Source organism: Halobacillus salinus (assembly GCF_004684905.1).
Taxonomy (GTDB): Bacteria; Bacillota; Bacilli; order Bacillales; family Halobacillaceae; genus Halobacillus; species Halobacillus salinus.
The window spans coordinates 56358-147500 of the sequence record NZ_SRJC01000006.1 but is presented as its reverse complement, the minus strand read 5'-3'; the positions used below and the strand labels follow the sequence as shown (position 1 = coordinate 147500).

Annotated in this window: 84 protein-coding genes (2 of these 84 running past the window's edge); 56 read left to right on the top strand and 28 right to left on the bottom strand. The window is 46.2% G+C overall.

What is annotated here, in order from left to right; genetic code table 11:
• The 5 genes in view from thiL to tsaD are tightly spaced (at most 4 nt apart) and all read left to right on the top strand, a layout consistent with a single transcriptional unit that may run on beyond the window.
• On the top strand, positions 1 to 517 hold the 3' portion of the coding sequence (thiL, locus tag E4663_RS17015; RefSeq protein WP_135328521.1) for a thiamine-phosphate kinase. Its footprint begins 461 nt before the window's first position; the window shows 517 of its 978 coding nt (coding positions 462-978); its start codon lies beyond the left edge, outside the window; it ends in the stop codon at positions 515 to 517.
• A gap of 4 nt (positions 518 to 521) precedes the next feature.
• The gene (gene tsaE / locus E4663_RS17010) at positions 522 to 977 is read left to right on the top strand and encodes a tRNA (adenosine(37)-N6)-threonylcarbamoyltransferase complex ATPase subunit type 1 TsaE (protein ID WP_135328520.1); all 456 of its coding nucleotides are present in this window, start codon (positions 522 to 524) and stop codon (positions 975 to 977) included.
• Complete coding sequence (gene tsaB, locus E4663_RS17005) at positions 974 to 1660, top strand: tRNA (adenosine(37)-N6)-threonylcarbamoyltransferase complex dimerization subunit type 1 TsaB (protein WP_135328519.1); 687 nt, start codon at positions 974 to 976, stop codon at positions 1658 to 1660. Before tsaE ends, tsaB begins: the two co-directional genes overlap by 4 nt.
• A gap of 1 nt (position 1661) precedes the next feature.
• Positions 1662 to 2105: a ribosomal protein S18-alanine N-acetyltransferase gene (rimI, locus tag E4663_RS17000; protein ID WP_135328518.1), complete on the top strand. Its 444-nt coding sequence runs from the start codon at positions 1662 to 1664 to the stop codon at positions 2103 to 2105.
• The gene (gene tsaD, locus E4663_RS16995) at positions 2102 to 3145 is read left to right on the top strand and encodes a tRNA (adenosine(37)-N6)-threonylcarbamoyltransferase complex transferase subunit TsaD (protein ID WP_135328517.1); all 1044 of its coding nucleotides are present in this window, start codon (positions 2102 to 2104) and stop codon (positions 3143 to 3145) included. Before rimI ends, tsaD begins: the two co-directional genes overlap by 4 nt.
• Before the next feature lie 712 nt (positions 3146 to 3857).
• On the opposite strand, the gene E4663_RS16990 is transcribed toward tsaD, so the two are convergent.
• Entirely contained in the window at positions 3858 to 5792 is a 1935-nt protein-coding gene (locus tag E4663_RS16990) for an ABC-F family ATP-binding cassette domain-containing protein (RefSeq protein WP_135328516.1), read from the bottom strand.
• A 144-nt stretch (positions 5793 to 5936) separates the two neighbouring features.
• Between E4663_RS16990 and moaC the strand changes: the two genes are divergently transcribed.
• Together moaC and E4663_RS16980 are read left to right on the top strand one after the other, a co-directional pair.
• A complete protein-coding gene (moaC, locus tag E4663_RS16985) occupies positions 5937 to 6413 on the top strand; it encodes a cyclic pyranopterin monophosphate synthase MoaC (RefSeq protein WP_079478500.1) in 477 nt (158 codons plus the stop codon).
• Positions 6414 to 6426: 13 nt separating this feature from the next.
• Entirely contained in the window at positions 6427 to 7077 is a 651-nt protein-coding gene (locus tag E4663_RS16980) for a redox-sensing transcriptional repressor Rex (RefSeq protein ID WP_135328515.1), read from the top strand.
• Positions 7078 to 7718: 641 nt separating this feature from the next.
• On the opposite strand, the gene E4663_RS16975 is transcribed toward E4663_RS16980, so the two are convergent.
• On the bottom strand, positions 7719 to 8537 hold the full coding sequence (locus tag E4663_RS16975; RefSeq protein ID WP_135328514.1) for an SDR family oxidoreductase: 819 nt from the start codon (positions 8535 to 8537) through the stop codon (positions 7719 to 7721).
• 217 nt (positions 8538 to 8754) lie between these two features.
• Here E4663_RS16975 and E4663_RS16970 point away from each other — a divergent pair, with 217 nt between their 5' ends.
• Positions 8755 to 10155, top strand: coding sequence for an MDR family MFS transporter (locus E4663_RS16970; protein WP_241657233.1), 1401 nt, complete (start codon positions 8755 to 8757; stop codon positions 10153 to 10155).
• Between the two features lie 253 nt (positions 10156 to 10408).
• Here E4663_RS16970 and E4663_RS16965 read toward each other — a convergent pair whose 3' ends face one another.
• Positions 10409 to 10618, bottom strand: coding sequence for a YdiK family protein (locus tag E4663_RS16965; RefSeq protein WP_079478504.1), 210 nt, complete (start codon positions 10616 to 10618; stop codon positions 10409 to 10411).
• 1 nt (position 10619) lies between these two features.
• Complete coding sequence (locus E4663_RS16960) at positions 10620 to 11330, bottom strand: CPBP family intramembrane glutamic endopeptidase (RefSeq protein WP_135328512.1); 711 nt, start codon at positions 11328 to 11330, stop codon at positions 10620 to 10622.
• Positions 11331 to 11591: 261 nt separating this feature from the next.
• On the opposite strand from E4663_RS16960, the gene groES reads away from it, so the two are divergent.
• From groES to E4663_RS16870, 18 genes are all read left to right on the top strand, one after another.
• Positions 11592 to 11876, top strand: a complete 285-nt coding sequence (gene groES, locus E4663_RS16955; protein ID WP_079478506.1) for a co-chaperone GroES — start codon at positions 11592 to 11594, stop codon at positions 11874 to 11876.
• Positions 11877 to 11927: 51 nt separating this feature from the next.
• A complete protein-coding gene (gene groL / locus E4663_RS16950) occupies positions 11928 to 13562 on the top strand; it encodes a chaperonin GroEL (RefSeq protein WP_079478507.1) in 1635 nt (544 codons plus the stop codon).
• Between the two features lie 283 nt (positions 13563 to 13845).
• Positions 13846 to 14355, top strand: a complete 510-nt coding sequence (locus tag E4663_RS16945; RefSeq protein ID WP_135328511.1) for a DUF1643 domain-containing protein — start codon at positions 13846 to 13848, stop codon at positions 14353 to 14355.
• Between the two features lie 131 nt (positions 14356 to 14486).
• Positions 14487 to 15113 carry a dTMP kinase gene (gene tmk / locus E4663_RS16940; RefSeq protein WP_135328510.1) on the top strand — a complete coding sequence of 209 codons (627 nt, stop codon included), beginning with the start codon at positions 14487 to 14489 and terminating at the stop codon, positions 15111 to 15113.
• 27 nt (positions 15114 to 15140) lie between these two features.
• Complete coding sequence (locus E4663_RS16935; protein ID WP_135328509.1) at positions 15141 to 15407, top strand: acyl carrier protein; 267 nt, start codon at positions 15141 to 15143, stop codon at positions 15405 to 15407.
• Positions 15404 to 15727, top strand: a complete 324-nt coding sequence (locus E4663_RS16930; RefSeq protein ID WP_135328508.1) for a helix-turn-helix domain-containing protein — start codon at positions 15404 to 15406, stop codon at positions 15725 to 15727. Before E4663_RS16935 ends, E4663_RS16930 begins: the two co-directional genes overlap by 4 nt.
• On the top strand, positions 15728 to 16699 hold the full coding sequence (locus E4663_RS16925; RefSeq protein WP_135328507.1) for an ImmA/IrrE family metallo-endopeptidase: 972 nt from the start codon (positions 15728 to 15730) through the stop codon (positions 16697 to 16699).
• Positions 16700 to 16710: 11 nt separating this feature from the next.
• Positions 16711 to 17388 carry a C1 family peptidase gene (locus E4663_RS16920; RefSeq protein ID WP_135328506.1) on the top strand — a complete coding sequence of 226 codons (678 nt, stop codon included), beginning with the start codon at positions 16711 to 16713 and terminating at the stop codon, positions 17386 to 17388.
• A 2-nt stretch (positions 17389 to 17390) separates the two neighbouring features.
• Positions 17391 to 18152: a thymidylate synthase family protein gene (locus E4663_RS16915; RefSeq protein WP_135328505.1), complete on the top strand. Its 762-nt coding sequence runs from the start codon at positions 17391 to 17393 to the stop codon at positions 18150 to 18152.
• Between the two features lie 49 nt (positions 18153 to 18201).
• Positions 18202 to 18828, top strand: coding sequence for a 4'-phosphopantetheinyl transferase family protein (locus E4663_RS16910; RefSeq protein WP_158290531.1), 627 nt, complete (start codon positions 18202 to 18204; stop codon positions 18826 to 18828).
• Between the two features lie 21 nt (positions 18829 to 18849).
• On the top strand, positions 18850 to 19791 hold the full coding sequence (locus E4663_RS16905) for a thymidylate synthase (protein WP_135328503.1): 942 nt from the start codon (positions 18850 to 18852) through the stop codon (positions 19789 to 19791).
• 367 nt (positions 19792 to 20158) lie between these two features.
• Positions 20159 to 22210, top strand: a complete 2052-nt coding sequence (locus tag E4663_RS16900; protein ID WP_135328502.1) for a BglG family transcription antiterminator — start codon at positions 20159 to 20161, stop codon at positions 22208 to 22210.
• Between the two features lie 33 nt (positions 22211 to 22243).
• Positions 22244 to 22732 carry a PTS sugar transporter subunit IIA gene (locus tag E4663_RS16895; RefSeq protein WP_421803897.1) on the top strand — a complete coding sequence of 163 codons (489 nt, stop codon included), beginning with the start codon at positions 22244 to 22246 and terminating at the stop codon, positions 22730 to 22732.
• Between the two features lie 2 nt (positions 22733 to 22734).
• On the top strand, positions 22735 to 23019 hold the full coding sequence (locus E4663_RS16890; RefSeq protein WP_079478515.1) for a PTS sugar transporter subunit IIB: 285 nt from the start codon (positions 22735 to 22737) through the stop codon (positions 23017 to 23019).
• A gap of 25 nt (positions 23020 to 23044) precedes the next feature.
• Positions 23045 to 23329 carry a PTS sugar transporter subunit IIB gene (locus tag E4663_RS16885; protein ID WP_079478516.1) on the top strand — a complete coding sequence of 95 codons (285 nt, stop codon included), beginning with the start codon at positions 23045 to 23047 and terminating at the stop codon, positions 23327 to 23329.
• A 43-nt stretch (positions 23330 to 23372) separates the two neighbouring features.
• Positions 23373 to 24632 carry a galactitol-specific PTS transporter subunit IIC gene (locus tag E4663_RS16880; RefSeq protein WP_135328501.1) on the top strand — a complete coding sequence of 420 codons (1260 nt, stop codon included), beginning with the start codon at positions 23373 to 23375 and terminating at the stop codon, positions 24630 to 24632.
• A 14-nt stretch (positions 24633 to 24646) separates the two neighbouring features.
• A complete protein-coding gene (locus tag E4663_RS16875; RefSeq protein ID WP_135328500.1) occupies positions 24647 to 25681 on the top strand; it encodes a zinc-binding dehydrogenase in 1035 nt (344 codons plus the stop codon).
• Between the two features lie 214 nt (positions 25682 to 25895).
• Positions 25896 to 26951, top strand: coding sequence for a galactitol-1-phosphate 5-dehydrogenase (locus E4663_RS16870; protein WP_135328499.1), 1056 nt, complete (start codon positions 25896 to 25898; stop codon positions 26949 to 26951).
• 42 nt (positions 26952 to 26993) lie between these two features.
• Here E4663_RS16870 and E4663_RS16865 read toward each other — a convergent pair whose 3' ends face one another.
• From E4663_RS16865 to E4663_RS16855, 3 genes are all read right to left on the bottom strand, one after another.
• Positions 26994 to 28094, bottom strand: coding sequence for an ABC transporter permease (locus tag E4663_RS16865; RefSeq protein ID WP_135328498.1), 1101 nt, complete (start codon positions 28092 to 28094; stop codon positions 26994 to 26996).
• Positions 28091 to 29011 carry an ABC transporter ATP-binding protein gene (locus tag E4663_RS16860; RefSeq protein ID WP_135328497.1) on the bottom strand — a complete coding sequence of 307 codons (921 nt, stop codon included), beginning with the start codon at positions 29009 to 29011 and terminating at the stop codon, positions 28091 to 28093. Before E4663_RS16860 ends, E4663_RS16865 begins: the two co-directional genes overlap by 4 nt.
• Positions 29012 to 29149: 138 nt before the next feature.
• Positions 29150 to 30667, bottom strand: coding sequence for a multicopper oxidase family protein (locus E4663_RS16855; RefSeq protein ID WP_135328496.1), 1518 nt, complete (start codon positions 30665 to 30667; stop codon positions 29150 to 29152).
• Between the two features lie 239 nt (positions 30668 to 30906).
• Here E4663_RS16855 and E4663_RS16850 point away from each other — a divergent pair, with 239 nt between their 5' ends.
• The 5 genes from E4663_RS16850 to E4663_RS16830 all read left to right on the top strand — a co-directional run bounded on the left by E4663_RS16850 (position 30907) and on the right by E4663_RS16830 (position 37351).
• Positions 30907 to 32055 carry an MFS transporter gene (locus E4663_RS16850; RefSeq protein WP_135328495.1) on the top strand — a complete coding sequence of 383 codons (1149 nt, stop codon included), beginning with the start codon at positions 30907 to 30909 and terminating at the stop codon, positions 32053 to 32055.
• A 198-nt stretch (positions 32056 to 32253) separates the two neighbouring features.
• The gene (locus tag E4663_RS16845) at positions 32254 to 33468 is read left to right on the top strand and encodes a Bcr/CflA family efflux MFS transporter (protein WP_135328494.1); all 1215 of its coding nucleotides are present in this window, start codon (positions 32254 to 32256) and stop codon (positions 33466 to 33468) included.
• 134 nt (positions 33469 to 33602) lie between these two features.
• A complete protein-coding gene (locus tag E4663_RS16840) occupies positions 33603 to 34313 on the top strand; it encodes an HAD family hydrolase (protein ID WP_135328493.1) in 711 nt (236 codons plus the stop codon).
• Positions 34314 to 34470: 157 nt separating this feature from the next.
• The gene (locus tag E4663_RS16835; RefSeq protein WP_135328492.1) at positions 34471 to 34845 is read left to right on the top strand and encodes an ArsR/SmtB family transcription factor; all 375 of its coding nucleotides are present in this window, start codon (positions 34471 to 34473) and stop codon (positions 34843 to 34845) included.
• A gap of 13 nt (positions 34846 to 34858) precedes the next feature.
• Positions 34859 to 37351 (top strand): heavy metal translocating P-type ATPase, encoded by a 2493-nt coding sequence (locus E4663_RS16830; protein WP_193554863.1) that lies wholly within the window; start codon positions 34859 to 34861, stop codon positions 37349 to 37351.
• 88 nt (positions 37352 to 37439) lie between these two features.
• Here the strand turns inward: E4663_RS16830 and E4663_RS16825 are convergent, their stop codons facing one another.
• The 3 genes from E4663_RS16825 to cudC all read right to left on the bottom strand — a co-directional run bounded on the left by E4663_RS16825 (position 37440) and on the right by cudC (position 39446).
• Positions 37440 to 37607 carry an aspartyl-phosphate phosphatase Spo0E family protein gene (locus tag E4663_RS16825; protein WP_135328491.1) on the bottom strand — a complete coding sequence of 56 codons (168 nt, stop codon included), beginning with the start codon at positions 37605 to 37607 and terminating at the stop codon, positions 37440 to 37442.
• Between the two features lie 160 nt (positions 37608 to 37767).
• Positions 37768 to 38667: a glycine betaine ABC transporter substrate-binding protein gene (locus tag E4663_RS16820; RefSeq protein ID WP_135328490.1), complete on the bottom strand. Its 900-nt coding sequence runs from the start codon at positions 38665 to 38667 to the stop codon at positions 37768 to 37770.
• A gap of 227 nt (positions 38668 to 38894) precedes the next feature.
• The gene (gene cudC, locus E4663_RS16815; protein ID WP_135328489.1) at positions 38895 to 39446 is read right to left on the bottom strand and encodes a choline uptake/conversion transcriptional regulator CudC; all 552 of its coding nucleotides are present in this window, start codon (positions 39444 to 39446) and stop codon (positions 38895 to 38897) included.
• Positions 39447 to 39734: 288 nt separating this feature from the next.
• On the opposite strand from cudC, the gene betB reads away from it, so the two are divergent.
• From betB to E4663_RS16800, 3 genes are all read left to right on the top strand, one after another.
• Positions 39735 to 41213, top strand: coding sequence for a betaine-aldehyde dehydrogenase (gene betB / locus E4663_RS16810; RefSeq protein ID WP_241657232.1), 1479 nt, complete (start codon positions 39735 to 39737; stop codon positions 41211 to 41213).
• Between the two features lie 79 nt (positions 41214 to 41292).
• Positions 41293 to 42981: a choline dehydrogenase gene (gene betA / locus E4663_RS16805; protein ID WP_135328531.1), complete on the top strand. Its 1689-nt coding sequence runs from the start codon at positions 41293 to 41295 to the stop codon at positions 42979 to 42981.
• A gap of 724 nt (positions 42982 to 43705) precedes the next feature.
• On the top strand, positions 43706 to 44095 hold the full coding sequence (locus tag E4663_RS16800; protein ID WP_135328487.1) for a DUF805 domain-containing protein: 390 nt from the start codon (positions 43706 to 43708) through the stop codon (positions 44093 to 44095).
• Positions 44096 to 44174: 79 nt separating this feature from the next.
• On the opposite strand, the gene E4663_RS16795 is transcribed toward E4663_RS16800, so the two are convergent.
• The 11 genes from E4663_RS16795 to E4663_RS16755 form a co-directional block, all read right to left on the bottom strand.
• Complete coding sequence (locus tag E4663_RS16795) at positions 44175 to 45263, bottom strand: FAD-dependent oxidoreductase (RefSeq protein WP_135328486.1); 1089 nt, start codon at positions 45261 to 45263, stop codon at positions 44175 to 44177.
• A gap of 737 nt (positions 45264 to 46000) precedes the next feature.
• Positions 46001 to 46567 carry a hypothetical protein gene (locus E4663_RS16790; RefSeq protein WP_135328485.1) on the bottom strand — a complete coding sequence of 189 codons (567 nt, stop codon included), beginning with the start codon at positions 46565 to 46567 and terminating at the stop codon, positions 46001 to 46003.
• Between the two features lie 99 nt (positions 46568 to 46666).
• A complete protein-coding gene (locus E4663_RS20020; RefSeq protein WP_168927361.1) occupies positions 46667 to 46813 on the bottom strand; it encodes a hypothetical protein in 147 nt (48 codons plus the stop codon).
• A gap of 64 nt (positions 46814 to 46877) precedes the next feature.
• The gene (locus E4663_RS16785; RefSeq protein ID WP_079478533.1) at positions 46878 to 47696 is read right to left on the bottom strand and encodes a carbohydrate ABC transporter permease; all 819 of its coding nucleotides are present in this window, start codon (positions 47694 to 47696) and stop codon (positions 46878 to 46880) included.
• 2 nt (positions 47697 to 47698) lie between these two features.
• Entirely contained in the window at positions 47699 to 48607 is a 909-nt protein-coding gene (locus tag E4663_RS16780) for a carbohydrate ABC transporter permease (RefSeq protein ID WP_241657231.1), read from the bottom strand.
• Positions 48608 to 48682: 75 nt separating this feature from the next.
• Positions 48683 to 49966: an ABC transporter substrate-binding protein gene (locus tag E4663_RS16775; protein ID WP_135328483.1), complete on the bottom strand. Its 1284-nt coding sequence runs from the start codon at positions 49964 to 49966 to the stop codon at positions 48683 to 48685.
• 105 nt (positions 49967 to 50071) lie between these two features.
• On the bottom strand, positions 50072 to 51580 hold the full coding sequence (locus E4663_RS16770; RefSeq protein WP_135328482.1) for a response regulator: 1509 nt from the start codon (positions 51578 to 51580) through the stop codon (positions 50072 to 50074).
• A complete protein-coding gene (locus E4663_RS16765; RefSeq protein ID WP_135328481.1) occupies positions 51577 to 53013 on the bottom strand; it encodes a sensor histidine kinase in 1437 nt (478 codons plus the stop codon). The genes E4663_RS16770 and E4663_RS16765 overlap by 4 nt, the downstream gene beginning before the upstream one ends.
• A complete protein-coding gene (locus E4663_RS16760) occupies positions 53010 to 54017 on the bottom strand; it encodes a sugar-binding protein (protein ID WP_241657230.1) in 1008 nt (335 codons plus the stop codon). The genes E4663_RS16765 and E4663_RS16760 overlap by 4 nt, the downstream gene beginning before the upstream one ends.
• Positions 54018 to 54148: 131 nt before the next feature.
• A complete protein-coding gene (locus tag E4663_RS19855) occupies positions 54149 to 54325 on the bottom strand; it encodes a hypothetical protein (protein WP_158290530.1) in 177 nt (58 codons plus the stop codon).
• Positions 54326 to 54533: 208 nt separating this feature from the next.
• The gene (locus E4663_RS16755) at positions 54534 to 56570 is read right to left on the bottom strand and encodes a catalase (protein ID WP_135328479.1); all 2037 of its coding nucleotides are present in this window, start codon (positions 56568 to 56570) and stop codon (positions 54534 to 54536) included.
• Between the two features lie 322 nt (positions 56571 to 56892).
• Here E4663_RS16755 and E4663_RS16750 point away from each other — a divergent pair, with 322 nt between their 5' ends.
• Positions 56893 to 57852, top strand: a complete 960-nt coding sequence (locus tag E4663_RS16750) for an ATP-dependent 6-phosphofructokinase (RefSeq protein WP_079480819.1) — start codon at positions 56893 to 56895, stop codon at positions 57850 to 57852.
• 49 nt (positions 57853 to 57901) lie between these two features.
• On the opposite strand, the gene E4663_RS16745 is transcribed toward E4663_RS16750, so the two are convergent.
• Complete coding sequence (locus E4663_RS16745) at positions 57902 to 58777, bottom strand: alpha/beta hydrolase family protein (RefSeq protein WP_135328478.1); 876 nt, start codon at positions 58775 to 58777, stop codon at positions 57902 to 57904.
• A gap of 185 nt (positions 58778 to 58962) precedes the next feature.
• Here E4663_RS16745 and E4663_RS16740 point away from each other — a divergent pair, with 185 nt between their 5' ends.
• Entirely contained in the window at positions 58963 to 60531 is a 1569-nt protein-coding gene (locus tag E4663_RS16740; RefSeq protein WP_079478541.1) for a BCCT family transporter, read from the top strand.
• Between the two features lie 34 nt (positions 60532 to 60565).
• On the opposite strand, the gene E4663_RS16735 is transcribed toward E4663_RS16740, so the two are convergent.
• Positions 60566 to 61117, bottom strand: coding sequence for a GbsR/MarR family transcriptional regulator (locus tag E4663_RS16735; protein ID WP_079478542.1), 552 nt, complete (start codon positions 61115 to 61117; stop codon positions 60566 to 60568).
• 345 nt (positions 61118 to 61462) lie between these two features.
• On the opposite strand from E4663_RS16735, the gene E4663_RS16730 reads away from it, so the two are divergent.
• Positions 61463 to 62404: a glycine betaine ABC transporter substrate-binding protein gene (locus tag E4663_RS16730; protein ID WP_135328477.1), complete on the top strand. Its 942-nt coding sequence runs from the start codon at positions 61463 to 61465 to the stop codon at positions 62402 to 62404.
• Positions 62405 to 62518: 114 nt separating this feature from the next.
• Here E4663_RS16730 and aceA read toward each other — a convergent pair whose 3' ends face one another.
• Positions 62519 to 63814: an isocitrate lyase gene (aceA, locus tag E4663_RS16725; RefSeq protein ID WP_135328530.1), complete on the bottom strand. Its 1296-nt coding sequence runs from the start codon at positions 63812 to 63814 to the stop codon at positions 62519 to 62521.
• A 13-nt stretch (positions 63815 to 63827) separates the two neighbouring features.
• Positions 63828 to 65420, bottom strand: a complete 1593-nt coding sequence (gene aceB / locus E4663_RS16720; RefSeq protein ID WP_135328476.1) for a malate synthase A — start codon at positions 65418 to 65420, stop codon at positions 63828 to 63830.
• A 468-nt stretch (positions 65421 to 65888) separates the two neighbouring features.
• Between aceB and E4663_RS16715 the strand changes: the two genes are divergently transcribed.
• The 19 genes from E4663_RS16715 to E4663_RS16625 all read left to right on the top strand — a co-directional run bounded on the left by E4663_RS16715 (position 65889) and on the right by E4663_RS16625 (position 88681).
• Positions 65889 to 67103 carry a NupC/NupG family nucleoside CNT transporter gene (locus tag E4663_RS16715; RefSeq protein ID WP_135328475.1) on the top strand — a complete coding sequence of 405 codons (1215 nt, stop codon included), beginning with the start codon at positions 65889 to 65891 and terminating at the stop codon, positions 67101 to 67103.
• A gap of 227 nt (positions 67104 to 67330) precedes the next feature.
• Positions 67331 to 67729 (top strand): hypothetical protein, encoded by a 399-nt coding sequence (locus E4663_RS16710; RefSeq protein WP_135328474.1) that lies wholly within the window; start codon positions 67331 to 67333, stop codon positions 67727 to 67729.
• 192 nt (positions 67730 to 67921) lie between these two features.
• Positions 67922 to 69313, top strand: a complete 1392-nt coding sequence (locus E4663_RS16705) for a sodium:solute symporter family protein (RefSeq protein ID WP_135328473.1) — start codon at positions 67922 to 67924, stop codon at positions 69311 to 69313.
• Positions 69297 to 71003, top strand: a complete 1707-nt coding sequence (locus tag E4663_RS16700; RefSeq protein WP_158290529.1) for a sensor histidine kinase — start codon at positions 69297 to 69299, stop codon at positions 71001 to 71003. Before E4663_RS16705 ends, E4663_RS16700 begins: the two co-directional genes overlap by 17 nt.
• On the top strand, positions 70978 to 72342 hold the full coding sequence (locus E4663_RS16695) for a sigma-54-dependent transcriptional regulator (RefSeq protein WP_158290528.1): 1365 nt from the start codon (positions 70978 to 70980) through the stop codon (positions 72340 to 72342). The genes E4663_RS16700 and E4663_RS16695 overlap by 26 nt, the downstream gene beginning before the upstream one ends.
• 128 nt (positions 72343 to 72470) lie before the next feature.
• A complete protein-coding gene (locus E4663_RS16690; protein WP_135328470.1) occupies positions 72471 to 73709 on the top strand; it encodes an NRAMP family divalent metal transporter in 1239 nt (412 codons plus the stop codon).
• Positions 73710 to 73720: 11 nt separating this feature from the next.
• On the top strand, positions 73721 to 74452 hold the full coding sequence (gene pxpB / locus E4663_RS16685) for a 5-oxoprolinase subunit PxpB (RefSeq protein ID WP_135328469.1): 732 nt from the start codon (positions 73721 to 73723) through the stop codon (positions 74450 to 74452).
• Positions 74449 to 75222, top strand: a complete 774-nt coding sequence (locus E4663_RS16680) for a LamB/YcsF family protein (protein ID WP_135328468.1) — start codon at positions 74449 to 74451, stop codon at positions 75220 to 75222. The genes pxpB and E4663_RS16680 overlap by 4 nt, the downstream gene beginning before the upstream one ends.
• The gene (locus tag E4663_RS16675; protein ID WP_135328467.1) at positions 75215 to 76165 is read left to right on the top strand and encodes a 5-oxoprolinase subunit C family protein; all 951 of its coding nucleotides are present in this window, start codon (positions 75215 to 75217) and stop codon (positions 76163 to 76165) included. Before E4663_RS16680 ends, E4663_RS16675 begins: the two co-directional genes overlap by 8 nt.
• 171 nt (positions 76166 to 76336) lie before the next feature.
• Positions 76337 to 77800 carry a 23S rRNA (uracil(1939)-C(5))-methyltransferase RlmD gene (gene rlmD / locus E4663_RS16670; RefSeq protein WP_135328466.1) on the top strand — a complete coding sequence of 488 codons (1464 nt, stop codon included), beginning with the start codon at positions 76337 to 76339 and terminating at the stop codon, positions 77798 to 77800.
• 335 nt (positions 77801 to 78135) lie between these two features.
• Positions 78136 to 79320, top strand: a complete 1185-nt coding sequence (locus tag E4663_RS16665; protein ID WP_135328465.1) for an MFS transporter — start codon at positions 78136 to 78138, stop codon at positions 79318 to 79320.
• Positions 79321 to 79543: 223 nt separating this feature from the next.
• Entirely contained in the window at positions 79544 to 80182 is a 639-nt protein-coding gene (locus tag E4663_RS16660; RefSeq protein WP_135328529.1) for a 2OG-Fe(II) oxygenase, read from the top strand.
• 130 nt (positions 80183 to 80312) lie between these two features.
• Positions 80313 to 81035 carry an ABC transporter ATP-binding protein gene (locus E4663_RS16655; protein WP_135328464.1) on the top strand — a complete coding sequence of 241 codons (723 nt, stop codon included), beginning with the start codon at positions 80313 to 80315 and terminating at the stop codon, positions 81033 to 81035.
• Positions 81032 to 82045 (top strand): ABC transporter permease, encoded by a 1014-nt coding sequence (locus E4663_RS16650; protein ID WP_135328463.1) that lies wholly within the window; start codon positions 81032 to 81034, stop codon positions 82043 to 82045. Before E4663_RS16655 ends, E4663_RS16650 begins: the two co-directional genes overlap by 4 nt.
• Positions 82046 to 82078: 33 nt before the next feature.
• Positions 82079 to 82753 (top strand): TetR/AcrR family transcriptional regulator, encoded by a 675-nt coding sequence (locus tag E4663_RS16645; protein ID WP_135328462.1) that lies wholly within the window; start codon positions 82079 to 82081, stop codon positions 82751 to 82753.
• Between the two features lie 86 nt (positions 82754 to 82839).
• Positions 82840 to 83340: a YehS family protein gene (locus E4663_RS16640; RefSeq protein WP_135328461.1), complete on the top strand. Its 501-nt coding sequence runs from the start codon at positions 82840 to 82842 to the stop codon at positions 83338 to 83340.
• 119 nt (positions 83341 to 83459) lie between these two features.
• The gene (locus E4663_RS16635; protein ID WP_079478558.1) at positions 83460 to 85589 is read left to right on the top strand and encodes a type IA DNA topoisomerase; all 2130 of its coding nucleotides are present in this window, start codon (positions 83460 to 83462) and stop codon (positions 85587 to 85589) included.
• A gap of 206 nt (positions 85590 to 85795) precedes the next feature.
• The gene (locus tag E4663_RS16630) at positions 85796 to 86995 is read left to right on the top strand and encodes an iron-containing alcohol dehydrogenase (RefSeq protein ID WP_135328460.1); all 1200 of its coding nucleotides are present in this window, start codon (positions 85796 to 85798) and stop codon (positions 86993 to 86995) included.
• A 153-nt stretch (positions 86996 to 87148) separates the two neighbouring features.
• Positions 87149 to 88681 (top strand): glycosyltransferase family 2 protein, encoded by a 1533-nt coding sequence (locus tag E4663_RS16625; RefSeq protein ID WP_338323659.1) that lies wholly within the window; start codon positions 87149 to 87151, stop codon positions 88679 to 88681.
• Between the two features lie 41 nt (positions 88682 to 88722).
• On the opposite strand, the gene E4663_RS16620 is transcribed toward E4663_RS16625, so the two are convergent.
• The 3 genes from E4663_RS16620 to E4663_RS16610 all read right to left on the bottom strand — a co-directional run.
• Positions 88723 to 90417: an FAD-dependent oxidoreductase gene (locus tag E4663_RS16620; protein ID WP_135328459.1), complete on the bottom strand. Its 1695-nt coding sequence runs from the start codon at positions 90415 to 90417 to the stop codon at positions 88723 to 88725.
• A 178-nt stretch (positions 90418 to 90595) separates the two neighbouring features.
• Positions 90596 to 90976: a DUF4870 domain-containing protein gene (locus tag E4663_RS16615; RefSeq protein ID WP_241657228.1), complete on the bottom strand. Its 381-nt coding sequence runs from the start codon at positions 90974 to 90976 to the stop codon at positions 90596 to 90598.
• 136 nt (positions 90977 to 91112) lie between these two features.
• On the bottom strand, positions 91113 to 91143 hold the 3' portion of the coding sequence (locus tag E4663_RS16610; RefSeq protein WP_241657227.1) for a choice-of-anchor J domain-containing protein. Its footprint extends 2075 nt past the window's final position; the window shows 31 of its 2106 coding nt (coding positions 2076-2106); its start codon lies off the right edge, out of view; it ends in the stop codon at positions 91113 to 91115.

The window sequence follows — 91143 nt, the reverse complement described above, 5'->3', positions numbered from 1 at the left end:
TTTTGTGACGGGATCGCTCGGGGATTCGAGAGCGGGGTTGCAATGTATATTTGATGAACGCGAGGAGACGGAAGATGTCCGTTACTTAGTAAACCGTCATCGTAGGCCTTCTCCACGTGTCACTTTTGCTGAGATGCTTCGTTCTTGTGAGAGAATCGCTTTGAATGATGTGAGTGACGGCATTGCGAATGAAGCGAATGAGATTGCAGAAGCTTCGGGCGTGGATGTAATCATTCGACAGGAGCGTATTCCTTGTTCAGGGGCAATCCAAGCTCTGTATCCTGATCAGTACCTTGAGTGGGGACTATCAGGAGGAGAAGACTTTGAGCTGCTTGGGACGGTTTCTAAAGAGGAATGGAGCTGTGTTGAAAAAGCTGCGAACGAGAGTGGGCTGAAGGTGACGGTGATCGGTAAGGTAGAGGAACGGAAAAAAGATCATCCGTATGTATATATACAGAAAGAAGACAAGCGTAATATCCTTGAGAAGACAGGCTATACGCATATGAAAAGAGGGTGAGTGGATGGCTGCTTATACATGGACAACGACTTCACCTGATGAAACGATGCAGTTTGCTGAGCGATTGGGTGAACAGCTTGAATCAGGCGATGTCTGTACGTTGGAAGGGGACCTTGGCGCGGGGAAGACGACGTTTACCAAGGGGCTCGGAAAAGGACTTGGAGTGAAACGTACAATCAACAGTCCGACGTTTACAATCATTAAGGAATACCAGGGAAGGGTTCCGTTCTATCACATGGACGTGTATCGTCTTGAGGATAGTGAAGAAGATTTGGGCTTTGATGAGTATTTTGAAGGCGAGGGTGTCTGTGTGGTCGAATGGGCGCACTTCATTGAATCATTCTTGCCGGAGGAGCGTTTGGCCATCCATATCGCTTATGAGAGTGATGTGGAGCGAACGATTACGCTTGAGACGAACTCAGAACATTTTGATGCAATTTGTAAGGAGCTTACGTCATGAATATTTTAGCAATTGATACATCTAACTACGTCATGGGTGTTGCGGTGGTGAAAGACGGTGTAGTGGCAGGTGAGTACGTTACTCATTTGAAGAAGAATCACTCTATCCGTCTGATGCCTGCGATCCACTCATTGATGGAGGAGACGGGGATATCCCCGGAAGAATTGGACCGCATTGCCGTAGCCCACGGACCGGGTTCTTATACAGGTGTCCGAATCGGGCTTACGACGGCAAAAACGATGGCCTGGTCGCTTGATATTCCAGTAGTCGGAGTATCGAGCCTTGAAGCCGTGGCAAGACAGGGAGCATTCTTTGACGGTTATGTTTGTCCGTTCTTTGATGCCCGGAGAGGACTTGTTTACACAGGTCTCTACAAAGAGAATATGGAACTTGAGAAACCTGAGAAAAATGTGTTGATGGAAGACTGGCTTAACGAGCTGAAGGACCTTGATCAGAAGGTGCTTTTCTTGAGTCAGGATATATCGGTACATGAAGAAATGATTCGTGAGGTTCTAGGGGATCGTGCTGTACTTCCAGCCTTTCCGTACCACTATGCAAGACCATCTCTGATTGCGTTTGCTGGGGCGGAGATGGAGGCGGGTTCTGTTCATGAACTCGTACCCAATTACTTACGCCTGCCAGAAGCCGAAGCCAAGTGGTTAGCGCAGCAGAAGGAGAACTAACATGGTCACTTTGCGCCGCATGAACATGGACGATATTCCACAGGTAATGGAGGTTGAACGTGCTTCTTATGCCACTCCATGGGAGGAAGGCATATTTAGGAAAGAAGTAGACGACAATCCATATGCGAACTATTTTGTTATTGAAAAGAATAAACAGTTGTTTGGATACTGCGGAGTATGGGTCATTGTTGATGAAGCGCAAGTCACCAATGTCGCAATCCATCCTGAACACCGCGGAAAGGGGCACGGAGAGCGCTTATTTCGTTATGCGTGTCAGGAAGCGATTGAAAAAGGGGCGATACAACTTTCGCTCGAAGTGAGAGTGTCAAATACAGCCGCCCAGCATTTGTACCGGAAATTCGGGCTTGTGCCGGGTGGCATACGTAAACGATACTACTGTGATAATGGAGAAGATGCATTAGTCATGTGGGTGGGATTAAAATGAGTAAAGACCAATATATATTAGCGATCGAAACGAGCTGTGATGAAACAGCTGTTGCCATTGTCAAAAATGAGCGCGAACTCGTCACGAACGTAGTCGCGTCCCAAATAGAAAGTCATAAGCGGTTTGGCGGTGTCGTACCGGAGATAGCATCGCGTCACCATATTGAGCAGATGACGATTACGCTTCAGGAAGCGCTGGATGAATCAGGTTTGAGCTTAGATGATATGGATGCCATTGCCGTAACGGAAGGTCCTGGTCTCGTCGGGGCACTGCTGGTCGGAGTCAACGCTGCGAAGTCCGTTGCATTTGCGAAACAGAAGCCGCTAGTCGGTGTGCATCACATTGCAGGACATATTTACGCAAACCGTTTGGAAAAAGAATTCGAATTTCCACTGCTAGCCCTCGTCGTATCAGGTGGGCATACGGAACTCGTGTTGATGCGGGAGCATGGCTCCTTCGAGATTATCGGAGAAACTCGTGATGACGCAGCAGGAGAAGCGTACGACAAGGTGGCTCGGACACTGAAGCTTCCATACCCAGGTGGACCGCACATTGACCGTTTAGCAGCGGAAGGGGAAGAGACAATCGATTTCCCTCGTGCCTGGTTGGAAGACGGTTCGTACGATTTCAGTTTCAGTGGGTTGAAATCATCGGTTATCAACACTTTACACAACGCGAAGCAAAAAGGTATTGAACATAAAGCTGAAGACGTTGCTGCAAGCTTCCAAGCGAGTGTTGTCGACGTGTTATCCACAAAGGCCGTCCGCGCTGCGGAAGAATACGGTGTGAAGCAAATGATCGTGGCAGGCGGAGTAGCAGCCAACCGTGGTTTACGTGCTGCTTTACAAGAAAAATTCGAAGCTGTGGATACAGAATTGCTGATTCCACCTATCCACTTGTGTACAGATAATGCTGCAATGATTGCCGTTGCAGGTGCTGTTGCCTACAACCAAGGTCACCGCGCGGGTTGGGACCTCAATGCCAACCCAGGGCTGGACTTGGAGCTTTACAGTAATCGAACAAAGTTATCAACAGAATAGTGGATAAAGACAAGCTCGGAGTTTGAAAACTCTGAGCTTTTTCACTTTTCAGAGCCGTGCTCATAGGGTTTTAGAAGGAAAAATTTTATAATTATCTATCCACAATGTATATTCATACAGTGGATAACCTGTGTAAAGGGTTTGTAAATAAGTGAAGTAAACGTTCTCATTTTTGTGGATAAGTCTGTTAGTAAATGTGGATAATGTGAATAAACCTGTTGAAAACCTTTGATTAGGGATTTCTAGTGTGGAAAAAGGTGTGGGTACTGAATCATGGTTCATACATCCTTATACATCGACTATTCACTTTTGGATGGATAATGGTTCTGTTACGAGGAAAGTGGACAGTGTGGTGGAAAACAGCTCGCGTTCCGCGGCGGACGCTGAGCTACCTCCGGCTGCGCCTCCGGGGATCTCACCGTTGTCCGTGCACCCCCGCAGGAGTCTCGCCGTTTTCCACCACACTGCATGATTGTTTGTGGGGACAGAACCGCGAGGAAAGAGGTTCTGTCTACTTATCGTAAAGGGGTTGGAGAAAAGGCGAGACTCCTACGGGAGAGTAGTACAGTGTGAGACCCCACAACGACCGTAAGGGAGAGAGGAGGCTCAGCGGACGCCCGTGGAAAGGGAGCCGTTTCACCAACACCGCTTCACCACACTTTAATGAACCGACTGTACTAATATAAAAAAAGACACCTCTAGTGAGGTGTCTTTATTCGTGGAGGCTTTCCCATTCTTCCATGAGCGCCTCTAACTCTTTATTCAGCTGTTCATTACTCTCGGTCAGTTCAAGCGAGCGTTCGTGGTCCTGGTAGATTTCAGGATCGCAAAGTAATTCGTCGTTCTCTTCGATCTGGGATTCGAGTTCTTCGATCCTTGCTTCAATCTCAGCAATACGACGGTTTCGCTTACGCTCTTCCCGCTTCGCTTCTTTATCCTGCTCGAAGCTGTTCTTCGTTGTCGGCTCTGATGATGCTGGTTCATTGGCAAGGCGTTCTGCTTCTTCGATCTGCTGTAGTTCGTATTCTTCTTGCTTTTTGCTCGCATAATAGTCGTAGTCACCGAGGAATTTGCGCGTTTCTCCCGGCAGCATCTCGACGATTTGCGTGGCGATTTTGTTGATAAAGTAACGGTCATGCGAGACGAAGAGCAGGGTACCTGGATAATTTACTAGTGCTGCTTCCAAGACTTCCTTACTGTCTAAGTCCAAGTGGTTGGTCGGCTCATCGAGGATGAGGAAGTTCGCCTGCTGCATCATCAATTTGGCAAGGGACAGGCGGGCTTTTTCGCCACCACTGAGTGCGGACACAGGCTTGAGCACGTCTTCGCCTGAGAACAGGAAGTTGCCGAGTACGGTGCGGATGTCTTTTTCATTTTTCATCGGATAGTCATCCCACAGCTCGTTCAATACGGTCTTCTTCGAGTTCAAGTTCGTCTGTTCTTGGTCGTAGTAGCCGATCTGCACGTTCGTACCGATCATTTTCGTCCCTTTCGATGCTTCCAAGTCATCAGTGATCGTCTTCAGAAGCGTCGTTTTCCCGACACCGTTCGGACCGACTAAGGCGATGGAGTCCGCGCGGTTGATGTCGAGTCGCAAGTTATCGAAAAGGTAGTCAGATGCGTTCGGGTAGCGGAACCCATAATCCTGAAGGCGCAACACGTCGTTGCCGCTCTTTTTTGCCACCTGAAAACTGAAGCTTGCCGATTTGTCGTCGTCTTTCGGCTTATCGAGTTTGTCCATTTTCTCGAGCTGTTTGCGGCGGCTCTGAGCGCGCTTACTCGTCGTTGCACGGACGATGTTCTTCGCAATGAAGTCTTCCATCTTCTCGATCTCTTTTTGCTGCTTCTCGTAGTGCTTCATTTCAACCTCGAAGTCGGCTTCCTTGCGCTTCAAGTAGTCGGTGTAGTTTCCGGTGTAGCGCTTGGACGATTGGAAGGCGATTTCGTAGACGGTATCAACGATCTTATCAAGGAAATAGCGGTCGTGCGAGACGATGACGACCGCGCCGTCGTAACCAGACAGATAGTTCTCTAGCCAAGACAATGTGTCGATGTCCAAGTGGTTGGTCGGCTCGTCTAATATCAGAACGTCCGGCTTAGTGAGGAGCAGTTTCCCGAGTGCCAGACGAGTCTTTTGACCACCACTGAGCGAGTTGATTGGGGTGCTCCAGTCGAAGTCGTGGAAATTCAGGCCGTTCAATACCGCTTTGATGTCGGCTTCATATTGATAGCCTCCCGCTGTTTTGAACGATTCCTGCTTGCGATCGTACTCGTTCAACAGCTGCTGATAGCGTGTAGGATCCTCCAGTAAATCAGGATCCGCCATTTTCGTTTCCATGGAGCGGATTTCTTTTTCCAACCCCTTGAGATGGTCGAACACCTTCTCCATCTCGTTCCAGATCGACTCGTCCGATTGAAGACCGGTATTCTGCGCCAAGTATCCGATCGACGTATCCTTCGGTTTGAAAATTTCACCCGAATCATAGCTCATCTCCCCAGCCATGATTTTCAACAACGTCGACTTTCCGGCACCGTTCCGTCCGACGATGGCGATCCGATCGTTTGTTTGTACTTCTAATTTAATATTCGATAAAATTAATTCAGCTCCGAATCGTTTTTCAAGCTGATTCAATTGCATGAGAATCATGTCGTTTCACCTCGATGTGACAAGTGTATCTCATATTTGAATGAGTGGGCAAGACTATGGGCTTACTATGTGAAACATTTAACGACTTCTTCCTAATTTTTTGATAGAATAGGGGTAATGCACCATTGGAAAGGAGTCGTGGTCATGTCAGATTTGACTCATATCAATGAGCAAGGACGGGCGCGGATGGTCGATATTTCAGGGAAGAATGAAACCGTGCGCACCGCGATTGCCAAGACAAGTGTGGAAGTGAACGAAGAGATCTATCATAAAGTGACCAACCAGGAGATGGCGAAGGGCGACGTATTGTCCGTCGCACAAGTCGCAGGCATCATGGCGGCGAAGAAAACATCCGACTGGATCCCGATGTGTCACCCGTTATCACTCTCAGGCGTCGACATCTCATTTGAATGGGAAGTCAGCGAAACATACATGCTTCATATTGAAGTCTTCGTCAAAACGAAGGGAAGCACTGGCGTAGAAATGGAAGCGCTCACGGCCGCATCAGCCACGGCACTGACCGTTTACGACATGTGCAAAGCCTTAGACAAAGGCATGGTCATCGGACCGACCCACTTAGTCGAGAAGACAGGTGGAAAAAGCGGAGATTACCGCAGATAAGGAGGGACAAGGCATGGATATAGAACAAACTAAGATACCGCAAGCGACAGCCAAACGATTGCCACTCTACTACCGGTTCATCAACAATCTCCACAGCCAAGGGAAGCTGCGCGTCTCATCGAAAGAGCTGAGTGAAGCGGTCAAAGTCGACTCAGCAACCATCCGCCGGGACTTTTCCTACTTCGGAGCCCTAGGGAAAAAAGGATACGGATACAACGTCGAGCACCTGCTCTCCTTTTTCCGTAAAACGCTCGACCAAGATGAGGTCACCGAAGTCGCGCTGATCGGAGTCGGAAACCTGGGAACAGCCTTTCTGAACTACAATTTCATGAAAAACAACAATACCCGCATCAAAATCGCCTTCGATGCTGACCAAAAACGCGTCGGCACCGAAGTCGGTGGCGTGGACGTCGAACATATCGACGACTTAGAGAAGAAGCTCGGCAACGTGTCCGTAGCGATTCTCACCGTACCATCATCCGCCGCTCAAGGCATGGCGGACCGGCTCGTTGAAGCAGGCATCTCCGCGATCCTCAACTTCACGCCTGCCCGAATCACCGTACCGTCGAGTGTACGCGTGCACCATATCGATCTGGCCGTTGAGTTACAAGCGCTCGTTTATTTCCTTAAGCATTATCCGCTGGAGGAAGCGGAAGAAGAGTGAGATGAGAGACAGCATACATGTTTGTATGCTGTTTTTTTGTGTTTGAGGGGTGTGTTGTATTTGCCTTTTTGGGGCTGTGGGGAGTTGGAATGGGGAGATAGAGTGTGTGTAGGTGACGTTTTGGGATGGTATTTCTTTTGAAAAGGCAGATAGAGTGCTTCTAGTTGCCATATTGAGCTATTAGGATTGGTGAAATGGCAGAGAGGAGGTGGCTCTCTGCCATTTTGAAGAGTGTTCGATGTGAAAAGGGCAGATAGAGCTTCTCTAGCTGCCGTTTCAAGCTTTGCCGAGTGAAGGAATGGCCGAGAGGAGGCGTCTTTCTTCCCTTTTGACTGATTGGAGAGGTTGAAAGGAAAGGTAGGATGTTCTGGCGAGGGCTAGTGGGGCTGTCTGCCATTTTGAAGAGTTTTCGGTGCGAAAAGGCCAGATAGAACTTCTCTAGCTGCCCTTCCGACTCAATTCATCTCTCGAAAAGTAAGAGAGACCGCCCCCAGCTGACGTTCTAAGCCTTGCCTATTAAAGAAAAGGCAGATAAAAGCCGTCTCTCTGCCCTTTCGACTCATTTAAAATATTGAAAGGGAAGAGATAACACTCCACACCCCAACTAAAAAAACAGCATGCCAGAAGCATGCTGTTTCCGATCATTCAATATTCTCTTTCCAACTCTTATCAATCAACATCTTCCCAGGCCACGTATAAGCCTGCAGCCCACCATCAGCCAGAATATCTTCACCCGTCACGAACGAGCTTTCATCCGACGCAAGGAATAGTGCAACAGACGCCATTTCTTCCGGAGATCCAAGTCGACCGAGTGGTGTCACCCATTTCTGAGCTTCACGGAAGTCTTGTCCTTCGTCTTCCTCCTTCGATCCGGCAAGTTTATCGATAAGCGGAGTTTCAATCGTACCCGGCGCAATTGAATTGGCGCGAATGCCGTAGCGACCGTAGTCGATGGCGAGTGCTTTCGTGAAGTTGATGACGCCGCCTTTTGCCGCGTTGTAACCGGAGCGGTCCAAGTCCGCCGCGCGTCCGGACATGGACGTCGTATTGATGATCGATCCGCCTTTGTCCATCATCAATGGAAGGAGAAATTTGCTGACAAGGAACGTCCCTCTAAGGTCGACCGCCAAGATTTTATCGAATAGCTCGATTGGATATTCGTGCACCTTGCCGCCTTCCTGGTCTACACCAGCATTGTTGAATAGTACATCCACTGTTTCGTATTGCTCTTTTAAGTAATTGGCAAACTCCTGAACTTGGTCGGCATCCGACACATCTAGTTCATATGCTTCCGCTTCTCCACCGAAGTCCTTCACTTCATCGACTGTCTTCTGCACTTCTTCCACGTTCACATCCGCACAAATGACTTTCGCGCCTTCTTTTGCAAAATGGTGAACTGTCGCAGCGCCGATTCCTGTGGCAGAACCTGTGATGACGGCAACTTTATTTTCTAATCTCATTTCTAACGCCTCCTTATGCCTAGCTAATACCCACGCGTTATCCGCCTATAAACCTGTGGAAAAAGGGGCAGCGTTTACATCGGAGGAGGGAAACCGTTACCAAGTCGCTTCAACGCAGTAATTAAGAAAAAACACACCGAAATCGGCTCTCTTCCGGTTAAACCACAGCCACGGTGGTATAGTAAAAGGTAGTCAAAACATGAGAGGAGGCGTCGAATTGTTTCAGAAAATCCCGAAAAAATGGCTCGTCGTAGTCTCGGTCTTATTCGGAACGTTCACTGTTATCTTAAACAATAGTATGCTAAACCCAATTCTCCCTCGCTTCATCCAAATCTTCGACGCCAACGCCGTCGCTGTCGGTTGGATCATCACCATCTTCATGATCGCTATGGGGATGACCATGCCCCTCACCGGTTATTTCGGCGACCGCTTCGGCAAGAAGAAAGTGTACATCACAGGACTAAGTATCTTCATCATCGGCTCTATATGCGGCTTCTTTTCGCAAAATTTGTCGATGGTTATCATATCGCGCGCCATCCAAGGGATCGCGGGCGGCCTGATGCTGCCAATCGCCATGGCGCTCATCTTCAACTCGTTCCCGCGCCATGAACGAGGGCTTGCCACAGGCGTCTACGGCATCGCGGCAATGGTTGCACCAGCCATCGGTCCGACTGTCGGAGGCGTGCTAATCCAATACGTAGACTGGCCATGGCTCTTTGCTCTGAACATCCCATTCGGCGTCACCGGTCTGATCCTATCCAGTCGCTTCTTGGAAAGAACAGAGACGGATCCAGAGAAAAGGTTCGATTACGGCGGCTTCGTCATCGTCACGCTCGGAATCGGAGCGGTCTTGTACGCACTCGGTCGGGGACGTACACCAGAGAAGCTGTTCGACACCTTGAATATCTCACTCGTTCTAGCTGGCCTGCTCATGCTCGTCGTGTTTGTCTTTTTTGAAAATCGACAAAAGGACCCGCTCCTGAACCTGAGCGTGTTCAAGGTACCGACGTACGCTGTCTCAATCGTATGTACATCCGCCGCATCAATCGGGTTGTTCTCCGGGATCTTTCTGCTGCCACTATTGATCCAGGAAGTGTACGGCATGAACGAAGTCTTAACCGGACTGCTCTTCCTGCCAGCCGCCGCAGCGAGTGGTATCTTCATGTCCATCGGAGGTAACATCCTGGATAAGAAAGGACCGAAATACGTCGTCCCGCCTGGTCTCTTGATCATGGCGTCATCCACGATTGGTCTCGGCTTCATCAAGCTGTCCACTCCGTACTGGCTGATCTTAATTCTGAACACGATCCGCGGCATGGGCATGGGGATGAGTAACATCCCAGCAACGACATCAGGCATGAACGCCATCGACGACAAGCTAGTCGCTCAAGGATCTGCGATGAACAACATCATCCGCCAAATCTCCTCTTCACTCGGAATCGTCTTTTTCTCTATCTATTATGAAACGAGACGTGCTCAGCTTGAGATGGGCGCAGGACTTGAAGTGGATGCGGCCAAGCTGCAGACGATCAACGAAGCGTTTCTAGTATCTGCAGCCGTACTGCTGATTGCGTTTCCGATTTCGTTTATTTTGAAAGGTGTACAGGATGATAAATAAAGCACAGGAATGAAGGTTCCTGTGCTTTTTCGACGTTTCGGGGAGGATGGGGCGTCCTAACGTCGTATATGATGTTCCTTTTCGACGCTTCTATCTGAAAAAGAGGACGCAACGTCGATCAATCCCTCCAAATAAGACGTTTCCAAGCCTACAGAGACAGGCACCGTCGAATTACCGCCCGCAATTCGACGTTATAGCCAACCGTCTCCCTTCAAACATACAAAAAGCACGGAGGCTATCAACCTCCGTGCTTCTATTTCTTCTTATCATTCTTCTGCTGACTTAGTTTCATATGGAGTCTGGTCAAACGGATCGATACCGCGATATTGAACGTCGCCAACACCGCAAGCACGATCGTTGTTGCGTTCCAGATCGTTTCCACCGCGGCCTGGGATGCGATGTAGGTGAACGCAATCCCCATGCCGAAGTAAAGGAACGCCATGAACAAAGGTGATGTTCTCATATTATAAAAATCCTCCAATAAAGATGGTCTCCAGTTGTTCCTGCATGCGTCTGATCTGTTCTTCATCCACGAAGTACTGTGTCACGACAACGAACGAGTTCATTGCCATATGCGCCACGATTGGTGTAATAATCGAACGAGTTTTGACGTATAGGAAGGCGAAGACGACGCCCATGGAGAAGTACACTAGCATATGGGTGAAATCGAAGTGGAACGCACCGAATACGAGAGCGGACACGATGACTGCTACCCAGAAGTTCGTCTTCTTATAAATACTGCCGAAGATGATCTTACGGAAAATGATCTCTTCCGTGATCGGCGCGAAGACAACGGGTAATAGGATGAACAGCGGTGATTCACGCGCGATGCGCATCAAGTCCATCGTGTTCTCCGACCCCATCGGTACGCCGAGTAGGTTCGTTTCGATGGCAGCGGCGATTCCTTGGGCGAACAAGGCTAGGAATACACCGGCGATCGACCAGAGTATAATCGCACCGACACTGGAACGCTCATCCCGGTACTCGAGCTGTTTCATTTCATTTTTCAAAAAGTAGAGAATGAGGATCGTCGCAATGGTGAAGCTGATCACGGACCAAACCGCAATCGCATCGTTCTGACCAAGTCCTCCAAGCATTAACATCGGGTAGCCGATGATGCCGGAGAGTTGGGCAACGATGTAGGTGATGATAATGTACCAATAACGTCTGGGCATGCTACATAACTCCTTTTATTTAAAGAACGGGATATCGTTATTTATTCATACTTCCTGTATTTTATCACAGTTTCCGACCCACCATCACGGAATAGGGTTGGGGCGGTTTTTTTGTCGAAAAAAAGTGTGAGAAATTGTGTAGTTATGACTTGAAAATGGACAGCGAATTCATTATGATAAGAATTGTGTTAGCACTCTCATACAACGAGTGCTAATAACCGACAAAAATTTGAATGAACCTTATCAAGGAGGGTGCTCGAATTGTTAAAGCCACTTGGTGATCGTATTGTTATTGAACTAATCGAAGAAGAGCAAACAACTGCAAGCGGAATCGTACTTCCAGACTCTGCGAAGGAAAAGCCGCAAGAAGGTAAAGTTGTAGCTGTAGGTACAGGCCGCATTACAGATAACGGTGAAAAAGTTGCGCTAGAAGTCGCTCAAGGCGACCGCGTGATTTACTCTAAATTCGCAGGTACAGAAGTGAAGTATGAAGGAACTGAATACTTGATTATCCGCGAATCCGACGTACTTGCCGTTGTTCAGTAATCCTGGACAACCTTTACTTAGATACGATATTTAATGAGGAGGGCATTATAAATGGCTAAAGAAATTAAATTTAGTGAAGACGCACGCCGCTCCATGCTGCGTGGTGTAGATACATTAGCTGATGCTGTAAAAGTAACACTAGGACCAAAAGGACGTAACGTCGTTCTAGATAAGAAATTCGGTTCTCCACTGATTACAAATGACGGTGTCACAATCGCGAAAGAAATCGAACTGCAAGACCACTTCGAAAACATGGGTGCACAACTTGTTTCAGAAGTTGCGTCTAAGACAAACGACGTTGCCGGTGACGGTACAACAACTGCAACGGTTCTAGCGCAAGCGATGATCCGCGAAGGTCTTAAGAACGTAACATCTGGTGCGAACCCAGTTGGTATCCGTCGTGGTATCGAGCAAGCAACAGCGGTTGCAACAGAAGAACTACGCAAAATCTCTAAGCCTATCGAAGGCCGCGACTCGATCGCACAAGTTGCAAGCATCTCTGCTGCGGACAACGAAGTCGGCCAGCTGATCGCGGAGGCAATGGAGCGCGTTGGTAACGACGGCGTTATCACAATCGAAGAGTCTAAAGGATTCAACACAGAACTAGAAGTCGTGGAAGGTATGCAATTCGACCGCGGTTATGCTTCACCTTACATGGTTACTGACCAAGATAAGATGGAAGCGGTTCTTGAAGATCCGTACATCCTGATCACAGACAAGAAGATCAACAACATCCAAGAAGTTCTTCCTGTCCTTGAGCAAGTCGTACAACAGTCTAAGCCACTTCTATTGATCTCTGAAGACGTAGAAGGCGAAGCACTAGCGACACTTGTTGTGAACAAACTACGCGGTACATTCAACGCTGTATCCGTAAAAGCACCAGGCTTCGGTGACCGCCGTAAAGCAATGCTAGAAGACATTGCGACGCTTACAGGTGGTACAGTTATCACAGAAGACCTAGGTCTTGATCTGAAGAATACAACAATCGACCAGCTTGGACGCGCGTCTAAAGCAGTCATTACGAAAGACAATACAACAGTCGTCGAAGGTAACGGTAACCCAGAGCAAATCGCTTCCCGCGTCGCTCAAATCCGTGCCCAAGCAGAAGAATCCACTTCTGAATTCGACAAAGAAAAACTACAAGAACGCCTTGCAAAACTTTCTGGCGGTGTCGCTGTCATCAAAGTCGGCGCAGCAACAGAAACAGAATTGAAAGAACGTAAACTACGCATCGAAGACGCCCTGAACTCTACTAGAGCAGCAGTAGAAGAAGGAATCGTAGCCGGTGGTGGTACAGCGCTAGTAAACATCATCAACTCTGTACAAAGCCTTGATCTATCAGACGACGAAGCAACTGGTGCCGCAATCGTGCTCCGCGCACTAGAAGAGCCAGTACGCCAAATCGTCCACAACGCAGGCCTAGAAGGATCCATCATCGTCGAGCGCCTTAAAGGCGAAGAAGTCGGCGTCGGATTCAACGCCGCAACAGGCGAATGGGTTAACATGGTCGAACAAGGTATCGTAGACCCAACCAAAGTAACACGTTCCGCACTACAAAACGCAGCATCTGTAGCAGCTATGTTCTTGACTACGGAAGCGGTTGTAGCGGATCACCCTGAAGAAGATAATTCTGGCGGCGGTATGCCAGATATGGGTGGCATGGGCGGAATGGGCGGCATGATGTAATTCATTCCCCAGATCTATAAAGAGGTGGCGAGCAATTGCTCGTCATCTTTTTTGTTTTCACAAAAAATTATTTGACTGTCTTCAGCTATCATTTTAACTTCTTAGATGAAACACTCGATTTGGGATACTTAGAGCCTTGTTTATCCAATAATATTTTAAGTGGATTAATGGAGTTATTTAGTATTGAAAATTCCAGCTAGGTGTACGGTGGATTGGAACCTTATTAGTAATAAAATGTGCAAAGAATTTCATAAAAGTTTATAATATGCAGAGGGTGATGTATATGCAATTGGATATTTATAATGTTCTTTTTAAGAATTACAGAGGAGCAATTATAGATGAGGGAGAACAATACCGATATTCTTTATGGCGCGTGTGGGATGAAAATTTACCTAGAGTTTTATTTGTAATGCTTAATCCCAGTACTGCGGATGGCCAAGAGGACGATCCAACACTACGCAGGTGCATGAACTTTGCCTGTAAGTGGGGGTATGGTTCCTTGGAGGTAGTTAATCTGTTCGCCTACAGAACGCCAAATCCTAAAATGCTGAAGGGTATAACAAATCCTATCGGAGATAAAAATGATGAATATATTAAAGAAGCGTTAGAACGGTCGGAGAGAGTAATTTTGGCATGGGGAACTAAAGGAAGTTTGTTTAATCGAGACAAAGAGGTATTGAAACTACTTAAGAACCAATCGAATAAACCATTATATACTTTGGAACTTACCAAAAGTGGTTTTCCTCGTCATCCACTTTATGTTAAATCTAATATTACGCCTATTCGGTTTTAAAAGACTAAATTATTCTATCTGAATAATTTAGTCTTTTTTCTTAGTGTAATTTAAATTTCTGACACGTGGATATTCTTACCTATCATATTCATGTATAATAGAATTATATTCCAAATATGGAGGTTGTGTTAATGGGAGGGAAATGGATTACAATTGAGGGAATTGGAGGAGCAGGTAAAACGACACAGGTGCAAATGTTAGAAGAGTATTTATCAAGTAGTAAAGGACTTAAAGTAAGCCTTACAAAAGAACCTGGAGGAACAAAATTGGGGGCAGAGTTAAGGGGAATTCTTGTGAAAGATTTAGAAGTAAAACCTGAATATTTATCTGAGCTTTTATTGTTTGAAGCTGATAGGCATGAAACTATAAAAAAAGTAGTAGAGCCGAATATTGCCCAAGGAAATCTTGTCATAAGTGATAGGGGAATAGATGGTTCGATAGCCTATCAAGGGTTTGGGAGAGGCTTGCCTCTACCTTTGATTAATATTCTAACTGTTTTAGCTACAGAAAATAGACAGCCAGATTTAACTATACTTATAGATATAGATCCCATAATTGCTAAAGAAAGGATTACTAAGAGGTGGGCGGATGATATTGACAAATTTGACCTTGAAGAGCATAAATTTCAGGAGAGTGCTCGTCAAGGGTTTTTATATTCTGCAAGCTTAAGCACTAATAGAGTTAAAATAGTTGATGGATCAAATTCAACTGATGAAATCCATCAAGATATATTAAAAATTATAGAAGATATTATTTAAATCACCTTGGGAAGAGGATGAAATTAAATGAAGGAAGGTTTAATGCAGAAAATAGCAAATTACCTAGAAGATTGGTGTGGTGATAGTGCTGAAAGAATAATGACTGAAGTTAATGCATTTGGGGATACTGAAGTGGACTCAATCTTTTTCTTAGAGATTATTGGACCTCTTGAAGATGAATTGGGGGTAACAGTAAAGGTTAAAGATATTCATAGTAATGTGAAATCTTCTTTTAAAGAGTTCTGTGAACTAATGGATAAACTATTGAAGGAGAAGGGAGATGATTTGAATTGAGTATAGGTGAAAGGTTGAGAGACGCTAGGGAATATTTAGGGATCAGCATTGAAACAGTTTCTGATAATTTAAATATACCTATAAAGTCACTAAGTGGCTTTGAATGTGATAAGCAAGTACCAGATGAAGAAAAATTGGGTATGTTGGCGCAGTTATATAAACATCCAAGAGCCTTTTTTTTACAAGGGGATGAGGTCTTTAATACTAATTTCGAAGTGGGGATATTAGCCAGAACAACTGCAGAACTAACTCAACAAGACAAAAAACAATTAATTAGGTTTTCCGGTGTTCTTTCAATAATGAAAGAAGGAGAGAAGTAAATGGGTATTTCAAAGAGTGAAGCAGTAAAGATTGCAACGATAGAAGCAAGTAGAATCTTATCTAAGCACAAGCTAACTTTTGAAGAGCCAATTGATATATTCAGTATAATAGAAAACAAAAAAATATTATTGAATTTTCAGAAACTAGACAGCTTAGCTGGAGCTTTTCTTCCTGAAACCCCTGATAGGAAACCTGGTGTTTTAATAAATAAAGAATTACCACTAACTAGGCAGAGGTACACTGCTGCTCATGAGCTTTGCCATTTTATAAGGAATGATCCCCCAAGTATAGATACTTCCTCAGATTTGTTTAATGTTGACAGTTACAAAAGAGAAGACAATGAACAAATCGCCAATGAATTTGCTTCCAGTATTCTAATGCCAAGAAAATTAATAAATAATGTACTTAAGAGAATTGCTATAAATCCTGATCAGTTAAATTCAAATTCAGTTTACGAACTTTCTTTAAGAATGGACACAAGTTATCAAGCAACAGTTAATAGGCTTGCCTCACTAAAATTTATTACTCGATCTAAATATAAAGAATTACTTAGTGTAAGTCCATCAGAAATCAAGAAATTCCATGGTAATAAAGGTTTACAAACTAGTTGGAATAATATCTGGAACATATCAGAAAGGGAGAATAATACTACGGTATACCCAACCATAGGTGACGAGATAAGAGTTCATCTAGAAGAAAACCCAAGCACAGGTTATAAATGGACAAACATCCCTGAATCAAAAAACATATCTAATTATTGGAACTCTGAAAATGCAGACCTCAGCCAGTTTGGGGTAACTGGAGTACGCAGGATTGTTATTAAAATATTAAACGAAGAAGATAAAATTAATTTAGATTTATCCCATAGACGACCTTGGATGCCAAAATCTGAATCTCTAGGGTATTTTCACTTGAACATTATTACTCAAGTCAAAAGATATGGAATAAGTATAGAGCAACTGACAGCATAAAGGGGTTCGTTATGACGAAAAAATACAATTTTAAAATTGATTTACGAGGAAATTTTACAGAGGTAAGAGATCAAGGGAGTCGGGGGACATGTACTGCATTTGCAGTAACTGGATGCCATGAGCAACACAGGGATTCTCTAGAGAAACTTTCTGAAGAATTTCTATTTTCATGTGCTAAACATGTGCATGGTAGTAATGATAATAGCGGGGTCAGTATTCCAAGTGCTTTCCAATCCATAAAAACGTGGGGGCAGACTACAAATACTTTATTACCTTATGATGCTTATGCACAAAAACCTATGAAATTAAGTAGTATAGAGCCTATTATTCTAAAAGATGCATCTAATAGAAAGATATGTAACTATGATTCTATTAGACCTGATGTAAGTGAGATAGAGTTGCATTTAGGAAAAGAAAGAGCTGTAATTACTGGTGTATCAGTTCAGCCCACTTTTTGGATGGCGAACGAGGCCAATGATTATCTTATAGATGTACCACAAGCTGATTCTATGGAAGGTTTACATGCAGTGTTAATTGTGGGTTATGGTGAGAAAAACGATGGTAAAAAGTTCTTTATTATAAGGAATAGCTGGGGATCAAGTTGGGGGGATGATGGTTATGCCTATCTATCCTATGAATATTTTATGAAATATAATCTTGGAGCTTGGTTTTTACCTAAGGGGGCATAATCTTGAATACTATAATTAATGGTGTATGTGTATCCGATGCTTGGAAGAAAGCAATTAATCATTTGGTTGCAAACGATAAAGAAGATTATAACTTAGTAGTCGAGGTAGAGAATCCAACTTCAGATGATGTTCACACCCGTAATAACTTTAATAAGTTACTTTATAGTATGGGCGATCAAACTGTAGAGACAGTTTCTAACACAATATTCCCTTTAGGGATGTATGAAAAGAGTCAGGATAGGCATAACTTTTACGAAAGATTTTCAAGAGTTTATCCAATTTTAAGGAAAGTTCCGGAAAATAACAAAGGTACATATTTTGGAAGATTAATAGAATGGGATTATGCAAGCAATAAATCCTTTAATCAAGTTGAACATACTATTTTCAAACTAGCACGAGAGAAACAAAATGGTAGAGGTATAAGAGTAATGTACGAAATGTCAATATATGATCCAGAGCTTGACTGTAATAATCAGATGGGTTTTCCTTGTATGAGCTTCATAAGTATAAAGGTTAGAGAAAATCTAATTGATTTAACTGCTATATATAGGAACCAGTACTTTGTACAAAAAGCATATGGAAATTACTTGGGTCTTGGACGATTGTTAGGTTTTATAGCAAGGGAGTCAGGATACGGTATAGGCAAACTCACATGTATTGCAACGCATGCAGCATTAGGCCCAATAAAACCGAAATCTAACTACGATAAAATGATGAGCATTTGTAATAATCAAGAACAAGTGGAATTAGATTTTGATGTATAAGGATTTTACAAGGGAAAGTGTTTTTTTAAATAATTCTTGGATAAATATAGTGATTAAACGTTTTACTGAATGTGATCTTCATTTATTAAATAAACAGGAGCTATTATTGTGGAACAACCAAAAAAGACACTTTAGAAATGGTGAAGATTGGGTTGTAGGGAGGGTAACGGCAAAGTATGCAATAGGGAAATGTCTAGATATAAATGCTGATGACATTATTCAAATAGAAATTCATAATGACAAGAATGGTGTGCCATATTCTTCTGGAGGCAAACAAAATAATATTGCCTTTTCAATATCTCACTGCGATTCTATAGGTTTTTCTTGTAGTAGTCGAGGAGTCCCCGGGATTGGATGTGATATTGAGAAGATAAGAAGTAGACACCCTAATTTCGCAAAATACTACTTACTTGAGAGAGAAAAAGAATCATGGTTTAAGTCTTTATCCCATGAAGATAAAGATACAATCTTAACAGTAGCCTGGGCATGTAAAGAAGCGAGCTATAAGTCATTGTCAAAGAAGATTAACCAACCAGAAAACATTGAAAATATTAAGGTATTCCCATCCTCTAAAGGAAAAGAGTTTTATTATTACGCTGAGTGTGTACATGGGGTGGGGTACTGGGAGAAGTGTGGCAGGTACGTCTTATGTGTAGCACTTATCGGTGAGAATTAATTTTGAAAAGGGGGATTTTAATTGATAACGGTAGATGGAAGTAATTTTTCAATAGTTTATTACAAGTTGTTGCATCTAGCTACTAACTCCGAAGAAGGTATAACATCCTCAAGAAATGGTCTGGTCAAAGATTTAGGGACAGCTTTTTTCGAGATATCCCCCCAAGATGAATTTAGGATTCCGATATTGAGAGGGAGGGCTTTTAACCCTTTCTTTGCCTTGACGGAGTTTTCTTGGTTAATTGAAGGTTCTAATATGTTAGAACCGCTCAATTATTTTATCAGAAATTATTTCCAATACTCTGATGATGGAGAAACATTGAACGGAGCATATGGACATAGATTAAGGAAATTTCATGGAGTAGATCAAATTGACAAAGCTATTGAAAATCTAACCAAGTATAGTGACACAAGAAGAGTTGTTCTTTCAATGTGGAGTGCTAGTGATTTAGGGAGTCTCTCAAAAGATATACCCTGTAACATTTCAATAATGTTAAAAGTTAGAGATGATTCTTTAGATATGACTGTTGTTAATCGTTCAAATGATCTTTATCTTGGTGTCCCATACAATGTAGTTGTTTTTTACTTATTACAATGTTTTCTTGCTTCTAAAACAGGATTTAAAGTGGGCAAACAAAAACATTTTACTGATTCACTTCATTTATACACCAAACATTTTGATAAAGTACAAAGAATTGTAGATGAAAACAATATAAGCAGTATAAAAGATACAATCAATAAATATGACAAAGTAAAAACATCGACTTTTATTAATGTTGATCATCAGGAGGTACTTGATCGAAATTATGAGTCTTTAGCACCCCCCTATAAAGACTTGTTTGTTTCTTATCAAAAATTTAAAGAGGTAGGACTAAATGAAGAAGTAATGAATCTATTACCCAAAAACCTATTAGGGCATAGTGGATACTTGTGGTATTCGCACTTTTCAAATAGTAAAAGCTAGATTTGTTAAGAAGTAATTAGAGAATCTTTGTGTGAAAGAATAAGTGTTTGGTGTTTTCATCCGTTGCATCTCTACAAAGGAAACGAATGAGCTTACTCCTGTAGTAAAGGAGTAAGTTTTTTTCGTTTGATTTTATAATAATTAGTCTTAGCATACCAGAAAGGTAGAGGAAGTTTTGTGATAGAGAAGAGAGAAATATCATAATTAAATAGAGCAGCCAGAACGGTTTTCCAACCCATAAATAATTGAATATTACAAAAGTAAATCACTACGATGTACATTCTAACTCCACTATCTTGGGATGAAAGCGTATACATAGACGATTCTATAGGTGCTAGAATGAAATTGTGGAAGGGGGACAGACAGAGTGGAACTTAACGAAAGAAGCAATAAAATCCTTCATGAGCTAGTTGTTAATCCGAAGATTACGAGTACAACTCTAGAGAAGAAATATAATCTGACAAGGAGACAACTTGGATATAGTTTCAGCAAAATCAACAATTGGTTGGAGTCTCACAACCTTCCAGAAATCGAGCGGACGAGGCAGGGGCAGTTCATTATTGATCGAGCCATCTTTGCCCGAGTGAACGGCGAACAGAAGCCGACGTTCGAAACGACGGTGTTATCCGAAAGACAAAGAGTTCATTTAATTATACTGATGCTCTTAAGTAGAGAAGAATTGTCCTTGAATCACTTCACTTACGAGCTCGACTTTAGTAAAAATACGATTTTGAATGACCTGAAGCAGGTTCAGTCCTTCTTGGATCCCTATCGTGTGAGTATTAAATACACGAGGAAGACAGGTTATTTGTTGGAAGGTAAAGAGTTTCAAATTCGTCGCGTGCTGATTAAGGCGGTTTACGAATTGATGACGCATACCGGAGAAGGCAAAGTGAAAGAATTGGCTGCTCTATCCGCGGAACAATTAACTAGATTCAAGAAGCAAATCGGGCAACTGGAAGACGAACTGAACATTCAATTCACGGACGAGAAACTAGAAATCATGCCTTATATTTTGGCATTGATTCTACGGCGGATGGAGAGAGGTTTCGTCATTACGAACTTCCCGTTGAAGCATAAGGATGTCTCCAGCACCAAGGAATACGAGCTTGTCGGACAGGTTTTTGAATCGATCGAGATTCCGGAAGCGGAACGATTATTTATGACACTCCATCTATTGACGACAAACGTGTATCGATCGGAGGAGCTGACAGATGATGATGCGATGTCTGATTTGGTTCCAGTTATTGAACAAATGCTTCAACTGTTTGAGAAAAGTGCCTGCATCCATTTTCAAAATAGAGAGCATCTGGTGGATAAACTGTTTCAACATATTCGCCCTGCATACTACCGAATCAAGTATGGACTTACCGAGACACAGGTCATTCAAGATTCGATTGCGGATGAGCTGAAGGAAATCCACCATCTCGTCAAACGTTCGGTCGGACCATTAGAACGGTACATTGGTACAAAGATTCCGGACAACGAAGCCGCCTATGTGACGATGTTGATCGGTGGATGGATGACGAGACAGGGAGAAAGCATTGAGAAAAAGGTGAAAGCCATTGTGGTTTGTCCACAGGGGGTTTCGGTTTCCAGGTTGCTGTTTAATCAGCTGACCGAGCTGTTTCCAGAGTTCGTCTTCTTAGATTCTTTGTCCAAGCGAGAGTATATGGAATACGAATTGGATTGTGATTTAGTGTTCTCTACGATTCCTCTAGACGGAAAAGAAAATGAAAAAGTGATCGTATGCCAGGCCATCCTTAATCACGATGATCGCTTGCGCTTGAGGAAACAAGTGATGATGGAAGTTCAAGGTTATGTCCTAAACGACATTCACGTTGATCATCTAATGGATATCATTCGAAACTACACGACGATTCATGATGAAAGAGTGTTGGTGGAAGAGCTTAATTCTTATGTCCACAGTAATGAGGAATCTTCTATTAAACAAAGTGTAGAACGAAGAGCGCTTCACTTAGATCAGCTGATTCCCATCGACCATATCAAATTGAGAAGCTATGTACGCTCTTGGGAAGAGGCGGTCGAGATCGCTTCTGAACCACTGGTGGAGAAGGGATATGTGGAACAAAGGTATGTCGATACAATGGTGCATCATATGGAAAGAGATCCGTATATCATTATTGCACCTCATCTTGCCATCCCTCATGCAGCCCCTGAGGATGGAGTAAACAAAACGGGGATGAGTCTATTGAAAGTGGAACAGGGTGTTTCCTTTAATGAGGAAGAAACGGTCCACGTCATCGTCGTGATCGCTGCCGAGGATAAGAAGAAGCATATGAATGGATTGATGCAATTGATGAACTTAGCGGGGGAAGAACAAGACCGAAGCAGCCTCATTCAAGCGGAAGAGGCAGAGGATGTCCATCAGCTGATTCAAGCTTATTCTACCGAATGAAAAGGTAAAAATATTTAGTATAGCGTGGTGAATATGGTGAGCAATGTCTATTTTAATGAATCTGTCATTCTACTTAATATGGAGGCAGCTTCCAAAGAAGAAGTACTAGAAAAGATGGGAGACAATCTACTCTCTCAGAATTTAGTTAAAGAAAGCTTCATTCCCGCCCTCATTGCAAGGGAAGAAGAATATGCCACTGGTCTGCCGACTGCAGGAGTAGCTGTGGCGATTCCTCACACGGATGTGGAGCATGTGCAACGTAAAGCAATCAGTGTAGGCGTACTGAAAGAAGCGGTCGAGTTTGGCGTAATGGGTGATGATAAGGAAACGATTCCAGTCCGTATCGTCTTTCTACTAGCGATGGATGAAGCCCATTCGCAGCTAACCTTATTGCAACAGTTAATGGGAGTTTTTCAAACGGAAGAAACACTTATGTCTATTCTTAAAGAAGAAAATAAAACAAACATTAGAAGTCTATTAGAAGAGAAGCTGGACTTCGGTGTTCTTGAAGGAGAGAACTAATCATGGCAAAGAAACAAGTATTAGTAGCATGTGGAGCAGGGATCGCAACATCAACGGTCGTAAACGGAGCGATTGAAGAGATGGCAAAGGAAAACAACCTGAATGTTGATCTGGTACAAATCAAGATTGCAGAAGTCGGCGGATATGTAGATACAGCTGATTTGCTAGTGACAACAGCTATGACGCAGAAGGAATACCCATTCCCAGTCATTAACGCAAGATCTTTTCTTACCGGTATAGGAACGGATGCTACAAAACAAGAAATTTTGACAGCGCTTCAAAAATAATAACTCAAAAGGAGAGGGATTCATTATGGCAAAGAAACAAGTATTAGTAGCGTGTGGAGCAGGCATTGCAACATCAACGGTTGTGAACGGAGCGATTGAAGAGATGGTCAAAGAGAACAACCTAAACGTGGATCTAGTGCAAATCAAGATTGCAGAAGTCGGCGGATATGTAGATACGGCAGATTTGTTAGTGACAACGGCGATGACTCAGAAAGACTATCCGTTTCCAGTAATCAATGCCAGAACATTCTTGACTGGAATTGGGACAGAAGAAACTAAAAAAGAAATTCTACAGGAACTTAAAAAGTAAAATTACGCACGTTGTAACCTGTTAGAACTAGGGAGGAGTAAACATGCAGGGTTTCGTCAATATCGTACAAGGATTTTTAGACCTAGGGGCAACGGTCATATTGCCTGTCGCTATCTTCTTATTAGGCTTGCTATTCGGGCAGAAACCAGGGAAAGCCTTCCGGTCCGGACTGACTATCGGAGTAGCATTTGTGGGGATCTTCTTAGTTGTTGATTTGCTAGTCAATAACTTAGGACCAGCTGCACAAGGAATGGTAGATCGTTTAGGCGTAGAACTGAACGTCATTGATGTTGGGTGGCCAGCATCCTCATCGATCGCCTGGGCGTCTGTTGTTGCAGCATTCATCATCCCACTCGGTCTTGTAGTCAATGTCATCATGCTTGTGACGAAGACGACCAAGACGATGAACGTTGATATTTGGAATTTCTGGCACTATACATTCATGGCTGCGATGATTTACGCAGTTTCCGGCAGTATCGTTCAAGGTTTGATTGCTGCGGTCATTTTCCAAGTGGTCTGTCTTAAAGTAGCAGACTGGACCGCACCGATGGTCAGTAAGTTCTATGATCTTCCGGGTGTTTCTATAGCTACAGGAAGTACCATTTCGTATGCACCGGGTATCTTCTTAGTTCAGTTGTTAAACAAAATTCCTGTCATTAAGGATTGGAATGCGGATCCAGAGACAATCCAGAAACGGTTCGGTATTTTCGGGGAATCGATTTTCATCGGATTGTTCTTAGGAGCAGCGATTGGAATCCTCGCTGGTTACAGTGCAGGGGAAGTCATTGAAATAGGAATGGCCATGGCGGCCGTTATGGTACTGATGCCTAGAATGGTGAAGATTCTGATGGAAGGGCTCATGCCAGTTTCTGAGTCTGCACGTGAATGGTTATCTAAACGCTTCGGCGATCGGGAGATTTATATCGGATTAGACGCAGCGGTTGCTTTAGGACACCCTGCTGTTATCTCTACAGCGCTGATTCTAGTACCGGTTACTGTTGTTTTAGCCGTCATTTTACCAGGGAATGCGCTTCTTCCGTTTGGTGACTTAGCCACTATACCATTCGTAGTCGCCTTCATTGTTGGAGCCGCGAGAGGTAATATCGTCCACTCCGTCATTGTCGGAACGGTGATGATCGCTTTATCTCTTTATATGGCGACAGACGTTGCGCCTTTATTTACAGAAATGGCTGTAAATGCTGACTTCGAAATGCCAGAAGGATCAGCAAAAATCTCGAGTATCGACCAAGGCGGTAACTTAGTCAATTGGATCATCTACAAAGTATTTAGCTTGTTCAATTAACTGGAGGGATAAGGTTGAAAGCACTTGTGAAGACAGAGCTTGGATTCGGGAATTTAGAAATCCAAGATAAACAGGAGCCGGAAGTGGGCAATGGTCAGGTGAAGATTGAAGTGAAATATACTGGGGTTTGTGGATCCGATATTCACACCTATGAAGGCCACTATAAAGTGAAAGTTCCAGTAACGCTTGGTCATGAATTTTCAGGAGTCGTTGTTGATGTTGGAGAGGACGTTACGGAAATCAAGATTGGAGATCGAGTGACTTCGGAAACAACCTTTTACGTATGTGGTGAATGCGAATATTGTAAAAATGGGGACTTTAACCTCTGCAATTATCGAAAAGGGCTGGGAACGCAGCAAGATGGTGGTTTTGCCAAGTATCTCATTGCTAGGAAGGAAAGCGTTCATCACCTTCCACCAGAAGTAGATTACCGTTCTGGCGCGATGACAGAGCCGCTTGCATGCACGCATCATGCTGTTGAAAAAACAGTCATTAACGAAGGGGATCTAGTAGTCGTCATTGGTCCAGGTCCTATAGGATTATTTACGGCTCAAGTTGCCAAAAGCAAAGGCGCAAAAGTTATTATTGCTGGCTTGTCCCACGACCAAGTTCGATTGAGCAAAGCAGAGGAGCTTGGAATCGACTACGCCCTCGATATACAGAAACAGGACCTTCAGGAATTCGTTAACGGACTTACGGATGGATACGGAGCGGATGTTGTCTATGAATGTTCCGGGGCTGTGCCAGCGGCGAGCCTAGCCTTGAATCTACTGAGGAAGAAAGGGCAATACGGGCAAGTAGGTATATTCGCAAAGCCGGAGATCGAATTCAACCTAGAGAAGATCATCCAAAAAGAAATTCTAGTCGTCGGAAGTAGAAGTCAAAAAGCTGCTGATTGGGAGCCTAGTCTCCATTTGATGAACAGCGGTCGAGTGAACGCTCGATCACTTGTGACCCATGAATTCCCGATTACAGAATGGGATCAGGCTTATCAAGCGATCAAGAGCGGGGAAGCGATCAAAGTTTTATTGACTCCGGTAGATGAATAGAAAAGGAAATGAGGGTTTTACATGGTAGATGCATTTCTTGAGTTTATGCTAGGACCGATGCGATCAATAGGGGATGTCTATTTTGACAACCAAATGATTTTCAATCCTTTGATCGTGGGTTTTGCTTGCTGGAAATTGATGAAAAAGAGATCTTCTCCCCATTCCGGAACGACGGAAGAAACGGAAAATGTATAGAAGATAGAAGGTGAGATACATGAAGACATTGAATCTTTATGGAACCCAGGACTTACGATACGAAGAAAAGCCTAATCCTGTGTTAACGGAGGAAGATGAAGTTGTCATTAAAGTGAAGGCCGTAGGTATTTGTGGATCGGATGTTTCCCGCTATAAGAAGCTTGGACCTTATGTAGAAGGGATGACCTTTGGCCATGAGTTCTCGGGTGAGGTAGTAGAGACAGGCTCGAAGGTAGATCGGATTAAAGTGGGAGATCGAGTCGCTGGATGCCCGACTTTCTACTGCGGGGAATGTCATAGCTGCTTGAAGGGGAACTTATCGCAATGTGAAAAGTTGACGCTCATCGGCGCTCGTCACCCCGGTGCCTATGCTGAATTTGTCACGCTTCCCGCGTCTCATGTTCTGCAACTTCCCGATAATGTCGATTATGAATCGGCAGCCATGGTGGAACCTTCCTCTGTAGTCGCGCACGGATTTTATCGAACAAGTATCCAGCCAGGATCCACTGTCGCCATTATGGGCTGTGGCAGCATTGGGTTACTTGCGGTACAGTGGGCTAAAATCTTCGGAGCGAAGCAAGTCATAGCGATTGATATTGATGACAAGAAACTAGAAATAGCGAAAGAAGTAGGAGCGGATGTGTTGGTCAACCCAACTGTTCATACACCGCATAACCGAGTAGCGGAAGTGACAGATCAGTTAGGAGTCGACTTAGCGGTCGAATGTGCCGGCTCCCCAATCACCTCAGAACAAGTACTTGCCCTTCCGAAAAAGGGAGGGGAGGTTCTCTATATGGGAATCCCCTATGCCAATATAGAATTAGACCGATTTTACTTTGAGAGAATCGTCCGTAATGAACTGAAAGTGATCGGTTCCTGGAATGCGATATCCGCACCATTTCCAGGCAAGGAATGGGAAGCAACGCTCCACTATATGAGTAACGGGCAATTAAACATTCAACCGTTAATCTCTCATCGGTTATCACTGAAAGACGGACCGGCTACGTTTGAGAGTCTGAACAACCGTGATGGTTCTTTTGTTAAGGTTATGTTTTACCCGCATTATGCTATTTAATGAAAAAAAGACCGCTGCTGGCGGTCTTTTTTGCGTTTTATATCATTCCCATTTAAACGTTCTACTCGCTATAAAGAAAGCAACAACTAACCAGGCTGCTAACGTAAGCCAGTGGTGCCAAAGATCGAAGAAAGGTATACCGACATTCATCGTTTCCCGAAGAGCTGTACTCAAATGGGAAATCGGCAGAATGTGCACAATCGGCTGGAGATATTCCGGCATGCTGTTGATGGGGAAGAAGACTCCACCTAAGAATAGCATCGGGAAGGAAGCGAAGCCTGCAATCGGGCCTGCACTTTCCGGGTTTTTCGCGAGACCGGCGATAATGAAGCCGATCGCCATGAAGGCGAGTGTTCCGAGTACGACGAAGGTGAGCAGGGCAAGCCATGAACCATTCACCTGCACTTGGAATAGTAAACTTGCGACAATCAGTACAAGTATTGCTTGTAAGGCGTTTAATATCACCCTGGCGGTTATTTGTCCTGCGATAAACGTGGACGCCTTGAGACGGGTTCCTTGCATACGGCGCAGGATTCCGCGCTCTCGCCAGGCAGAAATTTGTCCGGCTACTCCGTTCATGTTGTTATTCATGATCATCATCGCGACGATACCGGGAACTAGAAAGTCAATGTAGCCAAGATCGAGGGCGCGTACGCCTTCCGCCTCGACGGCTACGGCCGGGGAGTAGTCCTCGATATTTTTACTGACTTGATCGACGGCTGCATTAACGACGGTCAACCCTAGCTCAGAAGCCGTGGCATCCGTTTCGTTGTAATAAACGGGTAGATCAAATGCTTCGCTTTCATCTGTATGGGATTGTAATTGTTCCCCGTAACCTTCGGGGATTTCCATGACGACTTGATAGTCACTTTCTTTCAGTTCATCTAACGCTTCGTCTACATCCGTGCGTTTATCCAGTTGTATGGATTCATTGTTTTCAAATGTGGAGAGAAGCTGTTTGGATTCTTGTGATCCATCCTGGTCGACGACGGCCATCGTAATACTCGTCCCCCCGCTGTTTCCAAGAAACGAGCCAAGTGTAAGCATAAGAATAATAGGAAAGAGCAACGTGAAGAAAAGCACCTGGCGATTGCGGGCAAAAATTCTTAACTGAGCTAAGGTTAGTTGCCAATAAGCTTTCATTCTCTTAAACTCCTTCCGGTCATATGTATAAAGACATCCTCGAGTGTAGCTGTTCTAGTCTGTAAATCTTGTAGACTAAGGTTATTTTCTTTGGAGTGTTGAATCAAATCAATCAGCGTCAGTTGGAGGTCGTCGGTGTAAATGACATAGGCGTCCTCTCGGTTCGTAACTTGAGTGACGCGTTGTAAGTGATGGAGAAAGGTATCGTCTTCACCAATAGGAAGCGTGAATTCGATGGCGCTGTCGGAATGTAGCTCTTTTACTAATTTGGACGGAGTATCTAAGGCAATCAATTCCCCTTGGTCCATAATTCCAATGCGATCGCACAATACGTGCGCCTCGTCCATGTAATGGGTAGAAAGAACAATGGTTTTCCCCTTGGATTTCAGCGTTTCGATGATATCCCAAAGTGTTCTTCTCGCTTGAGGATCGAGTCCAGTCGTTGGTTCATCGAGAAAGATGATGTCAGGATCATGAATTATGGCTAAGGCAATGGCAAGACGTTGCTTTTGACCTCCTGATAGCCCTTTGATGCGATCCTTTTTCTTTTCCGTTAAAAGCATGTCATCAATTAATTCTGGAATCGAGACGTGGCTTGGATAGAAACTCGCGTACATTTGCATAATCTCTTGAACGGTCAGCAATTCAAATAGAGAAGTAGATTGTAGTTGAATGCCTATAACTTCTTTCACTTTGTCGATTTGTTTACGAATATCATAGCCTGATAGAGTAGCTGTGCCGCTATCTGGCTTGCGGAGCCCGACAAGCATTTCAATCGTGGTAGTCTTGCCAGCCCCGTTCGGTCCTAGTAAACCAAATACTTCGCCAGCGTTCACCTTGAATTCAACGCCATTGACAGCCGTCATATTCCCGTATTTTTTCACTAATCCTTCTACGTGAATCATTGTATTTGTCATCATTTCAACTCCATTCCTCTTTAATATACCATGAATTGATTTGTCACTATTCCCTCTGGTGAGAAAAAACTCCTATATATAGAGAGGGATGCATCTATGTATAAATACCTGCAACGCTGTGGCAGGTATTTACTCTATTTATTGAATCACCACATAAGGCCTCATCATCTCATAATCCTCATGTTCTAAAATATGACAATGCCACACAAACAACCCCGGATAAGGACCAAACGGAACAATAATCCGCGTCACCTCACCAGACCTTGCACGCACCGTATCCTTCCATCCTCTTTCATTCAACTCCGGAAGTACCCGATCCCCCGTGGCAACCAATCTACCTTCCTTGTCAAAAATATCCCGGTCGAATGGCTGACGGTCGAGAATTTGGAAGCGGACCAGATGCAGGTGGATCGGATGTGTTGCTTCCGTGACATTGACGATGTTCCAAATCTCCGTTTGCCCGAGCTTTGGTGCCTCCGTAACGGGATCTGACCACAGGCGGTCATCTAACAAGTGGATGTTGCGGCCGTAGGAATCTTCTCGCATGTTGAGTCGTAATGTTCGGGTTCGCTGATAGTTTGACAGTTTCGGGATAACGGACAGATGAGTTGGTATGGAACTCAAGTCTGGGCAGCTGAGTGGTTTCGATACACGGAATTGCATGACGCTCCCCGTCGTTTCAGGATCCGGTTTTTCGCCTTGCGTTACGAACTCGTTTTGCATTACGATCGATTGTCCGTAACAGTTGGAAAAGTCGATGATCACATCCGCCCGTTCTGCCGGTGCAAGGACTAGGGAAGGAACGCGGATAGGCATTTCGAGTAATCCTTGGTCAGTGCCGATTTGGATGAAAGGTGTGCTATTGGACAGCGAGAATTGGTAGAAGCGGCTGTTGGAACCGTTCAGGATGCGGAAGCGGTATCGTCTCGGTTCTACGTTGAAATAGGGCCACACTTTTCCATTGACGAGAATGGTGTCTCCGAAGAACTCTGGTACGACGGAGGGGTGGGGAGCGGTTGCTGGTTGGTCTGGTTCTGACGGATAGAAAAGGCTGCCGTCTTCACGAAAGGAACGATCCTGAATAATCAACGGGATGTCATATGGCTCGCTTGGCAAGTTCAAGTGTGCTTCTTCTTTGTCATGGATGACGTACATGCCGGCAAGCCCGGCGTAAATGTTGAGTCGGGTGATGCCCATCGCATGGTCGTGGTACCACAAGTTGGTCGCTGGCTGGTGATTCGGGTACGTGTACAGCTTATTGGTAAAGTGGGGGCCGACTTGTTGAAAGTCGCGGGTGAACCAGGCTTCTGGATAGCCGTCACTCGTATCTGGCGTCACCCCTCCGTGGAGGTGCACGACGGTCCGCACTTCCGGATTGCTTTTTTCAGCGCCATGAACCGTTGTATCGATCGGGAGAAAATGATGCTCAGGTAGCTCGTTTTTCCATAGTACGTGGACGGGCTGATGGCGTTGCACGTGAAACGTCGGGCCAGGATAGTTTCCGTTATAGCCCCAGATCTTCGTCTGTGGGAGGTCTCGATGCAGCTTCTGAAAGGTTTCCTGCATCGTCACTTCGTAGAATGGCGTATTCTGCATGAGACACGTCGGGTGGATGGTTTCCATGAACGGAAGCGGGTCTACGAACTTCTTCAGCATATCGATCGCTCCTTATATGGGTGGTCTTAATTTAGCTTATTGAAAGCGAAGTAGTATTAGCCCTCTTTTGAACGACCTAAGACTTTTTACCTTCCTTTAACCATGTAAAGCGAAACAACGAGAGGTAAGTCTGAGACCTTAGAAGGAATAAGGGTTATACATACTTTTTCAGGTTTAGCTCACAAAGAAAAAAGGTAAAATTTTTCCACAATAACAACTTAGATGGGTGGGATGATTTCATGACACAAAAAGCTCAAATACCAACAGTATCCATCGTGGGTTTGCTAGCGTTGACGATAATCTTCGGGTGGTTTCGATATGGCTATGGTTTACTGTTCAGTGAATTCAAGAATGCGTTTGGTCTTTCCACCTCTTTGTTAGGGGTGATCTCCAGTCTTACATTCGTGACCTTCTTGGCCGGGGCGTTGATTGTGGTGCTTTTCGTAGTGAAGTTCGGGGCACGGCATGTGATTTTGGCTGGGATTATGACTGCTTCGACGGGATTGTTGATCGCCTCTCTTACGGATAACTGGATGATCTTCGCTGCCGCTTGTTTACTGGCTGGGTTCAGCCCTGGTTTGACATGGTCCTCTTTCTCCCAATGTGTGAACGAGCACTGCTCTATCAATATTCAGAAGAGGTCGCTTGCTGTTATCAGTACTGGATCTACGGTAGGATTGATTGTTATTTCCCTTATCTACTTATTCCTGGACGGGAATTGGCGATTGATTTGGGGCGGTGGAGCGGTTGCCGGATACCTCATTTATTGGTGGGCGTATAAGACGATTCCTTATAAAAGCGAGACACCAAGTGCCAAGAGAATCAGGTTTGCTGACTTGAAGCCTTTACTGACAAGTGATAAAAAGCCATTCTATGCTTCGGCCTTTTTATTCGGGTTCACCGAATCGACGTACTGGACCTATTCGGCAGACTTTGTGCAGGGGAATTTTTCAATGGCCAATTCGAATGCAATCTTCTTCCTGATTACAGGGATAGGAGGTCTTGCTGGATTGCTCGGAGGAGAGTTGATCAGTAAATGGGGGATGAGGTTCACGTTTTCTCTCACAATTATTCTTTATTCTTTAAGCATGTCTGTCTTGTTCTTGTCTCAAGGGTGGTTACTTGTCTGTTTCTCAGGACTAACGTTTGGTATCTCCTTCATGCTGTACGCCGCTTATTTGCCGATCTGGAGTTCGAAAGTCTTTCCCAAATTCCCCGCTCAAGGGTTCGGCATCTGTATCATCGTGTTGAATATCGGCGCGATTCTCGGACCGGCGGTGTTTGGGTGGATTCTTGCGTATTCCGCTTATAGTTTGATCTTCTTATTGTTAGGGATTGTCGGCTTGTTGAAAGTATTTATGTTGCCTGTCGTCCAGGAAGAGTTTTAGGAAGCCATGTGAAAAGGTTGAATATCGCCTGTCTCTAATTTTTAGGGACAGGCATTTTCTTATCATTTCCTGTGGCAACTTTTGCAGATATTAAGTAGAATGAGAATCGCCTGCATAAATGTGCTTATGAATAGACTTCCATAATGAATGAGGTTAAAATCTTAGTTTAATAGTCGAAAAAGAAGAAGGTGTTTCATCATTTTACATAATCCAAAAGGGAAAGAGAGAATAGGTCTTGCGTTTCTACTGGGGATGCTTGGGATTCTAGGGCCACTCAACATCGATATGTATCTCCCCAGCTTCCCTGGAATCGCAGCCGATTTAAATACGAATGCGTCGCTAGTACAACTTAGTTTGACCACCTGTCTGATCGGACTTGCCGTCGGTCAAATGGTCGTCGGGCCGATCAGTGATTCGCAAGGGAGGAAGAAGCCATTAATTATCTTCCTGGCCCTCTTCGCGGTGGCGTCCTTTATTTGTGCACTGGCGCCGAATATTTATGTGCTCGTCATCGCACGTTTTATCCAAGGATTCACGGCTTCTGCCGGTGTTGTCCTCTCCAAGGCGGTCGTACGAGACGTATTTACGGGAAGATCATTGACGAAGTTCTTCGCCTTACTCATGGTCATCAATGCGACGGCCCCGATGATTGCGCCAATTACAGGTGGAGCGATTTTGCTATTACCGTTCGCCACATGGGAGACGATCTTCCTCTTCTTAAGTATCGTAGGGGTAGCCATCGTGTTAACCGTGGCAGGAAAATTACCAGAGACACTCCCGGTAGAAAACAGGATTCCAAGCTCCGTGAAGGAATCGGTCCTGACGATTGGTCGTCTGGTAAAAGACAGGTCGTTCATCGGCTATGCCTTAACGATCGGGTTTGTCCACGGCGGTAGTTTCGCTTATGTATCCGGTACGCCGTTCGTTTATCAGGGGATTTACGGTGTATCCCCTCAGGCATTCAGTTTCTTGTTCGGGGTTAACGGTCTCGCGATTATTACGGGGAGTTTCCTAGTAGGTCGCCTTGGAGGTATTTTTCACGAACGAAGCTTGCTCCGGGCCGCTGTAGTGATTGCGGTTAGTGCGACCGGTTTTCTACTCGTGATGACCATTGTCGAAGGACCACTGTACTCGATTGTTGTTCCGATCTTCATCTACATGACAGCGATGGGGATGGTGCTTACGAGTACGTTCACCTTGGCGATGGAACATCAAGGTCACAGAGCAGGAAGTGCCAGCGCCGTGCTTGGCATGCTGCCTCTATTGTTCGGAGCGATTGTCTCGCCACTGGTCGGGCTTGATGAGACGACAGCTGTCCCAATGGGAACCATTCTGTTTACGACGGCGTCGATTGGTGCTACGTTATTCTTCACGTTGACGAAGAAAGATGCAGGAAAAGCGTATGCCTCATAAAATAAAAGCTCTGCTCGTCCGGTTGGATGGAGTAGGGCTTTTATTATGGATGGAATGTAAGCTACAATTTATTAGAATGAAGTAAAAAGCAATTATAGATTTATAGATATTTTTAGCGAACTAGGAGGGAAACCATGACCCACATCATATTAGATGTAGACGATACACTTTATAATCAGTTGACCCCTTTCCAAAAAGCATACCAAGAACTCTTTGGTCATCTGGACATACCAGTCGATGAATTGTTTGTAAAAAGCAGGGTATACAGCGAAGAGGTTTTCGATTTAGTCAGCGAAGGCAAAATGGATAAACACGACATGCATATTTACCGAATCAGCAAAGCCTTCGCTGGCTTTGATGTTGAGATTTCTCGGGAGGAAGCGGCACAATTCCAAGCGTTATATGCCAAGCATCAAAAGGAGATCGAGTTGGATCCTGAGATGGAAGAACTGCTTAACGAGGCAAAAGCTCAAGGTTTGCAGATTGGAATCATCACGAATGGACCTGGGGAGCACCAGGCGAATAAAATTAAGCAATTGCAAATGAGAGACTGGGTGGACGAAAATCATATGTTCATCTCTGGAAAAATGGGGATTGCTAAGCCGAGTACGGAACTATTTCGGATAGTAGAGGACAAGATGGGAATCGATCCGGAGCACACCTATTACATCGGAGACTCGTACGAAAATGATGTGGTAGGCGCGAAGAAGGCAGGCTGGAACGCTGTATGGGTGAATAGGAGAAACCATACTATATCTTCAGACGAGGAACATCAGCCGGATTATATTATAGATGATGAGTCGAGTCCGATTAATGTATTGAAGCGGATCTTGTCTCGCTTTTGAACTAATTAAATAAGCATAAGAAAAGAGGCAATTTGAGAATTGCCTCTTTTCTTATGCTTATTATCTCATTCAAACAATTATTTGAATGAAAACCGTTGACCTTTTTGGTGCAGCGTCATACACTATATTCAAATGATTATTTGAATGAGGTGCGGATATGCCGAAAGAATTAGAGAAGAAGGTTGTAAAAGATACATGCGATACGTTTTGTTACGATGAGGAACTGGTCGAGCGGGTGCAACCTCAGATAGATAGAGTAGAAGGCGTGGAGCTTGTGTTCAAAGCGCTCTCGGATGCCACGAGAATGAAAATTGCGTATGCACTTACGCTGGAGGTTGAGCTTTGTGTGTGTGACGTGGCGAACATTATCGGATCGACGACGGCTACGGCGTCCCACCATTTAAGGTTGTTGAGGAATATGAAATTGGCGAAGTATCGTAAAGAAGGGAAGCTGGTCTTTTATTCATTAGCAGATGATTATGTCCATCAACTGATCTCGACGGCTCTCCTTCATACACAAAAGAGTCAGTGAAGGAGGGAGTACCGTGAAAGAAGCAGATAAACAGAACTTGGCTGGGACGTCATGTTGTGCAGGCGAGGAGAAAGTTGAAACGGTGAGCTCTTCCTGTTGCTCGACGGATTCCTCACCTACCAATAATCAATCCTGTTGTAGTACGGAGGAACCGGTAATGCCTTCCTCTAGTTGTTGTGAATCTTCGGTTAAACAAAGCGGGGCGGAAACAGTCGAGTTTAAGATTCATGGTATGGATTGTCCTTCTTGTGCCGCAACAATCGAGAAAGGATTGCTGAAGACAGAAGGAATAGAATCCGTGAAAGTCCATTATGGAACCGGGAAGATGACTGTGTCGACCGGCAGTTCTGAAGCACACAATCAGGTTCCGAGTCAGGTGAAGAAGCTAGGCTTCGAAGCGGAGTCATTACAGGCTCCGGAAGGCCATGAGACGTACCGTATAGAAGGAATGGATTGTGGTTCTTGTGCCTCAACGATTGAAAAGCATCTCCGAAAGAACCCGAAGGTGAAGGAAGTCCGTGTTAATTTCTCTACTGGTAAAATGCAAGTGGAGCATGTGACTGACTCTAAAGAAATTATTAAAGAAGTCGGAAGAGCGGGGTTCGGTGCATCTGTTGAGAATACGGAGAATATGCAAGAGCCTTCTACCAGGCCCTTTGTTTTCTCGGCAACTACGATTTCAGGTGTCCTGCTTGCTATAGGTTTCTTAGTGTCCTTTACCGCGTTGCCATTAGCGGTGGTGACTGCATTTTATGCAATCTCAATCATCGTAGGAGGTTGGAAGCCCGCCCGGAGTGCTTTTTACGCGGTGAAAAGCCGGTCGCTCGATATGAATGTGTTGATGGCTTCTGCTGCGATTGGTGCGGCATTGATCGGGGAGTGGTTTGAAGGAGCAATGGTCGTCTGGCTGTTTGCGCTAGGTAATAGTTTGCAGAATCGCTCGATTGAACGGACGCGGGATTCCATCCGCAGTCTGATCAATTTAACACCTAAAGAAGCGACGCTTATAGAGAATGGCCAGCAAGTTCGAAAAGTAGTAGAAAAAGTATCGGTGGGCGAGATTATGCTCGTCAAACCAGGAGAGAAGATTCCGTTAGACGGCGACGTTGTAAACGGAACGTCTAGTGTGAACCAGGCTCCTATTACCGGGGAGTCGTTACCTGTAGATAAACAATCAGGTGATTCCGTATATGCTGGAACAGTGAACGAAAGTGGCTCTCTAGAAGTGAAGGTGACGAAGGTGGTCAAGGATACGACCATTGCAAAGATTATCCACCTTGTAGAAGAGGCACAAGAAAAGAAGGCACCGACACAGGCTTTTGTCGATCGGTTTGCGAATGTATATACTCCGATCGTATTCTCCCTCGCCCTTCTTGTTATGATTGCTCCTCCATTGGTTGGTTTTGGTTCATGGGGCGAGTGGCTGTATAAGGGGCTCGCGTTATTAGTCGTTGCATGTCCATGTGCCCTGGTGATTTCCACTCCCGTTGCTATTGTTTCCGCAATTGGTAATGCCGCGAAGCATGGTGTGTTGATCAAAGGGGGAACGTTCTTAGAGAAAGCTGGCGTCATTCAGGCTATTGCTTTTGACAAGACCGGGACATTGACGGAAGGAAAGCCGAGAGTGAGTCAAGTGAAGGCGAAGCAATATGATGCAGGTAAGCTGATTTCTATAGCTCGTACGATTGAAGAGCATTCGACTCATCCTATTGCACTGGCAGTGACCTCTTATGCAGAAGAGCGTGAAATTGCACCTCAAGCTGGAGAGGATTTTGCAGCTCTACCTGGTAAAGGTGCAACAGCTTCCATCAGTGGTATCCAGTATTTCGCCGGAAACCCTAAACTGTTTGATGAAATGGACGTTGCAATGGATGATTGGCAAGAAGACATCAAGCTCCTTCAAGAGAGTGGTCACACGTTAATTCTTGTTGGTACTCGACAAGAAGTGCTTGGTCTCCTTTCTGTAGCAGATACGATACGGGACATTACGGTCCAATCGATTCAATCGTTGAAAGCTGTAGGACTTAAAGAAATGGTCATGCTGACAGGAGATAATGATGGGACTGCAAAAAAGGTTTCTGCTGAAGCAGGGGTCGATCGTTATTTTGCAGAGTTGCTTCCTGAAGATAAAGTGGAGGCAGTGAAGACCCTACAGAGAGAAGGGAAACAAGTAGCGATGGTCGGGGACGGCATCAATGATGCTCCTGCACTGGCAACAGCTGATTTAGGCATTGCGATGGGGGGAGCTGGAACGGATACGGCTATGGAGACAGCGGATATCGTGCTCATGGCCGATAACTTAGAGAAACTCCCTCACACGATCCGACTAAGTCGTAAAGCACTGAATATCATCAAACAAAACGTTTGGTTTTCTTTGCTTACGAAAGTGGCAGCTTTGTTACTCATTTTCCCAGGGTTCCTTACCCTTTGGATGGCTGTAATCAGTGATACTGGAGCGGCGCTGGTCGTTATTTTAAATAGCATGCGACTAATGAAACAGCAATAAAAATAAGCTTCCTCTTCACAATAATGAAGAGGAAGCTTATTTAGTTGGATGTTCACTACTTATGTAATCATTTTCTCTGATTTTTTGATTACGACTCATCCCTACGATTCTTCATTTCATCTAACTGGTTCAACAGATTATCCAGCTCCTGTGAGATCTCCACGATTTCCGAGTAGTCGTAAGAGTTATAATAGGCTTCATACATCTTCTCTCTTATTTGCTCCGTTTTTCTTTCTAGCTCTTGTAACGTATTCATCATGATTCTCCTTACTAGTGCGTACCCTGAACACTTTCCTCAATCAAGTATTTTCAAACTTTTTCCTTTGAATTTATTTTGAAAGTATAGATGGAAGTAGCCTTTTAAAAAAAGTTGGCCCCCTGCACCAGGCAGGAGACCAACGTCTGTGTTTCTTCTATTACTTAACCCATTCATCGATGAGGTCTTGGTTTTCTTCGACCCATTTCTTCGCGCCATCGATTGGTTCTTCACTATTCTCTACATATTCGATCAACTCACCGATTTGCTTGTCATCCATCTTCCAGTTCTTGAACCATTCACTGATTTCTGGATACTCATCTGCAAACCCTTGGCGAGTAGCGTGGTGGATTTTTTCAACGCCGCCGAATGTGTTTTGGGGATCTTCGAGGAACTTCAGGTCGTATTTGGAGAATACCCAGTGTGGGCTCCAAAGTGGGGCAACAATTGGTTCTTCACTTTCTACGGCATTTCCGATCTCTGCAAGCATTGCTGGTTCGGAGCTTGATAGTAGTTCGTATTCTAGGCCGTAGTCTTCCATCATTGTTTCGGTTACTTCCATTGTACCTGCACCTGGGTCGAAGCCGACGATTTCACTATTGAACATATCTTTGTGTTCGTTCAGGTCTTCGATGCTGTTCACTTCTTCTACGTATTCCGGAACAACTAGTCCTACTTTAGCGTTGTCATACCATGTCGCGTCTGAGAAGTTAACGCTGTCTTTGTATTCTTTCAGGTAGTTGGCATCTTGGACTGGCAGCCAGATTTCTAAGCTGGCATCAAGATCGCCCGCTTCTAGGGCTTTCATTGTACTACCCATGTTCAGGTTGTTCAATTTGACGCTGTAGCCTTTGTCTTCCAGGATAACTTTCCACATATTCGTAACGGCGATGTTTTCAGCCCAGTTGATCTGGCCGATCGTCACCTCTTGGTTCTTCTCCTCTGAAGCGGCGTCGGATGACTCATTATCTGCCTCTTCATTGCTGTTTCCGCATGCTGCGAGTACTGCCATCAATAGAATGATGGACGCTAGACTAAGTACTTTCTTCCACTTGTTCATGGTGAAAAACTCCTCCTTGTAATTTTTTATATATTTTTAAATACACTTAAAAATTAAATGTATTAAAAATTTTCTTAACAAAAAGTCGAAACGAAGCCCTCTCTTGTACATGTAAGAGTGGGATGTGTTGGAATAGGGTATTCCATAACTAGACAGCCATGGAACACCTTTTCCCTTATTTGTGGAATGACGGAATCTGATGTTTCCAAGATCCACGTTCTTTGGCTTTATTCTTTCTTATCTTTAGGAAGAAATTCAAAGATTTCCCCACTTCTGATGCTAGCCACCAAGTCTTCCAACCAATGATAGTAGGCTTTCGACTCTTCCAGTTGATCGTAATATTTCTTAGCTTCTGCCATAATATCCGGCGTGCTGCCGGAGTCTTTCATGACATCTATGAAATTCTCTTGGGCTTCGTTAATGGCTTCCAGGTTCATTTTTGTTTCGCGATCCCACATTTGGCAGTAGAACGCCATGAAGGAACGGAAGAAATCTTTCTCTGCGGCGTACGTGTGCTTTCTCGAGCCGCGGGTGAAGGTTTTCTTGACCATTTCGATGTCCTGGAGCCTGCGGACGCTCGTGCTCATGCTCGGTTTACTCATGCCGAGTTCCTCACGCATTTCGTCAAGCGTCATCTGTTCTTCAAAGTACATCGTCGCATACAAGTTTGCAGCGGCCGGGGTGACCCCGTATAAATCCATCGTCTCTGCAATTGCGCCGATCACTTTATCTTTTGCTTCTTCTATTTTGAGTTTTGGTGTTTCTTTAGATTCACTCATTAGGTCGCTCCTTCAATCCAAAAGTAAAGCCTGTTAAATATTTATCAAATTTTCTTTACGGATATCATGTTAACGTGTTCAGAGAAAATGTCAAACCACTCTTTGATATTTTAAGGAGGGGATCGGTGTGTAAGTTCAACTATCATAAGACTTATAGCTGTTTGGTCGTTTATTGAATATTTTTTCTTGCTTTTCCTTTTTGACAACCTCGGGAAGACATGATAGTGTTTTAATCGTTAAATAAATTCTTAATAAACTTAATCTACTTCGGAAATGGAGTTGAGCATATTGGATCTTAATTTAAATTTACAACATTACATTAATGGGAAATGGGTAGGCGCGAACTCGGAGCGTACGCGTACGATTATTAATCCATTTAACCAAGAAACGATTGCTGTCGTACCAGAAGGGGACGAAACAGAAGCGAAGGAAGCAATCGCTGCAGCGAGAGAGACTTTCGATAACGGAGAATGGCCGAGCACCCCGGCAACGGAGCGTGGCGCAATTGTTACGAAGATTGCGGAACTGATTGAACGGGATAAAGAAGAGCTAGCGAACCTTGAATCACTAGATACAGGTAAAACAGTAGAAGAAAGCCGTGGTGATATGGAGGATATCGCTGGTGTGTTTCGTTATTATGGAGAACTTGCTGATAAGAACGGCGGCGAGCTGATCGATTCTCCAGTACCGAACTCTATCAGTAAAGTCGTGCACGAACCAGTAGGTGTTTGTGGACAGATTACCCCATGGAATTACCCTCTCCTACAAGCGTCTTGGAAATTGGCGCCAGCGCTTGCCACTGGAAACACATTAGTAATGAAGCCAAGTGAAATTACACCACTTACTACTATTAAAGTGTTCGAATTAATGGAAGAAGCGGGTGTACCGGCAGGAGTCGCAAACCTCGTGCTCGGTGCTGGGGCTACAGTAGGTAATGAGCTATCCAGCAGCCACGATGTCGACTTGATTTCCTTCACAGGCGGAATCGAGACTGGGAAGAAGATTATGCAGACAGCAAGCACGAACGTGAAGAAGCTTGCTCTTGAGCTCGGCGGGAAGAACCCGAACGTCATCTTTGCTGATGCGGACTTCGAGCTGGCGGTGGATCAGGCGTTAAACGGCGTCTTCTTCCACGCGGGTCAAATCTGCTCCGCTGGTACGCGTTTGATTGTCGAAGAGAGCATCCATGATGAGTTCGTTCAAGCGCTTGTCGAGCGAGTGAAGAACTTCAAGCTTGGAAACGGATTTGATGAAGATACTCAAATGGGACCACTTATCTCTGCAGAGCACCTGGAGAAAGTTGAGAAATATGTCCAAGCAGGTATCGAAGAGGGCGCAACAGTCGCAATCGGCGGCAAACGTCCGGAAGACCCGGAACTTCAAAACGGATTCTTCTTCTTACCGACAATCTTTAAGGATTGCACAACCGACATGAGCGTCGTGCAGGATGAAGGATTCGGTCCAGTTATTACAGTAGAGAAATTCACGAAAGAAGAAGAGGCTGTGAAGCTTGCGAATGATTCCATTTACGGACTTGCTGGTGGCGTGTTCACGAATGACATCGCCAAAGCAGAACGCTGTGCTGCGAAAATGCGCATGGGTACCGTATGGATCAACGAATTCAACCTATACTTCCCGCACGCACCGTGGGGCGGTTTCAAACAGTCTGGTATCGGACGTGAGCTAGGGAAGCTAGGCATTGAAGAATATACAGAAACGAAGCATATTTTCCAAAACCTTAAACCAGAGCCGATCAACTGGTTCTAAAGCGAATTTATTAAATAAATAGGAGGGATCACGGGGTCCCTTCTCCATCCATAACATCAAGGAGGAATACACAATGGCTATGATTGAATCGTATGATTACGTAATTGTTGGAGGCGGAAGTGCAGGATCTGTGCTCGGTAACCGCCTAAGTGAAGATGGCGAGAAAAGCGTTCTGATACTAGAGGCAGGACGTAGTGACTATGCATGGGATCTACTTATTCAAATGCCGGCAGCATTGCCGTTCCCATCAGGTAAGAACCTTTATGACTGGCAGTATTATTCTGATCCAGAACCACATATGAATGGACGTCGTATCTCTCACGCACGAGGAAAAGTCCTTGGTGGATCTAGCTCCATCAACGGTATGATTTACCAACGCGGAAACCCGAAAGACTATGAGCGTTGGGGTTCTGATGAAGGTATGGAGAAGTGGGATTGGAAGCATTGCCTGCCTTACTTCAAGCGTCTAGAAAATGCACTTGGATCACCAAATGACGATCTTCGTGGTCACGATGGTCCGATCAAACTGGAGCGCGGTCCAGCTACAAACCCTCTATTCCAAGCGTTCTTCGACTCTGCAGTAGAGGCTGGATACAACCGTACACCAGACGTGAATGGATTCCGCCAAGAAGGATTCGGTCCATTTGATAAGCACGTTTACAAAGGTCAGCGTCTGTCTGCATCCCGTGCTTACTTGCACCCGTTCAAAGATCGTGAGAACCTGACCATCAAGACACGTGCTTTTGTTACGAACATCGATTTCGATGGTAAGAAAGCAAAAGGACTGACATATAAGCGAAACGGAAAAATGCACCAAGTAGAAGCAGGAGAAGTTATCCTTGCTGGTGGCGCGATCAATACACCACAACTACTGCAACTTTCTGGTGTTGGTGATGCGAAGCACTTGAAATCACTTGGCATCGATCCAGTTGCTGACCTTCCAGGTGTCGGAGAAAACCTTCAGGACCACCTTGAAGTGTATGTACAGCACGCGTGCCCAGTACCAGTTTCTGAACAACCGAACTTGAAGAAATGGCGCATGCCTTGGATCGGTCTGCAGTGGATGCTCGGCCGTACTGGTCCAGCTGCGACGAACCACTTCGAAGGTGGCGGATTTGTCCGCTCCAACGAAGACGTGGACTACCCGAACTTGATGTTCCACTTCTTGCCGGTAGCGGTCCGTTACGATGGACAAGTTGCACCGACAGATCACGGTTTCCAAGTACACATCGGACCAATGTACTCCGATGCTCGTGGATCCTTGAAGATCAAGTCGAAAGATCCGAAAGAGCACCCAAGCATGGTGTATAACTATTTATCTACTGAACAAGACAAACGCGAGTGGGTCGAAGCGATCCGAGTTACACGTGAAATCATGGCTCAACCAGCTATGAAAGAATATAACGCTGGTGAAATTTCTCCAGGACCAACTGTTCAAACGGACGAAGAGATTTTGGACTGGGTACGTGAAGACGCGGAAACAGCCCTTCACCCGTCTTGTACGGCGAAAATGGGACCTGAATCCGATCCAATGTCTGTTGTCGACCCAGAAACAATGAAAGTTCACGGCCTAGAAAACTTACGCGTAGTCGATGCATCCGCGATGCCATACGTGACAAACGGAAACATCCACGCACCTGTATTGATGCTTGCTGAGAAAGCAGCTGACCTGATCCGTGGACGTAAGCCGCTTGATCCAATCGATGCGGATTACTACCGTCACGGTGAGCACCCAGCGGAAGCGGGTACTGTGCCAAAATCTAAATAATTATCTATCCGTACGAGATTTTTACCCAAAGATCAAGAAGTATAAATTTGAAAAACCTTGATTGGCTATATGCCATTCAAGGTTTCTTTTTTTTATGGTTACCTAGTACCTAATAAACCGCGAATAGAGAAATACTCTTGTACATTTATTTAGGGAATTACGGGCGGTACCGCAATCGGAGTCCTATCAAACTTCAATGATGTGCTAATTCGACGTTCTGCATCTCTTTTTTGTTCCAAACGTCGATGCACGGAATTCTATGTGACGTTTTGTACCTCCACCTTCTCCAAAATGTCACATACAGACCTTCTAGATGACATTTTGCTACTACCTTCCTACCAAAACGTAAGTTACAGCTTCTCTATGTGACGTTCCGCAACACTCTTTCCCCAAAAACGTCAACTACAGACCATCTATAAGACATTTCACTCCTCTACCCGCTCCAGAACGTCAACTACAGACCAACAATTCGACCTCCCAACCCACATGCCCCACAAAACGTCGAACTTAAGCCCTCTCAACAGAAAAAAACCAGCTCTACAGGAGTCGCGCACAACTCACAAACCTCGCCCAAAAGCCACACTATCCTCTTTTTACAAGCAAGCACCTTAAAATATGATCAAGTCCAAATAGTCACATTCATCCAGATTATTTACATAAAAAGGTTAACAATCGTAATTTGGTGGAATATGTAAACGAACTATAAAAGGAAGGAGTGAATGAGATGAAATGGTACCTCAAAGCATTGAAGAAGTATGCGGTATTCCGCGGTCGAGCGAGGAGGAAAGAGTATTGGATGTATATTCTGATTAATTTCCTTGTCTTTATGGGACTTGGGGGACTGGATGCTCTTATCTTCGGTGAAAACTCACCGTTGGTCACGGAGGATGCACCTCCTACTATCCTTTTCTATATAATGCTCCTGTACTATTTAGGAACGATCCTACCTACGCTCGCTGTCACAGTCAGAAGGCTCCATGATTCGGGGAGAAGTGGATGGTGGTTCTTAATCAGTTTCATTCCATTGATCGGGGCAATTGTCATGCTCGTCTTTACGGTGATGGAAAGTGATTCCGAGAACCGGTTCGGATCAAACCCGAAGCAGGCAGCGTAGCCCCTTCCTTCATTGTTGAATGTACCTGCCCTGTTCCTTTATCACGGTTCTGAAAGGACAGGTACGTTCACTTTACGATTCACGCTTTTCGACTGAACGGATGCAGAGTCCGGCCGATCATTTTGAAAAGGTTGATGTGCTTGTTTGTAATAAGTTCTTCGGCGAATTTGTTGTTGATCGATTTCGTGACGAGATCCAATTGATCATTGTCCAGCTTTTCAAGTGTGCGACGAAGAGTCAGTGAATCGTGATAACCTTGAGACAAATGCTTGGTAAGCTTATCGTAATCGCCGAGTCCAGCAATATCCTGGGCAGCATAAATGCCGGTCAGCATCGATTCGAATTGGCCCAATCCGAAAGCAGGGGTGATCGATCCCCAGCAGTTTCCGACGAAAAACGTATTACCGATTCTTGATGATTCAGCTTTGCCAATAATATAGTCCTTGAGGGAGAAGTTGCTTGTGATTGTGAAATCCTGATCCAATCTTCGGCAGCATTCCTCAAAGCATTTCTCCCATAACTTTTCTTTATCGTACCCCTCGGTGTCAGGATACTGAGGATAGACGTTTACGAGGGAGGCTGTCGTGTCAGAATGGGGGAGTAAATAAGCCATCCCTTTGGGAGCGATGTCATAGTTGAAGAAGGCATGTGCTTCGGTTTGATTGAATTCGCCTTCTATAAGCGCTCCTCTGAATGTCGCTCGAAAGGCTACATCATAAGGTTGTAGTTTCTTCGTATCGAGGGGATCCCCAGTTGCAAGTACGACATGAGTATATTCTTTAGAAATGTCGTCGTAGGAAACATTGTGATGGTATTGGATGTCTGTTTTCAGTTGAGCGGCAAGTTGGGATTCATAGGAATCCGGATGCTTTCCTCTCATATTGATGAACCCTAATTTCCCGTCCAATTCGCCCAGCTCATTTTTGGAATAGCAAAGAAGCTTCTGAATGTTGCTTGAAGGCTTCAAATGTATTCCATATGTTTCCGAAAGATATTTCACAGCATCGTCTACGGGGTGTTGCGTCATCGAAAACATCGCTTCTGCATTGGTGAACCGGTCGCCGGCGATTTCCCGCTTTTCAAAAACATCTACTTCTAATCCGTTCTTTTCTAAGGTAATAGCGCAGCAAAGCCCTGCTAACCCTGCACCTATTATGGCTATTTTCATTGTTGGCCTCCTTCCAATTACTACTTGATTCTATTAGTATCAAACGTGCAGGAAAACTTATACATACCAAGTAACGAAACGGTTCTTTTTCCAATGTTGGGGTAGCTTTGTCGTACATATTTCGATTAGAAAGGATGAGTTGTGTGGTCAAATTCTTTGGGTTGATCTTTCTTGTCTTACTTGTCCTTTGGCTGAACTTTGAGAGGGGGTATAGGAAGGGTTATATAAAGATTCGGGTAGCGCAGACCTTTTCTTTGAAAAGGGATATGACAAGCATTGTCGAGATGCTGGAGGAGAGGGGAAAAGTAGCTAGTTATGAAGGGGGCGGAGTGATTTGGATTGATCATGTATATTACCGGATAACCAAGAGCCGTTTCCGGAAAGGGGTGGTGATCTTAAAGCCTGAATGAAAGGTAATTTGTTGTTGAAAAATTGGACAATAAAAAAGTAAGCAGAATCTATAATCTGCTTACTGTTAATAGGCACTCTCTTCAACATGCCATTGTTTATTTAAAGCCGTTTGACTATTTAATTTTCGACAAAGGAACTTAGCAGATGAACAACTGGGAAATGTTTTCGTCCGAAAGCTACTGGTATCTTTCAGAAACTGTTTCTTACCATTGACTTTTCTTGCTAGTAAGAACATTTAATCCTCTCCTGTAAGTGCTGGATATCTATCGTGCACTGTACGTTTATTGTCTCATATATAGGATTGTATTTATATACCAAAATAATATTTATGATGCTTTTCCTCCGACAATTAGTCCGCATTCTCGAGGTTTTCCAGCACAATAGAAGAGACCTCTTCGGAAGCGATGTTGGAATAACGATGATCCTGTTGCTTCTTGTAGACGTGGCTTATGTTGGCGAAATAACTGTCCCTTCAGGTCATCTAAGAAGAGAAGGTATTCTCCCGTGTCCATCTCGATGGTTTCATCGGAAAAAGGGAGGAGACCATCCTCGTGTCCCTCGCTAATCTGTTTCATTCCAATAGGGTAGACCACTTCGATTAGGTCTCCTTTGTCGTATTCTTTTCCTTTTATTGATTTATGTATGGTTGCGGTGTAGAGCCTTCTGATCTGGTATACGTCGTGCTCTTTGTCTTCGATGATTTTTCTCGTCTCATAGTTGCCGTCAACGGTTGCTTCAAGCACAAAATCTGAGTTCTCTTTCAGTGTTTCCAATTTTTCTTCGGCTTCAACTTGGAGACCTGCTCCACTAGTCGCCTTTTCCTGAAGAAAAGTACTACCTACTGTGATCCCCACTAGAATGGTCAGTAAGGCAACTATCCCTTTTAACTTCATTGAAAAACCTTCCTTTTATCCTTGTTTATTCTATTATACATGGCAGGGCAAAAAGAATGTCCACCCCTATATTCAGAAGTGGACAACTCATTTGCTTCTCTAATCTCTGGTTGCGCCTGCCTGGCGAGATGTCATGGAACCTACACCATGGCTGATATCTTCTTGAATTTCTTTTCTCACCTTTTGTGGGTCGGTCCCGGCGCTTACAGGTTTCATCGATGAATTTGGCTTTGCTTTTCTCTTCATAGTCATTCACCTCCACAACTATAGGGTTGGCAAGTGACCAAGTATTCATTACAAAATTGGATAGTTATCCTTTTACAGACCCAGCAAGCAATCCTCTAACAAAGAACTTCCCTAACAAAATATAGACAAGCAACGTTGGAAGTGCCGCCAACAGCGCACCTGCCATCTGCACGTTCCACTCGACGACTTGGCTACCGGCCAAATTCTGCAGTGCGACCATTACTGGTTGTTGGTCGGACTGCGTGAGGGAGACGGCGAATAGGAACTCGTTCCAAATGTTCGTGAACTGCCAGATGGCGACGACGACGAAACCAGATATGGAGAGCGGAACCATGATTTTTCCGTAGATTTTGATAAAGTTCGCCCCGTCTATCTTCGCGGATTCGATCATCGAATCTGGAATGCTCGCATAGAAGTTACGGAACATCAGCGTCGTGATTGGTAACCCGTAGATAACGTGGGTGAAGATAAGGCCGAGAATCGAATTGTACAATCCCATGTTACGAAGCGTCAGGATTAACGGGATCAGGATGCTTTGGTAGGGGATGAACATACCGAATAGAATCGCGGTAAACACGAGTTCAGACCCTTTGAATTTCCACTTGGACAGCACGTACCCGTTCAACGATCCGAGCAGGGCGGATAAGAGGGTGGCTGGTATGACCAAGTAGAATGAGTTCATGATATTTGGTGCTAGTTTCGAGAACGCAGTAGCGTAGCTCGAGAAGTCGAGTGTTTTCGGAAGCTCCCACATTGTCGCAAGGGAGACTTGGTCGAACGGCTTCAGACTCGTGACGATCAGCACATATACAGGCATGAGGTAAAAGAGACTAAAGGCGATTAGGATGATATAAATGAGTGGTCGTGTAATGCGTTTCGACATCGTTAGTCCTCCCTCCTGTTCATAAGTAAGTACGGAATGATGAAGATAGCCACACTTACGAGCAACAGAATGGAAATCGCCGCTCCGCCTGCATAGTCATTGGCGCGGAATGTCTTTTCAAACATATAGAGCGCTGGCACGTCGGTGACGAAATTCGCTCCAGGTCCTGTCATGGCATAGATCAAGTCGAAGATCTTCAGCGAGATGTGGGCCATGATGATGATGACACTCATCGTGATGGCGCGCAGCTGTGGCATGATGATTTTGAAGTAGATGGTCGCTTCTGATGCGCCGTCCATCCGTGCTGCTTCTTTCAACTCTTCTGGAATACCGCGTAATCCGGCAAGATACATCGCAAGAGAAAAGCCGGTCATTTGCCAGACAGCGGCGATGATGACGGCGATCAACGCAACAGGAACCCCGAACTCTATCTTTCCGACGGGGAAGCCAGCCAGAACATTGGTACTCACATACCACATTGGGCTGATTCCGAACTTCTCCAGTAACAAGTTGACGCCGGTTGAAGGGTTGAGTAGCCACTGCCAAACAACACCGGTCACGACGAAGGACAGAGCCATCGGGAAGAGGAAGATATTTCGGAATAAGGACTCGGCTCGGATGTGCTGATCGATCAGAACAGCGAGCAATTGGCCGATGAAAGCAACGGCCGCAATGAATAGAATCGTAAAGAAGAGCGTGTTCCGTATGTCTGCTTGGAACCGGAAATCTTTAAATAACTGTGCATAATTCGAGAGTCCTGAGAATGAATAGTCTGGAATCAAGCTGTGCCAGTTACTGAGGGACACATATCCTGTCCAGCTGATGAAGCCGTAGATGAAAATCCCGACCAACAAGATCGAAGGTAAAATGAAGGCGAGAGACCATAGTCGATCGGTGCTAAGCTTACTCAATGAAAGTACCTCCTTTGCTTGTGTACAGATGGAAAGGGAGGACGGAGCCTCCCTTTTATTAAAAATGAACTATTTTTATTCCGTTCCGGCGTCGACAGCGTCTTGTAGGGAAGTTGTGAACTGATCGACATCTTTCTGTGTAACGAAGATGTTGACCGCTTGGTTCACTTGCGTCACGACTTGCTCTGGTGCGGCTGAGCCGTGTGCAAGGCTCGCTACAAGAGAAGCGTCTTTGAAATCTTTGATCGTATCTGTCGCATATTCACCGTAGTTGGATAGGTCCGTGTCTGTACGAGCAGGAATGGATCCTTTCATCGGGTTGAAGGCATCTTGGCCTTCTTTTGAACCGAGTACAGTGAGGAATTCTTTCACTTGATCTTCATTGTTGATGTCTTTAGGCAGGCCGAATGTATCGGTAATGACCATGAAGGTTCCTTCAGAGCCAGGGGTTGCAGCCCAGCCGTAATCTTCGTTCGGTTTGAGGTCTTGACTTAAGTAATAACCGTTTGCCCAGTCACCCATGATGTTCATGGCTGCTTCTCCATCGGAAACGAGTTGGCTCGCATCCTGCCAAGCGCGGGCACTGTGGTCATCGTTCACGTAGTTCAGTACTTCTTTGAAGGTTTCAGCAGATTGAACAACACGTTCGTCATCGAATCCGATTTCGCCGTCCCATAGCTTATCGAAGTCATCCGCTCCAAGGTTTGCAAGCAAGATGTTCTCGAAGATCATTGTCGCTGGCCAAACGTTTTTGTCCCCTAGAGCAAGTGGTGTGACACCGTTTGATTCCAGTTGGTCGGCAACGTCTAAGAATTCATCCCACGTTGTTGGGGCTTCGATGCCGTTGTCCTCGAACACTTTCGAGTTGAAGAAGACGACGTTTCCGCGGTGGATATCGACGGGAACAGCGTAGATGTTATCGTCTTTACTTACCATATCGATCAATTCTTGTGGGAATACTTCGCTCCAGTTGTTTTCTTCGTACAAGTCGTTAAGCGGCTGCATTTTGTCTGCTGCTACCCATCCAGCAAGCAGTTCGTCTCCGCCGTGGACTTGGAAGGTAGAAGGTGGGTCTCCGCCTTGCATGCGGTTCGCAAGTACGGCTTTGGCGTTCGTACCGGCACCGCCTGCTACAGCTGCATTCTCCACTTCGATATCAGGATGTTCTTCTTTGAACTGCTCGATCAGTGCGTCTAATCCGTCTGCTTCTCCACCAGCAGTCCACCAGCTGAACAGTTCGATTTTTCCATCGCCGCTTGCTGATTCCCCGCCGTCATCAGACGAACTGGAGTTGCTGCATGCACCGAGGACAATAAGTAAAAGGGCTACAAACAAAACATAAAAGCTTTTTCTCTTCATAAATAAACTCCCCTCGTATCTTGTAATCGCTTTCAATTACAATGTATCACGATACAAGGGGAGTCCTTGGTAAGACTTTCTTCACTTTTTTGTCATCTATCAGCACTATTTTAACATCGCCTGCTGATGGCGGTAGGAAGTAGGGGAGACGCCTTCTTTCTTCTTGAATACCCGGCTGAAATAATTTGGGTCTTTATATCCGACGAGGGAACAGATTTCTTTAAGTGGCTTCTCGGTTGTCGACAAGTACTGCTTCGCTTTAGTAAGACGGACTTGCGTCACGTAGTCGATAAAGGTTTGTTGGAAACGTTCCTTGAACAGTTTGCTGAAGTAGTACGGGTTCAGTGCGATGTATTCCGCGACCTGCTCAAGCGTGATCGACTCGTGATAGTGCTCCTGGATCCACTCTTCGGCCTGTGAGATGGCGTCTTTTGACGTGACAGTTTTGTAGCTGTGAATCGTTTCGGTAACCTGCATGATGTGATCCATCGTCCACAGCCGCCACGCTTTGTCACTCGTGCCGGGCGGGGGAATGTCATTCTGTTGCAAATGGTGGAAACCGAGCTCTCTCGTCATCCCGTAGATCGCCTGGACCATTTGCCTACACCGTTCCTGGCGGTCTTCATTCTTCTCCTCTAACATCGCCCATAAGTGTTCGAACTGCTGGATGGCGACTTTGCGGCTTCCGTTTCGGACGGATTCATAGATGTTCTTCTCTACTAAGGATAGGTCGATATCGTCTAGATTCAAGTTGTTTTTCGCTTCCTGATAAAGGGCATAGCCTTTTCGTTCTCTAGCGACGGTCAAGGCTAAGGTTGCCTCGTGATAGGAGTGAATCAAATCATTCGGATCGCGGACGAGTGATCCGATCCCGATGCTCGCTTTTTCATGGAAAGTGGACTCGAACCGGTTCAGTAAGGAGCGGACCCATGGGTTCAGCCTAGAAAACTCTGTGCCGAGATCCTCCTCTTTGAAGGCGAAAATCCAAACAGGGAAGACGCTGCCGATGAACGGGCCGACGAGGCCGTGTGCTTTCTCTTCGACGGCTTCCCGGATCCACGCATGCTTCTCCTCATTCGGGGTGTCGAGCTGAACCATCCAAGCACAGCCTTGTGTTTCCTGGTGGGGGAAGAAGGAGGCGATCTCTTCTGGATAGTTCTCAAGCATTCTTTCGGTGAAGTAGGCTTGTACCCAGTCGGATTGGATGAACGTTTGCTGTTGACTCTTCTCCATTTCGAGGTCTTCCTCGATTTCCTTTATCACCCGTTCGAAGGTTGCGATGAGTTCTTTCTTCTTCGTCGGCTTTAATAAGTATTCCTTTACCCCTTCGCGCATCACTTCTCTTGCGTAATCGAATTCGTCATAGGCGGTCATCATGATGATCCGGACGTGTGGATGCTTTTTCTTGATGTGTTGGACCGCTTCAATACCGTTCATTCCGGGCATCTTGATATCCATTGTAATCAAATCAGGCTGGAGTGTATCCGCAAGCTCGACTGCTTCCTTCCCGGTTGTCGCTTCTCCGATTACTTCCAGGTGAGGGAAGCGGTCACCGATCATCTTCTTCAAGCCTTCTCGTTCGATCATTTCGTCTTCTGCGATTAGCCACTTCATACGATTTCCCTCTTTTCATTCGTTTGTGCTATCGGTATCATCATTCGGATCGTCGTGCCTTGCCCTTTGGTCGATTCGATTTCGACTATATGGTCTTCGTACATCAATTCGAGCCGTCGTATGCTATTCAGGACCCCGATACCTGTCGTATGACCGGTTCTTCTTGATGTCGCGTCTTCTTCCCTGTTGTTCAGACGTTCGAGCTGTTCGGAATCGATCCCGACGCCGTCATCACAGATCTCAATCAGGACCTGACCATTTTCTTCGAAAGAGGAGACGGTAATCGTGCCGCCTTCTTCTTTATTTTCAATGCCGTGTATAAACGCGTTCTCAATGAACGGTTGCAACGTTAAGACCGGGAGCGGTGTCGAGTAGGTGGAGAACGCAATATTTTCCCGGAATGCGAAGCGGTTTCCGAAGCGAGCTTGCTGGATAAACACATAATCTCGCACGCTTTCCATTTCATCCTTGAAGGTGGCAGGGTAATCGAGATTCGATAGATTATAGCGGAGGATCGATGATACGGATTCGATCAGTTCTCCGGTCTTGTCGGCTTCTTCCATGTAGGATGTCTTCGCAATAACGTTGAGCGTATTGAATAGGAAGTGAGGGTTCACCTGGTTTTGCAGGCTCTTTAGTTCCATCTCCTTCATCAACTGCTGCATTTCGGCTTTCTGTTTCATTTCATGGATCGACTGCTGCAGGTTTTTCCTCATGCTGTTGAACGTTTCGGATAAAAGCTTCATTTCGTCATTGGTCTTGACGTGTACGTCCGGGCCGTCCAATTTTCCTTTCGAAATGTCTCTCGCCGCTCTTGATAGTCGTTGGATCGGTCGCGTCAGCTGTCTGGAGAAGCGAAAGGCGAAGAGGAGGGAGGCGAACAGGGTGAAGACGAATACCGAAATCCCCATTCTTTCCACCCAATGGCTGCGCTCCACCAGATTGCGATAAAAGGCATCGTAATTGGAGAGTTCATCGTTGATCAACGTCATCGTCGTATCTTGAATATAGGATAGGATTCTTTCTGATTCTTGCGTGTGGGCCGAGTATGTCTCAATTTCCCCGATATGATAAGCACGAATAGCCAGGTCCGTTTCCTCTAGAAAACTGGTGATCATGTTCGAGTAATTGTCCAATATCACTTCATTTTGCTTGAGTGTGGAGAGCTCCGTTCTCAGCTGTTCTAATTGGCGATGATCAACTTGATAGGAGTGGTAATAGTCGTTCGATTGTTTTGTGATATAAGAAGTCATATCTTCATACATTCGGCTTGTCGTCTGTTCGACATCATTCAATAGAAAGAAGTTCTCAAGCAGGTTGTCGTACTGGCGGATGGTATCCTGGCTGCCTTGGTACAGATAATAGGCGATGCCGTTCATAAGAAAGATCAGGATGAAGAAAAAGACCATCAGCTTCGATTGAATACGGTTCATGGCCCTTCACCTATTTCCGGGTAGAAAGGCTTCTGGTTGGTGAGGTCCTGTTTTCTCAAAATGCTCGTTGTCGTATGGTTGATGGCGCCGACGGGTTTGTTCTGAGATAACTCTTTCAGCTTTTTCACACTTTCATATCCCATTTCGAACGGGTGTTGGACGACAGTGGCATCTACTTTTCCTTCTTCGATTAAATCGATCGTCTCCGGCAACGTATCGAAGCCGATTATGTAGAAGTCATCCTGCCAACCGCGCTGCTGGAGGGTTGATACGATGCCGAAGCTATCTAAGGCACTTGTTCCGAAAAAGGCATTGATCTCAGGATGTTCAGCCATCATTTGGTTCGTCTTCTGAGCGGCTTGAATCCGTTTGATATCAGAGGATTTCGTGTCGAGTACCTCGATTCCAGGAGCCTTCTTCAAGGCATCATTGAACCCTTGGACGCGAAGCTGCATATTCTCCGCATCGAAACTACCGGTGATGATGCCGACTTTTGCTTGTCCGTTTGTATCTTCTATTAGTGCTTCCCCGGCAAGGAACCCTGCCTCGTAGTTATCAGTCCCAACATAGGCAGAGCGCTCGCTGGAGGGGGCGTCGGTATCAATCGTGATAACGGGGATCCCTTTATCGATCGCTTTATTGATGACAGGGCGGAAGAGCTCATCTTGCAGGCCTTGTGTAATAATGCCATCGACTCTCGATGCGATCGCTTTCTCAATCCATTCGATGTGGTCCGCCATATCCGATTTGGCAGGGCCGTTGTATTCCAGGGTAATGTTCTCTTCCTGTTCTGCTTTACGCGCACCTTTTTCAATAAGGCGCCAATAGTCGTTGTCCGTTTCCTGGGGAATGAGTACGTAATGAAGACCTTCCAATGGCTCAGATGACACCTGGTTCCATTCTCCTGTATGGGCAAAGGCTTTGACTGCATAAAAGGCAACCATTCCGGCGGAAAGCACAACAGCCGTAATGAAAAAGGTATAGATCCACTTATCTGTCTTCATAACCATCCCCCTCTATTCTTCCTATTCTAATAGATATACAAATTTATGAAAAGGCTTTCAATTAATACAAAAAAAGAAGCGAACCCTTGTGATGGCGGGCTCGCTTTGTTCCAATAGCTATTTATCTAATGTCAGCTGACCTCATTCGCTTGTCGTGAGGCGCGTGTCGTTTTGACCGCAAGAAGTGCATTGAGTCCACAGTATGTAGGCTGTTTTCTCAGAGAACTCTTTTGGCGTGACCTTAAGAATGGTTTGCTCATCGTGGTAACAATCTTTGCAGCGATGAGTGATCTTAGATCCGATTTCATAGTTTGGCATGCTTTCGCCTCCTCTCTTTTTTTCAGGAGGCAACAGTAGGAATTTTCATGGTAGTACATATATGGCTATATTTCAAACGTTATCGTAGAAAAATATTTTCCAATGTGGTCATTAGCATAACTGACTCCCTAGGCTGGAGCGCCTGGGGAGTCAGTTGGAGATATTATTCTCTTTTAAAAAAATCTATTAATCTGCATCTCACACGAGTTGACGTTCGAAGTGGCGGTGTTCTGCCACGGCTTGGCTGAATTCTTTCACGAATTGTTCAGCACCGTCTGCCGAGACGACACCCGCCGCATGTTGCATATCATGTTCTTTCAATACATCCACACCATTGCCTGTTGCGCCGATTGGCTTAAAGTGTTTGAAGGCCTCGCTCACGTAATAATTTGCGTTCATCTTGAAGGCCTTATCTTCCATATTTCCTCCCGCAACGTAGACCGCATCAAGAAGTACAGGGTCGATTGTTGTGAAGGTATGCTGGACGTCGACTGTTTCGCCGTCTTTCGATTTCAATGTTCCTTGTTTCTGACTGATGACCATCGGGATCATTCCCTCTGATTGCAGGGAGTTGATGATCTTTTGGACTTTGGAGCCGTCGAACCCTTGATCGAGAAGGACGCCGACGTGTCTCGTCTTCGTCGATTGGACGGAGTTCGCCTGACTTAAAGCAGGAGAAGATTTCGTCACATCAGAACCGCCGGATGTCGGAGCATCGACACCGATGTTTTCCGCTACCGGTTTGGCAAGGTCGAGGCTGACGTTTGCGAACATCTCGATGACTTGCTTGCGTACCGATTCGTTTCCGACTTTTCCAAGCTCGAAGCTGAAAGCGGAAATGATATGGTCCTTCTCATGATCGCTCATACTGTTCCAGAATAGTGTCGCCTGGGAGAAGTGGTCCTTGAAGCTTTCACTACGTGCACGAACCTTTCTTCCTTCGACTTTCTCCTGGTAATGAGCATACCCACCTTCTTCCTCGGAAGCAGGAGATGGGGTATTGTTTGATAGTGAGTTCTTGTGATAGCTCACTTGCCCCGTATTGATCGTGTGACGTCCATATCCGTCGCGCTGATTATTGTGGAACGGACAGACTGGACGGTTGATCGGTAACTCATGGAAGTTCGGACCACCAAGACGAATCAGCTGCGTATCGGTATAAGAGAACAGACGTCCTTGAAGCAACGGATCGTTGGTGAAGTCGATGCCTGGTACAACATGGCCTGGGTGGAACGCGACTTGTTCGGTCTCTGCGAATACATTGTCGACGTTACGGTTCAGCGTCATCTTACCGACGATTTCAACGGGAACTTCTTCTTCCGGCCATAGTTTCGTTGGATCCAAGACGTCGAAATCGAATTTGAATTCGTCTTCTTCCTTAATTACTTGGATGCCGAGTTCGTATTCCGGATAGTCGCCGTTTTCAATGGAACTGTACAGATCGCCGCGGTGGAAGTCCGCATCCTTACCGGAGATCTTCTGTGCTTCATCCCAGACTAGCGAGTGGGTACCGAGCACCGGCTTCCAGTGGAATTTCACGAAACGGGCTTCGTTTTTCTCATTCACTAGACGGAATGTGTGCACACCGAAGCCTTCCATCATACGGAAGCTTCGTGGGATGGCACGGTCAGACATCGCCCACATCACCATATGGGCAGATTCCTGGTTATTGGCGATGAAGTCCCAGAATGTGTCGTGAGCAGATGCAGCTTGAGGCATCCCGTTATGAGGTTCTGGTTTCACGGCATGAATCAAGTCCGGGAACTTGATCGCATCTTGAATGAAGAAGACGGGAATGTTGTTTCCGACTAAGTCGTAGTTGCCTTCCTCTGTATAAAATTTCGTCGCGAATCCGCGCGCATCACGGGCTGTTTCAGGAGATCCTTTCGATCCTGCCACCGTCGAGAAGCGGACGAATACGGGTGTCGTTTTCGATGTATCATTCAGGAAATCGGCTTTCGTATATTTTTCGAGGTTCTCATAAAGCTGGAACTCTCCGTGAGCAGCGAAACCACGGGCGTGAACGATTCGTTCAGGAATGCGTTCGTGGTCGAAGTGGGTCATTTTTTCACGGAAATGAAAGTCTTCCATTAATGTAGGACCACGTTCTCCTGCTTTTAAAGAGAATTCGTCTTCAGATATCTTAAGGCCTTGGTTGGTGGTCGTGTGTTTGCCAGAATCATCGGTACGGTACTGGTCTAACTGTTCGTCTTTTCTATTTTTTCTATCACTCATTATTTTCGAACCTCCTATGTAGTTTTTTAGAATAATAAGTAATCAATAACCAGTACAATCTGTCTACCCAGGTGGAAATTTCTCGAAACCTGAAAATTTTTTGGGAATAGTTTTTTGGGGAGGAGGGACGCGTGCTGGTGCCCTTTTGTCTAGGGGACTATTGGAGGGATACGAACCAATATCGAACAAAAATTAGGTTTCTTGGCCGTTTTTTTGTAAAATAGAAATACGACCCAAAAGTTAAACGAGTCAGGATGCGCGATTAAGACCAGCAGGAAACGGGCTGGACCGAGGCTCAGAAGATAGAAAGAGAGTGGTAATGATGAAGAGAATGGCTGTACTAACGAGCGGAGCGGATGCTCCAGGAATGAACGCCGCCATCCGTGCGGTCGTTCGATCCGGTATTTACAACAAGATAGAAATGATCGGTGTGAAAGGTGGATTTGAAGGGATCCTGGAAGAACGTTTGGAATCCATGGATGCCGCTTCTGTAGGATCGATCATGCAGCGTGGAGGGACGATTCTGCAGTCATCTAGCTGTGAGAAGATGTTCACTGAGGAAGGGCAGAAGAAAGCCCAATCCATTTTACATAAGTATGAGATCGATTCCGTGGTTGTCATCGGAGGGAAAGAAGCGTTGCAAGCGGCTGCCCTTCTTGAAAAAACAGGACTTGCATGTATAGGAATACCAGCGACAATTGATAACGATGTTCCAGGAGTGACGGAGACGATCGGTTTTGACACGGCGCTCAATACCGTTGTGGATTACATGGACCGTATCCGCGACACCGCTTCTTCGCATGAGAAAACTTCTATTATTGAAGTGATGGGGAAAGATACAGGGAATTTAGCGCTATGGGCAGGACTTGCCGGTGGTGCTGAGAATATCTTGATTCCTGAGAAGCGTGAAGATCTTCACAGTATTATAGAGGAGATCAAACAAGGCGGCACTCGAGAGAAGCGTTACCGAATCATTGTGGTAGCGGAAGGGATGATGAGTGGGGCGGTTCTTCATGAGAAGCTGACAAAAGAAGCGGGAATAGAATCCCGTGTTACCTCACTTGGCCATATCCAGCGTGGCGGTGCTCCAACAGCGAGGGACCGTATTTTTGCGAGTAGGCTAGGAGCGTTTGCTGTTGATTTACTTCTTGAAGGGAAGACGGGTCAGTTGGTGACGGTTCAAGATCGCCAGTTGGTGAATTTATCCCTTGAAGATACTTTGGAACAGCGAATCGAAATGGATGAAAGTGTTTATCAGTTACCGAAGAAGTTGTCGATTTAAGCTATATCGAAAAAGATGGAACTCCTATTTGAAAGGAGTTCCATCTTTTTTATTGTCTTAGAAAATGTACGATATCCGACTCTAATTCCCTTCGGAAAAGTTCTCGATCGAATCCTTCTGGGTCTTGGGAAGGAGGGAAAGAAGGATCTTTTATTTCTTCTGGGAAAGGACTCAAGAAGGAAAAGTGACCGGCGTTATGGATGACTTTATGATCGATCAGCCCAGGGTTTCGAACCCCGTTTAGAAGAAACCCAGCATGGAAATGAGGAGTGATGGTGTCTTTCTCCCCTGTCATCATAAGAGTTGGTAAAGAGAACTCATCCACCGCCCCTTCCTTCATAAACCATCCTAAAGCAGGGGCCAACAGAATCACTCTCTTTATTCTCTCCTCCACATCTACCTCGATGGTCTCAGGAGTTTCCCAAGGGAGCGTGGATGGGGTTCCACCTGTTGCGGCTACTGCGGTATATCCTCCCATCGAATGTCCGATGATTGAGATGTCATTACCATCTACGTGAGATTTGAAAAAGGCATCACCTACAACCCCGTCTATCGTTTGAGTAATATTTCTAGGTCTGCTTTTTAAGAGTTTCGTAGTGTTCTCTAATTGATTGTCATGCACATTATTGAATGGATGTTCTGGCATGGCGACGACAAACCCATTTTGCGCTAAATGACGGGCGAGGGTACGGTACACAAGCGGTGTCCCGCCCGTACCATGAGAAATAAGAACCAGAGGGTAAGTGTCATCCTTCGGTGGCGCATTCTTCGCAACGTTTACCTTATACGGTCCGATTGTTTCAGCTTGCTCAGGAATATCTGTAGGGTACATCATCATTACTGGGAACGTTACGTCCAGATAATCGTCCATGATGGTAAGTCTCTTGTAGCCTGCATAATGCTGTTGAGGTTTATCATTTTTCATCGCTAAACTACCTCTTTCTATATTATTACTCTTCATTCTCTTTACCTTAAGTCTACCATTCTTTAGTTATTTCACTTCCAAGCAACGGAATAAATTTCTTCAAATTTCTCTTTTAATCTCGTTTTCTTCCGGGAATACGAAATTCACATTACCATTATATTGGAATAGAAAAGGGAGAGATTCGTATGAATGGAAAGAAGCTCATCGACTACAAGATCTTTATGCCATCTTTGCTGGTCATCGTGTTGATCAGTATTCCATTTGCCCTGTATGAGACGCAGTCCTTAGAGCTGCTGAACTCGATTTTCGATTACATAGTCGACGTGTTCAGCTGGGGCTACCTTTGGTACGGGGTAATCCTTGTCGGAGCAGCATTGTATTTTTCGTTTTCAAAATATGGACAGGTTGTACTAGGCAACCCAAAAGAGAAGCCGAGGTTCACGCTGTTTGAGTATGCATCGATTCTGATTGCAATGGGAATCGGATCGACAATCATGCGAACAGGAATGTTGCAGTGGACGTCTGTTGCGAATGATCCACCTGCTGGAGTAGATCCTGGTTCTGCAGAGGCGCTCTTGTGGGGGAATTCCTACAGCATGTTTCTATGGAGTTTTCAGGTGTTTGCGATATTCGTCATGATCGCACCGGCAATGGGATATATTCTTCATGTGAAAAAACGACCGCTGATGAGGATCTCAGAAGCTTGCCGCGTATTATTTGGAGATAAGTTTACCGACGGTTGGGGCGGACGCGCGCTCGACATGTTGTTTCTTGTCAGCATTCTAGCTGGAGCAGCGGTCACGCTTGGACTCGGGGCACCGATCATTACACATAATCTATCGGCTTTACTGGGAATGGACGTGACGTTTACCATGACGATCATTGTCACCATCGTCTGGGTTGCGTTGTTTTCGATCAGTGCTTACTTAGGTGTTGAAAAAGGAATCAAACGACTGAGTACGATGAACATGTACTTGGCAGGCTTTTTTGCTGTGTTCATTTTGATAGCAGGGCCAGGGGTATTCATCTTGAATTATTTTTCCGACAGCGTAACGTTCCTGCTGTCTCATTATCTCAGTTTTTCATTGAATACAGACTCTGTTCACCAAGGAGAAGCTTCGCATGTTCAGAGTAATACGGTATTCTGGTACGCTTACAGTGCGACATGGGCGATGCTTCACAGTGTGTTCGCTGCGAAGATTTCCCAAGGCCGGACGATCAAAGAGATGATCCTGACTTACTTGCTCGCACCGACGGCGATATCTTGGCTTGCGACTGGTGTACTCGGTGGTCTGGGTGTCGATCGTTACCTTTCTGGTGATCTGTCTGTGCTGCAACTCGTTGAGAACAATCAGCGGATGGCTGCGATACCGGAGATCTTGTCATCGCTACCTTTAGGGAATGTAGCTATCGTCATCTTTATGATTGTCGCACTCATCTTCTTGACGACGACGCTCGATTCTACAACTTATACGGTAGCAGCATATACGAGCACAAGGGACATGAGTAAATTTGAGCCGCCTAAAACGCTTCGGATCATTATTGCGGCTGTGATTACAGGTGTGGCGTTGATCTTAATGCGTATCGGAGGGTTGCCCCCGCTTGAGGTGATTTCCGGTCTAATGGGATTCCCAATCATTTTCCTTCAATTTATTTTGATTTATGCGGCAAAGAAGATGATGGATCAGGATCAGGCTTGGCTATACAATGTAAGGGACTCGTCCAATCAAGAGAAGAACTATTATTCTGCATGAAAAGAAGGTAGAAACCTCCCGAAGAGGGAGTTTTCTACCTTTTTTCTTGCTCTTCTTTATGCAAAGGGACAAAGTCCAATATTTCTTTTGTTTCGAAAGTATGGATTAATCGATCCAGCCAATCATAGTATTCCTGCCAATCCTTTAGTTTAGCTACATCTACTTCAGCTTTGGCTTTTACTTCTTCTGAGGTATCAGGATCATCCAGCAAATTCTTCAATTCATCCGTCGTTTTCTCGATGGCGTTCGTGTTCGTCATCGTAGCGTGACGCCATTTCGTCGTGAAGTAATCGAAAAACCGCTGATGTGGATTGTCGCTTGCGACGTACAGGTCTTTCCTTACGCCCTTCACCCATGTCTTCTCGACCATGTTCAAATCAAGCAATGCTCGGACCGCATTACTCATACTGGCTTTACTCATTCCAAGCTCTTCTTTCATTTCATCCAGTGTAAGCGGTTTCTCTGAGAAGAAAAGAAGACAGTACAGCCGCCCAATGGATGGGGTAACTCCGTAGAGCCCCATATTCTGAGAGATGACTTCTATGACTCTAGCTCGTGATTCTTCTAACTGTTCTTGTTCATTCAACGGGTTCACATCCTATAAATATCCTTTTTTATGTATAGTTTTAGGCTACCGTTTCGTTTTCAGAATGTAAAGGCTCTCAATTTACAGGGATATGGATGATATGAAAGGAATCGTATATAGTTTAGTAGTCTAATGTGTATAATATAAACTGAATAAACTATATAGATTATTTTGGCTGTATTTGAAAGTTGTGACGAAATAGGTCGAAACGATATACTGTAAAAGTCCTACTTAAGACAATAGAAAAAAATAATGCTGGCATTTATATTTTGTGTAATGCAAGGACATAAACATGCATGGTACCAAAGAATTATCTAATACATGATCGAAGGAGAGTTCTAATAGATGTTGAATACGAAACTGAAGAAATTCGGAGCTATTGCAGGATTGTCTCTATCCCTTATCGTTGCCGGCTGTGGCCAAGACGATGCGGAGAACGATACAACGGAAGCAGATAATAGCAACGACAACCAAACAGAAGAAACGGCAAATGTCGGAGAAGAGATTGATTACACGATTACAGGAATTGAGCCTGGTGCAGGTATTACTCAAGCAACTGAGAACGCCATTGAAGAATACGACAGTTTCAAAGGATGGAACCAAGAAACAGCATCAACAGCTGCAATGCTTACGGCACTTGGAGAAGCGATTGATAACGAAGAACCAGTTATCGTAGCTGGCTGGTCTCCACACTATATGTTCGCGAAGTATGATTTGAAGTATCTTGAAGATCCGAAAGAAGTATATGGCGGCGTGGAAATCATCAAAACGATTACACGTAAAGGTCTGAAAGAAGATATGCCGGAAGCATACGAAGTGCTTGATCGCTTCCACTGGGAGCCTGCTGACATGGAACAAGTGATGCTTGATGCACAGGAAATGGATTTCGAAGAAGCGGCTCAGAAATGGGTTAACAACAATGAAGATAAAGTCGCAGAATGGACCGAAGGCGTAGACTCCGTTGACGGTACTTCCATTGAACTTGTTCAGACTCCATGGGATACAGAGCGTTCTTCCGGTTACGTTGCTAAAAACGTACTCGAAACGCTGGGTTATGATGCAGAAGTAACAACTGTTTCACCATCTGTAGCATTCAAAGCAATTGCACAAGGTGATGGCGATGCATCTCTAGCACCATGGATGCCGGCAACGCACGGTGATTTCTATGATAAGTATGAAGGTGAATTCGACGATCTTGGCGAGAACTTGAAAGGTGCGAAGATCGGTCTAGTTGTACCGGAATACATGGACATTGACTCCATCGAGGATCTGAAAGCGAAAGAATAATAAAGTTGTAGAAAGCTCCCCTTACATGTAAGGGGAGCTTTTCTTTTGGGGACAGGGACCTCGTCCCAGTTTGCAAAAAAAAGTGCCTGCCCTCATGAGGGCAGGCACTTTTTTTTATGTTGTATGAATCTTATCCTCTGTAAACTGTTCTGCTTCCGTCGATCCCTTAAGGGCTGTAGTCGACGACGTCCCACCTGAAATCACTTGAGCTACCTCATCAAAATACCCCGTGCCCACTTCACGCTGGTGGCGCGTTGCGGAGTAACCATACTGTTCACTCGCAAATTCTGCTTGCTGAAGTTCGGAATATGCCTCCATGCCGCGGTCTTTGTACTGTCTGGACAGCTCGAACATGCTGTGGTTGAGCGCGTGGAAGCCGGCAAGCGTTACGAATTGGAATTTGTAGCCCATCTTGCTTAGTTCCTGCTGGAATTGGGCGATCGTTTTGTCGTCCAGTTTCTTCTTCCAGTTGAATGATGGGGAACAGTTGTAGGCAAGGAGTTTGCCAGGGTACTGTTCGTGAATTGCTTCCGCGAATTGGCGAGCTTCTTCCAAGTTCGGCTCGGAAGTTTCGCACCAGACGAGATCAGCGTAAGGCGCGTAGGAAAGTCCGCGGGCGATGGCTTGATCGAGACCAGCACGAGTCTTGTAGAATCCTTCTGCTGTCCGTTCGCCGGTCAGGAAGGAAGCGTCTGCCGGGTCGATGTCGCTCGTGATCAGGTCCGCAGCGTTGGCGTCGGTACGCGCGATGATGATGGTCGGCACGCCCATCACGTCAGCGGCGAAGCGGGCAGAAATTAAGTTCCGAACCGCTGTCTGTGTCGGCAGCAATACTTTTCCACCGAGGTGGCCACATTTTTTCTCAGAGGAAAGTTGGTCCTCGAAGTGAACAGCGGACGCACCTGCTTCGATCATGCCTTTCATCAGCTCGAACACGTTCAACTGCCCACCGAAGCCGGCTTCGGCATCGGCGACGATCGGTGCGAACCAGTCGATGTCATGCTTGCCTTCCATGTGATGGATCTGGTCTGCGCGCTGAAGCGCTTGGTTGATGCGTTTAACGACTTGCGGCACGCTGTTTGCCGGGTACAGGCTTTGGTCGGGATACATATGTCCGGATAGGTTCGCATCCGCAGCCACTTGCCAACCGCTCAAGTAAATAGCTTTCAACCCGGCTTTCACTTGCTGCATCGCCTGGTTGCCAGTCAGGGCACCAAGCGCATGCACGTAATTTTCTTCATGAAGCAGGCGCCACAGTTTCTCCGATCCTTTTTGCGCCAACGTGTACTCGATATCCATCGAACCGCGCAGTTTGATGACCTCTTCCGCTCCATACGGGCGTGTGACGGTGCCCCAGCGGTTTTCATTTTTCCATGATTCTTCTAGTTTATTAATCCGTTCGTTTGTCATTTCCGTTTCCCCCTTAAGATAAATGCCCATACGCTTCGATGGTTAAAAATTCTGCAAAATTATCATCTCGAATCAACTTGTCAAAAAGAGCTTCCGCCTCTTGGTACGGTCCGTTGTTGAACACGTCTGCACCGACCTCTTGCTGAATGGCGATCATTTCTTCTTGCTTCCACTGGTCGAACAAATCAAAGGTGAGCTTTCGGCCGTCGTTCAGAATTCCTTTAGGATGTCGGATCCACTGCCATAGCTGGGCACGGGAGATTTCTGCGGTCGCCGCGTCTTCCATCAGATTGTGTATTGGGGCTGCGCCTCTTCCGGCGAGCCAGGAAGCCATGTACTGGATACCTACATTGATGTTCGTGCGGACACCTTGTTCTGTAATCGATCCTTCTGGTACTTCCAGCAATTCTTTTTCTGTGATCTGGAAGTCGTCACGAAGACGGTTGATTTGATTCGGTGTGCGCATGTGGTTGTCAAAAACCTCCATCGCGGTACGTACCATGGCAGGGTGGGCGACCCATGTCCCGTCGTGGCCATCTTTCACCTCACGAAGCTTGTCGTTCTGTACTTTCTCGAAAGCTTCGTTGTTACGTGCTTCATCATTTTTGACTGGAATCTGTGCCGCCATGCCTCCGATCGCCGGTGCTCCTCGCTTGTGACACGTCTGAATCGTCAGCAGGGAGTAGGCTCTCATGAATGGCACGGTCATCGTCACGTCCGAACGGTCCGGTAGAATGACGCTTGGGTCTTCGCGGAACTTCTTCAAGTAGCTGAAGATATAGTCCCAGCGTCCGCAGTTCAAGCCTGCCGAGTGGTCCTTCAGTTCATAGAGGATCTCATCCATCTCGAAAGCCGCGAGAATTGTCTCGAGTAATACAGTCGCTTTGATGGTGCCGTTTGGAATGCCGAGTGTCTCTTGGGCAAACACGAAGACCTCATTCCAAAGGCGCGCTTCCCGATGGTTTTCCAGTTTAGGAAGGTAGAAATACGGTCCGGAACCTTTTTCTAAGAGTTGCTTTGCATTATGGAAGAAATAAAGGCCGAAATCGACCAGGCTCCCGGAAGCGGGCTCGCCGTTTAATGTCATATGTTTTTCTTCTAGATGCCAGCCGCGAGGGCGGACCATCAATGTTGCGGTCTCTTCGTTCAATTCGTATGTTTTGCCTTTATCGTTCTGGAAGCTGATGGTGCCACGGTTCGCATCTCTCAGGTTGATCTGTCCTTGGATAGTGTTCGCCCATGTTGGGGAGTTCGCGTCTTCAAAATCCGCCATGAACACTTTGGCGCCGGAGTTCAAGCCGTTGATCACCATCTTCCGGTCGACGGGTCCAGTGATTTCCACGCGCCGGTCTTGCAAATCGTGTGGAAGAGGAGCAATCCGCCAATCGGACTGTCTGATTTGTGCTGTTTCTTTTGGGAAGGAAGGTTTGGAACCATTGTTGATCTCATCTTGGATCTTTTCGCGTTGGGATAGTAATTCGATTCTCTTGGAGTTGAAGCGTTGATGAAGTTGTTCTAGAAAAGCCAGGGCTTCGGGGGTCAAAATCTCGGCAAAGGCAGGAGAGGTGTCTCCTGCCACGAGCCAATTGCTCGTTTTTGTTTCCATGTATCTGCCACCTTTGTTATATAATATTGAGTTGATTTAACAACTGATATATAACAGTTGTTGCAAAAAAATTATTCGTCTTTCTTAGAGAGGCAACGATCGCATTCCATCATGTACGTGTACACTGGGGACGTTTCTTCTTTACCACATTGCGGGCAGGAAACTGTTGCTTTACGTTGAGACTTTTTCATTTGATAAGTTCCTCCTTTAATATAACAGTAAGTATTTTTGTTATCTGTTATGGTACAGTTTACGATGGGAAGCGGAGAATTGCAACTACTTTTTTGAAAATTTTATCCATTATTTTTCAGTGGATCGGCTGAATGCTGTGACACTGCGGTTTTGTCACCGTTTTCATTTTGAAAAAAGGCTGTTGCCTATTGAAAAAAAGAGTTGAAAACGAAAGTGTGCGGTGATAGATTATTACTTTATGAATTTGAGACATCTAAGAGAAAGAGGGGAAACACCTTGGGGAATATCCTTTGGGGAATCGGCGGTATGGTCGTGGTGCTGCTGATTGCATTCGGCTTATCGAATAACCGGAAATCCATTCAATATAGAACCGTTCTGGGCGGACTAGCCATTCAGGTGACGTTCGCTTTTATCGTTTTTGCAACGAAGTGGGGGCAGTCTGTGCTTGCCTTCATGTCGGATTTAGTGAATCAATTGATGAGTTATACAGCGGAAGGGATCAATTTTCTATACGGTCCACTAGTGAATCATGAGAACGTGGGGATGATGTTCGCATTTGAAGTGCTTCCGACAATCATCTTCTTCAGCTCGCTGATCGCTGTACTATATCACCTCGGTATTATGCAGCTGATCATCATGTGGATCGGCGGCTTCTTATCGAAAGTGTTGGGGACTAGTAAGGCGGAAAGTGTCAATGCGGCAGGAAACATCTTCGTCGGTCAAACGGAAGCGCCGCTGTTGATCCGTCCATTCATTCAAAAGATGACGACGTCTGAGTTGTTTGCTGTTATGACTGGGGGATTCACGTCTATCGCGGGATCGACACTAGTCGGGTACACGTTGCTCGGAATCAACGCAGAGTATCTGATTGCTGCGTCCTTCATGGCGGCACCTGCAGCGCTCGTCATGGCGAAGCTTTTTGTGCCGGAAGTGGAGGAAGTTGCTGCTCAGGATGACGTGCATCCGGAAGATAATGATACAGCGAACGTGTTTGACGCAGCGGCGAACGGTGCAACGACCGGCCTGAAGCTAGCGGTCAACATTGCGGCTATTCTGCTTTCCTTCATCGCTCTGCTCGCACTGTTGAACGGCGTCTTCGCTTTTGCGGGAAGTCTGTTCGGGGTAGAGCTGTCGCTTGAGCAATTGCTTGGTTACTTGTTTGCACCGCTTGCATTTGTTGTAGGTGTACCATTTGAAGAAGCGGTCCGATCTGCTGGATTTATCGGACAGAAGCTCGTCTCGAACGAATTCGTCGCATTCTCTAGCTTAGGGGACATGCAAGGCGAGCTCAGCAAAAAAGCGGAGATCGTGACGACCTTCGCGCTGACTGGATTCGGAAGTTTATCCGGTATCGGTATACAGCTCGGAGCAATTGGCGGGCTTGCACCAGATCGACGCAAAGACATCGCTCATCTCGGCTTGCGGGCTGTTGCTGCGGCGACGCTTGCCAATCTACTGTCTGCTAGTATTGCGGGGATGTTCTTGGTGTAAGTGTGTGTTTGATGGAGGTTGTTTCAAATGTAGGCGATCTTCTATCATTTGAAGTCGAACTTCTTTCAAATGACGGTAATCTTCTTTCAAAAAAGTAAAAACTTCTATCAAAACGAAGGCATGTTCTTTCATTTAGCGGGGACAGGCACCTCGTCCCACTTACTGGGACAAGGTGCCTGTCCCCCTTTTGCTTTATGCTAGGATAGAACTAGAAGGGGGTTGAGCGTATGGGAGAGGCGTTTATTGCTTTGGCTGTAATGGGGGTAGTGTTCTTCATTCTGTACAAGTTGAAGATTCTCAAGTTCAACTCGGTTACAGGGTATTACAAGAAATCGAGTAACGGCGTTTCGGCAACGTATAAGAAGTTGAACGGGTTCGAGCAGTTCAGCTTTCTGTTGAAGAAAGAGCAGTCGTATGACTTGCACTATGACATGAAGGTAGAAGCTGGCGTGATGAAGTTGATCATGAGAGACAAAGGGAAGCGAGTCATCTTCGAAGAAGCAATGGATTCGGACGGGGGAGACGTCTTCACGTTCACAACTGTGAAACGACTGCACCGAGTGGAGATCGAAGGAGAACAGGCGAAAGGCAAGTGCAACTTTCACCTTAAGGAAAGACCATTATAGGAAGCCTTCAGTAGTGGGAGGCACATGAGGACGTACCTTGGTAGAGGTATGTCTTTTTTAGTGGTTATAAACGGAAAAAAAGCGGGACAAAGTCCCTGACCCCACGGACCGATTTGGTTCAAGCGTTGGTGATTGTATATAATGAGTGCTAGATAACGTTTTCGTGGAGGCGTCGTAGAGGGGACGGTTTATATGGATGAGTTGCTTTATTTAGGTGTTTTTCTCTTATATACGATTGCAATTCTCGTACTCGGGAAGCATGGGTTCGACAAGACGGATGATTTGTCCGAGTATTTCCTTGCTGGCCGGAGTTTAGGGCTGTTTTCGAGTGTGGCATCGTTTTGTGCGACGTGGTTCAGTGCGGCTTCGATCCTCGGGTTGCCTGGGCTCATTTATGATGGCGGGGTGTCGGTCATTTGGACGACGGCGGTCGCCTGGGTGCTCGGGATGGTCGGGTTGTTCGTCATTTCGTCGAAGCTTTATTCGTATGACGTGATGACGGTGCCTGAATTTTTCCGAGTCAGGTACAACTCGAAAGCCTTGCAGGTTTGGATCGGAATCGTGCTCGTCGTCAGCTATCTGCTCTATGTCGTGATTCAGATCCGCGGGTTCGGGATCGTCATCAGTCAGATGCTCGGGGTTCCTTACTCGGTAAGCGTCTGTTTGATCTACATATTCGTGCTGTACACGACGTTCGGCGGTCTGCATTCGGTGGCGCGAACGGACACGTTCCACTTTTTCTTGATATTGATCGGTACTGTGCTCGGGGCTGTTCTCATCGTACAGGCAGCAGGTGGTCTGCAGCTTGAAAAAGTGAGCACAGAGGCACGCGCGACCTCGACCGGTGGGCTTTCGATCTGGTTGTTCATCAGTGCCCTCTTCACGCTTGGGTTGGGGGTCGCGGCGAATCCGCAGTATGCGATTCGGATCTTATCGGCAGAGTCGAAAAAGACGGCGAAGCGCATGATGCTCTTTAGCTTGCTGTTCATAGTAATCATTTACATCAGTATTCTGATCATCGGGCTCGGGGCAAGAACCTTGGATGTCGGCGCCACTTTCCTCACAACGGATGAAGTGTATCCATACGTCATTACGTATCTGCTCGATACTCCGTGGAAGGGGATTCTCCTAATTAGTATTGTGGCCGCCTGTATTTCGACAGCGAACTCTCAGCTACTCTTGATGGCGAGCAGCTTCGTCTATGATATTTCGATTCCATTAAGGAAGCATCGTATGGCGAACGACCGGATCGTGACATGGACGAGGTGGATGGTCTTCCTTTTTGCTACGTCGTCTCTGATCATTGCGTTCACGCCGCCTGAAGGGATCGTTCCGTTCAGTGGGCATATATGGGGGATGATTACCGTGTCGTTGTTCTTCCCTTTGTATGGTGGGCTGTTCACACGGGTTCCGAAGCAGAATGCAATTCGGTCGACATTCGGCGGAGTGGCGGCTTATATTCTCGCTTTTCTGCTGATCCCGAATGGGTGGCAGGACATCTACCATCCTGTCCTTCCATCGCTTCCTCTCGCAGGTGTGTTGTTCTTTTGGAATGGAGGGAAAAATAATGCGTCATTCCATTGAGCGAAAAATATTGGTTCCCTTCCTACTGATTGTCCTGTTGCCAAGCTTGATCATCGGCGCTGTATCGCTCTGGTCGAGCTATCAGTCTGAGAAAGAATTGAAGATGACTACCGTTCATGAAAAGCTCGACAGCGTCCACCGCTACGCGACGCTCCTCCGTAATAGGGCCAATGAGGGAGAGATTGCCGAGCAGGATGCGCGTTCTATGATGAGAGAGTTGATTCAAGATACCGAAGGCCTTTATGCGCAAAATGATCTTGGAGCGATTTTCATGAATGGACGCACTTTGCCTCCGAATCAAGTGGCGGCCCTTTTATCTGAGGAGGCTGGCTTCCTGCAGGAGCGGATGGTGCTGAGTGAAGAACTCCCAGAGTGGGGCTGGACGTTGTATCACCCGGTCGAGCTGTCCTTCTATTCAGGGTCGTTGTTGGATATTCAGAAATACACGCTACTGATCGCGATTTTCACAGGCGTGATTGCTGTCCAGTTTACGATTTTGTTTTCCCACCACCTTTCGAAGCCGATCAAAGACTTGGCTGCTTTTTGTAAACGGGTGGCAAAAGGGGAGTCCCAAACGGGCGTAGACATCGGAACAAAAAGGAAGGATGAGATCGGGGTACTTTCGACGTCTCTCCAAGAGATGGTCTATAACCTCGATGAGCAGAAACAACAGATCGACCGGATCAAGCATCAGAACGAAATGATTCTGAACAGTGTACACGTCGGTATTCTTCTTATTGGGGAATCCTCTTCTCCTTTATCAAATGACGCAGCTAAAGCGATGCTCGAACGTGATGAAGGGTTGAGAAAGAACATTCAGGACATCATTCACAGTCGTTCCAAACAGAGGGCAGAAGAAATGATTATGACGTACGTGGATGGGGAGAAAGTGTTTTACGCCGTCCATTATCAAGATATAGGAACAGACTCGAACCTAGCGATCATGACGTTTGAGGACATTACCCAAAGGCGGAAACTCGAACTTAGGGTGGAGCGGATGTCTCGACTCGCTTCGCTAGGTGAAATGGCATCAGGAATTGCCCATGAGATTCGCAATCCTCTAGCCGGAATCAAATCGACGACCGAGCTGTTGTTGAGACGATTGAACTTATCGGAGCAGGAGCTCAAGTTGACGGAGAATATGCTGATCGACATCGAACGTGTGAACAAGACGATCACGACGACGCTTGATTTCTCAAGACCAGTTGAATCCAGACTGACGAATGTGAAGGTCGATGAAAGTATCCAGTCTGTTCTTCTTTTGTTAAAAACGATGGCAAAGGAGAAAGAGGTGACATTCCGGCATTGTGTTCATCAGTTTGACATGCTCGTCGACCGAGACCAATTGAGGCAGATTCTCTTGAATATCATAATGAACGGATTGAACGCGATGCCAGAAGGCGGGAAGATTACGATTGATAGCCGCGCTACAGAGCATGATGTAATCCTTACAATCTCCGATACAGGCATCGGAATGGATGAAGCAACGATAGAGAAAATATTCGATCCCTTTTTCACGACTCGATCGGAGGGGACGGGACTTGGACTTTCCATTGTCCATCAGCTAGTGGTCCAAAACCAAGGCGATATTGAAGTGGTCAGTAGTTCAGGAAAAGGGACGACATTTGAAATCAGCTTTCAGAAAGCAGAAGGAGGGAGCGGCAGTGGCGGTGAAAGTGGCAATCATTGATGACGAAACGACACTCCGGTTTACGCTTGAGATGTTTTTACAAGATGAGGGGTACGAAGTCGAGACGGCTTCGACGCTGAATGAGGGAAAAACGTTGATTACCGAATTCCAGCCTCATATCACTCTTTTGGATATACGACTTCCGGATGGGAACGGGCTTGATTCATTAATCGAGTTCAAGGAACGTTTTCCCGACATGGCGGTCATGATGCTCACGGCTTATGGTGATGCGAAGACGGCGGTGCGGGCGATGAAGGACGGTGCCTTCGACTACTTGACGAAGCCGTTTGAGCTTGAGGAACTGAAGCTAGCGCTTGAGAAGTGGATGAAGCAGCATGACCTTGAGAAAGAGGTGGAGCGTTACCGGGAAGAAGAAAGGCGGACGCACCCGATTCGGATGATCGGAGAGAGCCTTCCCATGAAAGAACTCCGAGAGAAGATTTCGCTGATCGCGGAGAGTGGGAGCACAACTGTTTTAGTCCGCGGGGAAACAGGTACCGGTAAAGAACTCGTGGCAAGGAGCATTCATCAGCATAGCAGCCGTCGGGACGGTCCTTTCGTTGCGGTCAACAGTGCGAGTATTCCGGAAGATTTAATTGAGGTCGAGCTGTTCGGCCGGATGAAAGGCGAGCAGGAAACGAAAGTCGGCTTGATGGAATGGGCAGATGGTGGGACGTTGTTTCTCGATGAAGTCGGCGACTTGTCTCTGGATTTACAGGTCAAGCTGCTCCGGTTTTTGGAAGACAAAAAGATCAAACGCGTCGGAAGTGTGCATGATGTAGACGTTGATGTGCGCGTCATCGCTGCGACGAACCGTAACTTGGAGACGATGATCCAGGACCAAACCTTCCGTTCGGATCTTTACTACCGGTTGAATGTTGTACCAGTCCAGCTATCCCCGCTGAGAGAGCGCGGGCGAGACGTCATTATGCTTGCTGAGCATTTTCTCAGTGAATTTTGCCAACAGATGAGTAAACCCGTTCCGGTACTGAAAGAAGAAGCGAAGTCACTCCTATTGAACTATAACTGGCCGGGGAATGTTCGCGAGTTGAAGAATTCGATTGAAAGGATTGCGATTCTGCATCAGGACAAAGCGCTCTCTGCCAAGCACTTTGATTTTTTACAGCCTGATGATGGGGTACACCGTGCAGCCGGTGACGAGGAGACGATTCAGTTTTCCGACCAATTCTCCCTCGAAGATTACTTGGAGCAAATCGAGAAAGAACAGATTGAAAGAGCTGTCAAAGAATCGAAGTGGAATATCACCCAAGCTGGCAAGCGGCTAGGCATCAGCCGCTATGCGCTGCAAAGGCGGATCGATAAATACAATATCACCTAAATAATGTTATGTGCGGAACCGCCCGATTTGGGCGGTTTTTTGTGCGGAAACTTCTAATAATTTCAGAAAATTTAGTGATATTGTAGAAATAAGAGATCGAACGTATGTAAAATTAGAGGAGGAATTGTATGGGACTAAGAAAAGAAGAAGTGCCCCACACGCTTGAGGATCACGGTCAGAAGACGAAGAGTAAATGGAGTGTCATTCTAGGTGCTGCCTTCCTGATGGGCTCATCCGCAATCGGCCCTGGGTTCTTGACGCAGACGGCTGTCTTTACCGAGCAGTTGATGGCAAGTTTCGGATTTGTCATTCTCATGTCCATCATCCTGGATATCGGAGTACAGGCGAACATCTGGCGTGTCATTGCTGTTTCGAAAAAGAGGGGACAGGATATCGCCAATATGGTTCTGCCTGGTCTTGGTTATTTTCTCGCCTTCGCTGTCGCGCTAGGTGGACTTGCCTTTAATATCGGTAACGTCGGCGGAGCGGGTCTTGGAATGAATGTATTGTTTGGAATCGACCCGCGAATCGGAGCTGCCATCACTGGTTTAATTACCATCGGTGTCTTCTTATCAAAAGAAGCAGGAGTCGCGATGGACAAGATTGCACGTGTATTAGGTGGCGCGATGATTTTGCTTACCCTATATGTAGCGTTTCAAAGTAATCCGCCAGTCGGCGATGCGATCACCCACACGTTTGCCCCAACTACGATTGATATATTCGCAATCATCACCCTTGTCGGGGGAACGGTCGGAGGATATATCACCTTCGCTGGAGGTCACCGTCTCCTGGATGCAGGGATTTCCGGGAAGGAAAACCTCCACCAAGTGACGAAAAGTTCTATATCAGGGATTTTGATTGCATCCGTTATGCGTATTTTCCTTTTCCTTGCTGTATTAGGTGTTGTGGTAACAGGGTTTACGCTCGACCCGGCAAACCCACCGGCATCTGTTTTCCAACAGGCAGCTGGAGTAGTCGGATATAAGATGTTCGGAATCGTCCTTTGGGCAGCTGGTATTACGTCTGTAATCGGAGCGGCATACACGTCCGTATCCTTCTTGAAGACGTTGTCGGATAAAGTAGCTAAAAATGAAAAAGCATTTACACTTGGTTTCATTATCGTTTCGACGATTATTTTCACATTCATCGGTAAACCGGTTCTACTACTGATTCTTGCTGGTGCATTCAACGGATTGATCCTTCCTGTCGCGTTAGGAACGATTCTAGTCGGAGCCCACAAGAAATCCATTGTCGGGGATTACAAACACCCACGCTGGTTAACGATTTTCGGTGGTCTTGTCTTTCTACTAACGGCTTATCTAGCGGTTATGACGTTGATTGATAAAGTACCACAGCTGTTTGGCTAGGAGGCTAATTTATGAACCTATCATATGCACCACTCGGAGATACAGGGATGCAGGTCGTCTTTGGAAACGAAATCGCCAAAGAGACCAATCAACTGATCCGTCGTATGACCGATCAGTTGAAAGACCACCCTGTAGAAGGCGTCATCGAATGGGTACCAGCCTATACGACGCTGACACTTTATTATGATCCGAGTGTGATCACCTATCAGGAATTGCAAGATACGTTACAGAACATCTATCAAAAGGTACAAGAACAAAGAGAAGCAGCTTCTGCTTCTCTTGTTTACATCCTTCCGACTTATTATGGCGGGGAAGACCTCTCGCATGTTGCGGAACATAACAACCTTACGGAAGAAAAAGTGGTTCAAATCCACTCCAGTGGGGACTACCTCATTTATATGATGGGGTTCGTACCGGGCTTCCCTTACCTCGGGGGCATGTCTGAGGAGATTGCGACACCACGTCGCGAAGATCCGCGTCCTGAAATAGCTCCAGGGTCCGTCGGAATCGCTGGGAGTCAGACAGGGGTGTATCCCCTCACTTCTCCAGGAGGCTGGCAGTTGATAGGCCGTACCCCTGTGAAGCTGTATGACCCGGATCAAGAGAAACCTATTTTACTAGAATCCGGTCACTATATACGTTTTGTACCGGTCAGCAAGGAAGAATATGACGAAATTGAGAAAGCGATTGAGCGGGGCGAGTATACCGTTCAGACGGAAGCAAAGGAGGAGGTTACGCCATGACAACAGTTGATTTGAACAGCGACTTAGGCGAAAGCTTCGGCGCTTATACGATCGGCAACGACGAGCAAGTCTTATCCTTCATTTCATCGGCGAACGTTGCCTGTGGTTATCATGCCGGCGACCATAACGTCATGATGAAAACCGTCAAGGAAGCGAAGCAACAAGGAGTCAGCATCGGCGCACACCCAGGATACCAAGACCTTGCGGGATTCGGGCGACGTGCCATGAATGTCTCTCCTGAAGAGGTTTTCAATTTGGTAACCTATCAGATCGGGGCATTAAAAGGAGCGGCCGCCGCTCAAGGCGCGTGGGTTCACCACGTCAAACCGCACGGTGCCTTATATAATACAGCAGCAAAAGATTCTAAAGTGGCGGAAGCGATTGCCGCGGCTGTTAAAGCGGTTGATGCAGAGCTCGTGCTGTATGGACTTGCCGGAAGCGAATTGGTGAAAGCTGGGGAAGCAGCCGGACTTACTGTGGCACAGGAAGTATTTGCAGACCGAACCTATCAGCCGGACGGATCGCTTACGCCAAGAACCGAAGCGAATGCAATGATTCACGACGCGGACATTGCCGTAGATCGCGTCATCCGCATGATTAAAGAGCAGAAAGTCGAGGCAGTGGACGGTCGAGATATTACCATTCAAGCCGATACGATCTGTGTGCATGGAGACGAGCCGGAAGCGCTCCATTTTGTTCAAAAACTGAGAGAGCGCATCCTGCAAGAAGACATCCGCATCGAACGAGTCGGAGCGAATGAACATGTCTAATCCGATTTTTGAAATCGTAAAACCTGGTCTTCTCACAACATTACAGGACGAGGGAAGACACGGCTATCAGCAATATGGCATCGTCGCTTCCGGCGCGATGGACCCTTATGCGCTGAAGATTGCCAACTTCTTAGTAGGAAACGACGGCGGAGAAGCGGCGCTCGAAGTCACCGTGATGGGACCGGAAATGGAAGTCCTGGGTGATGCCGTTGTCGCGATCACGGGAGCGAATCTTTCCCCACGTGTGAACGGTCACTCCGTTTCGATGTGGAAAAGTTTTGCGGTGAAACAAGGCGACCTGCTGGAGTTCGGACAGCCGGTTTCAGGAGCGCGAGCGTACATCAGCGTGGCTGGTGGGTACGATGTGCCTGTCGTTATGGGAAGCAAGTCGACTTACCTGAAAGCAGGCATGGGAGGCTTCGAAGGGCGCGCCTTAGATAAAGGGGATGTTCTCTCGAAGGGCGAAGATGTAGTAGGTGTGAAGGGCCGGGCACTCCGTCCGGAAGAAACGCCAGTCTACGAACGGGAGATGGAGATCCGTGTTATCCCAGGACCGCATCTCGATGCCTTTTCTGAAGACGCTCTTAAAACCTTCCTTTCGTCTACGTATGAAGTGACACCTCAATCAGACAGAATGGGCTACAGACTGAAAGGACCGAAGCTTGAGCACCAAACGTCAGCGGACATCATCTCGGAGGCGATTCCGCTCGGTGGCATTCAAGTACCCGCGAACGGTCAACCGATCTTATTGATGGCGGACCGTCAGACGACGGGAGGCTATACGAGGATTGCGACGGTCATCTCGAGTGACATTCCATATCTGGCGCAGGCGATGCCTGGTTGTAAGCTTCGTTTCCGTGAGGTTTCGGTGGAGGAAGCGCAAGAGTTGTACCGAGAGAGGGAGCGTTTTCTGCGGACAATAGGTCGTGTAGCGACTGTTTAAATGGAACCTGACCTCTTAGAAGAGGCAGGTTCTTTCATTTGAGCGCGAACTTCATGGGGACAGGCACCCCGTCCCACTAGTTGGGACAAGGTGCCTGTCCCCGTTGTCGTTTTACCCGCGGGGCTGGGTGGTTTATAATGAGGGCAAATCAGAAAAGACAGGGAAGTGCCTATGAGTAAACGTAAGAACAAGTCAAAGAAACGTCATCAAGGAAATGCGAATAAAGGCGGCGGACCGAATAAAGGGAAAGCCCCACGAAGCGGCCCTCCTAAGAAAGGGAAGCCACCTCGTCATCGCGGACAGAAGTCGGTGACAGCTGAAGTCACGTGCACTGGGCTGACCCATGAGGGCAAGGGGATTGCGCAGTGGAAGAATGAGAAGCTTGAGGTGCCGCACCTTCTGCCGGGCGAGAGAGCAGAAGTCATCATTTCTCAAAAAGGCAAGTTCACGGATGTGGAACTGAAGCACGTCATCGAGGCGTCGAAGGAGCGAGTCGATCCACCGTGTCCGTATTATTACGAGTGCGGAGGCTGTCAGCTGCAGCATATGAGTAACGCCACACAGGCTGACTTCAAGCAGCAGGCAATCAATGAACTAATGAAGCCGTTCGCGAAGCCGGCTCCTATTTTCACGATGGAGCATCCATATGATTACCGCAACAAGAGTCATACGACATACGGGATGAACCATAAGCGTCAGGTTGTCGGCGGATTGTACGAGCAGAATTCTCACGACATCATCGACATGGATCAGTGCCTCATCCACGATCCAAAAGCGGACGACATTGCGAACACGATCAAAGAATACATGAGAAAAACGAAAATGCAGCCTTACAATGAAGACACCGGACACGGATTCTTGCGACACGTTCTGATCAAGGTCGGCAAAGTGAGTGGCGAGATTATGGTCGTCTTGGTCGCGGCGTCTTCTGAGTTCAAAGGCAAGAACAATTTTGTCAAAACGATGAGAAAAGGACACCCGGAGATTACGACGATGCTCTTGAACGTGAACAAGCGCGACACGAGCGTGGTACTTGGTGATCAGGAGAAGGTGCTGTTCGGCAAAGGCACCATCACGGACACGTTGTGCGGACTCGAGTTCGAAATCTCTGCTAAGTCGTTCTACCAAATCAACCCTGTCCAGACAGAGAAACTTTATGGGAAAGCGATCGAAATGGCCGAGCTCAGTGGCAAAGAAACCGTCATCGACGCTTACTGTGGAATCGGTACAATCGGACTGGTGGCCAGTAAGAAAGCCGGTAACGTCATCGGTGTCGAGTTGAACAAAGATGCGGTCAAAGACGCCATCCGAAACTCGAAGCGCAACGGAGTTACGAATGCCCGCTTCTATCAAGGAGATGCCGGCAAGTTCATGGTCGATATGGCGGCACGCGGTGAAAAAGCAGACGTCGTCATCATGGACCCGCCTAGAAGCGGAAGTGACGAAGCGTTCTTATCCAGTGTCGTGAAGCTGAAGCCGGAGAAGGTCGTCTATGTATCGTGTAATCCGGAAACGCAGGCGCGGGACTTGGAGTATTTGACGAAGAACGGCTACAAGGTGGAAGGAATTCAGCCAGTCGATATGTTCCCTCAGACGTATCACGTCGAGACAGTCGCGAAATTAGTACGCGGGTAAGAGGGGACAGGGACTTTGTCCCAGTATCCGGGACAAAGTCCCTGTCCCCGTGTATTGACGCTTTGTTTGGAAGGTCGATATAATGGGGTGGAATCTTATACGTTAAAGGAGGGAATATCATGCGTTCGTTCACTTTGGACACGAAAATAGAGAACCAGCACCATCTATTTTTGATGTCTATTTTTGGAATTTCAGCCGTCCTCGGGACAAGTGTGTCCTTTTTTAGCTGAAATTTCATAAATGTGAACAGAAGTATGATTTCCTGATGATAATGAAATCGGCCACAGGGGAATGATCTCCTGTGGCTTTTTCTGTATAAGAGAGGACGAATTTCTATGTTTAAAACAAAACGAAACATCTATATGTTGTATGTCTATATATTCTTTGCTCAGTTGTTTTTCGATCGTGCGTTGTGGGTCATTTATCTCGGCGATAAAGGATTGACGTTCGGGGAGATCGGCTTGATTGAAGCGTTTCTCCATTTAGCCATTGTCTTATTCGAGGTTCCGACAGGCATGGTCGCAGACTTATATGGGAGAAAGATCAGCTTGTTGATCGGCAACGTGTTCAGCCTTCTTTACGGACTGTTCATGCTGATCAGCGGTTCGTTTTCCATGTTCACGCTTGCCTTCTTGTCGATGGGCGTCATGATCACGTTCCATTCCGGTGCGGAGCAGGCCTTTGCTTATGATACGTTGAAAAAAGAGGGACGGGAGAAAGACTACACGAAGGTGTTCGGCAACATGACGGCTCTTGCGCTACTTTCCTTGAGTCTGGCTAAATTCCTCGGTGGCTTCATGGCTGAAGTGAGCTGGGAGTGGGTTTATGGTTCCACGATTTTCACCCATGTCCTGGCCTTGATTCCGTTGTTCTTCTTGAAGGAACCGCCTCGTGAGAAAACGGAGGATATCGGCGGGAGATGGTATCACCAATGGGTCCACCAGTTTAAATCCGGGATGAAAGTCTGGAAGGACAATTCGGTCATTCACACACCTGTCGTCTTATTTATCCTTGCTAGTGCAGTCATGGTCATTGTTGTCTTTTACGGCCAAGAGTATTTCATTCAACTGGGCTACTCCTCTGTTGTCGTAGGAGCGGTGTTTACGGTGGAAGGGCTCTTAGGCGTGTTGATGGCTAAAGTAGCTTATAAAGTCGAGAAGCGATTTGAATTTTTCAACATCCTGTATTACGGATTAGGGCTATTTTTCGTATTCTTTGTGTTATTCATCTTTGCCAGCGACTGGGCGGTCTTGTTATCCTTCCTTTTCCTGGCGCAGCTGTTAAGTCTGTTCGAGCCGATCTTCAGTTCGTTCGTACAGAACTTATTGAACAGCAAAGTTAGATCAACCTTCTTCTCATTGATCGGGTTGGTCGAGAGTTTTGTCATTATGGTGAGCTTTGCCTTGTTCGGATTCGTTGTCGAGCGCACTGGATTCACGAGTGGGTTTGCCGGCTTGCTTATTGTGTTTATTCTGGTGGCAGGAGGATACTTGACCATTCAGAAATTGATTAGAAAATAAGGTGTATTCCCGTGCAGGTACCTGGTTCAGGTGCCTGCATTTCGTTTATATTCAGAGCCTATTTGCAAGCTTTTTTTGAAGTCTTTTCTTCATTTGTGAACACTTATGTAATTTTTATGAAAAATAAAACATATTTAGTAAAAAGGTGGTAAGCTATTTTTAACCTTTAGGGGGATACGTTTTGTTAAAGAAGTTTTATCAAAATGAAGAGGAAGATGAACAGTTGAATACAGAAGTGAAAGAAGCTTCAATCTTTGATTACAAAGGGAACAAGATTGTAACAGAAGATCGTGATATTTCGATTATTGCTAGAATGGAAGAACCAGTGATTGCAGTCCTCGGAAACGTTGTGAGTGAGGAAGAGTGCGATGAGCTCATTCGCATCTCACAAGATAAAGTGAACCGCTCCAAAATCGGATCGCAGAAAACGGTCAGTGACATTCGTACGAGCAGTGGCGCGTTTCTCGATTCGGCTGATGTGACAGCGAGAATCGAAAAGCGTATCGCGCAGATTATGAACGTGCCGGTTGAGAATGGGGAAGGGCTTCACATTTTAAATTATAAACAAGGACAGGAATATAAAGCGCATTACGATTACTTCAAGCCGAAGTTGGATGGTACGACGCCGAACCCTAGAATCAGCACGCTTGTCGTGTATTTGAACGATGTCGAAGAGGGCGGACTGACGTATTTTCCTCATATGAATCTATCGATTACACCGCAAAAAGGGATGGCCGTTTACTTTGAATATTTCTATTCAGATCCAGCTATCAATGAACGTACGCTTCACGGTGGCTCGCCTGTAACAGCTGGCGAGAAGTGGGCGGCTACGATGTGGGTCCGGAGAAAACAATATAGATAAAAAGAGAAGGCGGGCTATGCTCGTCTTTTTTAATTCGTCAAATTGTGAGTGATTACTCACTTTACATTTTTATCTTGAGGAGTATAATAAAAGCGAGTAATCACTCACATGAAGAAAGTAGGGATGAAGGATGGAAACAATTTTGCAATTGAAGAACATCTCCCAACAATTTGGGGAACGCAAGATTCTTAATCATATTGAATTCGATATTAACAAAGGTGAAATTTTCGGATTGCTCGGTCCTTCCGGTGCCGGCAAGACGACTTTGGTCAAAATGATGACGGGTACGCTCGTGCCGACAGCAGGGGAGGTCTTCATGAATGGCGAGAAACTTCCTTCGCTGCAGCAGATGAGTCAGTACGGTTTCATGGCGCAGTCGGATGCCTTATATCAGGAGTTGACGGCGAGCGAAAACCTCGATTTCTTCGGATCTCTTTACAAAATGTCGAAGACCTACCGAAAGCAGCGCATTCAAGAAGTGATGGAGATGGTCGACCTTTCGGAGCACCTCCATCAAACGGTAGAAACGTATTCAGGCGGAATGAAGCGGAGGCTGTCGCTCGCGGCCGCTCTCATTCATGAACCGGAACTTATCATCCTCGATGAGCCGACGGTCGGAATCGATCCGGTCCTGCGCCAATCGATATGGGAGGAACTGAAGCGACTGAAGGATAGAGGGGTTACGATCGTCGTGACGACCCACGTTATGGACGAAGCGGAAAAATGTGACCGTCTCGCATTGTTACGAGAAGGGGAAGTTATCGCTCTCGACACGCCGGAACAGTTGAAGGAAACGGTCGGTGTATCGAGTATCGAGGACGTATTTTTACATTATGGAGGTGGCGTGCGATGAACACATGGTCGATTATGAAACGGATATTGAAGCAGTTCAGAAGAGATAAAAGAAGTGTAGCCCTCATGATTGTGGCGCCGGTATTTGTACTGACACTGATGTGGCTAGTGCTCGATTCTGATGATACGCAGCCTGAGATTGCACTTGTCGATGTGCCCGCTCCTGTACAAGAAAAGGTAGACGAGGATGCTGCGGACTGGGTGGAGATGAGTCAACCGGAAGCGGAAGAAGCGTTGGAGGAAGCGAGTATCGAAGCCATGGTTCAGTGGGAGAATGGTTCTCCGTCGCTTACGTTGGAAGGAAGCAACCCGACGACAGCCGGCCAAGTGAAGGAAGTTCTATCGGAGGCGCTTGCTTCTGGTTCGCAGCCTGATATTGAAGTCGACTTCTGGCACGGTGCCGACGATCTTGGATTGTTTGATTATATCGGTCCAGTGCTGATTGGATTCTTCGTCTTTTTCTTCGTATTCATTGTTGGTGGTGTTTCGTTCTTGAGGGAACGGACGCAAGGCACTTTGGAACGGCTCTTGGCAACACCGATTAAACGGAGAGAACTCGTTTATGGATACCTAGGCGGATTCGGTTTATTCACCATCATCCAGTCGATCCTGATTGCCGCGTTTTCGATTTACGTTCTGCAAATGTACATGTCAGGGCAATTCTTTTACGTTATCATCGTTACGTTTTTATTAGCGCTGACGGCTCTGAGCCTTGGAACACTACTGTCCGCGTTTGCGAAAAATGAATTCCAACTGATTCAGTTCATTCCGCTCGTCATCGTGCCGCAGGTATTCTTCTCTGGTTTGTTCCCGACAGAAGGAATGGCGGTCTGGCTGCAGGCGATCGGTCACGTCATGCCACTGACGTACGGGGCAGAGGCGTTAAGAGGCATCATGCTCAGAGGAGAAGGGATAGCGAGCTTTCAAGTGGAACTATATGTGCTGCTTGGGTTCTCGGTCTTGTTCACTACGTTGAATATATTCGCATTGAAACGCCATCGCAGTCTATAATAGAGGGAGATTTACTGCCTAGGAGGCTGTTCTATGAAAGAGTTTGAAGAAATGCTGCATACGCTGCACCCACCGTCAGAAGAGAAGAAGCTGACTCCGAAACAGGAGCAGATCTTAAAAGCGGCGGTGGAGGTATTCGCGGAAAAAGGATACGCATCCTCTTCCACCAGCGAAATCGCGTCGAGAGCGAACGTAGCGGAAGGCACGATCTTCCGTCATTATAAAACGAAAAAAGATTTACTGATTGCTATCGTGAAGCCGTTCATGAGAGGGTTCGCCGTCCCGTTCTTTGCGGCCCGTTTCGTCCAGGATGTATTCGATGTGCCTCCTGAGAAGCTTGAGGACCTACTGAAGACGCTCATCAAGAATCGCTTTGAATTCGTGAAAGAGAATGCACCGCTATTGAAGATCGTCCTTCAGGAACTGGCTTTTCATTCTGAATTAAAAGATCAATTTCAAGAAGTATTCATACAGGAAATTTTTCCGAAGTTTGAGGAGGCCATCTATCATTTGAAGGAAAAAGGCGCTGTCGTAGATTTTCCGAACCCTACCATGATCCGGATGATTATGTCCCCGATTATCGGTTTTCTTGTGACACGCTTCTTGATTGCTCCTGACCTTCCTTGGGATGACGAGAAAGAACTCGACCAGACCGTCCATTTCATCATGCACGGATTGTCCAAAGGAACCGGGTCCTCTTCCGACTAAAAGGGGGGACAAAGCCCCGGTCCCCTTGCGTCGGGACGCGAATTCTTCTAAAGTAGAGTACATGAGTCAAAACGGGAGGCTATGAAATGGATAATAATGATATATTGATCAGACTGCGCTATGCCCTGGATATCAAGGATCAGGACATGGTCGAGATCTTCAAGCTCGGTGGCGAGGATGTGACGAGAGAAGACGTATCGAAAATGCTTTCGAGAACGGATGATGAAGAGGTAGCGGAAGAGGATCACATTAAAGTGACGAACAGTACGCTGGAGTCCTTTTTGAACGGTTTCATTACGTTTGAGCGTGGTCCGCAGCCTAAGAAGCCTGGCGAGCCAGCTCCGAAGCCGGATCGTTCGATTACCAGTCGTTCCCATGTGAATAACGTCATGCTGAAGAAAGTGAAGATTGCACTTCAGCTCAAGAACGAAGACGTGATCGACATCTTAGAAGAAGCGGGCGTGACGATGACTAAAGGCGAACTTGGGTCCTTCCTGCGTAAGCAAGGTCATAAGAACTACAAAGTGTGCATGGACAAGTATGCACGTAATTTCTTGAAAGGCCTTGCCCTTCGTTATAGAGGATAGTGACGATGAAAAGCATCAGTCCGAGAGTGGAACTGATGCTTTTTTGATGCACTCATAGAGTTCCCTTGATATGGTAAAATGAAAGAATAGATTTTACGAGGAAATGAGGAGGTCGGACCATGACACGAGTGGTCATTTTAGCCGAGAAACCCTCACAGGCAAAAGCCTATGCTGAGGCCTTTAGCGTACAACAGAAAACGAAAACCTACATACAGTTGAAGCCGGACGCTACTTTTCCGGATGGCGCCTTCATCACGTGGGGTGTCGGGCACCTCGTCGAGTTGAAGGAGCCGCATGATTATAAGCCGGAGTGGAAGCGTTGGAAGCTTGAGCAGCTACCGATCGTACCGGACCGTTTTCTTGAGAAAGTCTCCAAAGGGAAGTGGGAGCAGTTTAAAGAAGTGAAGCGGTTGTTCCAGTACGCGGATGTCATCGTCAACGCTGCCGATGTCGACCGGGAAGGCTCGAACATCTTTTACAGCATCCTTCGCCTAACCGGGGTTAAGGGAAAGCCGATCAAGCGTCTGTGGATCAACTCGCTTGAGAAAGATGAAGTGCGCGAAGGATTCCGCAACCTGCGCGATAATGATGAGGATTTGCGCATGTTTGATGAAGCGAAAGCCCGTCAGATCAGTGACTGGATGGTGGGCATCAACGCGAGCCGTCTGTTCACACTCCACTTGCAGAAGAAAGGGTTCGGGAGCTACCTTTCGATTGGACGCGTGCAGTCCCCGACCGTTTACTTGATTTATCAACGCCATAAGGAGATCGAGAACTTCAAGCCGGAGCCTTTTTACCAAATCGAAGGGCAGTTCCAGTCGGAGGCTGGCGCTTACAAAGGACTTGCTGAGATTAAAGAAAAGGACAAGGCGAAGGTCCAGGCGTTGATGGACAAGCACGGGTTGAAAGAGAAGCAGGAAGAGACAGGGATTGTGGAAAAGGTAGATAAAAAGACGAAGCACATGAAGTCTCCGAAGCTGCACTCACTCTCGACGTTGCAAAGTGTCGCGAACAGAAGGTGGAAATATACGCCGTCGCAGACGCTGAAGACGATGCAGAAGCTGTATGAGAAGCGGCTCGTTTCTTATCCGCGTACGGACTGTAATTTTATTACGAACAGCGAGTTCAACTATCTCGTCAAAAACTTGGACAACTATCAGAAAGCGATGAACGTCTCGTTCACACCAGTTTCAACGAAGCCGAATAAGCGCTACGTGAACGGCAGCAAAGTCCAGGAGCACTATGCCATCATCCCGACGAAAACCGTTCCCACTCAGAAGAAGATCGAGGGGCTGAGCCGGGAGGAGCGCAATATTTACAACGAAGTGATGGCGACAACGCTTGCCATGTTCCACGGAGACTATGTGTATGAAGAGACGACGATCTGGACGCATGTACGGGAGCTTCCGTTTAAGACGACGGGACGCCGTGACGTGAAGCAAGGGTGGAAAGAGCTTTTCCCGAAACCGAAGAAGGAAAAGGAACCGCTGTTGCCGAACGTCCAGAACGGTGAACAAGTCGGCGCGAACCTTGAGATCAAAGAAAGCATGACGAAACCGCCGAAGCCTTATACAGAAGGTCAGCTGATCAACATGATGAAGACGTGCGGGAAGCTCGTGGATGATGAGGAAGACGTCGAGATCTTGAAAGAAGTCGAAGGACTCGGCACCGAGGCGACCCGCTCGAGCATCATCGAGACGATCAAGATGCAGAAGTACATCGTAGTGAGAAAAAACAACGTGTATGTCACCAATAAGGGCATCATGCTTTGTGAGGCGATTGAAGGTACGCTGTTATCGAGTCCGTCCATGACCGCGAAATGGGAGGCTTATCTGAAGAAGATCGGCAGTGGAGAAGGGTCGAAGCAGATGTTCATCAAGCAGACGAACCAGTTCATCGACAAGCTGATCCAAGAAACGCCAGAGGCGATTCAGAATGTGAATATCCGCGACACTGGCGAGGAGAAGAAAGATTGGAAAGAACCGATCGCCAAATGCCCGGCGTGTTCGGGTCAGATCATGGATCGCTACAAGTTCTATGCGTGCTCCAATTATAAGAAAGAATGCACGGTAGCGTTTCCGAAGAGACTTGCAGGCAAGTCGCTGACGCGGAATATGATCAAGACGCTGTGCGAAAAAGGAAAGACCCGCGTGTTGAAAGGCTTCCGAGGCAAGAAGAAGTTCAGTACAGCGCTCATGTTGGATGAAGAATATAAGATTAAGTTCGATTTCGGAAAGCAGAAGGCGTAGGAGTCTATCAAGCTAGGTGCTGTGGCATCTAGCTTTTTCTTTTATCAACGAAGCGTGGATGGGAATCAACGAATTCTAGTACATATCACTCGGTTTTCTCCGAGAATCAATCAACGTCAGTAATTTATCCATCAAACAGGCCATATTGATTATTATCCAATATTTTCATAAACTTATAGTAAGCGCTTACGAAGGGGTGGTCTAGGATGTATTCGTTGTATTGCCGAATCTACCAACGCTTGATGAAGATCGCTTTATACCTTTTACCATGGCGGAAGCCTGCATTACTAGAAGGAGAAAACAGTTTAGACAAGTTGCCCAGTCTAATTAAAGAAAAGGGACTGCAGCGTATACTGATCGTGACGGACCGCGATATACCGTCGCTCGGATTGATGGATCCGTTACTACAGCAATTACGAGACGAAGAAATACACTTTTACATCTATGACCAGACCGTCCCCAATCCGACGATCGAGAACGTAGAAGAAGCATTGGACATGTACAGGCAGCAACATTGTGAAGGGATTGTCGCCTTCGGTGGCGGTTCGCCGATGGACTGTGCGAAGGGTGTCGGGGCACGAGTTGCGAGACCGGACAAGCTTATTCCGAAACTGAAAGGTATTTTGAAAATAAGAAAAGAATTACCTCCTCTATTCGCTGTTCCGACGACTGCTGGAACAGGCAGTGAAGCGACGCTTGCTGCTGTCCTTTCGAATGTGGAAACACACGAGAAATTCGTACTGATGGACCACTCATTGATTCCTCACTATGCTGTGCTCGATCCATTGCTCACGGTGAAATTACCACCGCATCTGACCGCCGCAACGGGAATGGACGCGCTCACACATGCGGTGGAAGCATATATAGGGAAAAGCAATACGAAAGAAACTGTTCAATGCAGTAAAGAGGCGGTCAAGCTCATTTTTGAAAACTTGCGTAGGGTTTATGAGGACGGGGCGAATATTGGAGCAAGAACGAACATGCAGAAAGCTTCCTACTTAGCGGGGGTGGCATTTACACGTGCTTATGTCGGTAATGTCCACGCCATCGCGCATACGCTTGGCGGTTTTTACTCCTTCCCACACGGCTTAGCGAACGCGATTATCCTCCCCTATGTGCTCGAATATTACGGGAAGTCTGCTCACAAACCATTGAGTGAATTGGCTGATCTGGTTGGGGTGAGCCTGCCAGGGGATACGGTGGAGCGAAAAGCACGTAGGTTTATCGAAGCTGTCAAACAGCTGAATCAGGATATCGGCATCCCGCTCAAAGTCAGCGGAATTGCCGAGGAGCATATTCCAGTGATGGCAGGGCGTGCTTTGAAAGAAGCGAACCCATTGTATCCGGTGCCGAGGATTATGAAGCGGAACGAAATGGTCGACCTTTACCATACAATTAAAGAGTAATTTTGTCAGAATGCCTGGTCTCTAATGAGCCAGGCATTTTTTTGTATATTCATGTAAGCGCTCTATGTATACTTTTGGTTCTAAGGGACCCTCTATTGAATAAAAGTAGATAGTAGTACTAGTTCGTTTTACATGCTTAGGGGGGATAAGGGAATGGGTGGATTCACCATTGTCAATGAAAAAAGGGAACACGTCTTCACACCAGAAGTCCGCAGAATCAAGAATACCTTTATGAAACCGAGAATCCTAGCCTTTATTCCGGCGCATAACGAGGAGAATTCGATCCGTGATTGTTTAGAAGGTCTCCGGGATCAAACGCTCCCAGCTGGAGTCGCCCTTGATGTAGTTGTGGTAGCAGATAACTGTTCGGATCAAACCGAAGCGATTGCACTCGATGCTGGAAAAGAATTCAACCTGAATCTACGTGTTCTCAGAACCGTTGGGAACAAGCAGAGAAAGGTAGGAGCTTTGAATGCCGCTTGGAAAAGCATTTATGGAGATCCGCTAAACCTCTATAAGGAGAGACCGACTAAGTATCAAATCTATTACCAAGAGTCGGTGAAAGGGATCCTAGGGATGGATGCGGACAGCCGGCTTGCTCCAGGCGCCTTGAAGCATATGTGGGAAGGGCTGATGAGTGCTCGGAATATCGGCGGTGTGATGGCTAAATATACGATGCGCATGCCCCTCAAGAAAAGTTCTATCCCAAAAGACGATGTCCAATATGAAAGTAAACTAGCTTCCGATCAGTACGGTGGACCGCTTGCCAGGTGGTGGACGCACCAGCAAAAGCAAGATATGGCAGGGTGGCTGCTCGATCTGCAATATCGTGGAGGGAGTACGTACGTGTTAGGCGGACAGGCAACGTTGTTCCGGCCCGAAGCGCTCAAAGATGTGGTCGATGAGAATCACTTGGATGGACCTTGGCAAGATGACAGTGACGTAGAGGATATGCAGTTGACCTGGCAGCTTCAGAAAAAGTGGAAAACGTTGATCAGCCCGCATGCCAGGTGCTTCGTCGACTCGATGCGTTCCTATCATACATTCAGAAAGCAGCGGAACAAATGGCAAGGTGGAACGGTCGAGCTGTTAACGAGCGGCGATATCGGTGTACGCTCCAAGCACATGTGGAAACTATGGCGATCCCAGTTCCGAACGCTTCTAAACTTATCAATCCGTGTCCTGTTTGCGCTTCTGCTTGCCGTCTCTCTGGCTACAGGGCAATTCACGTGGACGTGGCTTTGGCTGATTCCGATTGGGATTGCGAGCGTGTTGAATACCATCATGGCAATTAAAACCCCGATGCACCGGCCAATCGATGTGGTGCTTGCCGCCTTGTTGATTTCACCGGAGCTTTACATGTGGGCCAATTTGATTACGTTCGTTGATGTTTGGGCTAGTAAAATGTCTGCTGATAAAAAAGACGGATGGGCGATTCAATACAGTGCCGAAAGAGGGCAGACGAGCAGCAAGATTTTAGTTGGCGGACTTGCTTTTATTTTGGCGGGTGTTGTCATTGTTGGGTTGGCTGTTCATTATCGCACCTACCTGACTAGTGCGCCTGTCCAGCAGAGCGTGTCGCCTTACCTTGTAATGGGGTGGAAAACACTGACGGTTTTAACGGTGTACACTTCTATTCTCATGATCTATAAAATTTGGACACTTCGAGCTAGACATCGAGCTTGAAAAAATGAGTGCCGGCTTCCATGATGGGAGCCGGCACTTGTTTATTTGAAATTATACTCGGTAACAATGGGGTCCCGTTGCAGTCGCTGATCGTCATAATACTCGTAATGACTGATTCCTAAATAGGAACCGGAAATGTTTTGGACCTTTTCAAATCCGAGTTGTCTCAAAGCGGCATACACATTATAAGAGCGCTGTCCGGTCCGGCAGTGCAGGTAGACAGGACGGTCTTTCGGGATTTCGTCCAGTCGGTCTCTGAATTCACTCATCGGAATGTTCACAGAAGTGCGGAGGTGCCCCGCTTCGTATTCTTTCCTCTCTCTTACATCGATGATGAACGCACCGCTTTCTACTAGATTCCTAGCTTCTGATACGGGAACCTGGTTCAAGTTACCGTGAAGGAGATTCAGTCCTACTAAAGCGGCCATATTCACAACATCTTTTGCCGTTCCGAGCATAGGGGAGTACGTAAGCTCCAGTTCTTTCAAATCGTCGAGTGTACCTCCCATCGTAATCATCGTCGCAATCACGTCGATTCGTTTATCGGCGTTGCCCTTGCCAATCGCTTGAGCCCCAAGAATTTTTCCGGTCGGATATTCGAACAGGAGCTTGAAATGAAGCGGGTGACTATTTGGCATCAGACCTACTTTATCATTGGGCATAATGTAGACTGTGTCATAGGAAATCCCCGCCATTTTGGCTGTTTTCTCATTAAGACCGGTAGAAGCGGCATTCAAGTCGAACAAATGAATAGAAGAAGATCCGATCACTCCCGTATGACGATGTGGAATGCCGTGCAGATGATCAGCTGCTGCACGTGCCTGACGCTGGGCAGGTCCGGCAAGTGCGAGTCTTGTAGGCTGGTGCATCAACTGGTGATAGACTTCGATCGCGTCCCCGACAGCATATATAGTAGGATCGCTAGTCAGATAGTGTTGGTTGACTTTAATACCACCGGTTTCCCCAATTTCAAGGCCAGCGCTTTCCGCAAGTGTTGTTTCGGGCCTTACACCAATCGCTAAAATGACCGCCTGGGCATGGATCTGCTTCCCGGATTGTAAAGTGATACCATCCGCTTGGACCTCTTTCAATCCGTCCCCGACAATCAAGTTGACATGATGATCGATCATCTCCTTATGAAGAACCTGAGCCATATCGTAATCGAAAGGGGTCATAATTTGATTAGCGAACTCGACTAAAGAAACATTCAATCCGGACAGTCGGACATTCTCCGCGACTTCTACACCGATGAAGCCTCCACCGATGACCGCGACATCTTGCACTTCTTCCTGTTGGATGTATTCGTTGATTTTTCCAATATCGACAACATTTCTGACGGTGAATACGTGAGGTAGGTCGATGCCTTCCAGTTTCGGTACAACTGGGTTCGCTCCTGTGGAAAGAACGAGCTGGTCATAGCTTTCTTCATACTTCTCATCGGTTCCGACTTTTTGTACGGTCACGGTTTTCTTCTCGCGGTTAATATGGATGACTTCACTGTTCACTCTTGCTTCAATATTATGTTTGCGATCAAATTGTTCGGGATCCATCAATACGAGCTTCTGCCGATCCCCAACGATTCCACTTAAGTGATAGGGGAGAGAACAATTGGAAAAAGAGACATGTGGTCCTTTTTCGAACATGATGATTTCCGCTTCTTCGTTTAGCCTTCTCCATCGGGCTGCAAAAGAAGCACCACCAGCGACTCCACCTACGACAACGACTTTTGTTTTCATAACAGTTCCCCCTGAATGATTGTGGCATGTATTTCTAGTTATATATTATACCTGCATGGGTATATATGTCGGCGAAATATTTGGGAATTCATAAAATGTTCATAACTTCACAATCTGGGCATTTTAAAAAAGCTTGTCAGCATCTGTGACAAGCTTTGGGGGAATTTGATTTAAATGGTTAGAACTTCTTCAACTGTTCTTCGGCGAATGGTCCAGCGATCGGGAGATGGTAGCGGCCTCCTTGATAGCCTTTGATCATTAAATAAATCCAGAGAATGAAAGAAACCGGTGCAAGCAGGATGCTGATTAGTGTTCCGATGACAGGAATGAAATTCAATACGATTCCGAGTAAGAAGAATCCGCCGAAGACGACGGTCGATTGCATGGCATGGAAACGGATCACCTGGTTTTCTTTTTCAACAAGTAACAAAATGATTCCACTGACAAACCCTACTAGATACGCCAATAATCCGCCAATATTCTCTTGCAAACCGGTGGACGACTTGTTCGTTCCCATACCTCCACCTTTAGGGGGAGCGGGTGGGTTTGGTTGTGTCACTGTGTTTCATCCTCCTTAAATAAAATCAGATTATTCTGTTATTTTTATTATAAGATATTGTCGAAAATAAGCAATCTTTTTTCTTTCTTCTCTTATATAAGAAAGAGCCGATCAGAATAAGATCGGCTCTTAGATGTTACTTATTCTTTTTATTGCCCTTCTCTTTA

What these genes read in the sequence shown, in the direction of transcription:
- E4663_RS16700 (WP_158290529.1), top strand. Translation starts at nt 69,297, where the DNA reads ATGCGTCATTCCATTGAGCGAAAAATATTGGTTCCCTTCCTACTGATT.
- E4663_RS16710 (WP_135328474.1), top strand. Translation starts at nt 67,331, where the DNA reads ATGGGAGAGGCGTTTATTGCTTTGGCTGTAATGGGGGTAGTGTTCTTC.
- E4663_RS16865 (WP_135328498.1), bottom strand. Translation starts at nt 28,094, where the DNA reads ATGAAAGCTTATTGGCAACTAACCTTAGCTCAGTTAAGAATTTTTGCC.
- rlmD (WP_135328466.1), top strand. Translation starts at nt 76,337, where the DNA reads ATGAGTAAACGTAAGAACAAGTCAAAGAAACGTCATCAAGGAAATGCG.
- rimI (WP_135328518.1), top strand. Translation starts at nt 1,662, where the DNA reads ATGGTCACTTTGCGCCGCATGAACATGGACGATATTCCACAGGTAATG.
- E4663_RS16765 (WP_135328481.1), bottom strand. Translation starts at nt 53,013, where the DNA reads ATGAACCGTATTCAATCGAAGCTGATGGTCTTTTTCTTCATCCTGATC.
- pxpB (WP_135328469.1), top strand. Translation starts at nt 73,721, where the DNA reads ATGAACCTATCATATGCACCACTCGGAGATACAGGGATGCAGGTCGTC.
- E4663_RS16675 (WP_135328467.1), top strand. Translation starts at nt 75,215, where the DNA reads ATGTCTAATCCGATTTTTGAAATCGTAAAACCTGGTCTTCTCACAACA.
- E4663_RS16655 (WP_135328464.1), top strand. Translation starts at nt 80,313, where the DNA reads ATGGAAACAATTTTGCAATTGAAGAACATCTCCCAACAATTTGGGGAA.
- E4663_RS16795 (WP_135328486.1), bottom strand. Translation starts at nt 45,263, where the DNA reads ATGAAAATAGCCATAATAGGTGCAGGGTTAGCAGGGCTTTGCTGCGCT.
- E4663_RS16755 (WP_135328479.1), bottom strand. Translation starts at nt 56,570, where the DNA reads ATGAGTGATAGAAAAAATAGAAAAGACGAACAGTTAGACCAGTACCGT.
- E4663_RS16745 (WP_135328478.1), bottom strand. Translation starts at nt 58,777, where the DNA reads ATGAAAAATGATAAACCTCAACAGCATTATGCAGGCTACAAGAGACTT.
- tsaB (WP_135328519.1), top strand. Translation starts at nt 974, where the DNA reads ATGAATATTTTAGCAATTGATACATCTAACTACGTCATGGGTGTTGCG.
- E4663_RS16935 (WP_135328509.1), top strand. Translation starts at nt 15,141, where the DNA reads ATGAAGGAAGGTTTAATGCAGAAAATAGCAAATTACCTAGAAGATTGG.
- E4663_RS16645 (WP_135328462.1), top strand. Translation starts at nt 82,079, where the DNA reads ATGAAAGAGTTTGAAGAAATGCTGCATACGCTGCACCCACCGTCAGAA.
- tsaE (WP_135328520.1), top strand. Translation starts at nt 522, where the DNA reads ATGGCTGCTTATACATGGACAACGACTTCACCTGATGAAACGATGCAG.
- E4663_RS16730 (WP_135328477.1), top strand. Translation starts at nt 61,463, where the DNA reads ATGTTGAATACGAAACTGAAGAAATTCGGAGCTATTGCAGGATTGTCT.
- E4663_RS16960 (WP_135328512.1), bottom strand. Translation starts at nt 11,330, where the DNA reads ATGCCCAGACGTTATTGGTACATTATCATCACCTACATCGTTGCCCAA.
- E4663_RS16790 (WP_135328485.1), bottom strand. Translation starts at nt 46,567, where the DNA reads ATGAAGTTAAAAGGGATAGTTGCCTTACTGACCATTCTAGTGGGGATC.
- E4663_RS16665 (WP_135328465.1), top strand. Translation starts at nt 78,136, where the DNA reads ATGTTTAAAACAAAACGAAACATCTATATGTTGTATGTCTATATATTC.
- cudC (WP_135328489.1), bottom strand. Translation starts at nt 39,446, where the DNA reads ATGAGTGAATCTAAAGAAACACCAAAACTCAAAATAGAAGAAGCAAAA.
- moaC (WP_079478500.1), top strand. Translation starts at nt 5,937, where the DNA reads ATGTCAGATTTGACTCATATCAATGAGCAAGGACGGGCGCGGATGGTC.
- E4663_RS16885 (WP_079478516.1), top strand. Translation starts at nt 23,045, where the DNA reads ATGGCAAAGAAACAAGTATTAGTAGCGTGTGGAGCAGGCATTGCAACA.
- E4663_RS16750 (WP_079480819.1), top strand. Translation starts at nt 56,893, where the DNA reads ATGAAGAGAATGGCTGTACTAACGAGCGGAGCGGATGCTCCAGGAATG.
- E4663_RS16705 (WP_135328473.1), top strand. Translation starts at nt 67,922, where the DNA reads ATGGATGAGTTGCTTTATTTAGGTGTTTTTCTCTTATATACGATTGCA.
- E4663_RS16965 (WP_079478504.1), bottom strand. Translation starts at nt 10,618, where the DNA reads ATGAGAACATCACCTTTGTTCATGGCGTTCCTTTACTTCGGCATGGGG.
- E4663_RS19855 (WP_158290530.1), bottom strand. Translation starts at nt 54,325, where the DNA reads ATGAAATCGGATCTAAGATCACTCATCGCTGCAAAGATTGTTACCACG.
- E4663_RS16680 (WP_135328468.1), top strand. Translation starts at nt 74,449, where the DNA reads ATGACAACAGTTGATTTGAACAGCGACTTAGGCGAAAGCTTCGGCGCT.
- E4663_RS16895 (WP_421803897.1), top strand. Translation starts at nt 22,244, where the DNA reads ATGGTGAGCAATGTCTATTTTAATGAATCTGTCATTCTACTTAATATG.
- E4663_RS16990 (WP_135328516.1), bottom strand. Translation starts at nt 5,792, where the DNA reads ATGATTCTCATGCAATTGAATCAGCTTGAAAAACGATTCGGAGCTGAA.
- E4663_RS16625 (WP_338323659.1), top strand. Translation starts at nt 87,149, where the DNA reads ATGGGTGGATTCACCATTGTCAATGAAAAAAGGGAACACGTCTTCACA.
- E4663_RS20020 (WP_168927361.1), bottom strand. Translation starts at nt 46,813, where the DNA reads ATGAAGAGAAAAGCAAAGCCAAATTCATCGATGAAACCTGTAAGCGCC.
- E4663_RS16890 (WP_079478515.1), top strand. Translation starts at nt 22,735, where the DNA reads ATGGCAAAGAAACAAGTATTAGTAGCATGTGGAGCAGGGATCGCAACA.
- E4663_RS16630 (WP_135328460.1), top strand. Translation starts at nt 85,796, where the DNA reads ATGTATTCGTTGTATTGCCGAATCTACCAACGCTTGATGAAGATCGCT.
- E4663_RS16920 (WP_135328506.1), top strand. Translation starts at nt 16,711, where the DNA reads ATGACGAAAAAATACAATTTTAAAATTGATTTACGAGGAAATTTTACA.
- E4663_RS16880 (WP_135328501.1), top strand. Translation starts at nt 23,373, where the DNA reads ATGCAGGGTTTCGTCAATATCGTACAAGGATTTTTAGACCTAGGGGCA.
- E4663_RS16760 (WP_241657230.1), bottom strand. Translation starts at nt 54,017, where the DNA reads ATGAAGACAGATAAGTGGATCTATACCTTTTTCATTACGGCTGTTGTG.
- aceB (WP_135328476.1), bottom strand. Translation starts at nt 65,420, where the DNA reads ATGGAAACAAAAACGAGCAATTGGCTCGTGGCAGGAGACACCTCTCCT.
- E4663_RS16860 (WP_135328497.1), bottom strand. Translation starts at nt 29,011, where the DNA reads ATGACAAATACAATGATTCACGTAGAAGGATTAGTGAAAAAATACGGG.
- E4663_RS16635 (WP_079478558.1), top strand. Translation starts at nt 83,460, where the DNA reads ATGACACGAGTGGTCATTTTAGCCGAGAAACCCTCACAGGCAAAAGCC.
- E4663_RS16820 (WP_135328490.1), bottom strand. Translation starts at nt 38,667, where the DNA reads ATGAACAAGTGGAAGAAAGTACTTAGTCTAGCGTCCATCATTCTATTG.
- E4663_RS16800 (WP_135328487.1), top strand. Translation starts at nt 43,706, where the DNA reads ATGAAATGGTACCTCAAAGCATTGAAGAAGTATGCGGTATTCCGCGGT.
- E4663_RS16640 (WP_135328461.1), top strand. Translation starts at nt 82,840, where the DNA reads ATGGATAATAATGATATATTGATCAGACTGCGCTATGCCCTGGATATC.
- groL (WP_079478507.1), top strand. Translation starts at nt 11,928, where the DNA reads ATGGCTAAAGAAATTAAATTTAGTGAAGACGCACGCCGCTCCATGCTG.
- E4663_RS16870 (WP_135328499.1), top strand. Translation starts at nt 25,896, where the DNA reads ATGAAGACATTGAATCTTTATGGAACCCAGGACTTACGATACGAAGAA.
- E4663_RS16840 (WP_135328493.1), top strand. Translation starts at nt 33,603, where the DNA reads ATGACCCACATCATATTAGATGTAGACGATACACTTTATAATCAGTTG.
- aceA (WP_135328530.1), bottom strand. Translation starts at nt 63,814, where the DNA reads ATGACAAACGAACGGATTAATAAACTAGAAGAATCATGGAAAAATGAA.
- E4663_RS16690 (WP_135328470.1), top strand. Translation starts at nt 72,471, where the DNA reads ATGGGACTAAGAAAAGAAGAAGTGCCCCACACGCTTGAGGATCACGGT.
- E4663_RS16740 (WP_079478541.1), top strand. Translation starts at nt 58,963, where the DNA reads ATGAATGGAAAGAAGCTCATCGACTACAAGATCTTTATGCCATCTTTG.
- E4663_RS16945 (WP_135328511.1), top strand. Translation starts at nt 13,846, where the DNA reads ATGCAATTGGATATTTATAATGTTCTTTTTAAGAATTACAGAGGAGCA.
- E4663_RS16850 (WP_135328495.1), top strand. Translation starts at nt 30,907, where the DNA reads ATGACACAAAAAGCTCAAATACCAACAGTATCCATCGTGGGTTTGCTA.
- betA (WP_135328531.1), top strand. Translation starts at nt 41,293, where the DNA reads ATGATTGAATCGTATGATTACGTAATTGTTGGAGGCGGAAGTGCAGGA.
- tmk (WP_135328510.1), top strand. Translation starts at nt 14,487, where the DNA reads ATGGGAGGGAAATGGATTACAATTGAGGGAATTGGAGGAGCAGGTAAA.
- E4663_RS16775 (WP_135328483.1), bottom strand. Translation starts at nt 49,966, where the DNA reads ATGAAGAGAAAAAGCTTTTATGTTTTGTTTGTAGCCCTTTTACTTATT.
- E4663_RS16825 (WP_135328491.1), bottom strand. Translation starts at nt 37,607, where the DNA reads ATGAATACGTTACAAGAGCTAGAAAGAAAAACGGAGCAAATAAGAGAG.
- tsaD (WP_135328517.1), top strand. Translation starts at nt 2,102, where the DNA reads ATGAGTAAAGACCAATATATATTAGCGATCGAAACGAGCTGTGATGAA.
- E4663_RS16620 (WP_135328459.1), bottom strand. Translation starts at nt 90,417, where the DNA reads ATGAAAACAAAAGTCGTTGTCGTAGGTGGAGTCGCTGGTGGTGCTTCT.
- E4663_RS16835 (WP_135328492.1), top strand. Translation starts at nt 34,471, where the DNA reads ATGCCGAAAGAATTAGAGAAGAAGGTTGTAAAAGATACATGCGATACG.
- E4663_RS16650 (WP_135328463.1), top strand. Translation starts at nt 81,032, where the DNA reads ATGAACACATGGTCGATTATGAAACGGATATTGAAGCAGTTCAGAAGA.
- E4663_RS16925 (WP_135328507.1), top strand. Translation starts at nt 15,728, where the DNA reads ATGGGTATTTCAAAGAGTGAAGCAGTAAAGATTGCAACGATAGAAGCA.
- E4663_RS16785 (WP_079478533.1), bottom strand. Translation starts at nt 47,696, where the DNA reads ATGTCGAAACGCATTACACGACCACTCATTTATATCATCCTAATCGCC.
- E4663_RS16770 (WP_135328482.1), bottom strand. Translation starts at nt 51,580, where the DNA reads ATGAAGTGGCTAATCGCAGAAGACGAAATGATCGAACGAGAAGGCTTG.
- E4663_RS16980 (WP_135328515.1), top strand. Translation starts at nt 6,427, where the DNA reads ATGGATATAGAACAAACTAAGATACCGCAAGCGACAGCCAAACGATTG.
- E4663_RS16855 (WP_135328496.1), bottom strand. Translation starts at nt 30,667, where the DNA reads ATGCTGAAGAAGTTCGTAGACCCGCTTCCGTTCATGGAAACCATCCAC.
- E4663_RS16975 (WP_135328514.1), bottom strand. Translation starts at nt 8,537, where the DNA reads ATGAGATTAGAAAATAAAGTTGCCGTCATCACAGGTTCTGCCACAGGA.